This window comes from Streptomyces sp. NPDC037013, from assembly GCF_055607265.1.
Window position 1 is genome coordinate 843,538 of the sequence record NZ_JBVJRV010000001.1, and the last position, 110,007, is coordinate 953,544.

108 protein-coding genes, 1 tRNA gene, 6 pseudogenes and 1 riboswitch are annotated in these 110,007 nt (G+C 70.1%); of the genes and pseudogenes, 56 read left to right on the top strand and 59 right to left on the bottom strand.

Features of this window, described 5'->3' with window-relative positions; translation table 11 throughout:
- Positions 1-24 precede the first annotated feature (24 nt).
- The 3 genes from ACZ7DY_RS03525 (at position 25) to ACZ7DY_RS03535 (ending at position 1,484) form a co-directional block, all read left to right on the top strand.
- Complete coding sequence (locus ACZ7DY_RS03525; RefSeq protein ID WP_471129424.1) at positions 25-471, top strand: Hsp20/alpha crystallin family protein; 447 nt, start codon at positions 25-27, stop codon at positions 469-471.
- Positions 472-568: 97 nt separating this feature from the next.
- On the top strand, positions 569-964 hold the full coding sequence (locus tag ACZ7DY_RS03530) for a DUF2267 domain-containing protein (RefSeq protein ID WP_471129427.1): 396 nt from the start codon (positions 569-571) through the stop codon (positions 962-964).
- Between the two features lie 124 nt (positions 965-1,088).
- Positions 1,089-1,484 (top strand): DUF2267 domain-containing protein, encoded by a 396-nt coding sequence (locus tag ACZ7DY_RS03535; protein WP_471129430.1) that lies wholly within the window; start codon positions 1,089-1,091, stop codon positions 1,482-1,484.
- Positions 1,485-1,522: 38 nt separating this feature from the next.
- Here the strand turns inward: ACZ7DY_RS03535 and ACZ7DY_RS03540 are convergent, their stop codons facing one another.
- Together ACZ7DY_RS03540 and ACZ7DY_RS03545 are read right to left on the bottom strand one after the other, a co-directional pair.
- Positions 1,523-2,092 carry a dienelactone hydrolase family protein gene (locus tag ACZ7DY_RS03540; RefSeq protein ID WP_471129433.1) on the bottom strand — a complete coding sequence of 190 codons (570 nt, stop codon included), beginning with the start codon at positions 2,090-2,092 and terminating at the stop codon, positions 1,523-1,525.
- 241 nt (positions 2,093-2,333) lie between these two features.
- Positions 2,334-4,259 (bottom strand): trypsin-like serine peptidase, encoded by a 1,926-nt coding sequence (locus tag ACZ7DY_RS03545; RefSeq protein ID WP_471129435.1) that lies wholly within the window; start codon positions 4,257-4,259, stop codon positions 2,334-2,336.
- Positions 4,260-4,483: 224 nt separating this feature from the next.
- Between ACZ7DY_RS03545 and ACZ7DY_RS03550 the strand changes: the two genes are divergently transcribed.
- The gene (locus ACZ7DY_RS03550; protein WP_471129438.1) at positions 4,484-4,954 is read left to right on the top strand and encodes a hypothetical protein; all 471 of its coding nucleotides are present in this window, start codon (positions 4,484-4,486) and stop codon (positions 4,952-4,954) included.
- Entirely contained in the window at positions 4,951-6,402 is a 1,452-nt protein-coding gene (locus ACZ7DY_RS03555; RefSeq protein ID WP_471129441.1) for a M1 family metallopeptidase, read from the top strand. Before ACZ7DY_RS03550 ends, ACZ7DY_RS03555 begins: the two co-directional genes overlap by 4 nt.
- 36 nt (positions 6,403-6,438) lie before the next feature.
- Here ACZ7DY_RS03555 and ACZ7DY_RS03560 read toward each other — a convergent pair whose 3' ends face one another.
- A complete protein-coding gene (locus ACZ7DY_RS03560; RefSeq protein WP_471129442.1) occupies positions 6,439-7,011 on the bottom strand; it encodes a TetR/AcrR family transcriptional regulator in 573 nt (190 codons plus the stop codon).
- Positions 7,012-7,123: 112 nt separating this feature from the next.
- On the opposite strand from ACZ7DY_RS03560, the gene ACZ7DY_RS03565 reads away from it, so the two are divergent.
- Both ACZ7DY_RS03565 and ACZ7DY_RS03570 read left to right on the top strand, forming a co-directional pair.
- Positions 7,124-8,386 carry an MFS transporter gene (locus ACZ7DY_RS03565; RefSeq protein WP_471129444.1) on the top strand — a complete coding sequence of 421 codons (1,263 nt, stop codon included), beginning with the start codon at positions 7,124-7,126 and terminating at the stop codon, positions 8,384-8,386.
- 87 nt (positions 8,387-8,473) lie between these two features.
- A complete protein-coding gene (locus ACZ7DY_RS03570; protein WP_471129446.1) occupies positions 8,474-8,863 on the top strand; it encodes a nuclear transport factor 2 family protein in 390 nt (129 codons plus the stop codon).
- A gap of 24 nt (positions 8,864-8,887) precedes the next feature.
- On the opposite strand, the gene ACZ7DY_RS03575 is transcribed toward ACZ7DY_RS03570, so the two are convergent.
- Positions 8,888-9,781 carry a LysR family transcriptional regulator gene (locus ACZ7DY_RS03575; protein WP_471129449.1) on the bottom strand — a complete coding sequence of 298 codons (894 nt, stop codon included), beginning with the start codon at positions 9,779-9,781 and terminating at the stop codon, positions 8,888-8,890.
- A gap of 255 nt (positions 9,782-10,036) precedes the next feature.
- On the opposite strand from ACZ7DY_RS03575, the gene ACZ7DY_RS03580 reads away from it, so the two are divergent.
- From ACZ7DY_RS03580 to ACZ7DY_RS03615, 8 genes are all read left to right on the top strand, one after another.
- On the top strand, positions 10,037-10,612 hold the full coding sequence (locus ACZ7DY_RS03580) for an SgcJ/EcaC family oxidoreductase (RefSeq protein WP_471129452.1): 576 nt from the start codon (positions 10,037-10,039) through the stop codon (positions 10,610-10,612).
- A complete protein-coding gene (locus tag ACZ7DY_RS03585; RefSeq protein ID WP_471129455.1) occupies positions 10,609-11,802 on the top strand; it encodes an MFS transporter in 1,194 nt (397 codons plus the stop codon). The genes ACZ7DY_RS03580 and ACZ7DY_RS03585 overlap by 4 nt, the downstream gene beginning before the upstream one ends.
- Before the next feature lie 351 nt (positions 11,803-12,153).
- Complete coding sequence (locus ACZ7DY_RS03590; RefSeq protein WP_471129457.1) at positions 12,154-12,564, top strand: nuclear transport factor 2 family protein; 411 nt, start codon at positions 12,154-12,156, stop codon at positions 12,562-12,564.
- A 163-nt stretch (positions 12,565-12,727) separates the two neighbouring features.
- Positions 12,728-13,756: an AraC-like ligand-binding domain-containing protein gene (locus ACZ7DY_RS03595; protein WP_471129460.1), complete on the top strand. Its 1,029-nt coding sequence runs from the start codon at positions 12,728-12,730 to the stop codon at positions 13,754-13,756.
- A gap of 82 nt (positions 13,757-13,838) precedes the next feature.
- The gene (locus ACZ7DY_RS03600; protein WP_471129464.1) at positions 13,839-14,711 is read left to right on the top strand and encodes an NAD-dependent epimerase/dehydratase family protein; all 873 of its coding nucleotides are present in this window, start codon (positions 13,839-13,841) and stop codon (positions 14,709-14,711) included.
- On the top strand, positions 14,704-15,534 hold the full coding sequence (locus tag ACZ7DY_RS03605; protein WP_471129467.1) for an MBL fold metallo-hydrolase: 831 nt from the start codon (positions 14,704-14,706) through the stop codon (positions 15,532-15,534). Before ACZ7DY_RS03600 ends, ACZ7DY_RS03605 begins: the two co-directional genes overlap by 8 nt.
- A gap of 127 nt (positions 15,535-15,661) precedes the next feature.
- Positions 15,662-16,084, top strand: coding sequence for a hypothetical protein (locus tag ACZ7DY_RS03610; RefSeq protein WP_471129470.1), 423 nt, complete (start codon positions 15,662-15,664; stop codon positions 16,082-16,084).
- A gap of 139 nt (positions 16,085-16,223) precedes the next feature.
- Entirely contained in the window at positions 16,224-16,697 is a 474-nt protein-coding gene (locus tag ACZ7DY_RS03615; protein ID WP_471129473.1) for an ATP-binding protein, read from the top strand.
- 69 nt (positions 16,698-16,766) lie between these two features.
- Here the strand turns inward: ACZ7DY_RS03615 and ACZ7DY_RS03620 are convergent, their stop codons facing one another.
- Entirely contained in the window at positions 16,767-17,447 is a 681-nt protein-coding gene (locus ACZ7DY_RS03620) for a TetR/AcrR family transcriptional regulator (protein ID WP_471129475.1), read from the bottom strand.
- A 100-nt stretch (positions 17,448-17,547) separates the two neighbouring features.
- Here ACZ7DY_RS03620 and ACZ7DY_RS03625 point away from each other — a divergent pair, with 100 nt between their 5' ends.
- Complete coding sequence (locus ACZ7DY_RS03625) at positions 17,548-18,513, top strand: NAD(P)-dependent alcohol dehydrogenase (protein WP_471129476.1); 966 nt, start codon at positions 17,548-17,550, stop codon at positions 18,511-18,513.
- A 27-nt stretch (positions 18,514-18,540) separates the two neighbouring features.
- Here the strand turns inward: ACZ7DY_RS03625 and ACZ7DY_RS03630 are convergent, their stop codons facing one another.
- On the bottom strand, positions 18,541-19,578 hold the full coding sequence (locus ACZ7DY_RS03630; RefSeq protein ID WP_471129478.1) for a phosphotransferase family protein: 1,038 nt from the start codon (positions 19,576-19,578) through the stop codon (positions 18,541-18,543).
- A gap of 173 nt (positions 19,579-19,751) precedes the next feature.
- Here ACZ7DY_RS03630 and ACZ7DY_RS03635 point away from each other — a divergent pair, with 173 nt between their 5' ends.
- Together ACZ7DY_RS03635 and ACZ7DY_RS03640 are read left to right on the top strand one after the other, a co-directional pair.
- The gene (locus tag ACZ7DY_RS03635) at positions 19,752-20,228 is read left to right on the top strand and encodes a cupin domain-containing protein (protein WP_471129481.1); all 477 of its coding nucleotides are present in this window, start codon (positions 19,752-19,754) and stop codon (positions 20,226-20,228) included.
- A 216-nt stretch (positions 20,229-20,444) separates the two neighbouring features.
- Positions 20,445-21,026: a sigma-70 family RNA polymerase sigma factor gene (locus ACZ7DY_RS03640; protein WP_471129484.1), complete on the top strand. Its 582-nt coding sequence runs from the start codon at positions 20,445-20,447 to the stop codon at positions 21,024-21,026.
- Positions 21,027-21,208: 182 nt separating this feature from the next.
- On the opposite strand, the gene ACZ7DY_RS03645 is transcribed toward ACZ7DY_RS03640, so the two are convergent.
- Positions 21,209-24,310: an AfsR/SARP family transcriptional regulator gene (locus ACZ7DY_RS03645; RefSeq protein WP_471129487.1), complete on the bottom strand. Its 3,102-nt coding sequence runs from the start codon at positions 24,308-24,310 to the stop codon at positions 21,209-21,211.
- 301 nt (positions 24,311-24,611) lie between these two features.
- Between ACZ7DY_RS03645 and ACZ7DY_RS03650 the strand changes: the two genes are divergently transcribed.
- The 3 genes from ACZ7DY_RS03650 (at position 24,612) to ACZ7DY_RS03660 (ending at position 27,701) form a co-directional block, all read left to right on the top strand.
- The gene (locus tag ACZ7DY_RS03650; protein ID WP_471129490.1) at positions 24,612-25,757 is read left to right on the top strand and encodes a serine hydrolase domain-containing protein; all 1,146 of its coding nucleotides are present in this window, start codon (positions 24,612-24,614) and stop codon (positions 25,755-25,757) included.
- A gap of 163 nt (positions 25,758-25,920) precedes the next feature.
- On the top strand, positions 25,921-26,760 hold the full coding sequence (locus ACZ7DY_RS03655; protein WP_471129493.1) for an alpha/beta fold hydrolase: 840 nt from the start codon (positions 25,921-25,923) through the stop codon (positions 26,758-26,760).
- 107 nt (positions 26,761-26,867) lie between these two features.
- Positions 26,868-27,701, top strand: coding sequence for an alpha/beta fold hydrolase (locus ACZ7DY_RS03660; protein WP_471129496.1), 834 nt, complete (start codon positions 26,868-26,870; stop codon positions 27,699-27,701).
- A gap of 47 nt (positions 27,702-27,748) precedes the next feature.
- On the opposite strand, the gene selD is transcribed toward ACZ7DY_RS03660, so the two are convergent.
- Positions 27,749-28,771, bottom strand: a complete 1,023-nt coding sequence (gene selD / locus ACZ7DY_RS03665; RefSeq protein ID WP_471129498.1) for a selenide, water dikinase SelD — start codon at positions 28,769-28,771, stop codon at positions 27,749-27,751.
- A gap of 58 nt (positions 28,772-28,829) precedes the next feature.
- On the opposite strand from selD, the gene ACZ7DY_RS03670 reads away from it, so the two are divergent.
- The 3 genes from ACZ7DY_RS03670 (at position 28,830) to selB (ending at position 32,019) form a co-directional block, all read left to right on the top strand.
- A tRNA-Sec gene (locus ACZ7DY_RS03670) sits at positions 28,830-28,925 on the top strand.
- A gap of 20 nt (positions 28,926-28,945) precedes the next feature.
- Positions 28,946-30,262: an L-seryl-tRNA(Sec) selenium transferase gene (gene selA, locus ACZ7DY_RS03675; protein WP_471129501.1), complete on the top strand. Its 1,317-nt coding sequence runs from the start codon at positions 28,946-28,948 to the stop codon at positions 30,260-30,262.
- A complete protein-coding gene (selB, locus tag ACZ7DY_RS03680; protein WP_471129504.1) occupies positions 30,262-32,019 on the top strand; it encodes a selenocysteine-specific translation elongation factor in 1,758 nt (585 codons plus the stop codon). Before selA ends, selB begins: the two co-directional genes overlap by 1 nt.
- A gap of 59 nt (positions 32,020-32,078) precedes the next feature.
- On the opposite strand, the gene ACZ7DY_RS03685 is transcribed toward selB, so the two are convergent.
- The 7 genes from ACZ7DY_RS03685 to ACZ7DY_RS03715 all read right to left on the bottom strand — a co-directional run bounded on the left by ACZ7DY_RS03685 (position 32,079) and on the right by ACZ7DY_RS03715 (position 36,510).
- A complete protein-coding gene (locus tag ACZ7DY_RS03685; RefSeq protein WP_471129506.1) occupies positions 32,079-32,612 on the bottom strand; it encodes a hypothetical protein in 534 nt (177 codons plus the stop codon).
- The gene (locus ACZ7DY_RS03690) at positions 32,599-33,162 is read right to left on the bottom strand and encodes a hypothetical protein (protein ID WP_471129509.1); all 564 of its coding nucleotides are present in this window, start codon (positions 33,160-33,162) and stop codon (positions 32,599-32,601) included. Before ACZ7DY_RS03690 ends, ACZ7DY_RS03685 begins: the two co-directional genes overlap by 14 nt.
- Before the next feature lie 168 nt (positions 33,163-33,330).
- The gene (locus ACZ7DY_RS03695; RefSeq protein ID WP_471129512.1) at positions 33,331-33,708 is read right to left on the bottom strand and encodes a hypothetical protein; all 378 of its coding nucleotides are present in this window, start codon (positions 33,706-33,708) and stop codon (positions 33,331-33,333) included.
- Positions 33,705-34,271: a hypothetical protein gene (locus ACZ7DY_RS03700; protein ID WP_471129515.1), complete on the bottom strand. Its 567-nt coding sequence runs from the start codon at positions 34,269-34,271 to the stop codon at positions 33,705-33,707. The genes ACZ7DY_RS03695 and ACZ7DY_RS03700 overlap by 4 nt, the downstream gene beginning before the upstream one ends.
- Positions 34,268-34,795, bottom strand: a complete 528-nt coding sequence (locus tag ACZ7DY_RS03705; protein WP_471129517.1) for a MauE/DoxX family redox-associated membrane protein — start codon at positions 34,793-34,795, stop codon at positions 34,268-34,270. The genes ACZ7DY_RS03700 and ACZ7DY_RS03705 overlap by 4 nt, the downstream gene beginning before the upstream one ends.
- Entirely contained in the window at positions 34,792-35,337 is a 546-nt protein-coding gene (locus ACZ7DY_RS03710) for a hypothetical protein (protein WP_471129520.1), read from the bottom strand. Before ACZ7DY_RS03710 ends, ACZ7DY_RS03705 begins: the two co-directional genes overlap by 4 nt.
- An 84-nt stretch (positions 35,338-35,421) precedes the next feature.
- On the bottom strand, positions 35,422-36,510 hold the full coding sequence (locus ACZ7DY_RS03715; protein ID WP_471129523.1) for a type II CAAX prenyl endopeptidase Rce1 family protein: 1,089 nt from the start codon (positions 36,508-36,510) through the stop codon (positions 35,422-35,424).
- Positions 36,511-36,745: 235 nt separating this feature from the next.
- Here ACZ7DY_RS03715 and ACZ7DY_RS03720 point away from each other — a divergent pair, with 235 nt between their 5' ends.
- Entirely contained in the window at positions 36,746-37,135 is a 390-nt protein-coding gene (locus ACZ7DY_RS03720) for a cold-shock protein (protein WP_471129526.1), read from the top strand.
- Between the two features lie 221 nt (positions 37,136-37,356).
- On the opposite strand, the gene ACZ7DY_RS03725 is transcribed toward ACZ7DY_RS03720, so the two are convergent.
- Positions 37,357-37,713 (bottom strand): beta/gamma crystallin domain-containing protein, encoded by a 357-nt coding sequence (locus tag ACZ7DY_RS03725; RefSeq protein ID WP_055569966.1) that lies wholly within the window; start codon positions 37,711-37,713, stop codon positions 37,357-37,359.
- Positions 37,714-38,972: 1,259 nt separating this feature from the next.
- Complete coding sequence (locus ACZ7DY_RS03730; RefSeq protein ID WP_471129530.1) at positions 38,973-39,749, bottom strand: alpha/beta fold hydrolase; 777 nt, start codon at positions 39,747-39,749, stop codon at positions 38,973-38,975.
- A gap of 112 nt (positions 39,750-39,861) precedes the next feature.
- Here ACZ7DY_RS03730 and ACZ7DY_RS03735 point away from each other — a divergent pair, with 112 nt between their 5' ends.
- Positions 39,862-40,689: a helix-turn-helix domain-containing protein gene (locus ACZ7DY_RS03735; protein ID WP_471130215.1), complete on the top strand. Its 828-nt coding sequence runs from the start codon at positions 39,862-39,864 to the stop codon at positions 40,687-40,689.
- A gap of 252 nt (positions 40,690-40,941) precedes the next feature.
- Here ACZ7DY_RS03735 and ACZ7DY_RS03740 read toward each other — a convergent pair whose 3' ends face one another.
- On the bottom strand, positions 40,942-41,178 hold the full coding sequence (locus tag ACZ7DY_RS03740; RefSeq protein ID WP_471129532.1) for a hypothetical protein: 237 nt from the start codon (positions 41,176-41,178) through the stop codon (positions 40,942-40,944).
- Positions 41,179-41,260: 82 nt separating this feature from the next.
- On the opposite strand from ACZ7DY_RS03740, the gene ACZ7DY_RS03745 reads away from it, so the two are divergent.
- Complete coding sequence (locus ACZ7DY_RS03745) at positions 41,261-41,629, top strand: hypothetical protein (protein WP_471129534.1); 369 nt, start codon at positions 41,261-41,263, stop codon at positions 41,627-41,629.
- Positions 41,630-41,842: 213 nt separating this feature from the next.
- Here ACZ7DY_RS03745 and ACZ7DY_RS03750 read toward each other — a convergent pair whose 3' ends face one another.
- Complete coding sequence (locus tag ACZ7DY_RS03750) at positions 41,843-42,325, bottom strand: MarR family winged helix-turn-helix transcriptional regulator (protein WP_471129537.1); 483 nt, start codon at positions 42,323-42,325, stop codon at positions 41,843-41,845.
- Between the two features lie 56 nt (positions 42,326-42,381).
- Here ACZ7DY_RS03750 and ACZ7DY_RS03755 point away from each other — a divergent pair, with 56 nt between their 5' ends.
- The 3 genes from ACZ7DY_RS03755 to ACZ7DY_RS03765 all read left to right on the top strand — a co-directional run bounded on the left by ACZ7DY_RS03755 (position 42,382) and on the right by ACZ7DY_RS03765 (position 45,103).
- Positions 42,382-42,840 carry an SRPBCC family protein gene (locus ACZ7DY_RS03755; protein WP_471129539.1) on the top strand — a complete coding sequence of 153 codons (459 nt, stop codon included), beginning with the start codon at positions 42,382-42,384 and terminating at the stop codon, positions 42,838-42,840.
- Between the two features lie 225 nt (positions 42,841-43,065).
- The gene (locus tag ACZ7DY_RS03760; RefSeq protein WP_471129542.1) at positions 43,066-44,220 is read left to right on the top strand and encodes an epoxide hydrolase family protein; all 1,155 of its coding nucleotides are present in this window, start codon (positions 43,066-43,068) and stop codon (positions 44,218-44,220) included.
- Between the two features lie 34 nt (positions 44,221-44,254).
- Positions 44,255-45,103 (top strand): LLM class flavin-dependent oxidoreductase, encoded by an 849-nt coding sequence (locus tag ACZ7DY_RS03765; RefSeq protein ID WP_471129545.1) that lies wholly within the window; start codon positions 44,255-44,257, stop codon positions 45,101-45,103.
- Positions 45,104-45,159: 56 nt separating this feature from the next.
- Here the strand turns inward: ACZ7DY_RS03765 and ACZ7DY_RS03770 are convergent, their stop codons facing one another.
- Both ACZ7DY_RS03770 and ACZ7DY_RS03775 read right to left on the bottom strand, forming a co-directional pair.
- A complete protein-coding gene (locus tag ACZ7DY_RS03770) occupies positions 45,160-45,351 on the bottom strand; it encodes a hypothetical protein (protein ID WP_471130240.1) in 192 nt (63 codons plus the stop codon).
- A gap of 52 nt (positions 45,352-45,403) precedes the next feature.
- Entirely contained in the window at positions 45,404-45,652 is a 249-nt protein-coding gene (locus ACZ7DY_RS03775; RefSeq protein ID WP_471129547.1) for a helix-turn-helix domain-containing protein, read from the bottom strand.
- A 72-nt stretch (positions 45,653-45,724) separates the two neighbouring features.
- Here ACZ7DY_RS03775 and ACZ7DY_RS03780 point away from each other — a divergent pair, with 72 nt between their 5' ends.
- The gene (locus ACZ7DY_RS03780; protein ID WP_471129550.1) at positions 45,725-46,417 is read left to right on the top strand and encodes an HAD-IA family hydrolase; all 693 of its coding nucleotides are present in this window, start codon (positions 45,725-45,727) and stop codon (positions 46,415-46,417) included.
- 82 nt (positions 46,418-46,499) lie between these two features.
- Here ACZ7DY_RS03780 and ACZ7DY_RS03785 read toward each other — a convergent pair whose 3' ends face one another.
- Positions 46,500-47,123 (bottom strand): TetR/AcrR family transcriptional regulator, encoded by a 624-nt coding sequence (locus ACZ7DY_RS03785; RefSeq protein WP_471129553.1) that lies wholly within the window; start codon positions 47,121-47,123, stop codon positions 46,500-46,502.
- A 275-nt stretch (positions 47,124-47,398) separates the two neighbouring features.
- On the opposite strand from ACZ7DY_RS03785, the gene ACZ7DY_RS03790 reads away from it, so the two are divergent.
- The 3 genes from ACZ7DY_RS03790 to ACZ7DY_RS03800 all read left to right on the top strand — a co-directional run bounded on the left by ACZ7DY_RS03790 (position 47,399) and on the right by ACZ7DY_RS03800 (position 48,626).
- The gene (locus ACZ7DY_RS03790) at positions 47,399-47,737 is read left to right on the top strand and encodes a DUF998 domain-containing protein (protein ID WP_471129555.1); all 339 of its coding nucleotides are present in this window, start codon (positions 47,399-47,401) and stop codon (positions 47,735-47,737) included.
- 58 nt (positions 47,738-47,795) lie between these two features.
- A complete protein-coding gene (locus tag ACZ7DY_RS03795; RefSeq protein ID WP_471129557.1) occupies positions 47,796-48,008 on the top strand; it encodes a DUF4287 domain-containing protein in 213 nt (70 codons plus the stop codon).
- A gap of 423 nt (positions 48,009-48,431) precedes the next feature.
- Positions 48,432-48,626 (top strand): hypothetical protein, encoded by a 195-nt coding sequence (locus ACZ7DY_RS03800; protein ID WP_471129560.1) that lies wholly within the window; start codon positions 48,432-48,434, stop codon positions 48,624-48,626.
- Between the two features lie 68 nt (positions 48,627-48,694).
- Here the strand turns inward: ACZ7DY_RS03800 and ACZ7DY_RS03805 are convergent.
- The 19 genes and pseudogenes from ACZ7DY_RS03805 to ACZ7DY_RS03895 all read right to left on the bottom strand — a co-directional run.
- A pseudogene (locus ACZ7DY_RS03805) lies at positions 48,695-48,832 on the bottom strand (IS5/IS1182 family transposase); the annotation flags it as partial.
- Positions 48,833-48,953: 121 nt separating this feature from the next.
- A pseudogene (locus ACZ7DY_RS03810) lies at positions 48,954-49,073 on the bottom strand (IS5/IS1182 family transposase); the annotation flags it as partial.
- Between the two features lie 77 nt (positions 49,074-49,150).
- Positions 49,151-52,321 carry a hypothetical protein gene (locus tag ACZ7DY_RS03815; protein ID WP_471129562.1) on the bottom strand — a complete coding sequence of 1,057 codons (3,171 nt, stop codon included), beginning with the start codon at positions 52,319-52,321 and terminating at the stop codon, positions 49,151-49,153.
- Between the two features lie 13 nt (positions 52,322-52,334).
- Positions 52,335-53,882, bottom strand: coding sequence for an IPT/TIG domain-containing protein (locus ACZ7DY_RS03820; RefSeq protein ID WP_471129563.1), 1,548 nt, complete (start codon positions 53,880-53,882; stop codon positions 52,335-52,337).
- Between the two features lie 56 nt (positions 53,883-53,938).
- Complete coding sequence (locus tag ACZ7DY_RS03825) at positions 53,939-55,978, bottom strand: hypothetical protein (protein WP_471129565.1); 2,040 nt, start codon at positions 55,976-55,978, stop codon at positions 53,939-53,941.
- Positions 55,979-55,984: 6 nt separating this feature from the next.
- A complete protein-coding gene (locus tag ACZ7DY_RS03830; RefSeq protein WP_471129567.1) occupies positions 55,985-57,541 on the bottom strand; it encodes a baseplate J/gp47 family protein in 1,557 nt (518 codons plus the stop codon).
- Positions 57,542-57,568: 27 nt separating this feature from the next.
- Entirely contained in the window at positions 57,569-57,931 is a 363-nt protein-coding gene (locus ACZ7DY_RS03835; protein WP_471129569.1) for a GPW/gp25 family protein, read from the bottom strand.
- A gap of 39 nt (positions 57,932-57,970) precedes the next feature.
- Positions 57,971-58,459, bottom strand: a complete 489-nt coding sequence (locus tag ACZ7DY_RS03840) for a hypothetical protein (protein WP_471129570.1) — start codon at positions 58,457-58,459, stop codon at positions 57,971-57,973.
- 4 nt (positions 58,460-58,463) lie between these two features.
- Positions 58,464-59,159 (bottom strand): phage baseplate assembly protein V, encoded by a 696-nt coding sequence (locus ACZ7DY_RS03845; RefSeq protein ID WP_471129573.1) that lies wholly within the window; start codon positions 59,157-59,159, stop codon positions 58,464-58,466.
- Positions 59,156-60,310 (bottom strand): phage late control D family protein, encoded by a 1,155-nt coding sequence (locus tag ACZ7DY_RS03850; protein ID WP_471129575.1) that lies wholly within the window; start codon positions 60,308-60,310, stop codon positions 59,156-59,158. Before ACZ7DY_RS03850 ends, ACZ7DY_RS03845 begins: the two co-directional genes overlap by 4 nt.
- A 9-nt stretch (positions 60,311-60,319) precedes the next feature.
- Positions 60,320-60,904, bottom strand: coding sequence for a hypothetical protein (locus ACZ7DY_RS03855; protein WP_471129576.1), 585 nt, complete (start codon positions 60,902-60,904; stop codon positions 60,320-60,322).
- A 7-nt stretch (positions 60,905-60,911) separates the two neighbouring features.
- Positions 60,912-61,631, bottom strand: a complete 720-nt coding sequence (locus tag ACZ7DY_RS03860; protein WP_471129578.1) for a hypothetical protein — start codon at positions 61,629-61,631, stop codon at positions 60,912-60,914.
- Positions 61,632-61,636: 5 nt separating this feature from the next.
- Positions 61,637-63,868: an eCIS core domain-containing protein gene (locus ACZ7DY_RS03865; RefSeq protein ID WP_471129580.1), complete on the bottom strand. Its 2,232-nt coding sequence runs from the start codon at positions 63,866-63,868 to the stop codon at positions 61,637-61,639.
- A complete protein-coding gene (locus tag ACZ7DY_RS03870) occupies positions 63,862-66,015 on the bottom strand; it encodes an ATP-binding protein (RefSeq protein WP_471129582.1) in 2,154 nt (717 codons plus the stop codon). Before ACZ7DY_RS03870 ends, ACZ7DY_RS03865 begins: the two co-directional genes overlap by 7 nt.
- On the bottom strand, positions 66,012-66,851 hold the full coding sequence (locus ACZ7DY_RS03875; protein ID WP_471129584.1) for a Pvc16 family protein: 840 nt from the start codon (positions 66,849-66,851) through the stop codon (positions 66,012-66,014). Before ACZ7DY_RS03875 ends, ACZ7DY_RS03870 begins: the two co-directional genes overlap by 4 nt.
- A 1,110-nt stretch (positions 66,852-67,961) precedes the next feature.
- The gene (locus ACZ7DY_RS03880) at positions 67,962-68,825 is read right to left on the bottom strand and encodes a T4 family baseplate hub assembly chaperone (RefSeq protein ID WP_471129586.1); all 864 of its coding nucleotides are present in this window, start codon (positions 68,823-68,825) and stop codon (positions 67,962-67,964) included.
- Between the two features lie 8 nt (positions 68,826-68,833).
- Positions 68,834-69,334 carry a phage tail protein gene (locus ACZ7DY_RS03885; protein ID WP_471129588.1) on the bottom strand — a complete coding sequence of 167 codons (501 nt, stop codon included), beginning with the start codon at positions 69,332-69,334 and terminating at the stop codon, positions 68,834-68,836.
- 31 nt (positions 69,335-69,365) lie between these two features.
- Entirely contained in the window at positions 69,366-71,312 is a 1,947-nt protein-coding gene (locus tag ACZ7DY_RS03890) for a phage tail sheath subtilisin-like domain-containing protein (protein WP_471129591.1), read from the bottom strand.
- Positions 71,313-71,376: 64 nt separating this feature from the next.
- Positions 71,377-71,673 (bottom strand): hypothetical protein, encoded by a 297-nt coding sequence (locus tag ACZ7DY_RS03895; protein WP_471129593.1) that lies wholly within the window; start codon positions 71,671-71,673, stop codon positions 71,377-71,379.
- Positions 71,674-72,256: 583 nt separating this feature from the next.
- Between ACZ7DY_RS03895 and ACZ7DY_RS03900 the strand changes: the two genes are divergently transcribed.
- Together ACZ7DY_RS03900 and ACZ7DY_RS03905 are read left to right on the top strand one after the other, a co-directional pair.
- The gene (locus ACZ7DY_RS03900; protein WP_471129596.1) at positions 72,257-72,931 is read left to right on the top strand and encodes an AfsR/SARP family transcriptional regulator; all 675 of its coding nucleotides are present in this window, start codon (positions 72,257-72,259) and stop codon (positions 72,929-72,931) included.
- A gap of 31 nt (positions 72,932-72,962) precedes the next feature.
- Positions 72,963-74,828, top strand: coding sequence for an eCIS core domain-containing protein (locus tag ACZ7DY_RS03905; RefSeq protein WP_471129598.1), 1,866 nt, complete (start codon positions 72,963-72,965; stop codon positions 74,826-74,828).
- Positions 74,829-74,881: 53 nt separating this feature from the next.
- Here ACZ7DY_RS03905 and ACZ7DY_RS03910 read toward each other — a convergent pair.
- Positions 74,882-75,330, bottom strand: a pseudogene (locus ACZ7DY_RS03910) (glycoside hydrolase family 65 protein); the annotation flags it as partial.
- A 53-nt stretch (positions 75,331-75,383) separates the two neighbouring features.
- On the opposite strand from ACZ7DY_RS03910, the pseudogene ACZ7DY_RS03915 reads away from it, so the two are divergent.
- Both ACZ7DY_RS03915 and ACZ7DY_RS03920 read left to right on the top strand, forming a co-directional pair.
- Positions 75,384-75,576, top strand: a pseudogene (locus ACZ7DY_RS03915) (CBS domain-containing protein); the annotation flags it as partial.
- Between the two features lie 446 nt (positions 75,577-76,022).
- A complete protein-coding gene (locus ACZ7DY_RS03920; RefSeq protein WP_471129600.1) occupies positions 76,023-76,352 on the top strand; it encodes a helix-turn-helix domain-containing protein in 330 nt (109 codons plus the stop codon).
- 3 nt (positions 76,353-76,355) lie between these two features.
- Here ACZ7DY_RS03920 and ACZ7DY_RS03925 read toward each other — a convergent pair whose 3' ends face one another.
- The 3 genes from ACZ7DY_RS03925 to ACZ7DY_RS03935 all read right to left on the bottom strand — a co-directional run bounded on the left by ACZ7DY_RS03925 (position 76,356) and on the right by ACZ7DY_RS03935 (position 79,699).
- Positions 76,356-77,111, bottom strand: a complete 756-nt coding sequence (locus ACZ7DY_RS03925) for a hypothetical protein (RefSeq protein WP_471129602.1) — start codon at positions 77,109-77,111, stop codon at positions 76,356-76,358.
- Between the two features lie 407 nt (positions 77,112-77,518).
- Entirely contained in the window at positions 77,519-77,809 is a 291-nt protein-coding gene (locus ACZ7DY_RS03930) for a hypothetical protein (protein ID WP_471129604.1), read from the bottom strand.
- Between the two features lie 1,584 nt (positions 77,810-79,393).
- On the bottom strand, positions 79,394-79,699 hold the full coding sequence (locus ACZ7DY_RS03935; protein WP_471129607.1) for a hypothetical protein: 306 nt from the start codon (positions 79,697-79,699) through the stop codon (positions 79,394-79,396).
- A 257-nt stretch (positions 79,700-79,956) separates the two neighbouring features.
- On the opposite strand from ACZ7DY_RS03935, the gene ACZ7DY_RS03940 reads away from it, so the two are divergent.
- The 3 genes and pseudogenes from ACZ7DY_RS03940 to ACZ7DY_RS03950 all read left to right on the top strand — a co-directional run.
- Entirely contained in the window at positions 79,957-80,112 is a 156-nt protein-coding gene (locus tag ACZ7DY_RS03940) for a hypothetical protein (RefSeq protein WP_471129609.1), read from the top strand.
- Positions 80,113-80,793: 681 nt separating this feature from the next.
- The gene (locus tag ACZ7DY_RS03945) at positions 80,794-80,928 is read left to right on the top strand and encodes a hypothetical protein (RefSeq protein ID WP_471129612.1); all 135 of its coding nucleotides are present in this window, start codon (positions 80,794-80,796) and stop codon (positions 80,926-80,928) included.
- A 152-nt stretch (positions 80,929-81,080) separates the two neighbouring features.
- A pseudogene (locus ACZ7DY_RS03950) lies at positions 81,081-81,287 on the top strand (hypothetical protein); the annotation flags it as partial.
- A gap of 385 nt (positions 81,288-81,672) precedes the next feature.
- Here ACZ7DY_RS03950 and ACZ7DY_RS03955 read toward each other — a convergent pair.
- On the bottom strand, positions 81,673-82,638 hold the full coding sequence (locus ACZ7DY_RS03955) for a pirin family protein (RefSeq protein WP_471129614.1): 966 nt from the start codon (positions 82,636-82,638) through the stop codon (positions 81,673-81,675).
- A 330-nt stretch (positions 82,639-82,968) separates the two neighbouring features.
- Here ACZ7DY_RS03955 and ACZ7DY_RS03960 point away from each other — a divergent pair, with 330 nt between their 5' ends.
- From ACZ7DY_RS03960 to ACZ7DY_RS03970, 3 genes are all read left to right on the top strand, one after another.
- Positions 82,969-83,850: a PRC and DUF2382 domain-containing protein gene (locus tag ACZ7DY_RS03960; RefSeq protein WP_471129616.1), complete on the top strand. Its 882-nt coding sequence runs from the start codon at positions 82,969-82,971 to the stop codon at positions 83,848-83,850.
- Positions 83,851-84,106: 256 nt separating this feature from the next.
- Positions 84,107-86,857 carry a discoidin domain-containing protein gene (locus ACZ7DY_RS03965; RefSeq protein WP_471129619.1) on the top strand — a complete coding sequence of 917 codons (2,751 nt, stop codon included), beginning with the start codon at positions 84,107-84,109 and terminating at the stop codon, positions 86,855-86,857.
- Between the two features lie 92 nt (positions 86,858-86,949).
- Entirely contained in the window at positions 86,950-87,444 is a 495-nt protein-coding gene (locus tag ACZ7DY_RS03970) for a DinB family protein (protein ID WP_469256151.1), read from the top strand.
- A 58-nt stretch (positions 87,445-87,502) separates the two neighbouring features.
- Here ACZ7DY_RS03970 and ACZ7DY_RS03975 read toward each other — a convergent pair whose 3' ends face one another.
- From ACZ7DY_RS03975 to ACZ7DY_RS03995, 5 genes are all read right to left on the bottom strand, one after another.
- Positions 87,503-87,904, bottom strand: coding sequence for a hypothetical protein (locus ACZ7DY_RS03975; RefSeq protein WP_471129621.1), 402 nt, complete (start codon positions 87,902-87,904; stop codon positions 87,503-87,505).
- Between the two features lie 144 nt (positions 87,905-88,048).
- Positions 88,049-90,367, bottom strand: coding sequence for a 5-methyltetrahydropteroyltriglutamate--homocysteine S-methyltransferase (gene metE, locus ACZ7DY_RS03980; RefSeq protein ID WP_471129623.1), 2,319 nt, complete (start codon positions 90,365-90,367; stop codon positions 88,049-88,051).
- Between the two features lie 162 nt (positions 90,368-90,529).
- Positions 90,530-90,751, bottom strand: a riboswitch (cobalamin riboswitch).
- Between the two features lie 22 nt (positions 90,752-90,773).
- On the bottom strand, positions 90,774-91,571 hold the full coding sequence (locus ACZ7DY_RS03985; RefSeq protein WP_471129626.1) for a hypothetical protein: 798 nt from the start codon (positions 91,569-91,571) through the stop codon (positions 90,774-90,776).
- Between the two features lie 152 nt (positions 91,572-91,723).
- The gene (locus tag ACZ7DY_RS03990) at positions 91,724-92,950 is read right to left on the bottom strand and encodes a hypothetical protein (protein ID WP_471129629.1); all 1,227 of its coding nucleotides are present in this window, start codon (positions 92,948-92,950) and stop codon (positions 91,724-91,726) included.
- A gap of 123 nt (positions 92,951-93,073) precedes the next feature.
- Positions 93,074-93,577, bottom strand: a complete 504-nt coding sequence (locus ACZ7DY_RS03995) for a GNAT family N-acetyltransferase (RefSeq protein WP_471129631.1) — start codon at positions 93,575-93,577, stop codon at positions 93,074-93,076.
- A gap of 91 nt (positions 93,578-93,668) precedes the next feature.
- Between ACZ7DY_RS03995 and ACZ7DY_RS04000 the strand changes: the two genes are divergently transcribed.
- Entirely contained in the window at positions 93,669-94,547 is an 879-nt protein-coding gene (locus ACZ7DY_RS04000; protein WP_471129633.1) for an LLM class flavin-dependent oxidoreductase, read from the top strand.
- Positions 94,548-94,610: 63 nt separating this feature from the next.
- Here the strand turns inward: ACZ7DY_RS04000 and ACZ7DY_RS04005 are convergent, their stop codons facing one another.
- Together ACZ7DY_RS04005 and ACZ7DY_RS04010 are read right to left on the bottom strand one after the other, a co-directional pair.
- Positions 94,611-95,267 carry a TetR/AcrR family transcriptional regulator gene (locus tag ACZ7DY_RS04005; protein ID WP_471129636.1) on the bottom strand — a complete coding sequence of 219 codons (657 nt, stop codon included), beginning with the start codon at positions 95,265-95,267 and terminating at the stop codon, positions 94,611-94,613.
- A gap of 54 nt (positions 95,268-95,321) precedes the next feature.
- Entirely contained in the window at positions 95,322-96,272 is a 951-nt protein-coding gene (locus tag ACZ7DY_RS04010; protein WP_471129638.1) for an alpha/beta fold hydrolase, read from the bottom strand.
- A gap of 192 nt (positions 96,273-96,464) precedes the next feature.
- On the opposite strand from ACZ7DY_RS04010, the gene ACZ7DY_RS04015 reads away from it, so the two are divergent.
- The 3 genes from ACZ7DY_RS04015 to ACZ7DY_RS04025 all read left to right on the top strand — a co-directional run bounded on the left by ACZ7DY_RS04015 (position 96,465) and on the right by ACZ7DY_RS04025 (position 99,192).
- Positions 96,465-97,109: an HAD family hydrolase gene (locus ACZ7DY_RS04015; protein ID WP_471129640.1), complete on the top strand. Its 645-nt coding sequence runs from the start codon at positions 96,465-96,467 to the stop codon at positions 97,107-97,109.
- Between the two features lie 92 nt (positions 97,110-97,201).
- On the top strand, positions 97,202-98,422 hold the full coding sequence (locus ACZ7DY_RS04020; RefSeq protein ID WP_471129643.1) for an acyl-CoA dehydrogenase family protein: 1,221 nt from the start codon (positions 97,202-97,204) through the stop codon (positions 98,420-98,422).
- Positions 98,419-99,192 carry an SDR family oxidoreductase gene (locus ACZ7DY_RS04025; RefSeq protein WP_471129646.1) on the top strand — a complete coding sequence of 258 codons (774 nt, stop codon included), beginning with the start codon at positions 98,419-98,421 and terminating at the stop codon, positions 99,190-99,192. The genes ACZ7DY_RS04020 and ACZ7DY_RS04025 overlap by 4 nt, the downstream gene beginning before the upstream one ends.
- Here ACZ7DY_RS04025 and ACZ7DY_RS04030 read toward each other — a convergent pair.
- Positions 99,165-100,478, bottom strand: a complete 1,314-nt coding sequence (locus tag ACZ7DY_RS04030; RefSeq protein WP_471129648.1) for an MFS transporter — start codon at positions 100,476-100,478, stop codon at positions 99,165-99,167. The genes ACZ7DY_RS04025 and ACZ7DY_RS04030 overlap by 28 nt on opposite strands.
- A 408-nt stretch (positions 100,479-100,886) precedes the next feature.
- Between ACZ7DY_RS04030 and pstS the strand changes: the two genes are divergently transcribed.
- From pstS to ACZ7DY_RS04055, 5 genes are all read left to right on the top strand, one after another.
- Positions 100,887-101,972 carry a phosphate ABC transporter substrate-binding protein PstS gene (pstS, locus tag ACZ7DY_RS04035; RefSeq protein ID WP_471129650.1) on the top strand — a complete coding sequence of 362 codons (1,086 nt, stop codon included), beginning with the start codon at positions 100,887-100,889 and terminating at the stop codon, positions 101,970-101,972.
- Positions 101,973-102,061: 89 nt separating this feature from the next.
- The gene (locus ACZ7DY_RS04040; protein ID WP_471129652.1) at positions 102,062-102,688 is read left to right on the top strand and encodes a LysE family translocator; all 627 of its coding nucleotides are present in this window, start codon (positions 102,062-102,064) and stop codon (positions 102,686-102,688) included.
- 148 nt (positions 102,689-102,836) lie between these two features.
- A complete protein-coding gene (locus ACZ7DY_RS04045) occupies positions 102,837-103,133 on the top strand; it encodes an SCO0607 family lipoprotein (RefSeq protein WP_471130218.1) in 297 nt (98 codons plus the stop codon).
- Between the two features lie 164 nt (positions 103,134-103,297).
- Entirely contained in the window at positions 103,298-104,803 is a 1,506-nt protein-coding gene (locus ACZ7DY_RS04050; RefSeq protein WP_471129654.1) for a PepSY-associated TM helix domain-containing protein, read from the top strand.
- A 74-nt stretch (positions 104,804-104,877) separates the two neighbouring features.
- Positions 104,878-105,453, top strand: coding sequence for a hypothetical protein (locus tag ACZ7DY_RS04055; protein WP_471129656.1), 576 nt, complete (start codon positions 104,878-104,880; stop codon positions 105,451-105,453).
- 166 nt (positions 105,454-105,619) lie between these two features.
- Here the strand turns inward: ACZ7DY_RS04055 and ACZ7DY_RS04060 are convergent, their stop codons facing one another.
- On the bottom strand, positions 105,620-106,309 hold the full coding sequence (locus ACZ7DY_RS04060; protein ID WP_471129658.1) for a YoaK family protein: 690 nt from the start codon (positions 106,307-106,309) through the stop codon (positions 105,620-105,622).
- A 151-nt stretch (positions 106,310-106,460) separates the two neighbouring features.
- Between ACZ7DY_RS04060 and ACZ7DY_RS04065 the strand changes: the two genes are divergently transcribed.
- The gene (locus ACZ7DY_RS04065) at positions 106,461-106,919 is read left to right on the top strand and encodes a four-helix bundle copper-binding protein (protein ID WP_471129659.1); all 459 of its coding nucleotides are present in this window, start codon (positions 106,461-106,463) and stop codon (positions 106,917-106,919) included.
- A 46-nt stretch (positions 106,920-106,965) separates the two neighbouring features.
- Here ACZ7DY_RS04065 and ACZ7DY_RS04070 read toward each other — a convergent pair whose 3' ends face one another.
- Positions 106,966-107,568 carry a TetR/AcrR family transcriptional regulator gene (locus tag ACZ7DY_RS04070; RefSeq protein ID WP_471129662.1) on the bottom strand — a complete coding sequence of 201 codons (603 nt, stop codon included), beginning with the start codon at positions 107,566-107,568 and terminating at the stop codon, positions 106,966-106,968.
- Positions 107,569-107,797: 229 nt separating this feature from the next.
- Complete coding sequence (locus ACZ7DY_RS04075; protein ID WP_471129664.1) at positions 107,798-107,968, bottom strand: LuxR C-terminal-related transcriptional regulator; 171 nt, start codon at positions 107,966-107,968, stop codon at positions 107,798-107,800.
- Positions 107,969-108,025: 57 nt separating this feature from the next.
- Between ACZ7DY_RS04075 and ACZ7DY_RS04080 the strand changes: the two genes are divergently transcribed.
- Positions 108,026-108,187, top strand: a complete 162-nt coding sequence (locus ACZ7DY_RS04080) for a hypothetical protein (RefSeq protein ID WP_471130221.1) — start codon at positions 108,026-108,028, stop codon at positions 108,185-108,187.
- On the opposite strand, the pseudogene ACZ7DY_RS04085 reads toward ACZ7DY_RS04080, so the two are convergent.
- Positions 108,120-108,367, bottom strand: a pseudogene (locus ACZ7DY_RS04085) (sugar phosphate nucleotidyltransferase); the annotation flags it as partial. The gene ACZ7DY_RS04080 and the pseudogene ACZ7DY_RS04085 overlap by 68 nt on opposite strands.
- Before the next feature lie 304 nt (positions 108,368-108,671).
- Complete coding sequence (locus ACZ7DY_RS04090) at positions 108,672-109,511, bottom strand: hypothetical protein (protein ID WP_471129669.1); 840 nt, start codon at positions 109,509-109,511, stop codon at positions 108,672-108,674.
- Here ACZ7DY_RS04090 and ACZ7DY_RS04095 point away from each other — a divergent pair.
- Positions 109,480-109,977, top strand: coding sequence for a cytochrome P450 (locus ACZ7DY_RS04095; RefSeq protein WP_471129671.1), 498 nt, complete (start codon positions 109,480-109,482; stop codon positions 109,975-109,977). The two genes, ACZ7DY_RS04090 and ACZ7DY_RS04095, sit on opposite strands and share 32 nt — an antisense overlap.
- The last annotated feature ends 30 nt before the right edge of the window (positions 109,978-110,007 follow it).

Here is a 110,007-nt window from a genome sequence, read left to right on the forward strand (position 1 = left end):
CCGACCTTCTGGAGGTGTTTCGCGATGTTGATGCGCACCGACCCCTTCCGCGAGCTCGACCGTCTCGCCCAGCAGCTGACCGGCACCTGGACCCGGCCCTCCGCGATGCCCATGGACGCGTACCGCGAGGGCGAGGAGTACGTGGTGGCCTTCGACCTCCCCGGCGTCAGCGCCGAGGCGATCGACATCGACGTCGAACGGAACATGCTGACCGTCAAGGCCGAGCGCCGCCCCACGGCCAAGGGCGACGGCGTGCAGATGGAGCTGTCGGAGCGGCCGCTCGGCGTCTTCTCCCGCCAGATCGTGCTGGCCGACTCGCTGGACACCGAGCGCATCAAGGCCGACTATGACGCGGGCGTGCTCACCCTGCGCATCCCGATCGCCGAGCGCGCCAAGCCCCGCAAGATCACCATCGGCGGGGGAGGGTCCCGTATCGAGGGGGAGTCCTCCCAGAAGGAAATCTCCGGCTGAGCCCGACGACCCGGACCGGCCGGCGGCGGAGGACGGGCAGCTGATCTCCCCCTCGCCCCGCCCTCCGTCCACCGGCCCCAGAGAGGTGGCGGCCGACGTGACCCTGCGACGGGAAGCATTTCTCGACCACGTACGGGAGCGCGGCGAGTACCGGAACCGAGACGAAGCGGAACGCGCGGCCCGCGTCGTGCTCGCCCTGCTCGGCGCGCACCTGGTCGGCGACGTGCGTGCCCAACTGGCCGCGCGCCTGCCGGAAGAGTTCGCCCTGATCCTGCTCAACCCGCTGCAGAGCGCCGAACCACTCTCACCGGAGCGGTTCGTGCGGGCCACGGCGGCGTGGATCGAGGGAGCCACCGAAATGACCGCGAACTGGGACGTCAGCGCCGTGCTCAGCACGGTCGCCGACACGGCCGGCGACGACCTGCTCCGGCAGATCCTGCTCCAGCTCCCCACGGGCTACGACCTGCTCTTCGGCCGCCCCAAGCTCGCCTGACCACCCACCCGCCCGCGCCCGGACCGCGCTCCCCGCCGGGCACCGGCACCACGACATCGGAGACAGAAAGGCAACCACCGCAGTGAAGTCCGACCGGCCCGCAACGCTCCGGCGCCCCTCCGCGATGACGTACGAACAGATGCTGGAGAAGGTCCGTTACGCGGGCGCCTACCCCACCCGGGAACGAGCCGAGGAAGCGGTGCGCCTCGTGCTCGAAGGACTCGGGCGCCAGCTGACCGGCGAGGAACGCGTCGACCTCGCCGCCCGCCTGCCCCACCGGGCCGCCGCCATCCTCACCGCCCAGATCCCCGACCCCCGGCCCCTCACCGGCTGGGCCTTCGTCAAGGACCTCGCCGCCCGCACCCAGGCGCCCCTGGCCACCACCCGCTGGGACACCGGCTCCGTCCTGACCACCGTCGCCGCCCTCGCCGGGCCCGAGCTCCTCACCCGTATCCTCGGCCAACTCCCCACCGGTTACGCCCTCTTGTTCGGCCGCGCCGAACTCATCCAGGCCGCCTGAGCGGATCCCGGCCCCCCCCCGCACGCCCGGGGACGGACCTAGCGCGAGCCGAGGAACTCGATCGCCCGCCGGGTGAGGAGCCCGGCGGCGTTCGGGTCGTGGGACGGCAGCGAACTGTCCGTGAACAGGTGCTGCTCCCCGGGATACAGGAACATCTCCGCCTCCGCGCACTCGGAGACGAGTGCGCGGGCGGCATCGATGTCCTCCACGAAGAACGGATCGCCTTCCATCGCATGCACCTGCACGGGCACCCGGTCGGGCCACGCCGGGCCGAACTCCGTGACAGGGATGCAGGCATGGAGCAGAAGCGCGCCCCGCGCGCCCGCCCGCGTCTGCGCCAGCTTCTGGGCGGGCAGCACACCGAGGGACAACCCGATGTAAACGGCGTCCCGCGGCAGGAGTTCGGCCGCGCGGACACCGCGCTCCGTGATCTCGCCGAAGCCGATCCCCTCGACGTACCGCTGCCCCTCTTCGAGGGAGCCGAAGGTCCGCCCGTCGAACAGGTCGGGCGCGTGGACCGTGTGGCCGGCCGCGCGGAGCTCGTCGGCGAACGCGACGACTCCTGACGTCAGCCCCTGCGCGTGGTGGAACAGTACGACCTCGGTCATGCCCGGATCCCTTGCTCGTGGGCAGCGAATGATCCGGAACTCCAGGATGATCGAGGGACGCCGAACAAGACCCGTCCTACGGAAACGGGGGAGTGACGCGAAGGGAGGGCCCGGCGTGTGCCGGGCCCTCCCTCGTGATGTCGGTACGAGCGAGCTCAACGGGCGGTCACAGCACGGCCGTTCACGTCAGGGAACGGACTCGTATTCCCTCGCGTTACCACTCGTACCGCATCGCCCGCACTCACGCGGGCGGGTACACCAGTGTGATCTCGCGGTTCAGGCCGGTCTCGTCCGTGTCCGGGTACATGGAGACCTCGCCGTCGGACCAGCGCACCAGGAAGTCGTCCGGGTGGCGGTTCTCGGTGTAGTCGCCCGCGGCCAGGACGGTGGCGTGCGCCCAGAGGCGGTTGGGCTTCTTGAGCTGGGTCTCGCCGTGGAAGCCGTTCTGGTCGACGTCCTTGTAGAGCGTCAGCTCGCCGTCGGTCCAGCGCACCATCAGGTCGTGCTGGTCGTTCCCGGTGAAGTCGCCCGAGGTGAGCGTCGAGGCGTGCTTCCAGGTGCCGTTGGGCGCGGCAAGCTGCTTCTCGCCGTGGAAGCCGTCGCGGTTGACGTTGGTGTAGAGGGTGACTTCGCCGTCGCTCCAGCGGACCAGGAGGTCGTCGGACCACTTGTTGTCGCTCGTGTAGCGCCCACCGGTGATGGAAGTGGCGTTCTTCCACAGGTCGTTGGGCTTCTGGAGCTGGACCTCGCCGTGGAAGCCCTTCTCGTCCACGTCCGGGTAGAGCGTGAGCTCGCCGTCGGACCAGCGGACGATCAGGTCGTCGCGGTCGGCACCGGTGAAGTCGCCGGACGCCATGGTGGCGGCGTGCTTCCAGGTGCCGTTGGGGCCGGTGAGCCGGATCTCCTTGTCGAAGTTGTCGGCATCCTCACCGGCACCCCGGTACAGGGTGACCTCACCGTCGGACCAGCGCACGATCAGGTCGGAGTAGTCCCAGGTGCCGGGGTTGCCGTCGGTGAAGTAACCACCGGCCATCGCCTCGGCGTGCTGCCAGGTCTCGGCCTTGCCCAGGACGCCGCGGCCGGCCGGCGGGCGGTTGTTGACCGCGTCGTCGTACAGCGCCTTGGCGTCGCCGTCGAGGTACGAGCTGTACGAGATGTCGTCCTTGTCGCCGCCGGTCTTCCAGCCGCCGATGACGCCGATGATGCCCCAGCCGGTGCCCTGCTTGATGAGGAAGGGACCGCCCGACGCGCCGCCGGAGTACTTGTCGCACGCGATGCGCAGGAAGCTGCCCGGGATCTTCGGGTCGGTGCTGTTGTAGCGCACGGTCTTGTCCGTGCAGTCCAGCGGGCGCTTCTGGTTGGCCGGGTAGCCGATCAGACGGACCGGTGAGTGGTCGTACCCGGCGTTGATCTTCAACTCGGCGCCGCCGACGACGTCCTCGACGTTCTTGCCGCCGCGCGGTTCGAGCTGCAGGAAGTTGAAGTCGAGGTCGGCACCGGCGTCCGGGCCCTTGGCCAGGTACCGCTTGTCGACGTAGATGCGCCCCGGCCGCACGGTGAAGGCGCCGTGCGGCTTCTTGCCGTCGTCGTACTGCGGGACGAAGGTGAGGTTCTTGCGCGCGTCCTGGTCGTCGAAGCAGTGACCGGCGCTCATCACGATGTTCTTGCCGGGGCTCTTGACGACCGTGCCGCCACAGAAGCGGCCGGTGTTGGTGCCGTCGTTCCAGAAGAAGGTGCCGACGATCGGCAGGCCCTCGAACGGGCGGCTGGCGGAGCGGGCCAGCCTGGAGGGAGGAGCCGAGAACCCCTTGGCCTCCTGCTCCTGGACGGGCTTCGCGGCCCGCATGCGCGCCGGCGTCCAGTAGTCGTCGGCGTCGGCCGGCGTGAAGCCGCGCGCGTCCTGGTCACCGCCGGCCGGCACGGGGGTCGGCGGCACGGTGGCCGACGACTTCGCCGTGCTCTGCGCCGTCGGCTTCTGTGCCGTCGGCTTCTCCGTCTTCTTCACCCCGGGCTTCGGCCCGGGCTTCTGCGTGTTCTCCACCGTCGTCGGAGCGGTGGCTTCCCCTCTGGGCGTCGGATCGCCCTGATCCGCGTACGCCGGTATGCCCGGCAACAGAACCAGTGCCGCGGCCCCCGCCGCGGCACCCAGCGCTCTGCGCAATCGCATGGTCGTTTCCCCCACATGAAGATGAGAGGCGGGTCACGCCGTGTGGCATGACCGCGCCGATATGAGTCATGATCGTAAGACTGTTGCGGACTGGAGGATATATGGTCAACTTCACATCTCTGTCCGTACGTAGCGGATATGTCGCAATCACCGTGCCTGTACTGCTCGTTGGGGCCGCGGCCACTGCCGGCGCCGACACGCTGCCTTTCCCCGGGCGGGGGTACGTGTCCGTCGGCGGCCCCGCGCGGCCGGGCGAGGTCGTGGACATCACGGTGAAGGAGCGTCCCGGCAATCCGCATCCCACGGCGGTGGACATCTCCGGCCCCGCGCTGACCGGCGACACGGCCCTGGGCGACACGGGGAGCGCCTGGGTGGGCGCGGCCCGGATCAAGGACGGGACCCGGCCCGGCATGTACGCGGTGAAAGTGACCCTGCGCCACAAGGACGCGGACTGCGTCGGCGAAGGGGATAAGGAGTACGTGTGCGACTACCCGCCGATCGTGCTGCGGGGAAAGGTGAAGGTCGCCGCACCGGACGCGTCATCCGGTCACGCACGCGGAACGGCGTCTGAGGACGGGCCGGGCTTCGGCACCGGTGTCGCCGTCGGTGTCGGCTCCAGCGCCGTCGTGGCCGCGCTCGGCGTGGGCGGCGCGCGGGCGCGCCGCAGGCGACGCGCGGGGGACCGGACCTCGTGATCGCACGGCACGGCACGGGCGGCGGGGCCACCGCGTTGGCACGGCGCTCCCGGTCCGTGGTGCTCGCGGTGCTGCTGGTGACGGCGGGCACCTCGTGCACGGGCGCGGGGCACGGCCCGGCGGCCCGGAGCGGAGCGGACGGCGTCGGGGACGCGCTCTTTCCCGGGCTGGGCAACGGCGGCTACGACGTCTCCCACTACGACCTGGACCTCGACTACATCCCCGAAACCAACCGCCTCAAGGGCACCGCGGTCATCACCGCCCGCGCCACCCAGGGCCTGAGCCGCTTCAACCTCGACCTCGCCGGACTGAAGGTGCGGACCGCCACGGTCGACGGCGCGAAGGCCAGCTTCCGCCGCGCCGGAAACGAGCTGACTCTGACGCCCGCGAAGGCAATCCCCGACGGGGACACATTCAAGACCACCGTCACCTACGACGGCACCCCGAAAACGATCGAGGGGGCCGACGGGGGCCTGGAGGGCTGGATCGAGACGGACGACGGCTCGACCGCCCTCGGGCAGCCCACCGGCTCGACGACGTGGTTCCCGGGCAATCACCACCCCTCGGACAAGGCGACGTACGACATCACGGTCACGGTCCCCAAGGACGAGGACGGCGACCCGTACGACGTGGTGAGCAACGGCGAGTTGGTGAAGGAGACGGACCGGGGCGCCCGCGTCACCCGGCACTGGCGGACGAAGGAACCCATGGCGAGCTACCTCGCCAACGTCTCCGTCGGCTACTTCGAGGTCCACCGGGGCAGAACCTCCGACGGCGTGCCCGTCTACGTCGCCGTCGACCCGGACGAGAGCGAGGACGCCGAAGGCATCGAGGAGTCGGTGCCCGACGTCATCGACTGGGCGACCGTGAATTTCGGGCCCTACCCCTTCTCCTCGGTGGGCGCCGTCGTCGACCATCTGCCCGGGCTCGACTACGCCTTGGAGACCCAGACCAAGCCGTACTTCGAGGAGGCGCCCGAAGAGACGCTGCTCGTGCACGAGTTGGCGCACCAGTGGTTCGGCAACTCGGTCACCCCCGGCGCGTGGAAGGACATGTGGCTCAGCGAGGGCCTCGCCACGTACGCGGAGTGGCTCTGGCAGGAGGACCAGGACGGCAAGCCCGCCCAGGAGACCTTCGAGGAGTTCTACGACGGTACGCACCCGGAGGCCGAGGGCATCTGGGACTTCCCGCCGGCCGACCCGCCCAGCGGGGAGCGCGCGTCGGACTCTCCGGTCTACGGGCGGGGCGCCATGACCGTGCACAAGGTGCGCGAAGCCGTCGGCGACGACACCTTCTACGACATCCTCCACACCTGGACGAAGCGCTACCGCCACCGGAACGCCGACGCCCGGCAGTTCATCGCCCTGTGCGAGGAGAAGTCGGGCAAGGACCTCTCCGAGGTGTTCGACACGTGGCTCTTCGAGGCGGGGAAGCCGGCGCACATCTGACGGCACCGTCGCAGCGACGGCAGCGGCGAGGGCGGGTCACGCCTGCCCGGGGCCGTCTCCCGCGGGGAGGGACTCCACGGCGCGGGCGATGGCGGGACGGAGCTGATCGAGGCTGTCGCCGGGGCCCAGGATCATGCGCCGGAGCTGAGGCATGGCCAGGCTCCAGCCCACCAGACCGAGGGTGAAGAAGAGGCGGGTCCGGGGGTCGGCGCCGCCGTCCGGGGTCTGCGCGGCCTGAAGCTTGTCCTGGTAGTGCCGGGTGCGGGCGTCTTCTCCAGGGACCGGCTGGTCGCCGAGTTCGAGGGCCTCCCACATGAGCAGCCGGAGCGCCTCGGGGTGGGCGCGGTGGTAGTCGAAGAGGCGCTCCGCATAGACGGGCAGCTCCTCGTCGCCGGGCGGGACGGCCCGGGCGAGGTCGGCCATGAGGCGTTCGAGGACGGCGGCGAAGAGTTTCTGCTTGTCGCCGAAGTAGTCGTAGATCGCCCGCTTGTTGGCCTTGGCCTGGGCGGCGATGCGATCCACGCGGGCGCCGGCGACGCCGTGGGCGGCGAACTCGGAGGCCGCCGCCGTGAGGATGCGTTCTTTGGTCGCCGCGGAGTCATATGCCATGCGCCGATGGTAACGAAGACGGGAACGAACTGGTTCGTTTGACGAGCGGGCATCCGTCTGCGACGCTCTCGACCAGCTTTCGAACCATCTAGTTCGTTCGGTTGGAGTCGCGATGTCCCCGATCAATCCACCCGCCCCTCCCGAGCCCGCGGCGCCGGGGCGGCGACTGCCGCTGGTGATGGCGCTGGCGTGCGGCGTGAGCGTGGCCAACGTCTACTTCCCGCAGGCCCTGACCCCGCTCATCTCCGACGGCCTCGGCATCACCCCGAGCGCGGCGGCGGGCGTCGCCACGCTCACCCAACTCGGTTACGCCGCAGGCATCTTCCTGCTGGTCCCCCTCGGCGACCGGCTGCCGCGCCGACCCCTGATCACCATCCTGCTGGCGGTGACCGCCTGCGCCCTGCTGACCGCCGGCCTCGCCCCCACGGCGGGACCCCTGATCGCCGCCGGCGCGGTGGTCGGCATGGCCACGGTCGTCCCTCAGTTGCTGCTCCCCATGGCTGCGGGCCTGGTCGCCCCGGACCGGCGCGGCTCGGTGATCGGCACCCTCCAGGGCGGTCTGATCGGCGGCATCCTGCTGGCCCGTACCTTCGGCGGTGTCCTCGGCGAGCACCTCGGCTGGCGCGCCCCGTACCTGGCAGCCGCCGCACTCACCGCCCTGCTCGCCCTCGTCCTCGGCACGGCTCTGCCGGCCACCCCCACGGCCTCCGTCCGCGAGCGGTACCCGGCGCTGCTCGCCGGTACCGTACGGATGCTGCGTACCGAGCCGGAGCTGCGCCGCTCCGCGCTCTGTCAGGCCACCCTCTTCGGCGCCTTCAGCGCCGCCTGGACCGCCCTCGCCCTGCTCGTCACCGGCCCCCGCTACCGGCTGGACGCCCAAGTGGTCGGGGTGCTGGCGCTGATCGGCGCCGCCAGCATGTTCTGCGCCCCGGCGGCAGGGCGCCGGGTGGACCGGCACGGCGCGGACCGCGTGAACCGGTGGTGCGTCATCGCCACCCTCGCCGCCGCCGCGGTCCTCACCGCGGGTACCGCCGGCGGCGCGCCGGGCCTGGTCGGACTTGCAGGTGGGCTCCTGCTGCTGGACGTCGCGGTGCAGTGCAGCCAGGTCGCCAACCAGGCCCGCATCTTCGCCCTGCGTGCCGAAGCCCGCAGTCGCCTCAACACCGCGTACATGACGTGCTCGTTCCTCGGCGGCAGCGCCGGTTCCTGGCTCGGCATCCGCGCTTACGACCTGCTGGGCTGGCCGGGGGTGTGCGCGCTCACCGCGACCGCCGCCGCTGTCGCCCTCGGGGCCCTTCTCACCGGCCGACGCCCGCGCCGTAAGGGTTCGTCGCCCGTCGGGGCCGTGGCGTCGACCGCGGGATCACCGCGGTGAAGGGGTGCCGGTCCGCCCCGCGGGCACCGCCGCCGGGACCGCCTCCCACATCCCTGGCGCCACCACCACCGACCCGAAGGATTCTCCATGACGTTCCCTGCCATGCCCCCGGCCATCCTGCAGTTCTTCCGGGCCTCTCAGGACGGCGATGCCGAGACCTGGGCGAAAGCGTTCGCCGAGGACGGGGTCTTCCACGACCCCATCGGCTCGTCACCGATCGTCGGACGCGCCGCGATCGGCGACTTCATCGCCTCCGTCCTGCCCGACTTCCGCCCCTTCCTCGGGCTGACGCCCACCGAGGCCCACACCGTCGGCCACCACGTCGCCGTCTCCTGGCGCGGCGCCGCCGTCACCCTGGACGGCAAGCCGGTCAACTGGTCCGGCATCAACATCTACGAACTGGACGACACCGGCCTCATCCGGGAGGCCAAGGCGTACTTCAACAGCGCAATCTTCAAGGCCCAGCTCACCGGCTGAGTCCTCCGAACCCGCCCGGCGTTCTCAGAACCGCACAGCGCCGATGTCGCGGACGGTCTGGGCGAGGGCCCGGATCAGTTCGTTCTCGGATTCCCTGCGCCAGATCAGGCCGTAGGGAATGGTCCCCATCTCGGGCACGGGGACGAAGCGCACCTGGGACAACGCGGACCAGTAGCGGGTGACGTGCGACGGAAAGGGGTGGACGATCTCACCGGTGATCACCAGGTGGATCAGTTCGTCGGCGTTGGAGACCTGCTCGACGCGTTCGAGCGTCTTGCCCCGGGGCGTGTAGAACGACAGGTAGCCGTCCTCCCAGTAGTCGGGCATCTCGGGTGGCATGGCATGGGCGAAGTCGGCCAGGGCCTCTACGGAAACGGCGGGCTTCTCGGAAAGCTCATGGGCGGCGGAGACGGCCAGGACGCGGCGGTCGTGGAAGATGACCGGGCCGACGGTGAAGTCGGGTTCGTTCACCGGCAGCCAGGCGATGAGCACGTCGTAGTCGCCCTCGCGGAGCCTGGCGAAGGGGTTGATGTAGGGCGCCCTGCGGATCTGCAGCTCCCACTGGGGGTGGCGGGACCGGAACGTCTGCCAGAAGGCCTGCAGCTCGGGCACGTTGAACGGCATCATGCCGACCCTCAGGCGGTCGGTCTTGCCGCGGACGCTCATCCGGGCGCGGTCGAGGCTGTAACGCAGGTTCGCGTAGATCGGCGTGAGGTCGGCGCGCAGCTGTCGGCCGAGCGGCGTCAGACGGATCTGGCGGCGGTTCGAGCGGTCGAAGAGGAGGCCCCCGAGCTGGCGTTCCTGACGTTGGACCGCCTGGCTGACACGTGCCTGCGTGAGGTGCAGCCGCTCGGCCGCCCGGCCGAAGTGCAGTTCCTCCGCCAGCGCCAGAAAGATCTCGATGTCACGTATTTCCATGTGTGGCCGACCCCCGTCATAAGCCTGAGTTATCGAATCCTACTGATCTTCGGCGTTGATGGGCGCGGCGGGAAGCTGAAGGATCGCTGGTGCGCCGGAACCGCCGCTCGGTGATCCGCGAGCGGCGCGGTGCCCGTCCCCGTGCCACCGCACCGCCCGGCGCCGCCCGCGGCCGCCGGGCCGTGTCGTACGTACGGGAGACCAGCCGTCGTCCCGGGCCGTCAGCACGCCCGCACATCCAGGGAGGAACCCTTCATGAAGCCGCTCATCACCGGCGTCACCGTGCCGCAGGAAGACGTACGCGCCGTCGTCGGCCTCGTCGCTCAGATCGAGTACGCGCAGCAGAACGGACTGCCGGACGCGTTCACGGAGTTGTTCCGCCAAGAGGCCGTGTGGACCGTGCCGCACGGTGACCCACTCACCGGGTTGGAGGCGATCGACGCCTTCGCCCGCCGTTCGCTGCCCGCCACGGTGGACCGGCCGCTGACCCTCACCTGCGAGGCCGAGGCCATCGTGTTCATCCGGCCCGACCTCGCCGCGGTCAAGATCCGTCAGCGGCCGATCACCCGTGACGGGCGGCGCCTCGACGAGGTGCTCCGCGGCCACGACGGCCCGGACCGGCGCGGCAGACGGTGCGACAGACCCAGCGCGGCCCAGCGCCGCTGGGCCGGCGTGGTGGCGGCCCACCCCGAGGTGGCCCCCGGCACCCCGGTGTACGTCCTGACCAAGGACGACGGCCGGTGGCGCATCGCCCTCGCCCAGGGCACCACGGCCATCGGCCACGACACGTCCGACGTGGACCGCGTCCAGCCGGCCGGAGCACACCGATGACCGTCACGGGTACCTCGACGGCATCCGCCCCACCCGTCGACGAGCGGGTTCCGCTCACCAGGTGGCTCGCCGTCGTCGCCATGGCGGTCGGGACGTTCGCGTTGGTGACCGTCGAATCACTGCCCGTCGGGCTCCTCCCCTTCATCGGAGGGGACCTCGACGTCTCCGAAGGGACCGCCGGACTGATGGTGACCGTCCCCGGACTGGTCGCCGCCCTTACGGCGCCCCTGCTCCCGGTGGCGATCGGCCGGCTCGACCGGCGGGCCGCCCTGATCGGCCTGATCACCCTGATGGTGCTGGCCAACGGTCTTTCGGCGGTGGCACCCGACTTCACCGTCCTGCTGGTGTCGCGCTTCCTCGTCGGCATCAGCATCGGCGGCTTCTGGGCGCTCGCCGCGGGCCTCGCCGTGCGGCTGGTGCCCGAACGGTCCATCCCCCGGGCCATCGCGGTCGTCTTCGGCGGCGCCACGGCGGCCAACGTCCTCGGCGTACCGGCCGGGACGCTGATCGGCGGGCTCGCGGACTGGCGCACGGCCTTCGTGGCCGCGGGCGCACTGGGTCTCGTCGTCCTGGTGGCCCTGCTCTTCCTGCTGCCGCCCATGCCCGCCCAGCAGGCCGTCCAACTGCGCACGCTGCCGCGGCAGTTCCGGCACCCCGTGGTGCGCGCCGGTGTCCTCGCCACGTTCCTCCTGGTCGGCGGCCACTTCGCCGCCTTCACCTTCGTCAGCCCGGTCCTGCACACCACGTCGGGCATCGGCGAGGGCGCGATCGGCCCGCTCCTGCTCGGCTTCGGCGTCGCCGGCATCCTCGGCAACTTCCTCGCCGGTGCGGCCGCGGAGCGGAACGTCCGCGCCACGATCCTCACCATCAGCGTCGTGCTGACCGTGATCCTCGCGGTCTTCCCGCTCGTCGGCCGCACTCCGGTCACCGGGGCCCTGCTCCTGATGGGCTGGGGGCTCGCCTTCGGCGGCGTACCCGTCGGCGTCCAGACGTGGATCCTCAAGGCGGCACCCGACTCGACCGAGGCGGCCACCGCCCTGAACACCTCCGTCTACAACCTCGCCATCGCACTCGGCGCCCTCTTCGGCGGGCTCGTCGCCACCCACCTCTCCATCAACGGCGTCCTGACGACCGGGGCCGTCCTCACCCTCTTCACCGCCCTGGCCGTCCGGAGCGCGCGCCGGAGCTGACCGGGGGACCCGGCCCGCTCGACCGCGCGCACCCATTCGGGAGACCCCACCCCACCAGAGAGCCCGGCGGTTCAAGCCCCGGGCGTCTCGTTCCTCGGAAAGGAGTACGCGCATGCACGCGTCAGCCGAAGCGCCGCCGAAAGCCGACGACCGCATACGCGGCCTCGCCCGCGACATCACCCGCACCACCCGACACCCCCGAGGCCCCGGCCGGCCCAGACGCGGCGGGCCACCGGGAAAGCCGGCCGCCGGCTCCCGGACGGCACGCGCACCGTCGGGGGAGGCAGGTCACCCGCCCGCCACCGGACGGGACATGGCAGACCGATCGTTCCACTCCCGAGGGGTTACGGCATGTCGTTCCACACCACTGCCGAGGTCATCCACCGCTTCAACCGTGCCTTCATCGAGCACGACGCCTCGTCGCTCCCCGACCTGATCGCCGAGGACTGCGTGATGGAGGCGAAAGATCCGGCGCCCGACGGGGCCCGCTATGAAGGTCGCGCCGCCTGCCTGGAGTTCTGCCGGGCACTCGCCGAGGACCGCACGGGCCGGTACGAGCCGGAGGCCGTCCTGATCACCGGCGAACGCGCGACGGTCCGCTGGCGGTACCACTTCGGCGACGGACCCGACGATTCCATCCGCGGCGTGCACCTCACGCTCGTCCGGGACGGGCTGATCGTCGAGTCCCTCGGCTACAGCAAGACCCCGGGCGACGCCCCGCCGACCGGGGCCGCCCCCCACGAAGAGCGGAGGAACCCCTGAATGCGCGCACAGTCGCCGACCTGCGGCCCACCCGGACGCACACCACCCCGTACACCGAGGGCGGCGCCCCGGACGGACCGGAGACCTACAGGTCCATCACGTCAGAGTTCACGAAGATCACATCGGATGAGTCATCACTATGTCTGTGGATACAGGGGGCCGGATGTGGACACGTGCGTCCACCCGCGAGGTTTCGGCGGCGGACAGGTTCGACTGGTTCACCGAGACGGTGGCCACGGAGATCATGCCCGTGGCGATCGGCACCGACCGGGCCGATGACTTCCACGCCGGCATCGGGGCGATCGAACTGGGCGCGGTCACGGTGTCGACGCTGGAGTTCTCGCCCGTATGGTCGCGCCGCACCCCCGCGCACATCAGGCAGGGCGACCCCGAGCAGTACCAACTCGTGCTGGTCCAGGGCAACGCGATGAAAACCAGCCAACTCGGCCGGGACTCCGGCCTGGTCGTCGACGGCTTCATCGTCACCAACACCTCGGCCCCACTGGAGTGCGACACCGACCGCGACGGCGGACCGACCCGCGTGATCGTCCTCCAACTCCCGCGGTCGGAGCTGCCCTTGCGCGCCGGCCGAATCGACCAGCTCGTCGCCCGCCGGCTCCCGCGGACCGGCCTCGGCGCGGTCATGGCCGACTTCCTGACGAGCCTGCGCGACAACGGCCCGGACTGCGGGAGCGAGGAACTCCCGACGCTCGGGCGGGTCGCCCTCGACATGGCCACGGCCTACCTGGCCGAACAGCTCGGGACCATGGAGGCCACTCCGCCCGAGGTCCGCGCCCGTGCGCTCCTCGAGCGGGCCAAGGTCTACATCGAACGCAACCTGGGCGACCCCGGACTCACCCCCCGAGCCGTCGCCGACCACCACAACATCTCCCTGCGCGGCCTCTACGCGCTGTTCCAGGACGAGTCCGAGGGAGTCGCCGGACTCATCCGGACCCGCCGCCTGGAGCGCTGCCGCGCCGACCTCGCACGACCGGAGCTGAGAGCGCTGCCCGTCCAGACGATCGCCGCCCGCTGGAGCTTCTCCAACGCCACCGTGTTCGGCCGCGCCTTCCGGCAGGCCTACGGCCTCACCCCCGGTGAGTACCGCCGTCACGTGCTCGGCCCCGGCCCTGCACGTGGAGTCGAGAGTTCCTGCACGCCACGACGACTTTCGGCCGTCGGGCACCTCTAGATTTTCCTTCTGTCGGTGAGGCGGGAGACATCCGCCGAAATCCGATGAAGATCAACTTTACGTAGATAAATGGGGAGTGGACGTGAAGGTACTGGTGCTGGGTTCCACCGGCTACATCGGGTCGGCCGTGGCGCGCCGGTTCACGGAGGAGGGCCACCAGGTGGTCCACTTCGTGAAGGACGCGGGCAAGCTGCCGGCCGAGGCGCAGACGGTGGTGGGGGACCTGGCCGACCCGGACTCGCTTCGGGCCGCCGTCACCGATGACATCGACGCCGTCGTGAACCTCGCCACGCCGACCGGCGAGGAGGCCGTCGACGCGGCGGCCGTGGACGCGCTGACCGAGCGGCTGCGCGGCTCCGGGCGGGCCTTCGTCTACACCAGCGGCATCTGGGTGCTCGGCGCCACCGGTGACGCGGCGGCCGACGAGGACGCGCCGACGAACGCGATAGCCATCGTCGGCTACCGCCCGCGGATCGAGCAGCGGGTCCTCGCCACGGGCGGGGACGATGTGCGCGCCCTCGTCGTGCGGCCCGGCATCGTGTACGGCCGGGGCGGCGGCATTCCCGGCATGATGACCGGCTGGGCGCGCGAGAACGGCATCGGCCGCTACGTCGGCCCGGCCACCACCCGCTGGCCGATGGTGCACGTCGACGACCTCGCCGACCTGTTCGTGCTCGCGGTGACCAAGGCCGAATCCGGCAGCGTGCTGCACGGCGTGGCCCACGAGGCGGTGCCGGTCGCGGCCCTGGCCGTGGCCGCCGACATCGCCGCGGGCGGCGCGGGCCGGGCCGAGCCCTGGCCGCTCGAGCAGGCCGCCGAGGCCGTCGGCGCCCCGTTCGCCGAGGCCCTTGCCCTGAACCAGGTGGTGTCCGGGCAGCGTGCCGTCGCCGAACTCGGCTGGACGCCCAGCCGCCCCTACGTCCTCAACGAACTCGCCGGAGGCGACCGTGGCTGACATCACCGGATCCACCCTGCCCATCTGCCGCACCTGCGGCACCCAGTACGCGACCGCGCGTGACGACTGCCCGGTCTGCCTGGACGAGCGCCAGTACGTGGGACGCCACGGCCAGCAGTGGACCAGCCTCGCCGAACTGCGCGCCGAAGGTCACGAGGGCCGCTTCGAGGAGCAGGGCCCGGACGTCCTCGGCATCGGCTGCACCCCCGAGTTCGCCATCGGCCAGCGCGCCCTCCTGGTGCGCACGGCCGCCGGCAACGTGCTGTGGGACTGCGTGCCCTACCTCGACGACGCGATGATCCGCGAGGTGCGGGAGCTCGGCGGCATCAGCGCGATCGCCATCAGCCACCCGCACTTCTACTCCGCCATGGTCGACTGGGCGCACGCCTTCGACGCCCCCGTCTACCTGCACGAGGCGGACCGTCAGTGGGTCGGCCGCCCCGACCCCGCCCTGCGCTTCTGGAGCGGGCAGACCCACAAGCTGACCGACGAGCTGACGCTGATCAACCCGGGCGTCCACTTCCCGGGCAGCACGGTCATGCACCGCGACACCGACGGGGGCGCACTGTTCACCGGCGACGTCGTCAACGTCTGCCCGGACAGCCGCTGGGTCACCATCATGTACAGCTACGCCAACCACATCCCCGAGCGCCCCGACGCCGTCCGCGCCGCCGGCAAACTCCTCGCCGGCTACCGCTTCGACCGGCTCTACGGCGCCTGGTGGGACCGTGTCGTCACCTCCGACGGCAACGAGGTCCTGGCCCGTTCGGTCGACCGCTACCTGCGCTTCGAGCAGGGCCTGCCGACGGAGACCGGCGCGTGACCGAGGCCTCTCGCGCACGGCGTTCACCGCGCCGGCGGCCTCTGTAGGACCGGGTGCCGGGTTCCGGGAGCGGGACCCGGCCACTCGGCCACGCGCCTGACAGCACCCACGGGACGGGGGAGGAGACATGAGGGAGCTGCTCGGCGCGGCCACGGGGTTTCCCGGCGTTTTCTTCAGCGCCGCCTTCCCGGTCGTCATCGGCTTCTGGCTGCTGGTCCTGTTCGGCGCCATCGACGCGGACGGTTTCGACGCGGACGTCGATCTCGGCGCGCTGGGGCTCGGCGGCGTGCCGGTCGCGGTACCTGTGTCACTGATGGTCGTGATCGGCTGGTGCACCAGCGTGACGTGTTCGGTCCTGCTCGGACGCACCGGCCTCTGTGGCGTCGTGCATCTCGCCGTGGACGCGGGCGTGTTCCTCTTCGCCCACCTCGTGTCGTGGGGGTCGACCCGAGCCGTCGTGCGCCGACTGGCCAGGCGGCCCCTGGATGAAACGGGACTTTCCCGACAGGACTTCAACGGCACGGCCCCCACCATCCGCACGGGGCGGTGACGACCGCGACCAGCGGACTGCGCTCACGCGCCCGCGCACCGCAGGATCGAAAATTCGGACATGATCGTTCTGGTGTATTCCGGATTTCTGGGTAAGCGCCTGTCCTGAAGGTCAAGAAGTATGGAAGCGAGCGGATCGTATGGGCGGGGCTGTCCAAGATGAGGTTCGGGTGCTGGACGGCGGGCCGGTGAAGGTATCGCAGGCGTATGAGGGCAGTACCGCGGACATCCCGGAGGCGCGGCAGCTGGCCCGCGCCTTCCTGGAGCGTGTGCAGTCGGTCCATGGACTCCCGGTGTCCGAACGCGCCATGGGCACGGTGCAGCTGGTCGTCAGCGAGCTGCTGACGAATGCCTGCAAGTACGCCCCTGGTCCCTGCCTGCTCGACCTCGAGTTGACCGGCGGCCGTGTCGAGGTGTCGGTCTGGGACAGTGCGCCGGTCCTGCCGGTGGCCAGGGCGGCCGACCCGGGACGGATCGGCCAGCACGGCCTGGAGATCGTGATGGCGGTCTGCCAGAGCTTCGCCGTACACCGCGAGGTGGTCGGCAAGCGCACCAGCGCTTCCGTGGCGCTCGCCGACGACGCGGAGGGACACATCGCCGGCCACCGACCTTGAGCTCGCGATGCGACCGGAAGGTTTTCGTAAACCCCACCCCGGCCGACAAGGCACCCCTAGCCGTCCGTGTCAGGTTTTGGGGGGCCGGCGCCGCTGGGGGCTGTCCGTCGCGATCGGGAGGCTGCGCAGGGGCAGCGTGGTCGGCGGGGGGAGTGGTTTGTTGGTCGGGTCGGCGCGGAACGACTGGAGCAGGTAGGCGACCAGGCGGCGGGAGGCTGCGGCGTCGTCGGGCAGGGCGGTGACCAGGCCGCAGTGTGCCAGCAGGACCACACCGAGGTCGGAGGGGTGGAAGTCGGCGCGCAGTGCGCCGGAGGCCTGGGCTCTGCGTACCAGGGTCGTGAAGTCACGTTCGGCTTGTTGCCGGAAATGCGCGTGTTCAGACGTATTCGTCAGGAAGTCCGCTAGGAACATGGCCGGGAATCCGCGCTCCTCGCGTTGCAGCGCGCAGATCGTCTCGATCAGCCGCTGAAAGCCTTGCCACGGGTCAGGGGCGGCCAGAGCGTCGGTGAGCGCCTGTGCGCAGGTGTCCACCTGCTGTTCGAAGGCGGCTTTGGCCAGGGCGTCGCGGGTCGGGAAGTGCCGGTACAGCGTGGCCACGCCGACCTGGGCCCGTCGGGCCACGGTCGCCATCGGGGCGTCGAGTCCGTGCTCGGCGAAGACCGCGCGGGCGGCGACGAGGAGGCGCTGCCGGTTGCGGCGGGCGTCCGCCCGCACCGCGCCCGGGGCGGTGATCCGAGAGGATTTCGCCATCACTGTCTCTCTCTTGCGGTGTAAGTGGACGATTGCGTCCACTTACGAGCTTACGGTCGATGCCGAATCCCCCAACGGCCCCGGCGGCAGAGGCAGAACGATGGATGACCGCATGATGAAGGCAGTGCTCTACGACCGCTACGGCGGCGCTGATGTGCTCTACACGGGCCGCGTGCCACGCCCTGAGCCCGGCCCCGGCGAGGTCCTGGTGAAGGTGCGCGCGTTCAGCGTCAACGGCGGCGAACTGGCGGTGCGTGCCGGCCGGCTCCGCCTGCTGAGCGGCCGGAAGTTTCCCAAGCACGTCGGGTTGGACTTCACCGGCGAGGTCGCCGCGCTGGGCGCCGGCGTCACCGGGTTCACGGCCGGGGCCCGGGTCTGGGGGATCCTGAGCCGCGGGTTCGGGTTCGGCAGCGCCGCCGAGTACGTGAGCGTGCCCGCCGCACGGGTCGGCCGGCTCCCCGACGGCCTGGACCTGGTGGACGCCGCCGCGCTGCCGGTGGCCACCACGGCCATCACGGCGCTGCGTGACAAAGCCAAGCTGCGCCCCGGCGAACGGCTCCTCATCAGGGGCGCGGCGGGCGGTGTCGGCAACGCTGCCGTCCAGCTCGCACGGGCGTACGGCGCCGAGGTCACGGCCCTGGCCCGGGCAGCCAACCTCGACTTCGTCCGGGGACTCGGCGCGCACAAGGCCATTGACCACCGGACGGTGCGGCCGGCGGAACTGGGCCGCTTCGACGTCGTCCTGGACACGACGGGGACCGACCTGCGGGCCTTCCGGCGCCTGCTGAACCCCGGCGGGCGCATGGTCACCATCGCCTTCGACATGAAACGGCCCGCCGCATCCCTCGGCTACCTCGCGGCCAGCACGCTCCACGGACACGGCCGGGTCCGCTTCTTCAGCGGCAACCCCACACGAGCAGACTTCGACGACCTCGCCCGCCACGTGACCGAGGGCAAGCTGCGCCCCGCCGTGGACACGGTCTTCCCGCTGGAAGAGACCGCAGCGGCACACCAGGCACTGGAGGCAGGCGGCGTCCAGGGCAAGTACGTGGTCAAGGTCGCATAGGACATCCGTGGCGAGGTACCTGAGGCCTCAGGAAGGTGGCCGCTCTGTCGGGACCGGTTGAAGTGCGGGCCAGCGAGCCAGCATTCGTCGACGCATGCCGGCGGTGAGGCTGCTCACGCCGCTGAGAGAGGTATGGTCGGCGGTCATCCGGCTGACGACACCGAGCCGGTGGAGGAGCCGTTGCCGGGCAGTGGCCGTACCCCACTTCCAGTCCCGGTCCGGAATCCGGGCCAGGTGATCCCTGCCTTCGCGGTGCGCCCGCTCGACGAGTGCGTCGCCGCGGAGCAACCAGCCGGTGCACGCGTCGACGAGACCGTCCTGGGTATCGGAACCGGTCACGGTGCGCCAGGCGGTGCGGTATGCGTGCTCCGCCCGTTCAAGGAGCGGCTCTGACGCCGAAGTGACACACCAGCAGGTCGGGAACCCGATACGCAGATAGGCCAGCTCCATCAGGCCGCTGCCCAGGGACGCCTGCTCGAAGTCGATGAATCTGATTCCCGTGGCCGTGTGGAGATCGTTTCCAGGACAGGGGTCCCCGTGGAGGAGGGCATGGCCGGATACCTGGCCGAGCCGGATCAAGAGGTCATCGAGTTCGCCGGTGACGCCGAGCGGGACAGGGACCTGGAGAGCCGCGGCGAGGTTGAGAAAGGAGTCGACGTCGGTCCGGTTCGGGCCCTGCCACCGGGGGAGTACCCCAGCGTCTTCCGGACGGGCCGTGGCATGCAGCCGTGCCAATGCGGCTGCGTAGTCGACGATCCAGTCGCTGGACGGACGCCGGTGATCCAGGTGCTCCAGTACGAGCACCCGTGTCTCAGGATCCGTGGCCAGCAGCGCGGGCACCACCGGCGTTTCCGCTCGGGCGGCGAGTCGCAGCGCGGCCACCTCGCGGGCGTATCGCTCGTCGGCATCGGGGCCCTCGACCATCTGCTTGACCACCGCTGTTGTGTCCGGCAACTCGACCCGCCACACACGTGAGCGCGGGCTACTGCTCAGCCGGCGAGAGCGCCTGGGTGCTCCCAGCTCGGCCCGTAACTCATCCCCGAACACCGGTCGCGACCCCAACATGGGCTCATCCTTCCACGCGGCCGACCGATACTTCCTGCGGAGTGCCGCACCGTCGTGTCCGGACGTGCAAAGGGTGGCGGGCTCGGCAGCGGCGTTGCTGGGTGAACCGACCCGCTGTCGCGGGCGTTCACCGGAGAGAAAGGCAATTCCGCCTGTCGATCAGGGAGTTCATCATGTTGGATCGTCGCTCTCTTCTGCGGACCAGTGGCGTGGCGGCAGCCGGCGCGTTCGGAGCCGTCGCCGCCGCGACCGCTGAGGCATCCTCCGCGCCGTCCCGCGGTCATCACTCGTTCGTTCACGACCCGACCGCCGGCGTAACGCGCACCTTGCTCCAGGAGCACCCCTCGCCCGCCAAGGGCTGGAAGACCGTGCAGACCCTCGTCGAGATACCTCGGCGCAGGGAATCGGGCCGCCACAGCCATCCGGGAGTGGAGGTCGGATACATCGTCCGCGGCGATGTGTCGATGGAGTTCGACGACGGGACCACCCTGCGGCTTCGCACGGGCGACCCCTTCTTCATCCCCTCCGGCACCATCCACAACGCTCGCAATGTCGGAAAGGTGACAACCATGATGCTGTCCACCTACGTCGTCGACGAGACGAAGCCGCTGGTCACTACGTACTCCCACGGAATCTCCTTGTCCGCATAGTCGCCGGTGGATCACCCCCGCTGCTGCCGCGGACACCAGGGTCGGCACATCCCGACGCGGTCGGCGACCCGATCAGTCGGAACGACACCCGGCCCCTGCGGAACGGCAAGAAGGCGACAAGGTCTTGGCAAGTGCCTCCGGCGAGCGTGTGAACCGTTCGTCCGCGGATGCGGCTGAGCACTCCACGGAACACTTGGACAGGATCGAGCACCACGAATGAACGGGATCATGGAAACGCGGACCACTGCCTCCGCTCCGACCTGGTCGCATGATCGGAACCTCCCATCCGACGCTGACTGTGACGCCTTCATCAGAGACATCTACGACCAGTACGGGCCTCTGCTCGTCCGGTACGCCGCACGCTTGCTGGACGGTGACTGGCACAAGGGAGAGGACGTCTTCCAGGAGACCGCGGCCCGGGCCTGGAAACACGCCCGTCACCTGGGCACCCGCGGTGAAAGTCTCAGACCGTGGTTGTTCACCGTGACGAGGAATCTTGCGATCGACCATCACCGGGCCTGTCGTGTGCGGCCGTTGGAGCACATGTCCGTCGAGGAGCTGGACGTCTCCAGCGACAACACGGCATCCGCGCTCGACTCCCATGCGGTGTCGCAGGCCCTGGGGGCGCTGAACGAGCAGCAGCGAACCGTCATCTGGCTCATGTACTACCTGGAATGCAGCGTTGCCCAAGCGGCCGCGCATCTCGGCATACCGGCGGGCACCGTCAAGAGCCGCGCCTTCTACGCCGTGCGGGCGTTGCGCAAAGCGCTGGAGAAGCAGGGGATCCCGGGGATGTGACCTCATCTCCCGCATCCGCCGAGGTCGCGGATGCCGCCGTGACCTCGGCAGGGCGTCCGGAGCAGGGCCGGAGCCGACCAGACCCGCAGGCGTTAGATGGTGAGCCGCCGGCAGCGGCCGTCATCGCTCTCGCTCCGACGCCACCGGGTCGTCGGCCCCGTCGGCCGGCTCCGAGCCAGGGCTCAGATCGCAGCAGCCTCACTTCTCGGTACCGGGAGCTTGTGCTTCCCGACCGCCCGCTCCGGCACGGTGGGCACGGGGTCCTCATTGAGTTCGAGGGCGGTGAGCCGTTCACGGACCTGCTGGGCACTGTGTGCCATCGCCCGCGCCTCAGCGTCTCGAAGGGCATCGACCCAGTCCGTCCGTGCGCCTTCCCGGTCGCCCATGGCCAGCCGGGTGTCGCCGAGCCGCATCAGTGTGCCGATGGCATTCCTGTGGTCTCCCAGTTCACCGAAGGCCGCCGACGCCCGCTGGTACGTGGTCATCGAGTCCTCGTACCGGCCGAGCAGGCGAAGGTTGTGGCCCAGGATGTCCCACCCCTGGGCGAGCTGCCAGGGCGCGTCGAGGCGGTGGAACAAGGCGATGCCTTCCTCGCTGTACAGAAGGCTCTTCTCGAGGTTCCCCAGGTTGGAATGGAACCAGGCGAGTTCGAGGAGGCACTCGGCCAACCACAGTTCTTCGCCGGTCTCCCGGGAGAGTTCCAGTCCCCGCTCGGAGGCGGTCACGGCTTCCGCCGTCCGCCCGAACAGGAACAGCGCACAGGCCCTGACGTAATGGGCTCGTGCCTGTTCACCGATGTCGTCGAGCTCCTCGAAGATCGCTGTCGCGTGCCGCAGCTGTTGCAGGGCCTGCTCCTGATGGCCGAGGTAGCCGTGGATCCCACCCAGGTGCCGTAGGCAACGGCCCTCTTCGAGGAGGTTGTTCTCGCGCCTGGCCACTTCGAGGGCGGGGGTCAGCGCGGCGATGGCTTCGGGCCAGAACTCCTGGCGGTTGAGGTACTCCTTGAGTGACCAGGCGAGCCCGGTGATGTGGGGGTCGAGCTTCTGGCTGACGGCGGTGCGGAGCAGGCCGGACAGCACGTGGTGTTCGGCGGTGAGCCATCGGGTCGCCTGATGGACGGTGGTGAGTTCTTCCGGGGTGACGCCCGGGCGGGGTGCACCGAGTTCGAGGTCGTGTGACGTGTCCTGTTTGAGGAACCGGTTCGCCTCGCAGGCGGTGAACATGTAGTGGTCAAGGACCCGGAGAGTGGCGTGATGACGGCCTTGGCCGGTGTCGTGGGTGTGAGCGAGCTCGGCCGCGTAGCCGCGTAGGAGGTCGTGCAGGCTGTAGCGACCGGGCAGCGGTTGTTCGACGAGGCAGGAGCTGAGCAGTTCGGCGAGTGCGCGGCGGGTCCGGGAGAGGGGGAGGCCGGCGAGGCTGGCCGCGGCGGGGGCGGTGATGTGGGGGCCGGGATGCAGGGCCAGCAGGCGGAAGAGCCGGGCGGCGTGCTCATCCAGTGCCTGGTATGACCAGGAGAAGACGGCGCGCACGTCGGTGGTGGTGTCGAAGCCGGCGAACGCCTCGAGTCCGCCGTGGGTCTGTTGCAGGTCGTCGACGATGGCGTGGAGGGGGAGTGAGGGGTCGAGTTCCGCGCGGGCCGCGACCACGGCCATGGCCAGGGGAAGTCGTCCGCACAGACGGACCATGTCGGCTGCGGCGGTGGGCTCGGCGGCGAGTCGTTCGGTTCCCAGACGCCGTTCGAGGGCCTCGTGCGCCTCGGTCGGTGAGGGCAGCGCGAGCCGGAGGGACTTGGCCCCGTCGGTGGTGATGAGGCCAGGGAGCTGGTTGCGACTGGTGATCAGTGTGAGGCAGCCCGATCCCGCGGGAAGCAGAGGGCGCACCTGCTGCTCGTCGCGGGCGTTGTCCAGTACGAGGAGGATCCGCCGGTCGGCGAGGAGGCTGCGGAAGAGTGTGCTCCGGTCGGCGGTGTCTTCGGGGATGCGCGGGGCGGGGACGCCCAGAGCGGTGAGGAAGCCGTGCAGGGCGCCACCGGGTTCGACCGCGGGAGCGTGCGGGTGGAATCCGCACAGGTTGACGAAGAGCTGCCCGTCGGGGAACGAGGAGGCGATGCGGTGCGCGTGGTGCATCGCGAAGGTCGTCTTGCCGACACCCGGAGCCCCGCTGATGACCACAGCGGGGGCAGGGGTGGATCCGGGGCGGCCCGTCGCACCGATGACGTCGTGCAGCCACCCGCCTTCGGCCGCCCGTCCCGCGAACACCGGGAGGCTACGCGGCAGTTGAGCCGGCCGTGCCGAGGTTTGAGGAAGGTAGGCTGTTCTCCTGCCGTCCGCGACCGGCGCACCAGACGCGTCGGACCCGGCTTCCGCGGCGTCCGGTCGGCCGGCGGCCGGGCCGGTCGACGAGGTCGCCAAGCCCTCGTCCGTTGCCCCGGTCGTGGTGGTCCCGTTCGGACGGTGGGCGTGCCGGGTCACCGCGTCGTTTGTCCCGTCGGCCGGGTGCAGCGGCGGCAGGTCATGGTGGAGGATGCCCTGGTGCAGGGCGCGCAGGGCCGGACCCGGTTCGAGGCCGAGCTCGTCGGCCAGGTGCGCGCGTACGTCGGTGTAGCGCTGCAGCGCTTCCGGGTGCCGACCGGCGAGGTACAGGGCTCGCAGCAGCAGGGCCCAGCCGGTTTCCCGCAGGGGGTGCTGCGCGGTGATCTCCTCGGCCGCGCCGAGGGCTTCGGTGATCCGGCCTTGCAGGAGCAGGCCAGTGGTGCGGATCTCGCGAGTGGTCTGCCGCAGTTCTTCCAGACGTGCTGTCTCTTGGACGGCGAACAGGTGGTGGGCGGCGTCGGCGAACGCCGTGCCGCGCCACATGTCCAGGGCCTTCTGGGCCTCCTCCACGACGCGATCGGGTCGGCCTTGGTCCAGGAACCGGTGTGCTTGGGCGACGGACCGCTCGAAGCGCACCGTGTCACGGTTCTCGGGCGGCACCCGCAAGGCGTAGCCCAAGGGTTCGGTGACCAGTACTTCGAAGGCCCCCTGGCGGCGCAGATGCTGGGGTTCCAGGATCGCGCGCACTTTGCTGATGTGGGCGTGCAGGGAACCCATCGCGGTGCTCGGTGCACGCCCCGGCTGCCGCGGCCACAGCTCCTCGCACAGAGTCTCCGGAGAGACCGCCCGGCCGTCGGCGAGCAGCAGTCGGATCAGCAGGAGTCGCTGCCTGCGCCGACCCGGGTCGAGTACCGCCCCCGCCCGCCGTATCTCCAGCGGACCCAGCACCCCGAAGTCGAGCCCTTGCCCCACAACTGTCACCGTACCCAACTGAATTTCACTAGGCGACGTCACAACGTGTTCGTGCGGCGGTGACTGAAACGGGCCGCGACTCCACCGGCCCGGCACCCACAGGAATGTCGTCGCGGCTCTGGGGACGAGAGCGACAAGGACCACGTTGTCCGCTCTCCGCATACCGGACAGGACAATAGCAGGACGTGCCTCCTCGGGAGCGGCACGTACACAGATGTCATGACCTGCGACGATGCATGAACCGCCGTGACCTTCAGCCCGTTGAGTGAGCGAACGACTGTCGTCCGGAGTGGAGAAGAACATGGCCGTCGCTGGAACGAGCACTGACCGGTTCGAACCGGTACGAGCGGCGCTGACAGCGCACCTCGAAGCCGGCGAAGAGCTGGGGGCGTCGATCGCCGTCGATGTGGACGGGGTCATGGAAGTCGACCTGTGGGGTGGCCACACGGACGAAGCGCGGACCGTTCCGTGGCACCGGGACACGCTGGTGAGCATGTGGTCGACCACGAAGACCCTCACCAACCTCGCGGCCCTCGTCCTTGTCGACCGGGGCGCACTGGATCTGCGCCGCCCGGTCGCGCACTACTGGCCCGACTTCGCGGCCCAGGGGAAGGAGCACGTCGAAGTGCGGCACATCCTGGCCCACACCTCGGGCCTTTCCGGCTGGGAGCAGCCCTTCTCCATGGAAGACCTGTACGACTGGCCCACCGCGAGTGCCCGGCTGGCCGCGCAGGCACCCTGGTGGGATCCGGGCTCCGCGTCCGGCTACCACGTGCAGACCCAAGGACAGCTGGTGGGAGAGCTTGTCCGGCGGGTGAGTGGCCGTACCCTGACCGAGTTCGTCGACACCGAGATCGCCGGGCCGGCACGAGCCGATGTCCAGATCGGTGCGCGCCGGGCCGATTGGCCGCGCATCGCCGATCTGGTGGCGCCCTCGCGGCTCTCCGGCATACCCACCGGCCTCGATCCCGACGGGATCTTCACCAAGACGCTGTTCGGAAGCCCCGCACGTGACGAGCACGTCGACACCTCGCGGTGGCGCTCCGCCGAGCTTGGAGCCGTCAACGGTCACGGCAACGCACGGGGCCTGGCCCGGGCGCTCTCCGTCATCTCACGGGGCGGCCAGGTCAATGGCCACCGGCTGCTTTCCGCGGAGACGGTGGCAGAGGTGTTCGACGTCCAGGCCGACGGAGTCGACCTGTTCCTGGGCGTCCCCGTCCGCTGGGGCATGGGGTACGCACTCGCCGATCCGAGGACTATGCCGCACATGCCCACCGGCAGGATCTGCTTCTGGGTCGGTCGGGGCGGTTCGATCGTCCTGATGGACCTCGACCGGCGCGTCACGTTCGCGTACACGATGAACCGGGTGGGCGACGGCATCCTCGGATCGGAGCGCACGCACAGCTACCTCAGGCATGTCTACGAAGTCCTGGAGTCCACCGGCTGAGGTGTCCCGCGCGCTGTGAACCGGTCCGGCTGCCCCGTCGTAGTACGAGACGAAGGACGCTCCACAGTGACTCGAGGTCCTGCTTCCCGCACACACCGACCTCGGCCTCCTTCGCCTGTCCGGTCCGTTCAGGGCCATCAACCAACCAAAAGGGAATTCACGCATGCGCATCACCCGCCACGTCCGCCCGGGCCGCAGAACCACGCTGCTCGGTGTCACCGCGGCCGTCGGGCTGTCCGTCGCCGCCGTCACCCTGCCCGGCACAGCCGACGCGGCGCCCCACCACGCGGTACGTCCGACGATCGTCCTCGAACACGGAGCGTTCGCCGACGCCGCGAGCTGGGACGGCGTCGTCGCCCGGCTGCAGCGCGACGGCTACCCGGTGGTGTCCGCCGCCAACCCGCTGCGCGGTCCGGCGACCGACGCCGCCTACCTGCGCAGCGTCATCGGCCACGTCGACGGGCCCGTGGTCCTGGTCGGCCACTCCTACGGCGGCACCGTCATCAGCCAGGCCGCCGCGGGCCTCGAGGACAAGGTGAAGGCTCTGGTCTACATCGCGGCGTTCCTGCCCGACACGGGCGAGAGCTCGATCGGACTGACGAACAAGTTCCCCGGCAGCACCCTCGGCCAGGCCATCGAGTCCGTCGACTACTCCCTGCCCGACGGCGGTCGGGGCGCGGACGTGTACATCAAACCCGAGAAGTTCCGCGGTCAGTTCGCCGCGGACGTGCCGGCGGACAAGGCCAGGCTCATGGCAGCCGGGCAGCGCCCGGTCGCCGCCGCCGCGCTGGAGGAGAAGTCCACCGAGGCCGCCTGGAAGACGATCCCCTCCTGGTCGCTGGTCACCACGGGGGACCGCAACATCCCCGTGGCCGCCCAGCGCTACATGTCGGCCCGTGCCAAGGCCCGCACGACGACCGTCGACGCGTCGCACGCGGTATCCGTCTCCCGCCCCGAAGCCGTCACCCGCATCGTCGAGCAGGCCGCCCGCACCGTCCGATGACCGACGGCCCCGCCCCGACGCCCGTCGCACCCCACAGCACCCGCACAGCCGTGCCCGACAGGGCTCTTCACCATCAGACGCATTCATTCCGGAAGGCAGCAACCACCATGGCGTTCATCACCGTTGACCAGGAAAACTCCACCAGCATCGAGCTGTACTACGAGGACCACGGCACGGGCCGGCCGGTCGTGCTGATCCACGGCTACCCGCTCGACGGCCACTCCTGGGAGAAGCAGTCCGCCGCCCTCCTGTCGGCCGGCTACCGCGTGATCACGTACGACCGGCGCGGGTTCGGCCGGTCCAGCCAGCCCACCACAGGCTACGACTACGACACCTTCGCCGCCGACCTGAACGTGCTCCTCGAGACTCTCGACCTCAACGACGCAGTGCTGGTGGGCTTCTCCATGGGCACCGGTGAAGTCGGCCGATACCTGGGCACCTACGGCTCCGGCCGGATCGCCAAGGCCGCCTTCCTCGCCTCGCTGGAGCCCTTCCTCCTCAAGACCGACGACAACCCCGGCGGCGTCGACGGCAGCATCTTCAAGGACATCGAAGGTGCTGTCACCGCCGACCGCTACGCCTACTTCACGGATTTCTACGAGAACTTCTACAACCTCGACGAGAACCTCGGCACCCGCATCAGCGAGGAAGCCGTCCGCAACAGCTGGAACGTCGCCGCAGGCGCCTCCCCGTACGCCTCCCTGGCCTGCGTGGCCACCTGGTCCACCGACTTCCGCGCCGACGTGGCCAAGATCGACGTACCGGCCTTGATCCTGCACGGCACCGCCGACCGCATCCTGCCCATCGAGGCCACCGGCGAACGCTTCCACCAGGCACTCCCGCAGGCCGACTACGTCGTCATCGACGGCGCGCCCCACGGCCTGCTGTGGACCCACGCCCAGGAAGTCACCGACGCCCTCCTCGCCTTCCTCGCCAAGTGACCGATGGCCGCCACCTCGCCTGACGCGAGGTGGCGGGCGTCCGTGCGCTACTTGATCACGATGGTCGTCATGCCGGAATCGGCGAGCGGTGCCAGTTCTCCGATGACGGGATAGCCCGGGACCTCTCCGGCGATGAGCAGGCCGCCCGAAGTCTGCGCATCGGCGAGAAGGAGGAGTTCTTCCTCGGGCATGGTGTCGGCGTCGAGGTGGGGGCGTACCCAGTCCAGGTTGCGGCGTGTCCCGCCGCTGACGAACCCCGCGGCCAGCGACTCCCGCACGCCGTCGAGGTAGGGGACGGCCGCGGCGTCGATGATGGCGGTGACCTGCGAGGACCGGGCGATTTTGTGGAGGTGTCCGAGCAGGCCGAAACCGGTGACGTCGGTGGCGCACTCAGCGCCTGATCGCAGTGCCAGAGTGCTGGCGCGGTCGTTGAGGGTGATCATTGATTCGATGGCTTGGGGGAATGCCTCGCCGGTGGCTTTGTGCCGGTTGTTGAGGATGCCGACGCCGAGCGGTTTGGTCAGGGTCAGCGGCAGACCGGCCCGAGCGGTGTTGTTGCGCAGGAGGCGGTCCGGGTGGACGAGGCCGGTGACCGCCATGCCGAACTTCGGTTCCGGGTCGTCGACGCTGTGACCGCCGGCCACGTGGCATCCCGCGCTGTGGGCGACGTCGAGAGCGCCGCGCAGGACCTCGGATGCCAACTCGAAGGGGAGGACATCGCGCGGCCAGCCCAAGAGGTTGATCGCCGTGATGGGGCGCCCGCCCATGGCGTAGACGTCGGACAGCGCGTTGGCCGCGGCGATGCGTCCCCAGTCGTAGGGATCGTCGACCACAGGGGTGAAGAAATCGGCGGTGGAGACCACCGCGGTGTCGTCCGAGATCCGGACGACCGCGGCATCGTCTCCGGTCTCGAGGCCGACGAGTAACTCGCCTCCGGGATTCTTCGCTCCAAGGGATGGCAGGCCCTCGACGATGCGTTCCAGCTCCCCGGGAGGGATCTTGCAGGCGCAGCCTCCCCCGTGCGCGTAGGAGGTCAATCTGCGTACCGATGACACAACTTGATCATTCATGGCATGATGTTTTCACCCTCGTCACTCTGGTGCCAGAGGGAGCGCCACATACCAGCTTGGAGGCGTAAGGGCGGCTGGTGCCCCTCCCGATCTTCAAAATCGGTGTGATCCGGAATCCGGGTCAGGCGGGTTCGATTCCCGTCCGCCTCCGCCATTTTGGGGGCAGGCAGCACCGTGGGGGACGCACCACTCAAGAGCCCGGATCCTCGGCGCCATGTCCCGAGTGTGGCCAGGATGCTCGACGATCCCCGACTCCGGGAGAGCGTCGACCGCCTGGGCAGGCCGATCGTGAAGGACGCCGCGCAGGCCGTGCAACAAGCGGTACGCAATGGTGGTTTGGCGCCCGAGGACTGTGTGGACGCGATCATCGCGGCGTTGCCGGAGCACGTGTCATCCCTCCGTGCGGTCCGTAACGCGACGGGCGTGATCGTGCACACCAATCTGGGGCGCGCGCCGCTGTCGCGAGCCGCAGTGGACGCCGTGGTGGCCGCTGCCGGATACACCGACGTGGAGATGGACTTGGCCAGCGCGCGCCGGGCGCCGCGCGGCCGTTCCGCGATCGCGGCCCTGCGCCGAGCGGTGCCCGGAGCCGAGGCCGTCCACGTCGTGAACAATGGCGCCGCCGCCCTGGCACTCGCCGCGACAGCGCTGGCCGCCGGGCGCGACATCCTGCTCAGCCGCGGCGAGTTCGTGGAGATCGGGGACGGCTTCCGGATCCCGGAACTGCTCACGTCGACCGGCGCCCGTATCCATGAGGTGGGGACGACCAACCGGACACGGCTCGAGGACTACGCGCGGGCCGTGGGCCCACGGACCGGCTTCATCCTCAAGATCCATCCGTCCAACTTCACTGTCCGCGGGTTCACCGCGGACGTGGGGCTCGCCGATCTCGCCACCCTGGGCGTACCGGTCGTCGCGGACATCGGTTCCGGGTTGCTGGCCCCCGATGCCCTGCTGCCCGACGAACCCGACGCCGGCACGGCCCTGGACGAGGGAGCCAGCCTGGTCATCGCCAGCGCCGACAAGCTGCTCGGCGGGCCGCAGGCCGGCCTGATCTTGGGATCCGCAGCCGAAGTCGATGTGCTCCGACGCCACCCTCTGGCCCGCGCGTTGCGCGTCGACAAGCTCACCCTCGCGGCCCTGGAGGCCACTCTCGACGGTCCCCGGGCTCCTGTGCGGCAAGCGCTGCAGTTGTCCCTGGACGAACTGCGGGAACGCTCCGCGATCCTCGCCGACTCACTGCACGGACACGGAATCGACGCGCAGGTGGTCCCGGCAGAGGCTGTGGTCGGAGGCGGCGGGGCCCCAGGGGTCACGTTGCCGTCCTGCGCCGTCGCCCTGCCCTCGCGCCTCGCCCACCCGCTGCGCACCGGAACGCCGCCGATCGTCGGCCGCGTGGTGCGCGGCCGCCTCCTGCTGGACCTGCGCTGCATTCCGCGGACCGATGACGAACTGGTGCTCACCGCCGTCATCCACGCGGCGAGCCGCTGATGCACGTCATTGCCACCGCAGGCCACGTCGACCACGGCAAGAGCACTCTCGTACGCGCCCTGACCGGCCAGAACCCCGACCGGCTCGCCGAAGAGCGGCGCCGGAGCATGACGATCGACCTCGGCTACGCCTGGACCACACTGGACTCCGGCGAGGAGGTCGCCTTCGTCGACGTACCGGGCCACGCGAACTTCGTCCCCAACATGCTCGCCGGCATCGGGCCGGTGCCCGCCGTCATGTTCGTCGTGGCGGCCGACGAAGGCTGGAAGCCGCAGTCCGTCGAGCATCTGGCCGCGCTCGACGCCTTCCAGGTCCGTCACGGCCTGCTGGTCGTCACGCGCAGCGACCTCGCGGACCCTGGTCCGGCACGCGCGCACGCCCTCGCCGAGCTGCGCGCCACGTCGCTGGGTGACGTCGACGCCGTGGCCGTCAGCTCGACGACCGGTGCCGGCCTGGGGGAACTGCGGCACCGGCTCGCGAAGCTCACGAAGGACATGGCCCCACCGGAATCCGCCGGCCCGGTGCGCCTCTGGGTCGATCGTGCCTTCACCATCCGAGGCGCGGGTCTGGTGGCCACCGGCACCTTGCCCCAGGGGAGCATCGAGGTGGGCGACGAGCTCGTCGTGGCCCCCCGAGGTACCCACGCCAAGGTGCGCGGACTCCAGAGTCTGGGGGCGGAGACCTCAACGGTTCGCGGTGTGGCGCGTGTTGCGTTGAATCTTCGCGGTCCGGCCCGCGACGACATCGGCCGTGGGGATGCGCTCCTCACACCCGGGAAGTTCCTCGACGTCGCAGTGTGCGACGTCCGCTTGCGCAACACCGGTGACCGGTTGCCGAAGACGCTCATGCTGCATGTCGGCGCCGCCACCCGACCGGTGCACGTCCGTCTCCTCGGCGCTGATGCGGCCCGACTCTCCTTCGCTCCGGCACTGCCTCTGCGTATCGGCGACCGTGCTCTGCTGCGCGATCCGGGCCGCCGCCAGATCGTGGCAGGGGTCACCGTCCTCGATGTCCATCCACCCGAGTTGCGCCGTCGAGGGGCCGCCGCGCTGCGTACCCGGCAACTCGCGGCACTGTCCGGAACTCCAGTGGAGGCTGAGGAACTCGAGCGCCGACGTCTGGTCCGCAGCCCCCTCCTCGAGGCCATGGGGGTCCACGTCACCAGCGCTCCCGTTGCCGCGGACTGGCTCGCGGACCCCGCCTACTGGCAGGACACGGCCCAGCGCCTCATCACCCTGGTGTCCGACCATGCCGCTGCCCAGCCGTACTCGGAGGGCTTGCCCCTGGAGACGGCGCGCCGGGAACTCGGCCTTCCGGAGCGGTCTTTGGTCGCGGCCCTTGTGCGGCCGCCGCTGGTCCTCAACCGTGGGCGCATCGTCCACCAGGGCGAGGCACTGCCACCACCACTTGCCACCTCCGTACGGCATGTGCGTGAGGCACTTCAGCGCGCCCCCTTCCGCGCTCCCGAGGCACAGCAATTGGCCGAACATCGTTTGGGACCACGGGAGATACGCAGAGCCGCCCGCGCAGGTCTGCTTCTGTGCCTGGAGGAGAAGATCGTGCTCCTTCCCGACGCACCGGAACAAGCTCTCGTTCAACTGGTCGACCTGGAGCAGCCGTTCACCGTGGCAGCGGCGACCAGAGCGCTCGATACGACCAGACGCGTCTCCCTGCCGTTGTTGAGACACCTCGACGGAGTAGGGCTGACGCGGCGATTGGACGACAATCGGAGAGAAGTCGTACAGCGGCGAGGGTGAAGGGGCGGGGGCCGACCGCAATCATGCGATCGGCCCCCTCATGGCAACAGACGTACTCGTCACGCCGCGTTCAAGAGAATGCGGGCCGTGCTTCCGCCTCCCTTGACGGTCACCTGCCAGCAGCCCGGGCCAGGCACCTGCAAGTTCATCGGCAGAGGCCCGGGAACGCCCTCCGATGTGGGCGTCATATGTGCCCGGCCGGCCCCGGTAGTCCCATGGATCCCCTTCACCGAAACCTGGGGGAGGGATTTCTGGTCCACCCACAGAGGAAACTTGCCTCGGCGCTCCGCACCTTGCCTTTCCAGAAGGTCACTCCAGCTGTCGGTCCGCGGCGCGATGAACCAGACGCGGCCTGATCCGACGACTTTGAGTCCTTCCCGCGACAGCTTCGCCGGCGGCCGCGAGACCGGAACCACATCGTCGTCGCAGACCGCCTTGCTGAGCCGCGAGGCGGAAGGCGACGGTGAGCCCGAGTGCGACGCGGCGGCCGCCGGCGTTCCCTGCTGGTCACTGCAGGCGACAGTGACCAGCAGGGCCGAGAACGACAGCGGCACGACAACAGCTCGCCATCGCCGCGTGTCAAGCAATCCCATAGCGACTCCATGTCAACCCGAACGGCAACAACGTCAGAACGATGATGCCCGCACTTTGCGTCAGCCGTGTCAGCGAGTACTTCCGAGGCCGCCCGATTGCGGTGGGGTCCCCGATCAGTGTGGCGACGATCAATGGGATCCCGAAGAACACGCCGTAGACGAGTCCGCCCCACTGGGGCACGAGGTTGAGCAGAGCGCTGATCAGGAGTACCCACGAAGCACAGGACATACGGAACGTTGTCCATATCAGCCCGGTGTCCAGCCCCCACAGCAACGGCGTCACCCAGGTCGGTGCGGTGCCAGAATCGTCGGACAGCGTCTTTGCGGTCTGCCGCCGCAATCCCACGGTGAAGGTTCCCCGCTTGATCGCCCGTGCGTCCAGCACGATGCCCACGACAGCTGCTGCCGCGCATGTCGCCATCCGCAGAGGGGACGGGAGATGGCCGAACGTGACGGTGCCCACCTGGTACAGGAGCGCGACCATGAATCCGGCGGCGGCGATGTGCCCGAGCGCGAGAAGGCCGACAAAGCGCAGGTTCCTTTGCCGCATGTGAACAGAATCCCCTTGCACGAAGGGGCGGACGAATCCGATGAAGGACTGGCCTCAAGGACTGAACAGCTGGGCGAACCCGGCCACCGCGGCCAGGTTCACCGTCCACAGAGCCACCAAGGTCATGGTGCCGTGTGCTCCTTGTTTCTCTCGATGTCCGCGGTCACATCAGGCCGGGTCGGGGCCGAACCATATGGAGCACGCGAACGGACCGTCGTAACAGGTGGACCCCTTTGCGCATTCTCCGCAGTAGTACCGGTTGCTGCCCGTGACGCAGCTCCACGTTCTTCGGTTGTAACCGCTCGGACAGGTGTAGCGGTCTTTGTTGACCGCATAGCTGCACATGTTGCACTTGGCGAGGCTGCAGCACGGTGAGCCCTGGCAATCGGCCATGGCCTTGCCTCCCAGGAACAGGGTGGCGAGGCCCGCGACGAGCGCGGTGGACGACGTCCGCAGCACCCGGCGGCGCCGCGTAGGACGCACGTCGAGTTCTTCGAGCTCCGTCATGATGCCTGTGGACTCGGCGCACGCGGTGGTGGTGCTCATACAGTTGTCGTCCCTTTCGCGGCGGAATCGGAGAGCAAGGACGCCGGGACGGCGTCCTCGGTGAGCAGCGAATCGAGCTGACGGAACGAGGGAATGGTCTGTCCCAGCACCACCTCGCCGTTCCGGTAGACAAACGCGGCGGGGGTGACGTCGAGCTCGAAGGCGTCACTGATACGGCCGTCCAGGTCCACGGTTCCTCGGGCCTGCGGCAGACCGGTGTCGGCGAACCATGCCTCTGCCCGTTCCTGGAATCCCTCCACGAGGACCACCCACAGCGATGCGGGCGGCCTGCCGTTGAGCTTCTTGGCGATGGTCTTGCAGGTGTCACAGGTGGTCGACAGGAACAGGACGACCAGATACTCCTGCGCGTCGAGCTGTGCCGGAAGGCCGATCGCGGAGGGCGCGAGCGCGCGATCGCCGGGTATGTCGACCGGAGCAGGAGCATCGTCCAGCTCGAGCCGACCCCTGATCAACTGCTGTGTCTGGTACTGGTCGACCAAGGCCAGCAAGCAGATCAGGACCAGCACGGACAGGACAGAGACCACGATCCACAGAAAGATCATTGCGGCACCATCGCCTGCATGTACTCCCGGTTCTTTCGAGTCAGCGGAACCACCTTGAGAGCGGCGTAGACCGACAGCGCGAGCGTTACGGCAACGGCCAGTTCCGGAGCGGCCGGCGAACGATCAGGTGTCCATACGGCCAGCGCGGCGACACCGCCCCACAACGGCAGCATCGCGATCTGCCGCAGCCCGAGAACGCCTCCCTCGGCCTGGCCGAAGCAGGCGCACTTCACCTTCGTCCCCCGACTCAGCGCCAGAGCTCCCGCACCCGCGAAGGAGAGACCGAGGACCGCGACCAGCACAGGGGTCATGGCGAACCGCGGCACGCTCAACAAGGAGAACCCGGCGGCGAGTTCGACGACGGGAACACCGGCTGCAACGAGAACCGGCCGTGGGACGCGCAGTGCCACGAGAGTCGCTCGGAACGAACGAGGCGCGGCGAGTTTCTGGGCCGCCGCGTAGATGAGCAACGCGGCCGCCACCACACGAACGGCCGTGTTCAGCGCGGCGTATGCCGTCATCATCTGGGCGGCCGAACTGCCATTACCTGCGCGGCTTCCAGCTCCGTGTCCAGCAGGCAGACGGCGGTACGGGTGCGCTTCTCGCTGTGGGTCTTCAGCAACGGCGTCGGCACCGTTCGCCGGTTGCCGACCTGGTACCCGCCGCCGGGGAGAGGCTTGGGTACCCCGGTCACCCAGGACACGACCGGAATGGCCGCGACATCCATGCCGTCCCACCAGTCGGTCACCATTACGCGGTCCCCGGGGCGGGGAGTTATCCCGTCCGGGAAGCCGACCAGGGGGACGACCTCGTGGTCGGCCGCCGCGTCGGGGGCCATGAGTTCGCGTGTGCGGCTGCCGGTGCGGGGAAAGTCGACCTGTAACGTCTCTCCCTGCACCGCCCGGACCCGGGCCAGGTCCGTTCGTGCGGTACTGCCGGGGCTTCCGCTCTGTTCATCGGCCGACGCGTTCTCGGCGGCCGAGATGCCGACTGCTGCGGCACCGGCCCCGGCCGCGGCAGTCGTGAGGGCGGTTCTGCGCGTGAGTTGCTTTCCACGCCAGTCCATGACGCCTCCTAGGATTCGGAAGCACCCACAATTTCTTGACCATGGCGCAATGTCAGCATCACTTTCCACCGCACATGTCTGGAATCAACTGATGGAATTCCCTATTCCGTTGCATGTGGCAGCTACTTGGCAGGTCATTGAGTTAGAACAATGACTTCCGTTTCTGACCGGATGTGAAGAAACGACTCGAACTCGATCTTCTGGGTCGTACCGCGCAGAGAACAACCGCTCACACGATGACGCCGAACCGGACCGGGGCAGGGTGTGGGTGTGGGTCTGGGTGTGGCGTGGGGAGAGGCCGGCGACGTAGGGCTCGCGCTCACCGCCCCCGCGCCGCCTCCCGACCCGCCGCCACACCGCGAACCCGGCCGTGGCGACCAGCAGATACACCGGTACGAGGAGTTCCACGTCCAGGGACGACAGGTGCGCGGACCAGCCCGTGTCGCGCTCGTCCCCCTCGAACACGACCCGGTTGACGGTCAGAAAGGCCAGATGCGCCCCGATGCCGACCCACAGCGGGGCGCGTCGCACCGCGGTGCGGGCCGTGACGAGCATCAGGCCGAAGAAGGTCAACAGGATCAGGTAGGCGACCGGGTCCTGTCCGCCCGGCGCGAGCCCGACGGGCCCGGCGTCACGTCCGACGAGGGGCGCGATCCCGGCCTCCACCACGGTCGACAGGCCGGGCACCACCAGGAACACGGCCGTCGTACCGAGCGCGGACACGGCACCGCCGAACCGGCCGCGCAGCGCGGTCCACGTCTGCCCGCGCAGCGTCGTTTCCTCGGGCAGCGCCTCCAGGAGCAGGGCGACCACGCCGTTCGTCACCAGGAACCCGGCCAGTTCGGGCACGTTCGGGCGGGACCAGCTCAGCAGCCCGGCGGCTGTCGCCGCGCCCAGGACGAGCGCCGCGGCGCCGCACGTGACCCCGGCGCCGATGCACAGGGCCCGCAGGTTCCCGCCCGGCCCACCGAAGCCGATGTCCCGCAGGGAGCCGCCGCGACGGCGCAGCACGAGTACGACGAGCGGTACTGCCACGGCGCTGACCAGCGTGGCCGGAACGAGTCGCGCCGCGAAGCCGGTGAGGCCGAGACCGTCTGCGAGCACGGGTCCCACCGCCGTGCCCGTGCCGAGCGCCACGCCCATGATGAGGCCGCCGCCTAGTGCCCGTCCCACAGCCACTGTCTCTCCTCGATGCCGATCGCCGCCGCTCGTCACCGCGCGGCAAGGGGTTCTCACCATCGTCGGCGCCCACGCGATCACGGGAGTCGTGACGGTGGAGGAGATCGCCGTACATCTTTCGATGCAGCGGCCGGTCGCTCGGCCCGTATCCGGAGGTGCGGCCACCCGAGACGAGCGGCGGTCCGGGGTAAGCGGAAGGGGGGGGGAGGTGTGACCGTGGGGAGGCGCCATGGCCGAAGGGACGGTCCGATGGTTCGACGACGTGCGGGGCTATGGCTTCATCGTCCCCGACCGTGGCAGCCGCTGGGTCTGCAACGACCGGGGCTTTGATGTCGCTGTCCCCGCCGACCGGGAAGTGCGCGTTGATCGCATCGATGTTCAGTTCAACGGGTGGAGGACTCTGGAACCCGGCGAGCGTGTCTCGTTCGACTTCCAGCTCGACGAGGCGGGCGATCAGCTGAGAGCCGTCAAGGTCACCCAGCTGGGAGGGCGCGCCCCAGTGCGCGAGGTTTCCCCCCGGGCTGTAGCCCACATGCCTACGTGGCTCGGCTGCTGTATCAGTCTGCTCGCGGCGGCTGGTCTTGTGGCGTCCATCGTGTGGTTGGTGCGGACGCTGTGATCGGACCCCGCGGCGCCAGTGGCAGGGCCGCGCGGCCATCTCCGGCAGAGGCGAAGCCGACAGGGAGGTTGAATTCGATGGCGGACGAAACCGGCCACGCCTGAAAAGGCGTGGCCGGCGTAATCCGGATGGCCATGGTGCGGAGATGACCATCGGCTGAACATCGCTCGGCGAGTCACTGGCTCCGGTTCTGGGTCCTCTTTACCGGAGCATTCGACTCGTCAGAGGATTTCGATGTCCTTCACCTTCGGCGGACGGTGCGGGAAGGTGATGTCGGTCCACCTGTTGATGCGCACGGAGTCGCCATTGGCGTCGTAGTAGATCAGGTCGTTGTTGCCCGTGGAGATGCGGTCGACCCACCAGTTGCCGAAGCCGGTGCGGCCCTTGTTGGCGTAGCAGTCCACACTCGAGCGGCCGTCACCGCTGTGCGACCAGATCTTCAAGAAGTTCTCGCCACCCCGGCATTCGACGTGATCGATGGCGAAGGCGTTACCCGTGGGCATCACCACGGTGAACGCGGCGGCCGCAGCGATCGCCACGGTTGCGGAGCGGGCGACCCGCTTGGTTTTCGACAGCACAAGTACTCCCTTATTCGGGCCCGTACGTGGTCATTTGGCGACCATTTCCGGGAGACGTTTTGCGCTTCCACGAAGACGATCGGGCAGGACTCCTGTACATGGCAATCTTTCAAAAGGCTCACGGCCGAAACGAGTCGTCCAATGTCCTGATCAACGCCATTTAGGGGATGTGATGGTCCTAAGGGGCAAGATTTCGGGCAGAGCGGACGAGGAAAGTGGGGGCCGCATGGACCTGCAACTGCCCGGATGGACTGCACACGCGACGGTAGCGAGCCGAGTCGGGTTAAGGCGTAGGCCTCGCACCGCGACAGTGCTCGACGACGCGGGCGTGCGTGTCAGGGCGACGGCCCGCCCATGCCGTGGACCGGGCCAGGACCAAGCTCGATGGGAGACACCTTCTTGGGTGCGCTCGACGTCGGCACCGTGTCAGATGATGTCCGCTGCGCTGCGCCGCGGTGGGCTGACGCTGATGCGTACGGACACCCCAACAACCCACTGGACCGAGCAGCCCCCTCCACACCTACCCCGTCCCCTCGTGGGTCGTCAGCCTGTAGCTCGAGACGACTTACGGGCAACGAGGAACTGGACGCCAGAAATGCGGCATTGCCCGACAGGTGCTTTCCTCCCGTCGGCCCGCCAGGGGGGGGCGGTCAAGAGCCGAGCTGAGGCCCGACTTGGCCGCGGAATGGGACAGTGAGCGCAATGAGGCCTGGTGGCGATGCCCCGCGGATGACCGTCATCGCCATGACATGTCGCCGAGCGAGCCTTGGCACGGAGTGGGTGTCCGTACTGTTGGGGCACCGGGCCGCGTGTGGCAACGATCTGGCCACTGTTCATCCGGCGTTGGCAGCCGAATGGGCCGCCGCCCCCGGCAGGCCAGGCCTCACGCCCGCCGCCTGAGGGGCAGTCACTCGTTGACCTCGCTCCCGATCTAGCACGGGATGGCACCCCGCTCGCAACGCCCCTCTCACTCCCGCTGATGCCCGGCCCGGTACTCCGAGCCGAAACGCTGGTTGCGCAGGCGTGTCCAGGTTCACTGCGGCTTCGGTCTTGGTCTGCCGGCGAAGCTGGGGCTCGGCGAAGAGCGCCTGGAGCCGTGCGGCCTCTTGGTCCAAAAGGCGTGTGCGGCCAACCGCAATATGGCCTGGGCCTGGGCCTGGTCAGAGGTCTGCCTGCGCGGGCCGGGCACCGCCCTGGCCGCGGAGGCCAGGCCCGGCGCCAGGCGGTTGTTCATGCCCAGCTCTTCGCCGGGCGGATCGTCAGGCTGCCGGTGCGAAGGCCGCGATGGCGGCCGCCAGGTCGTCCGGAGCTTCGAGCGGAATCAAGTGACCGGTGTTCGGGATCACCGCGAAGTCGGCCTGGGAGAGGTAGGGCACCAGGTTTTCGCGCAACACGTCGACGGGCTCGACCTGGTCGTTCTCTCCGGCGACGACGAGTGCGGGAACGCTGACCATCCGGGTCTGCGCGGTGATGTCCTCCGCTATGCCGCGCAGCGGCCACTCGGTGCGGGCGGCGTCGGCGCCGGCCCGCGAATCCGTCATGATCCGCGCCTTCGCCGACGCGGGCAGCTCCGACGCGGTCAGGACGTGGTCCCGCGCCCCGGCCGCGGCCTCGTCCGAGTCGTAGGCGTGGGAAAGGGCTTCCTGGTACTCCGGGGTGATCTGCGCGGCGGGCTTCGCCGGACCGGAGCCGACGAGGACGATGCCACGCAGGCCGACGGGCCGCGTCGCCGCGACCAACTGCGCCACCTTGCCCCCCATCGAGTGCCCCACCAGGACGTAGTCGCTCACACCCGAATCAGCGAGCACGGCGAGCGTGTCGTCGGCGAGTTGACCGAGTGTGTAGGGGCCGGGCAGAGCATTCGACCGGCTCCACCCGCGGAAGTCGACCGTGAGCACATCACGGCCCGCGAGTCGGTCGACGACGAGATCCCAGGTGCGGGCCGAACCACCCCAGTAGTGCAGGAAGACCAGGGTCGGTCCGGTTCCCCGCCGATGGTCGTAAGTGGGCAGGAGTAGCTGCTGCGTCGTGGTCATCGTGACTCTCCAGTTCAGTGGGCCGGAGCTATTGCTCTATGCCGTCATTGAAACTTCTCCGCTCTCACAGGGCATCGGTGCGACTGGTCGCCCGATGGTGAAAACTGGACACGTGAGTGTGATCCGGCAGATGACCTATCAGCCCGCGGGCGGCCACGCCGCCGCCGTCGAGACGATGACGTTCGAGCGCCTGCGCGAGCTGAACGACGGTGGCACGCAGCGTGCCGACTTCCATGTGCTCGCTGTCGTCGACGAGGGCCGCGGTCTGGTCACGGTCGACTTCCTCCACTACCCGCTCAAGGATCGGTCTGCGGTATGGGTCCCTCCCGGCGCGGTGCACCGATGGGACGACATCGCCGGTCTCACAGGGCACCTCGTGCTGTTCGAGCCGACCGCGCCGGTCACCCCCGCCACCCGGGAACTCGTCGCGTCCCCGGATCTGGTCGCCCACTGGAGCATTTCTGACGCCGCCTGGCCATTCGTCGACGCCGCGCGCAACCACCTCCTCTTGGAGGCGACTGCCCCGTTGGGGGAGTTCTCGAAGGAGCTGCCCGAGATCCTGCTCTCCGCGCTCATTGCCCGGCTGCGGCCCCCGCACACCGCGGCACGGTCCACGCGCCCGGTGTTCCGGTTGTTCCGCTCAAGCGTCGAAGCGCACTTCCGAGAACACCACGACGCGGGCTACTACGCCCGAACACTGGGATACGCGCCCCGCACCCTCTCACGGGCAGTGCAGCAGGCCACCGGCCGGACCGCGAAGGCGTACATCGTCGACCGCATCATCCTCGAAGCCAAACGGCTCCTCGCGCACGACCATCTCACCGCGACCCGCTGCGCCGACGCGCTGGGCTTCCCCGACGCATCCAACTTCTCGGTGTTCTTCCAGAAGGCGACAGGCAAACGTCCCGGCGCGTGGCAGGCGACGACCGCCGTCGAGTAGGGACGAGCGAGCCGACGGCGCGCGGCCCGCATTCCGCGTCCGGTGGACGGCGAGGATGCTCGGTCGCACACGACATGGATCTTGTCCCTGCGCACGGCCGCGGCCACACATGTCCCCGCCGAGCCTCGTTCGTCGGCATCTCCGTCGGCGGCGGGCGTCCATCGACGCCCGCCGTCCGTTTGCTCCGGCTACGGAGGAGCATGGCGGCGGGCTTCGGCGTTCCGGCAGGGAGCGCCCGAACGACGCGGCGGACTACCGAGAGTGGTCGATGACGTTGCCGTTGGCGCAGTGGTTGACGTGGTCCAAGACGTCCTCGCCCTGGAGCGGCGCAACGGCGACCTCTTGCACGCAGACTGCCGCAGCGGTGAAGTTCCAGTTGGCGGTCGCGTTGGCACCTCCCCCGAAGTCGTCGCCGTCGTCGGCGTGGGCGGGGGCGGCAAGGGAGAGGCCCGCGACGGCGAGCACAGCGACAGAAACGATCTTCTTCATGCCGGTGGAACGACCGTCGTGCACCGGGGATACGGGCTGACCACTCCGATGGGCGACGTCAGGTCTCGGTATCTGGGGGCTGATGGATCCCTGGACCAAAGACGTCAGCGAGTTCCGCCCGCGCGGGCACTGTGTTGCCGCCGCCGTCCACGCCGACAAGATCCACGTCGTCTCCGCCCACCTCAACAGCCTGCTGCTGTACGGCGCGTACGAGGGAAACATCTGGTCCAAGCCCACCCCGCTCGGACCGGAGCACAAGGCGCGGCACGGTGCGGCACTGGCCGCTTTCGACCACCGGCTTCACGCGGTCTTCCCCGCCACCGGTAGCGACCACCTGATGCACACCGTGCTCGACGGCACCAGCTGGTCGAAGCCGCTCGTCATCAAGGGCCACGACTCCCACCACGCCGGCCTCGCGCCGTCGCGGCGACGGGCCGTTCGCGGTCGTTGAAGGCGGTGGTTGAAGATCGCGAAGCCGGCAGCCGTTTCCAGTGCTCCGGCTACCCGCCCATCCCTGTCGAACTCTCGAACTCCCTTACTTCGACGGTCCGCGCCCGGGTCTTGACCGGGTTGTCGGCCGGGTGGACGAGGTGGGTACTGGTGGCGGTCCCAGCGGGGATCTGTGCGTCGAGATCCCCCGGGTGCTGCCGCGCCATTCGATGGGTCAGGGTAGTTCGGATTCGAGGCGGCGCTGCAGCTCACCGAGGGTCTCGCGTGCGAGGTCGAGCCTTTCCGGGTCGAGACCTTCGGTGGTGCGCAGGGCGAGCTGGGTGTAGGCCGCCTGCATCCTGTGCAGTGCGGCGCGGCCGGTCGGGGTGACCTCGAGCAACTTGGCCCGCTGGTGCGCGGGATTGGGTCGGTAGCAGGCGAGTTCGTCTTTGACGAGCAGGTCCGCGACGCGCTGGACCGCCTGGCGCGTGTGGCCGAGCCGGCAGGCGATGGCTCCGACCGGCGCGGCTTCGTGTTCGACCTCGGCGAGGACCTGCCAGCGCGCCAGGCTCTGGCCGGTCGGCCGGGCGATGCCGTTGCCGATTGCCTCGACGACGTCGGCGAGTCCGCCGACCTGGTCGATCAGTGCGCTGTAGGCATCACAGGCCCGGTCGCCATCCTTGACAACATGTTGTCGTGTCGCTACCTTCTCGGACATGGCAACATGTTGTCATGTTGCGCTTCGGGCCGCAATGAGCGAATGAGGAGTACCGCATGTCCTCCGTACCCCGACCCCGCCCCCTCTTAATCTCACGCAGCATCGTCATCGCCGCACGACCCTCGGCGGTGTTCTCGGTGCTCGCCGACCCGCACCGCCACGCCGACTTCGACGGCTCAGGCACCGTGAAGCACGCGGTTTCGGGACCCGCCCGCCTGGGCCTGGACGACACGTTCAAGACGGCCATGAAGCTGTTCGGTGTGCGCTACCGAATCGTGAACACGGTGGTCGAGTTCGAGGCGGACCGGCGCATCGCGTGGTGCCACCCCGGCAAGCACCGCTGGCGCTACGAACTCGAAGCGGTCGACGGCGCCACACGGGTCGTCGAGACCTGCGACTTCTCCACCTCGCCTGTGCGCGGGCTGCTCCTGCGCACACCATGGCCCCGCTGGAACGCCGAGGGCATCGAGAAGACCCTGCCGAGGCTCAAGGCCCTGGTCGAGAACGCCGCCTGAACCGACGGGCCGAGGCGGCCCGGCCCACCTGCCGCAGTCGGCCATGCACCGTATGGCCGCCCCGGATACCCGGAATGCCGGAGCCGTCGCACCACTTCGACATGCTTCCGCGGAACGTTCGCATGTCACCGAACCATGACGCGTAGAGGCGAATGCCGCCGCGCGCCCAACACCACCTTCAGCGGCGTGCCGCCGCAGTGCGCATTGGACAACCAGGAGAGTCGTATGGCGTCCGAACCTCGCCCCTTCCAGATCGACATACCCGAAGAAGATCTCATGGACCTCGCGGAGCGCCTGGACCGCACCCGCTGGCCCGATGAGCTGCCCGGGGCCGGTTGGTCCTACGGCGTCAACAGGACATGGCTGCGGGACCTGGTCGGTCACTGGCGCGAGGGATACGACTGGCGAGCGCACGAGGCGGCGCTGAACGCGCACCCGCAGTTCACCACCGAAATCGATGGGCAGAACATCCACTTCCTGCACGTCCGTTCCCCCGAGCCGGACGCGACACCGCTGATCATCACGCACGGCTGGCCCAGCACGATCGCCGACTTCCAGGCGATCATCGGACCGCTCACCGATCCCCGCGCACACGGAGGCGACCCGGCCGACGCCTTCCACGTCGTCGCGCCCTCCCTGCCCGGGTACGCCTTCTCCGGTCCGACCCGCGATCGTGGCTGGGGGGTCAACCGCACCGCCCGCGCCTGGGCTCGGCTCATGAGCGACCTGGGGTACGAGCGTTACGCCGCCCAGGGAGGGGATTTCGGCAGTCTCATCGCCCCCGAGCTCGGCCGGGTCGCCGGAGAACAGGTGATGGGAGTGCACGTCAACGCATTGGCCTTCGCCGCGTGGCCCATGTCCCCCGATGAGCTGGACATACTCGGCGAGGCCGATCGCGAACGGGCGCTCGACCACGAGCGCTGGTGGTATGGGCGTTCCGGTTACATGCACGAGATGAGCACCCGCCCACAGACCATCGCCTACGCGCTGAACGACTCGCCGGTCGGGCAACTGGCCTGGAATTCTGAGTGGTTCGTCGACTACGACCCCACCGCGACCAAGCACACCGCCGTCGACCGGGACGCGATCCTGACCAACGTCACCATCTACTGGCTGACCAGAACAGCGGGCTCTGCCGCACGCCTCTACTTCGAGGCCGGGGCCGAGCTGTCGGCGGGAAGGCCGTCGCCGTCGGGCGTCCCGACAGCGGTGGCGAACTTCCCCGGGGACCACGCGATCCAGGATCTGGCGAAACGGTCCCACACAATCACGCGCTGGCGGGAGTACGAGCGAGGCGGGCACTTCCCCGCCCTCCAAGCACCCGAGCTACTCGTGGCCGACATCCGGGAGTTCTTCCGAAGCCTGCCCGGCAAACCCTGAGGCAGGACTCACCCCACCGCAGAGAGGAACCACTGTGCAGATCGGCATCGGACTTCCGAATCAGGTCCGTGATGTCACGGCGTCGGCCCTTCCCCGCTGGGCGGCCCTGGCCGAAGAAGCGGGTTTCTCCACCCTCGCCACGACCGGGCGCTACGCATACCCGGGCGTGAGCGACACCGTCGCACTCGCGGCCGCGGCCGGGGCGACCACCACGATCGGACTGCTCAGCGCCGTCCTGCTGGCCCCGACGTGGCCCGGTGCCCTGCTGGCCAAGGAAATCGCCGGCATCGACGGTGTCTCCGGCGCCCGCCTAACCCTCGGTGTCGGCGTCGGGTCGCGCGAGGACGAGTTCACCGTGCCCGGGCACGACATGCACGGTCGTGGCGCGCGGCTGGAATCCGACCTGGCGACGTACCGCGAGATCTGGAGCGGAGCGCCGGCCGGCAATGGACCGAACCCGGCCGTGCCGTCGGGCACCCGGCAGGTCCCCATGCTGTTCGGCGGGTACTCCGCTCGTGCACTGGACCGCATGGTGCGCTGGGGCGAGGGCTACATCGGCGGCGCGCTGCCTCCGGCCATGACGGCGCCCAGCTTCGAGGCGGCGAAACGGGCCTGGAGGGAGGCAGACCGCCCGGGCGCCCCGAAACTCGTAGTCCTCGCCTATTACGCACTGGGCGACCCCGAGGCCGGACGGGCGAACATGGAGGACTTCTACCGGCTGGCCCCCAAGGACATCGCCGCCAACGCAGTGCTTTGCACCACTCAGGAGACGATTGAGCGGTCCATCACGGAGTACACCGACCTCGGTGTGGACGAGATCATCTTCGTTCCCGCCACGGACGACCTCGATGAGGTCAGGAGGCTCGCCGGCATCGCCACCTGAACAGTTGTCGGGAGCCGACATTCAGCAAGACCTTCAAACGATCGGCCTTGCTGTGTTCAATCGTCGTCGCCGTGCAGCCGCCGCCGGACCACCCTTCCCCGAGGCTTCATCGGCACCTCCGGCAGTTTCGGGGTCGGCAGCGGCGCACCGTCGTAACCCTTCACCTCGCCGAAACGGGAACCCGTCATCCAGTCCTCGCGGGCCTGTTCGATCTCTGACTGCGTGCGGTCGACGAAGTTCCGCCACATATCGAAGTCCTTCGTTGTTCGCGCAGGTTGACGCCGTGCGTGATTGCTCGTGCTAGTGCTCTGTGCCGGCCGCAGTGATTCCGGACACGTAGCCGCCCGTCAGGTCCTCCAGATTGCATCGCAGCTGCTTACTCGGGGCGATCAGGATCGGAAGCCGGTCCAGGGGAATCCGGTCGTTCTCAATCTTGTAGACCCAGTTCTCTGACCTGCCGATTAGGTCACCCAGCATCTTCTGGGACAAGCCACGGCGCTCACGCCACCACTTGATCCGTTGCCCGATAGCTAAACAACTCTCCGTCATACACCATGGGTTGACCGTTCGCCGAAGTGGACAGGGCACTCGCGTCAAGCGTTGGTCCACATGCTTCGGACAGTGGCGATACTGGGGGCCTCTCCTTCTGGGGGCCGCGCACGCGCATTCAAGATCGGCAAGGAGGCGGCTTTGCCAGTCCCATACCGTGGTCTGAACCTCGACTTCGGTGATGTGCTCACCACCCGGATGCGACTGAACAAGCAGGCGTTCGAGAGGGCGGAGGGATTGACTCCCGGCGCGTATTTCGCGGCGCTGAACGAGCATCCCGATGGCGTCGCGATCTACGCAGCACTGGAGGTCGGTGAGGCAACCCAGGAGGACTGGAACCGTGTCGTCGGCGGCATCCTCGGTATCGACTCCACCGACCTGATGCGGCGTGCCCTGGCCAACCTCCACCGCGAGCCGCAGATCGTCGCGGCCGCGAAGCGCGCTCGTGCGGCTGGGATCAAGGTGGCCATGCTCAGCAACTCGTTCGGGATCGAGCCCTACAACCCGTACGAGGACAAGGGCACGTGGACCGATTTCTTCGATGCCGTGATCTTGTCGGAGCTGGAGGGCGTACGGAAGCCGTCGCCGCGCATCTATCAGCGGGCGCTTGACGCCCTGGACCTGACCGGTCCCGAGTGCGTCTTTGTTGACGACCACGCCGAGAACTTGCCGCCCGCCGAGACCCTGGGCATCCGCACCGTGCACCACACGACGGACCCCACCGCCACCGCTGCCATCCTCGACTCACTTCTCCTCGACACATAGGCGGCAGGCGGGGTGCACCTGGAAGCCTGGACGGGCTCCCGGAGACTCGCATGCCGCCGGAGAGCCCGTCCAGTGGGTGGCGTCAGCGGTAAGCGGCGAGGAAGGCCCGGACGCCGGCGTCGGCGTAGTGGTCGAGTTCGGGCTGGGGGTGCTGTGGACTCCCGTGGAACAACGCCTTGTTCACGGGGATCCAGAGCAGCAGGCCGGAGAAGTGGTTGGCAGCCAGGAGCGCGTCATCGATCCGTAGGATGCCTTGGTCGGCCAGGTGTTGGAAGGTGTCGGCCAGAGTGGCCAGTACCCGCTCGAAGCCCTGTTCGTACCAGGCGGCGCCCAGGTCAGGGAAGGCATCGGCGTTGGCGATGATGAGGCGCCGCAGCTGGAGCAGCTGGGGGCGGGTGAGGGTGGTCAAAAACTGGCGGGCCAGCTGAAGCAGGTTCTCCTCCAGCGTGTCCGCGTCGGCGGGGATGTCGGCCACCAAGTCGATCATGGCCTCGATCCGGTCGGTGGTGGCCAGCACGATCTCGGCGAACAGCTTCTCCTTGTCGGCGAAGTGCTTGTACACCGTCTGCTTTGACACCGCGGCCAGCTTGGCGATGTCGTCCATGCTCGTGCCGGCGTAGCCCTTGGCCATGAACACCGCTGTCGCAGCCTCCATGATCGCCTGATGCTTGCGGGCCGAGCGCCCGCCGGGTCCGTTCGCTTCCATGCCCCTCCTTCGCTCGATGCAGTACTGGACAGTCCAGTTCCTCGGTACTGGACAGCCCAGTACCGAGACCAAGGCTCGACTCGAGGGGATCTCGCATGACGCAGGCGATACACACACTGTTCGCCGACCGTGCTGCTGCCTCAACTGCGCGCACCACTCGCGCACTGCTCGCCTGCGGTGCAGCGGCAGGGCCGCTCTTCCTGGGGGTGGGGTGATCGAGGGCCTCACCCGTACCGGTTTCGACTTCACCCGGAACGCCATCAGCCAGCTGGGCCTTGGCTCGCTCGTTCCTGCTCGCCGGGGTATTCAAGGCGGACCCCGGCGCGGGCTTCCCGGCCGGTACGCAGGGCGGTCGTGTCACGCTGAGCGGCCACGGAGCGGTCCACATGCTCAGCGGCACCGTGGGCTACGTCGTGCTGTGTGCCGCATTCCTCGTGCTGGCAGGGCGCTTCGCCGCCCAGGGCCGACACCCTTGGGCCCTGACCTACCGTCTCCTGCCGTTGGGGATCGTCGCCGGGTTCGCCGCCTCCGCTGCCGCAGCCGGCCTGGGCCTGCTCGCACTCACCGCGGCCGCTGCCCAGTTGGTCACCTCCACCCCGACCACTCGGCCGTAGCCCCAGTCCCCACGGCGACAACTCGAAACTCACTCACCCACCCAGACAGGACACCACCATGACCGCACCGGTAAAAGGCCCCGTCAGCTACTTCCCGTCGATCGAGAAGAAGTACGGCCGCTCGATCGAGCAGTGGAAGGAGCTGATCCGCACCTCGTCCCTGACCAAGCACATGGAGCTCGTCGCCTGGCTCAAATCCGAGCACGGACTCGGCCACGGGCACGCCAATGCCCTTGTCGCCCACACCCTCGCCGAACGCAGCGAAAACTGACCCGGACAAGGGAGCCGCACGGTCGAGCTGCGCGCAGAATCCACGCCCGGCTCGTGTGCTGCCTGTTCTCGGGACCAGAACCAGAACCAGCACAGGCACGGTTCCGTGATCAGGAAGTTGCGGCGATCTGTGGACACCGGGGAGACCTGTGCCTGTGCTGCCTCCTGGCTGACCGAACCGCTGCGGACTCACTCCGGCGTCCAGACAGGGCCATCTAGCCGGGAGGCTCTCAGGGATGAAAACGATTTCTCACGCCTCCTGGCCCAGGGCCTGTCGGACGGATTGGGGAGACGGGCGGAACGTACCGGAGAAGGACGCGCGTGCGAGCCATCCTTGCCGTCGGTGAGGCGCTCGGCATTTTCGTGCGTGCGAGGATCGATCACGCAAGGAACAGTACGAGCACACGCGACATCTGGAGGATTCATGGCCGCGGCCGGTAACGAGGAGACATGCGAGCTTGATCCAGTTACCTGGGACGCGATGATCGACGCACTGAAGGCCAACGGCGTGCCGGACGAAACACTCGGCAAGGTCTGCACACAAGCCCTCGCCACAATCAATGCCACGCCGGTTAGTGTCCGGGAGGAATGGCTGGCCACCGGCACCAAGCCGCTCTGAGCCATCGGCAGCTCGCCATGATCCGCCGCAGAACCTCTGACTCTCGTCACTAAGGACTGTCCGGCGAGTCACGAGCGAAGCCAGAGGCGAACTGCAGCGACGGTCACGGTGCCATGGAGGATGTACGCCTTCTTGTCGAAGCGGGTGGCTACTGTGCGGAAGCCTTTGAGCGCGTTGATCGTTCGCTCGACTTCGTTGCGACGCTTGCAAATCGGCCGCATTCCCGCAACCGCCGACGTGGTCCCGCCCCCACGGCTGGGACCCCGAGGTGATCGGGCCCAGCCTCCGGTAGAACCTGACAAGTAGTCAGAAAACTCGGCGTTAGGTCAGGGCTCGGTTGATCGTCCGCTGTGTCGTGGTGAGGTCTTGGAGAGGGCGCCGTGTGATCGGTGTGGTCGCCCAGGAGCCGGTGCCGGTGTAGGTGCGGTCGGTGAGGACGGGAATGCCCCCGGCGGTCGCAGCACCGCGACCGGAGCACCGCGACCGGGCACCGCCCACCCCTTCGCGGGGCGGGCGGCCCGTGTCTACCGTGCCCAGGGGAACCAGTTGGGCAGCTGGTCCGGTCGGCACGGCAGGTCCTTGGCCGTCTTCAGTGCCCCGACGCCACGCAGGCTCACCCCTGGGGTGGTCAGCGCCACGAACGCGTCGTCGCGCGTACGGCCGCTGATGTCGGTGATGCGCAGGGCGATGGTGAACTTCAGGTGGGCCGGGCGCAGCCCGAACGACTCGGTGACGCCGATGGACTCGCCGAGCTCCACCCATGCGCGGCGCTCCACCGCGTACGCCTCCACCCGGTACGCGCGCAGGTCCGTGTCCGGCCGGACGAACACGGTGACGTCGTCGTCGCCGCCGGCGGCCAGGATGACCATGCGGGTGATGCCGACCTCCAGCCGGCCCGCCGCGCCGAGCGAGACGAACGTTCCCGCGGGCTTGTCGACGACGCTGCCGAGCACCGCGCGCGCGTCGGCGTGCTGGTTGGCGTCCTTGATCGCGCCTGCCTCGAACTTGATGACGCGGTTGACGTACCGCAGGTCACCGACCGGCGGCGTGTGCTTCGGTACGAGCACGTCCTCGCCGCCGAACTGCAGGCCGATGGCGGGGTTGACCTTTGGGTCGAACGTCACCCTGCCGGTGTACGAGCCGTCGAGCCGGCTGGTCAGCGCGCCGGGCTTGCCGCCGAGCGCGGTGAGGCCGAAGCCGCCGGCCGTGTCGGGGTTGATCAGCAGGACGTTGCCGAACCGGTCCCGCGGGATGACGGTCGCGTCGATCTGGCCGGGCCCGGTCTGGTTGAGGTCGATCCGGGTGTGCTGCGGCTCGGGCCGCACCATGACGAGCGTCTCCTGCTTGCTCTCGCGGTGGAAGCTGGTGCCGTCGGCGGTGATGCCGGTGGCGGACACGTAGAAGACGTACTGCTTCGGGACCGACGTGTCCGTGACGGTGGCCCGGTAGTTGCCGGTGCTGTCCGCGTCGCTCATCGCCTGGACGTGCTCGCGGCGGCTGCCGTCGATGTTCAGCCCGGCGAGCTGGGCCCCCAACTGCCTGACGAGCAGCGGGGTGGCGTCCTTGCCGGCGAGCAGCTCCTCGGCGCGTTTCAGCGCCTCGGCGGGTATGCGCAGCGCGGCGATCTGGTTGTCCGTCGACTGCACCGGCGCGGTGGTGGACAGCGATACCGCGGCGCCGGTCACCGGCCGGCCTTCGGCGGTGAGGCGGCCTGTGACGGTGATCGGGTCCCCGGCGAAGTAGGTGCTCTTGTCCTGGCTGACCTCCAGGCGCAGCGTCGAGTCGGTGAGCACGTCGTAGACGTAGTGCTCGACGTCGGGATCGCCCTCGCTCGTCGTGCCCGCCGTGTCCGCGGCGCCGATGACTCCGCCGCCGGAGCTGACGAGCAGCCGCCAGGTGCCGTCGCGGCCCCGGGTGCCGGACGAGCCGGTGGCCCCCTCGGAGCCACCTTCGGCCCGAAGGAAGCTCCGGGGGATCAGGTACATGTTCGAGCGCGTCCCGCCGTGGAAGGCGACTTGGGAGAACTTGCCCTGGCCCGCGTTCTCCGGCGTGATCAGTTCGCAGTTCGGGGTCAGCAGTTCCAGCCGCAGCCTGCTGGCATCGGGGGTGTTCCAGTCCAGGACGAAGGCGGCCTTGTCGTCGTACGGGGTGATGACCGTCTCGTGGCGGATCTCCCGCTCGCCGAAGACGAACACGCCCGGCGGGTCGGCGGGGGAGGAGGCGTCGGTCAGGCCCTCCTTGAGGGCGTTGCGCAGGACCGCGCCGAGTTGGGTGGGGGTGAACCCCGGTTCCGTGACGCTGTGCGAGACGCCGCCGAACGAGCCGTCGGCGAGGGTCTTGATCAGGATGTGGTCGACGTCGGTGTGCCCCTCGACGCCGTACCCGATGCCGTACATCGTGACCTTCTTCTCGGCGAGCGAGGTGCCGGAGGGCGCCGTGCCGTTGGGTGGTGCGGTGAACTCCTTCGGGTTGTGCGTGCCCGAGTTGTGTGCCCCGTCGCTCATCATGATCAGCCAGCGGCGGCTGGTGTTCACGCTGAGCGGGTCAGTGCCGAAGTAGCTGGTGGAAGGCGCGAGGACGTGGTCGAGGCCGTCGCCCATCGGGGTGCTGCCGGTGGGCACGATGGCCTCGACGGCGTTGCCCGCGTCGGCCATCTCGGAGGCCGCGATCTGCTTCATCGGGACGATGTCGAAGCCGGCGGGGCCGGTGCCCACTGCGGGGAAGCGGGCGATGCCGAACCGGCCACCGTTGTCGGCGAAGAGGCCGAGGAGTTGCAGGAACCCCTTGGTCGCCGTGGTCAGTTCCCCCCAGCGGGACTCCGCGACGGTGGCGGGGGGACCACCGAGTGGGTTGCCGCCCATGCTGCCCGAGGAGTCGAGCAGGAGGACGACTTCCAGCTTCTGCGTGACGGCGGTCAGCGCGAGTTGCTGGTTGTGGCCGGGGGAGGTGCCCACCGTGGGGTCCGGTGGTGTCACGACGATGTTCGTGGTCAGGCTGGTCTTGTTGTCCGGCGGGGGCGCGGCGGGCGCGGTGAACCGGAGCGAGAGGGTCTCCGTGCGGGAGGGTCGTACGGTCAGCGGCAGGGGCGAGGTGACCGTGAAGCCGCTGGACGGAAGGGAGCCCGCCGTGGCGATGGTCAGCGGGGCGGTGCCCTTATTGGACACCTGCACGCTGTCCGAGTCGGACTTGTTGACGAGGGAGAGGAAGGTGGACACCGTGCCCGGCGAGATGTCGAGCCAGGGTTGGGCCGTGTCGGTGGCCGTGTCGGCCACCACCCAGGTGAACTCGACGGGCGCGCCACCCACGTTGTTGTTCCGGAAACCCAGCCGCCAGGTTTCCGCGGTGCCCGCCTGGTCGAACCCCATGCGGATGATGGCCACGTTGTCGGCCTCGACGTCGCGTTTCACGTCACCCAGGTACGTGGTCTTGTTGAACACTCCGCCGGTGAATCCGGTGATCTCCACCGCGGGTCCCTCGGTGTCGCCGGGGGTGGCCGGGGTGTCGGGGTGTCCCGCCCGGATGAACAGCGTCGGGAGTTCGACGGCGCCCGTCGCGCACACCCGGACGTACATCATCTTCGCGTAGCCGCCCTGGTCGCGTGGCCCGGCCAATTGGTCGATGCCGATGAAGACCGGGGGGCCGGTGTTGACGGTGAGCGCGGCGGTCTGCGGATCGGGATAGACGTGGAACGCCATGAGCATTCCCTTCCTAGCCGTTGATCGTGAATATGTCCGTGCTGGTGGCGGTGCCGCCGGCGGTGGTGACCGAGAGCTTCATGTCCTTGGTGGTGCCGGGCGGCGTCATCCCTGCGGGCACCCGTACGGAAATCTGGGTGGCGGAGGGCGTGCCGATGATCACCGCGGTGAAGGTGTCGAACTTGACCGTGACCGGGGTGAAGTTGAAGTTGTTGCCGTTGAGGATGATGGGCTGCTGGCCGGCCACCCCGGACTTCGGGGAGAACTGGGGCGGCGTGGTGGAGAAGGTCGGGGCGGGGATGTTCAGTTCGGCCCGGAACGGGTCGTCGCTGACGATGCTGCCCGCCGGGTTGGTCACGGTGATCTTGACGTCGGCGTTGGTGCTGCCTGCGGGCACCAGGCCCGTCGGCACCTGGACGACCATGCGGGTGGCGGTCGGCACGCCGACCACCGTGGCGGCCACGGACGCGAAGCGCACCTGCGTCCCGGCGGCGTTGAAGTTGAACCCGTTGAGCGTCACCTGCGTGCCCGGGGTGCCGTTGCCCGGGCTGAACTGGGTGGTCGGCTCGCTGAACGCCGGCGCGGGTTCCGCCGTGAACGTGTCGTCGCTGATCACCGAGCCGCCCAGGTTGCTGACGGTGATCCTGACGGCCGCGGAGACACCCCCCGGGGTCAGGCCGCCCGGCACCCGGGCCACGACCTGCGTCGATGACGCCCCACCCACGATCTTCGCGGGCAGGTCACCGAAGCGCACGGTCACCGGGGCGACGGCGAAGTTGCTGCCGTTCAAGGTGACCGGCTGCCCGATGACGCCGCTCTTGGGCACGAACTGCGGCTGCCCGGGCGACGGGGCCGTGAACGCGGGCAGCAGCAGCGTCCGCTCCATCAGGCTCATCCTGCGCTCCATGTCGGAGACGGTCAGCCGGCGCTGCCGCAGATCGGCGATCATGGCTGCTTCGATGGCCGTCACCCCCCGGGGCCGCTGGAGGGAGGCCAGCGGGTAGAAGCTGTGTCCGGACGGCGGCGCCGGCACCGCGTCCCCCTCGCTGACCCGTACCACCCACACCGGCTTGAGCCGCACGGACGTCTGGACGCCCACGTCGCGGCTGTTGTTCAGCTCCGCGTCCGCCGTGCCGTCCACCTCGGCCAGCGACACGTCCAGGTACACGGTGTCCGTCCGCGGATCGGCCTGCGCCGCCGTGGGCGCCGTGAGCGCGGGCAGGCCCGGCTGGCTCTTGTACGTCACCGCCGTCGGGATGAACACCTCGATGCCGCCGACCAGGGCGCTGCCGGGCCCCCCGGCATCGCCGGCCGCGATGAGGAAGTCCTGACCGTTCTGCCCGGTGGGCAGCGCCTGCACGGCGAAGCCGTTGGCCCCGGCCGCGGCCCCGTTACCGACGTAGCGGCTGATGACCGCGCGGACCGTCGCCGAGATCAGGTCCTGCAACAGGTTCAGGTCCCGGTCCAGGACCGGCACACCTTGCTCGACGTGGATGCCCACGTACCCCTTCTGCTGGTTGGCCAGCAGCAGTTCCAGCGGTGACTGCGAATAGTCCGCCACGGTCCCCCTCCTTCTGCGGCGTTGCTCCGGTACGGCGTGGTGGCTGGGCGAGATGGCTACGGCGTGATGAAGACGGGGCGCGCGGTCACCGGCATGGAGTCGGCGAGGACGCCGGCCAGCCGGGAGACCATCGCCCTGACCTGGTCCGGATCGGCGGTGCCCGGCGGCGCGAGGAACAGGCCGACGGTGTCCCGCCCGATGCGGTCGTCGTTGGTGCGCACGCCGCCGGCCCCGGCGTCGTACGTGTACGTCTGGAAGTCCTCGAACCGGCCGCGGAGCCCCAGCTTGGCCGCGCCCGTGGTGTCGACGGTGGTCGTCCCCGCGTACCGGTGATCCACGGTGCGGGTCGCGCCGTAGTCCGCGCTCGCGTACTCCAGGCTCTCGTTGGAGCGGTGCACCAACAGGGTGCCGGACGGTGTGTCCACGGCGTATGGCCCGCGCCGCGCGTACGGCCCGCCTCCGATCCGCTGGTTGGCCCCCCACGTGAGCGGGGTCACGGCGAGGACGTTGCGGCTCAGGGACCAGCCGCCGTTCTGCGTCGAACTCCAGAACACCTCGATGTTGCCGTCGGGGGTCAGCAGCGCGGCGGGCTGCCGGTCGTGGTAGTCGGCCCTGGCCTTCGGCAGGGCACGGATCGGAGACCAGTCCGAAACCGCCGGGTCGAGCCCCGTCTTGACCCGGTGCACGATGCTCCAGCGGGACTGGCCCGGCGGGCCGCCGCTCTCGTGCCGCGCCCAGAACAGCCACAGCCGCTGGGTCGTGCTCGTCGGATGGAACAGGACGAACAAGTCGTCCTCCACCCGCGGCGGCCGGCCGCCGTCCGCCGGCAGGGTCAGCGGCGCGGGCAGCCAGGCGCCGCCGACGTTGCGGTTGTAGCGCAGCTCCCAGCCGTCGCCCACCGCCTCCAGCCAGAACAGCCACAGTCCGCCGGCGTTGTCCGCGACCGCGGTGGGCATCCGCCGCTCGGTGGCGGTGTCCCCGAACACGGCGGGCGCCGACCAGATGGCAGGACCCGTCCGCACGCTGTACCAGATCCGCCACTTGCGGTCCACGGGCGGCTGCTCCGGGTCGTACCCCTGCCAGAACAGCCACACGGCCCCGGCGCCCTGCACGGCCACCGAAGGGTGTTTGTCGATGCCGGCCCGGTCCACCCGCGGGGCGCTGGGCTCCCATTTCCCGTCCGCGAACCGTTTCATCCAGATGTCCCAGCCGTGCGGCCGGCGGGTGTGGAAGAAGAACAGCGACGAACCGTCCGCCTCGCGCAGCGCCACCGGCCGGCCGTCATGGGCGAAGTTGACGGACGCGAGTGCCGCGGGCGCAAAGACGCCGGAGGCATCGCGCAGCGCGGACCACAGGTTCAGCCGTTCCGGCTGGTTGGTGCGCGCCACGTTGTGGACGTACTCCTTGGTACGGCTGGTCCAACCGGTGACCCGGGCCACGGTGGCGTCCAGCGTGGGCACCCCGCCGATGGTCCGGTAGATGCGCGGCGCGAACCTGACCTCGTTGCGCTGCGCGTCCACCGGCAGCCCGAAATCGGTCTGCCAGCCGATCCACTGCGCGAGGAGCGGCAGCAGCCGGCCGTCGACCCGGTCGAGGTCGCCGAGGTCGAGGCCGGCGCGGACGAGGCTGTAGATCCGGTCGAGTTCGCCGCCTGGCAGGTCCAGGAAGCGGCGGAGCTGCCCCTTGTCGCGGTCGGCCGGTAGCCCGCTGCCCGCAAGAGGGATGCGGTCGGCGTCGTAGCGGCGGTAGATCGCCGGGAGCATGCCGTAGAGCAGACTCGCGAAGTCGTACCGCGACGTGGCCATGGCGGACGCGTGGTTGTGCGGGTCCGGGTCGTACGTGGGCACGGGGGCGCCGCTGAACGGGAACAGCGTGTAGTAGTAGACCGTCCCGCCCCGGAGGCCGGTGTCGACGGTGCGCGTGTCGGGGCCGGTCGTGTGGGCGATGAGCCGGCCGTCGTCGGGGCCGGTCGGATGGGTGCCCTCCCGGCGCACCACGCGGATCCCGGGCGCGCGCCCCGGGTCGGGGTTGTGCCAGCTCAGGTCGATCCTGTTGCCGGAGGGGTGGGCGGTGGCCGTGATGTCCGTCAGCCGCACCGTCCGTCACCTCCTTCCCTGTTCGAGGACGATGACCTTCAGGCCGAGGCGGTAGTCGGGCTCCGGCGGGACGACGGGCACCTCGTTCGAGCCGAGCACGAGAGTGCCGTGTGGTTCGACCTGCGCGCCCGTCCGGTCCCCGCGCCGGAACTCGGTGATGTTCACGAAGACGACGCCGGGAACGTCCTGCGTCTCCTCGTAGAACTTGCTGAGGTACACCGTCTGGTTGAAGTCGACCCGCTCGAAGTCCAGCAGGCGGGCGGCGGCCTGCTGGACCTGGGCGACGACGTCCTCCCGGACGTGGAAACTCTCGACCGCCAGCTCGGCCGTCACCCGGATCGGGACGTAGTCGACGTCGGAGATTTCGATCAGCTGGCTGAGCATCCGCTTGTCCTCGAAGAAGCCCTTGAGGTCGGCCTCCAGCACGTCGCTGACCTTGCCGCCACCCTGCGGCGCGACGTGCAGCGTCACCTGGTTCCAGCCGGTGGCCTCGGCGCGGACCTTGCCGACGCCCTTGAAGTTGCGGGCGAGTGCCTCGTAGTCGGCGGCGGTCACCGCTCGGCGCAGGGAGCGGAACACGGCGGGGGCGTGCTGCACGGCGTGCGCGATGTCCTCGCGCTCCGCGCCGCCGGTCGCGGGGGCCGGGTTGCTGACCGTCGCGCCGAGCAGCGCGAGCTGGGGCGCACCGACGATGGTGGTCACCGCGCCCGCGGGCACGTTGCCCGCCGAGCCGCCGCCGACGCGGTACGTGGCCCGGATCGCCGCGGCCTGCGGGGGGATCGCGCCGAACGTGCCGTCGCCGAAGACGACGGTGGCCCGGTCGGCGTCGTCGATCTCCACCCGGTAGTCGCGCTGCCCCGCCTGGCTGAACGCCAGGCTCTCCCGCAGCGTCCACACGGAGGGCACCGAGGCGAGCCGGCTCTCCACCACCACGTCCTGGCCCGCCGGTCGCAGGATCAGCCCCGGGTGGGCGAGGGGGAAGCGTTGGTTGGGCGCATTGTCCGACGTGCCGAGCAACTCGTCCCTGATCAGGCGGCCCTCCTCGACCGGGATGCCGCCCTGGGCCGGCCCGAAGACCTTCCGGCCGGTCGCCGGGTCGGCGGTCAGCTTCGAGAAGTCGATGACGAGCGGCGCCTCGCGGGTGTACTCGAACCTGACGCTCGGCTTGTCGCGCCGGCTCTTGGTCGCGAACGCGTCCCCCCGCGCCACGGTGACCGTCGCGGTGACGGTGCCGGGCACGGTCAGGCTCAGCGAGGTCGCCGCGGGGGCCGCGGTGCCCAGTTCGTAGCCGATGAGCCGCAGGTGTTCGATGACACTGCGCCGGGTGCGGGCCGTGCCGAGGAAACTCTCGTTGGCCACCCGGTCCTGGTAGTAGCTGATGATGTCGCCGAGATGCGCGAACAGTTGCAGCAGTACGTTGCCGAAGTCGGCCTCGTCCGCGAAGTCCTTCCACTCCGGCAGTTTCTGCGGGATCAGCCCGCGCATGGACGCGAGCAGGCTCTCGTAGTCGCGGGCCATGTAGTCGATGACCGGCCGGTCGTCTGTCCTCTTGATCTCAGCCATGCCGCGTCCCCGCTCGTCCGTTCCCGCTCACCGGAACTGCACCCTGACCGCCTGCCGGGCGAGGTCCCGGCGCCGTACGTAGGCCACCTCGACGGACAGCGTCTCTTCCTGGGCCCGTACGTCCACTCCGCTGACCACGAGGTCGTCTCCCAGCCACCGGGTCAGTGCCTGTCCGACGGTGAACTCGACGGCCGCGGCCAGGATCGTGTTGGCGGGGTCGAAGACCAGGTTGAACAGCCCGCACCCGAACTCCGGTTGGTTGATCCGCTCCCCGGGCGCCGTGAACAGCACCTGGATGACCTTGCCGCGCAGCTCCGCGCTCTCGTCGGGCTCCGGCACGATGGCACCGGCCGCGTTGACGCCGAACGGGAATCCGAACCCTGTCGACACGCTCGCCCCCTCCCTCTCGCTTCGCCGCTCGTACGCCGGTCACTGGGAGCAGGCCACCAGCGACTGCTGTTCTGCGCTGACCTTCGACTCGCCGGGTGTGGGCAGGCCGCTGCACGTGTCGATCACGTCCTCGTCGAGCAGCACCTTGACGCCGCCGATGGTCAGTAGCCCGCTGCCCGCACCGGCGCCGGGTGTGCCGCCGCCGAGCGGGGTGTCGAGGATCGCCAGCGAGGTGGCGAGGGGTTTTGGCGCGGTGGGCACGAAGTCGCTGCCGGCGGGCCCGGCGTGGCCGCCGGGTGGGGGGCCCGGCGCGGTCTGGCCCGCGTCGAGGGTGCTGCCGCTGGTGACCAGGGCCACCGGCACGCCGTTGATCCGCACGAAGTCGCTGAGCCCTTCCGTGATCGAGCCCTGGTAGGTGTACTTCCCGAGGCCCGCGTAGGGCGTGGTGCCGTTTTCGAGGGTGCCCGAGACCTTGTGCGTGTCGGTGCCCCGCACGCTGGCGCCCTTGACGACGATGCTCTTGGCCATCGACTCAGCCCTTCTTCAGGTCGATGCTGGCGGCGACCACCGTCACGCTCTGACCGGCGGCGTTGATGGTGAGGGGCGTCTTCGCCGTGAGGGTGACGGCGTCGGAGGACATCTGGAGGAAGCTGCCGGTGGCGTCGGTGATGCGGATGCCGTCGTCGGTGAGCGAGACGGTGTTGCCGCCCGCGTCGGTGACCGTGACACCGGACTGGTCCATCGTCAGGAGATGGCCGCGGCTGCCCTCGCGGACGAGGACCCGTTCCTTGCCGTCGGCGTCCTCCAACTGGATGGTGTGTCCCTTGAGAGTGGTGAGGATCTTCGAGGTCGGGGGCGACTGCACCGCTTCCGCGTCCTCGGTGCCGGCGTCGGAGCGCGGCTTCGGCACCTGGCTCTCGTCGCCCGGCCTGCTCCAGTACGTACCGACCCAGATGGGGAACTCCGTGTCTCCCCGCTCGAACTCGACCCACACTCCGGCCTCGCGCTCCGGAATGAACAGCAACCCCTGCCCCGTGGCCCCTCCGTACGGGACGCAGGGCGTGGCCCAGCCGGTGACGACCTCCGGACCCAGCACGTCCGCGACGGTGAGCCGCAGCCGGCCGAGGCGCGAAGGGTCGTCGTTGTCGACCACCGTGCCCCGGTACTTGCCGTAGCAGCGCCGCCCGGTGTCCTCCACCAGGCCGGCGACGATGCGCTCCAGCGTCACAGCGACACCTCCGCGGCCAGGGCGCCCGCGGCCGGCAGTCCGGCCGCCGCGTCGGCCCCGCCGGTCGAGAAGTCCTCGTCGCCCTTGGGCGCCAGCGCGTTGCGCTTGATGCGGAACGTCTGGAGGTAGCCGTCGAGGGTGAACCTGTGGGTGACGTGCGCGACGTAGTAGACCCCGCTGTGCGTCGCCCCGACGCCCTTGACGGTGACGGTGGTGCGGGGTCGCAGGATGCTGCCGTACTCGTTGGCGGCGACCTCGCCCTCCCCGGTCACCAGCCACTCGGCCTGGTCGTAGACGCTCTGGCAGATTTCGGTCATCTCCGGTACGCCGGTGGCCACGCTCTGCGCCACGTACACGAGCCCGGGCTCCATGCCGGGGCCGAGGACACCGGCGGCCGGCACCGCGCCCAGGGCGGTCTGGGAGCCGGGGACCGCGTGCGCTTCCAGCACGTCGCCGGCGATGTGGTCGATCTGGAACATCGCGACGTCCGTGGGGGCCAGCGCGTCGACCTCCAGGCTGAACCGGTTGACGTTCGTCTCTTCCCCGAAGTGCACCGCGAGCACCGGCTGCGGCGTGTCGTCGACGGCCGGCGGACGGAAGTAGCCCCTGTCGCCGTCCACAAAGCACTCGAAGCCGTTGCGCAGGGCCAGCCGCCTGAGCAACTGGATGTCGGTCTCGCGCTGGATGACGGTCGACACCGCCTCGTCGTGGACGATCCCCGTGTCGGTCACCTGCGGCGTCAGCCCGTACGCCTGGAACGTCTCGGTCGCGATGTCGCTGTCCTTCTTGTTCGGCCAGTCCTTGAGCCGCTCCACGCGGTCCATCAGGACGCTGGCGTCCGTACCCCACACCTGGAGCCGGCAGGCTTCGAGCCCGGGGCCGAAATCCGGGCGGACGTGCGTGATGTAGCCGGTCAGCAGCGGCCGCGCGTCGTCCTGCAAGCCCGCGGTGACCTGCACCCGCCGCCACACCATGAGCCGCTCGTCGTCCAGGTGTGTCCACGACCCGTCGGGGCGCAGCAGCAGCGCCAGCGTCATCCGGAACATCCCGGCCAGTTCCTCGTCGAGCTCGACCTCCAGGCTCAGCAGGTCCGCGTAGAGGTCCGCGGCCTCCACGCCGTCGATGTCGATGCGCAGGTCGTCGTGGCGCACGCCGGCCCCCTATCCGCTCACTGCCGCGGGGATCGCTATGGGCTGGCCGAGCCGCCCGCGGTCGACCGGCGGCCCGACGTCGAAGCCGCGCGCCGCGATCAGCGCGGCCAGGTCCTGCGCGCTGACGTCGATGCGGTGGTACGTGACGACGACGGCGCGGATGAATCGCTCGACGACCACGGTGACCTGCTGCCCGCTCACCGCCTGCGTCTGCGGGACGAGCTCGACGTCTTCGGCCACGGTCACGTCGCGCACCCCGTTCACCGCCGCCAGCGCGGCGATCAGCGCGGCCCACGGCGGGTCCTTCGCCGCCGTGGTGAGCGGGAAGCGGGTGGACGTCACGGGTTCCTGGCCGAGGAGTTCCAGGGGGGAGAGGAACAGCGGGTTGGCGTCGCAGATGTGCCAGTAGTGCAGGGGCTGCCCGTAGTAGGAGGCGGCGAGCTGGTCCAGCCGGTCGCCGGAGTCCACGGTGTGCTCCAGCGCGCCGGGTGTGTCGGGCAGCGGCCGGACGCCCTTGGCGGGCAGGATCCGGCCGCGGGTGTCGGGCGACACCACGTCGGGGACGGTGCGGTAGCGGGACAGCTTGCTGAACATGTGTCACTCACCCCGGGACGACGACGTTTGCCGCATCGGTGACGGCGGTGGCGAACCCCACGGTCGACATGACCTCCGTCATGGTCTGCGTGTACCGGTAGGGGATGCTGCTGCCCTCGATGACCGTGAGGGAGACCGAGACGGTGGCCCGGACGGGGTTCAGATCGGCGCTGAACTCCGTCTCGGTGATGTTGAGAGAGTTGATGTTCACCGGCAGCACCCGTTTGCGGCCGAAGATGAACAGGATCAGCGGCGGGTTGGCGCTGCGGGTGAAGCTGAACCCGTCGGGCTTGCGCAGCAGCCGGGCGGCGAGGCCACCGAGCACGCTCTCCCGCTTCGGCTGCGTCATCAGCTCCAGCGTCGCGATCTGCGGACCGATGCCGAACTGTTCGGTGACCGTGTCGCCGTCGTCCAGCCGGTCGGTGGCGTCGAGGCGGATGTCGAAGCCGAGCTTCTGCTCCTCCACGGTCACCAACTGCTCCCGCTGGACGTCCAGCAGACTGGAGCGCCGGCCGTGTTCGGTGCGCAGGGTGCGCGGCGGTGCGCCCGACTTCTGCGCCGCCGCTGCCGCCGCGGCCGCGCCGGCGAAGGTGTAGGACAGTGATCGGTTACGGGTGAGCTGCACGGGGTTGAACTGGAACACCACCAGTAGCGGCGGCAGGCTCAGCCCGTACTCCACGAATGCGCCGCGCAGAATGCGGGGCTTGTTGGGAAAGCCGTCGGTCATCTCGCCTAGTCCTCCCCGCCCTTGCAGGTCAGTTCTCCGGTGGCGCAGTGGCCGTGCGGATAGGTGATCAGGATCTGGCGTACGTTCATGCGGCGCGGGCCGACGGGTTCCACCCAGGCGAGGCACTGGAAGACGTGCAGGACGTCCGTGGGGGTGGAGTAGACCTTGTTCGGGTTGGCGCCGCCCGGGTAGTAGCGGGTCACGCCGCCGTGCGCGAAGCGCAGCGCCGCCTCGAAGTTGTTGCCGCACCCGTTGGCGTCGATCAGCGCGGCGAACCACGGATTGTCGGGGTGCCTGGTGCCGGACAGGCCGCCGCCCAGGGTCTCCTCGGCGTGGCCGGGGCTGCTGGGCTTGGCCCAGACGACGACGGCCGCGGTGCTGCCCGCCAGACCGACCTGGAGGAGCACCCCTTGGACGAAGCGCACGATGTCGATGCACTGCGCCCCGGTGGCCAGGTCGTCCGCCAGCTTCCACGCGTTGTCGAGCCGGACGAACAGGTTGTAGCTGTTCCAGCGCTTCATGACGCTCGACACCAGCGCGTGCGGGTCGAGGGAGCCCGCCTCGCGGGCGGCTTCGCCGACGATCCGCGTCGACGTCCGCATGCGCCGGAGCGTGACCTCCGCCGGTGCGTGGGGCGGGCCGGCGGTGACGTACAGGCTGTGCCGGGTCCGGGCGATCTCACGCTTCCACTGCTGCCACTCCAGGTCCCACACGATCTGCCGGTTCTCCAGCGAGGTGACGGTGCCGGGCAGCGCGGTGGTGCCGACGAGCGGCAGCATCTGGGCCGTGCCGCCGTGCAGGGTGCCGGAGAATTCGAAGTTCAGCGCGGGTTCGGTGCTGCGGCCGGTCAGCCGGATAGGCGCGGTCGGCGCGTTGAGCGGGGTGATGTCGAGGCGGACGTCGGCGCGGACGCCGGTGCCCATGGTCTGGCTGATCGGGCGGCTGTTCGCGAGCCCCTTGTCGGAGAACCACTCCGGTTCGCCGTACGCGTTGCCGTCGCTCTCCCAGTCGTCCTCGTTGTTCTTCATCAGTCCGTGGTCGGACCGGAAGGTGACGGAGCTGAGCAGAGTGCCGGGGTGGCTGCCTTCCTCGGCCTGCCGGGTGCCGCCCGTGCCGAGGGCCCGGTCGTAGAGCGCGGTGAGCTCGGGCCGGCGGGCGTTCGGCAGATTGTCGAGCAGCCGGTCGTAGTTGATGGCGGCCATGGCGGTCGCGAGTTGGTTCCCCGAGAGCTGTTTCAGCAGGTCGAGGGCGGCCACCGCGTCCTGGTCGGTGACGGCCCAGTCGAAGAGCCCGTACGAGAGGCGGTCCTCGATGGTCTCCAGCGTGGTGGCGGACGGTTGCAGCCCCGCGACATCGGCGGCGAGCCGGTCGTACTCGGGGAGCCGCCCGTCGGGGAGGTTCTCCCGCAGCCGCCGCGCGTGGGTCGCGTCGTTGAAGAACACCGCCTGCTGGAGGCGGGGCAGCGACTTGAGGAGGTCCAGCGAACGGGTGGCGTCCTGGTCGGTGATGGCCCAGTCGAACAGCCCGTAGCCGAGGTAGTCCTCGATCTCGTCGAGTTCGGGGCTGATCGCGCGCTGTACGGTCTCTGCCGCCGGAGCCGCGCCACCGCGCTGCTGTACGACGTGGGTCAGTTCGTGGGCGAGCAGCCGGTGGTCGTGCTCGCTTTCGTTCTGCGCCAAGTGGATGTGGTGGCCGTGGGTGAAGGCGCGGGCCCGGATCCCGGCCGCGTACTGGTGGGACGCGGAGTCGGTGTGCAGCTGTACGTGCGCGAAGTCCTCGCCGAAGCGGGGCTCCATGAACGCCCGGGACGCGGGCGTCAGTGGGCGTCCGCCGCTGGTGGGCGGGGGAGCGGTCGGCGTGCCGCCGTGCCCGGTCGGCAGCCGCTGGATGGCGGGGCGCGGGGCGCCGGGCGCGGGGCCGGAGGGCGCGGGGCCGGGGAGCGCGACGATCCGGTCGGCGACCCGTTCGGCCTCCTGCTCGTACCGGTCGTCGGCGGCCCCGACAAGCGCGCTGGTCTGCACGGGACCGCAGCCGGAACAGCTTCCCGGGCAGCCGCACCCCGAGGGGGCGTCGTGCTCGCCGTCGCCGTCTTCGGCGAGGCGCTGGAGGTACTCGCTGCCGAGGCTGCGCTGCAACGCCAGGTCGGTCGCGGCCCTCGCCCGGGGTGCCTGCGGCGGTGCCGGGCGCGGCCCGTGCGTCTCCGTGGAGCGGGTGGTCCGGTGCGGCATCGTCAGCATGGTCCCGCCCCTCCGGCGGCCCCGACGGCGTCGCCGGCCGGGGCCGGCTCCGTCCAGAGCTTGCCGATCTTCTCGAACTCCCGCCGGGCTCCCCGCAGGATGTGCCGCCGGCCGATGGGCCCGCCGTCGGCCGCGGCCACGAACGCCGCGTTCAGCACGATGTTCTTGATGCTGCCGCCGGCCACCGGGAACTCCCGGGCCAGCGAGGCGAAGTCGACGTCCGCCGCGACCGGAGCCCCTGGCGGGAAGAGGCCCTGCCAGATCCGCAGCCTGTTGTCGGCCTCGGGGAACGGGAACTCGATGATGAAGCGGACGCGGCGGGTGAACGCGTCGTCCAGGTTCTGCCGCAGGTTCGTCGCCAGCACCACCACGCCCTCGTACTCCTCCATTTTCTGCAGGAGGTAGCTCGTCTCGATGTTGGCGTACCTGTCGTGTGCGTCCGACACCTCGGTGCGCTTGCCGAACAGCGCGTCGGCCTCGTCGAAGAAGAGGATGGCGTTGCTGGTGCGCGCCTCGGTGAAGACGCGGGCCAGGTTCTTCTCGGTCTCGCCGATGTATTTGCTGACGACCCCGGAAAGGTCCACGGCGTACAGGCCGAGCCCGAGGTCGTGCGCCAGCACCTCCGCCGCCATCGTCTTGCCCGTCCCCGGGGCCCCGCTGAACAGCACGCTCAGCCCCTTGCCGCGGTGGGTCTCACCCCCGAAGCCCCAACGGTCGTACACCTGGTGGCGGTGGCGGAGCTGGTCACGGACCTCCCGGAGTTGCTCCATCCGGTCGAGGGGCAGCACGAGGTCGTCCCAGCAGGCGCGGGGCCGCACCTCGACGGCCAGGTCGCCGAGCCGCCGGCGGGACAACGCCCGGCAGGCGGCGGACAGGTCGGCCAGGGTCATGGCGCGTGGCAGCGGCTCCATCAGCCGCCGGTTGCGGGCGTACCGGATCGCGGCCCGCATCCCGCCGGGCGACAGGCGGAAGAGCGTCGCCAACTCGGCGGCCCACGCGCCCGGCTCGGCGGTGTGCTCGGCGAGCAGCCGCCGCCACAGTGCGGTGCCGCGGGCCACGTCGGGCAGCGGCACGGGGACGGGCTGGAACAGGGCGCCGGCGAAGCTCTCCTCGCCGTCCCAGACCGATTCGCCGGTCAAAAACACCAGGTCGCCGAAGTCGGCGACGGCCGCTGCCAGGGCGGCGCGCAGCGGTGCGGCGTCGTCGCGGCGGAGCGCGTCGGCGTGCGGCAGGTGGACGGCGGCCCGGCACAGCCGCGCCTCCCTCAGGTCGGTGGCGTACGCCGGCTGGTCGCCGAGGCTGAGCAGCCCCATGCCCAGGTCGCGGCAGGTACGGTGGGCCAGCTCGCGCTTGCCCGCGCCAGGTGGACCGTACAGGTAGAACACCAGGGGGCGGGCGTCGCCGTCCTGTTTGAGGTGATGTTCGGCGAGGCGGCGCAGGCCCTGCGCGAGATCCGCGTCGGCGTCTTCGGCATCAATGTCGCTTTCGGCGCCCTCCGCGCGGTACAGCCGTGCGTCGGGGGCGTCCGCGTCCAGCAGGAAGCGGCAGATCCGCGGGTCCAGCGCCAGGAACTGGGCGAGGCCGGTGGAGCCCGAGGGGCTGTGCGGGTCGTCGATCTTCCGCAGGATGCCGGTGCGCAGCAGCGGCGCCGTCTCCTGGAACGCGCCGAGAGCGGCCCAGCGCTGCCGCTCACCCGGGCAGAGCAGGTCGAGGACGAGATCGACGCTGGGGCGCTTGCGGGTGATGTCGTCCTGGAGGTAGGCGTACAGCCGGTCGTACTTGCGCCGCAGTTCCGGGCCGAGGCACACGGTGACGGCCCGCAGCTCCCACGGGCTGAGCGCGAAGAGCGCACCGAGCGCGGGCAGGGCCAGCGTGACGCCGTTGGCGGCGCTGCGCTGCACGCGCGCGTCGATCTCCTCGTCCAGCCGGTCGAGTTCGGTGGCGGGGGAGGGCGGTTCCTGGGGTTGGTGGGTGAGCAGCCAGTCGACTTCCTGCCGGGTGATGTAGACGGTGCGGGCCGCCTGCTGCTCCGGGGCCGCCTCGTTCTGCAGGCTGACCGTCGCGAGCCGGCGCTCGATCAGCAGGTCGAGACGGCGCAATTCGTCTGCGAGGTGCTCGCCGTTGTCCCGGTACGCGCGGTGGGTCATGGCGTGACCTCGAACACGAACGTGCGGCGGAACAAATGCGAGATGTCCACGCGCACCTCGTAGAACCCGACCTTCAGGCCCGCGGCGAGCGTCACCGTGAACACGTCACCGCTCAGCGGCACCGCGGCCCCGACCGGCTCGCCACCGAGACGCACGTCGGCGAGCCAACCGGCCAGGTGCGTACCGGTGAACGTGAGCACCGAGCCCGCCCGTCCCGCGGCCGGCGACATGGCGCTGACCTCGGGCGGACTGAGGGGCGCCCGTACATCGGGAATGCCGACCCGGCGCACCCGCTTCGGCAGCGGGCGGGCCGCGCCCGGCAGCCGGTCGAGTTGGACGGTGGACACCTGGTAGAGCACGGAGAGCCGGAACGGCTGGGCGAAGGTGCTCCAGATCCGGCTCAGCTCCTCGTGGTCCAGCGGCGCGATCGCGATCTGCAGCCGCTCGCGGGCGTCGAGGAGGCCGGGGTCGAGGTGGGTGCGGGGGACGACCGGGTTCTCGTGGAAGACCCGCATGGCCTCGCCCACGCTCTGGTGCGCGGTCACGTTGCCGCTCAGCGGGTCGTTGGGCGCGTAGGGCGTCAGCAGGTAGAAGAGGTGCAGGGACAGGGGGGCATCGAGGAGCTGGTCGGTGGTGCCCGGCTGGAGTGCCCAGTCCTGGTTCTTGAGGTACGGATTCTCGGTGATCTTGTAGAGGAAGAGGTTGATGCGTCGGCCGCCGCCCGGCTCGTCGGGGGCGAGGACGGTCACGTCCATGGCCGGGGTGAGCCGCATCTCACCGACCAGGAGGCTGCGCAGCGAGGCGCTGACCATGCCGATCGCGGTCCCGGCGCTCACCGCAGGATCCTGCCGCGCAGCCGGGGAAGATGACGCCGCACCCAGAAGGCGGGGATGCCGTCGGGAGGCGGGGGGTCGATGCTGACGGGCGGGGCCGGCTGGAGGGGGATGGAGGCCGGCGGTTCGGCAGTTGGTGCCGCCGCGGTCTCCTCCGGCCAGGGCATCCGCGCCGGGGGCCCGGGGCGGGGCGTGGTGACGCTGCGCAGCGGCTGGGTGGGGAGGGGCCGGGGGTGCGGGCGGCGGTCGGGAGGCGGCGGCGGGGGCGTGCCGCGGTGCTGGGCGGGGGTGGGCTCCGGGCCGTGCGGCGTCGCCGGGCGCGCCGTCGGGTGGGGCGGTGTGGACGGGGGTACGGCGGGTTGCTCCCGCGGGGTGGTGCGGGCTTGCGGCGGAGTGGTGCGTACGGCCGGAACGGGGGCCGACTGTGGGGCCGGCGTGTGCGGCGCGTGGCTCGGTACGCCGCTTGTGGTCGGTGCTGGTGCTGGTGCTGGGGTGTTGTCTGGTGGGTGGTTCGGTGGGGTGGTCTTCTTTGGCACGTGCTGTCGGGGGCGCTCTTGCCCGCCGGGTGACCGTGACGATGACGGAGGCGCTGACGGCATCGCCGTGACCCCCGGAACCGTCACAGAAACCACGTCCGCCGCCTCGTCGTCACTTTCCCTTGGAGACGCCACGGCAGTGGCCGACGTCGGTTGTTTCTGCTCGTCCTCCTGGCCGCCACCTACAGCCACGGGATGCTCGGTGGCTTCTGCATCGGCTTCCGCGCCCGTCTCTGTGCCCGCGCGCCTGCCCGTGGCCGTGGCCGTGTCTGCGTCTGCATCTGGGTCGAAGAAGTCATACTCGATCCGGGCCGACAGAACACCCCCGCCATCAGACGGCCTGTACGGCACATCCGGACCACTCGGCATGCCGTACGCGATCCCCGAGCCACCGGGCCCCCCATAGGGTTCCCCCGAGCCGTACCACGGCCGCAGGTACGCGAACCCGACGCCTGGCAGCGGCGGCACGAAGGTGACGCGCACCCCGCTGTCCTCAGGGAGCCCGAGCAGCGCGCGTACCCGGGCACGATGCCGGAACGGCCGCCGCCCGTCAGCCAGGACACCCCGCAGATAGCCCTCATGCGCCACTGTTGAGCACCTCGATCGCGTCGGCGAGCACCTCGATGTAGGTGCGCCGCTTGTCGCGGGTCAGCTCCATGATCTCGTGTTCGCTCCAGTGGTAGTGGTAGGCCAGGTAGTGCACTTCGCGGTAGAGCAACCCGCTGTCGGTGCGCAGTTCGCCGAGGAAGAAGCGTTGGATGTCCAGCGGTGCGATGATCACCCGGCCGCAGTGGACGCACCGCGCCTCCATCGACTGCTCGACGGATGGGGCGAGTTCGTACATCCGCTGCTCGATCTCGGACCGGGCGGTTGCCGACAGCTCGGCCATCCGCTGCTGGTCCGGCGGGTCGCCGTCCGGTCCCAGCCGCTGCACGCAGCGGGCCAGGAGCGAGGTCAGGGCCTCGGCCTCGTTGCTCGCGGACAGTTCTGCGAGCTCTTCCTGATCGGCCCCGTTCGGCAGTCGGAAGGTGACCTCCAAGGGTTCGGCCGTCAGCGTCATCGTGTGGGCGGGGGCCCGCCGGCGGGCCTCCTCCACCGGCACGTCGGCGAGCGAGAATTCCAAGGACACCCGCTCACTGCACTCCGCCCAGGGGCAGACGAGATGTGCGCGGACCATGTCACCGAAGCTCGCCCTGCGCAGTTGGAGCAGCAGGTACTGCCGGTCGGCGACCAGCAGCCCCCGGGCCGTCTCGGGCGGTACGGGCGAGATGTCGCCGAGCCGGCGCACGCAGCGACTGAGGACCTCGGTGACCAGCGCCGCGGGCCGCGGCGCGCGCGCGTCGGCGAGCAACTCCTCGTCGCGCCCGGTGAGCACCGCGAGCTCGAAGTCGCGGTGCAGCCGCCCCTCGGCGTCCCAGTGGCCTCCCGGCAGTACCCCCATGGACACCCCTACGTCTCCTTGGCCTCGGTCACCGAGGTGTCCCGCACCCAGCCCTCGTTCTCCAGCTTGACGGTGCTGATCATCACGGCGTTGCCGCTCGCGTCGAGCTGCGGCAGCGCCTGGTACTCCGAGACCCAGCAACGGAAGACGTTGTACGCCAACACCTTCTGCCCTTGGTGGTTGTAGACCTCGATGCTGATGTCCTTGCGGAAGGACGCCAGGGACATCGCCGCGTCACCCTGAAAGTTGTTGACCTTGTTCGCCCACTCCTCGAAGGTCGTGTCGTGCGTGACACCGGCCTCCAGGGTGAGCGCGTCGTACTTCGTCTTGCCGGGGATCTGGTGCGGCCCGCTCGAATCCCCGCCCTCGTACCAGGGCGTGACTTCCGTGGTGCGTTTGAGTGCGCTGCACTTGCTCAGGCCGGCCACGTACTGGCCGTCCACCTTGATCTTGAACTTGAACCCGAGGTACGGGTCGAACCGCGTCGCATTGACGCTGAACCTGGGCATCGGGCGCCCTCCTTCCGCTGGCGGTCGTCACTCACCCGGACGCGAGGCCCGCCTTCTGGCTGATCTTCACGACGACGAACTCCGCCGGCTTCAGGGGTGCGAACCCCACCAGGACGTTCACGACCCCGTTGTCGATGTCGGTCTGCGTCGTCGTCTCGCCGTCGCACTTGACGAAAAATCCCGCCGCCGGCGTGGCACCTTGGAACGCCCCCTGGCGGAAAAGCGTCATCATGAACGAGCCGATGGTCAGCCGCAGTTGAGACCACAGCGGCTCGTCGTTCGGTTCGAAGACCGCCCCCTGGATGCCGTTGTAGATGCTGACCCGCAGCATGATCGCGGTACGGCGGACGGGCACGTGGCGCCATGCCGGGTCCGAGGTGATGGTGCGCGCGCCGAACACGACCACTCCCGCACCGGCGAAGCGCCTGATGACGTTTACGCCCAGCGGGTTGAGGTTGCCGTGCTGCACGTCGCCGAGCTCCACGGCGAGCCCGGCCACGCCGTTGAGGCCCGCCTCCGTGCCGGCCGGTGCCTTCCACACGCCGCGGCTCGCGTCGATACGGGCGTACAGTCCCGCGATGAACCCCGAGGGCGGCAGCAGGACGGGCTCCCGGGACCGGCCGGTCGGGTCCAGCGCCTTGACCCAGGGGAAGTACAGCGCGCCGTACGAGTTGGCGACGGTGAGCTTGGTGCGGAAGACGGCGGCCTCGTCGGCGGTGTCGTCGTGGGAGCCCGTCTCGCCGATGTAGAAAACGTCCTGGAGCGGTCTGTTGGCGCAGTAGGCCATGCCGAGGTCCAGCATCGCCGTCGTCGCCTCGCCGGGGACGGCGAGGAGGCTGAAGTCCGTCACGTTGTCCAGTCGCGGGAAGCCTGAGCTGAACGTCGTCTCCGTCACCGCGGCGACGCCGTCGCTGCCGAGCGTCACCGGCGCGATGACCGGAGCGGTCAGCGCCGCGTCGCCGATCTGCACGATGTCGGCCTTGGCGGGGCGCCGGACCGCCGCCCCGTCCTCGGACCGGCCGCCGTTGCCCGCGCCGAGTTTGAGCAGGCCGGTGGCGTCCGCGGTCGCCGCCGGCTGGACGCGCACGGACGAGGTGGCGAGGGTGGTGGTGCCGGACTGGAGGACGAACCGGGACTGCCCGGCCACGGTCTCCACGGCGCAGGTGAAAGCGGTGAAGGCCGTGGCGTCGGTGGACGTCTTCTTCCGGGTCAGGGCGCGCACCGCGGTCTGCACCGCCGTCGCCACGTCCGCAGGCACGGTCGAGGCACCGGCCGACGCGGGCAGCGTGACCGCCTGGAACCCGTCGGCGTCCAGGTTGATCTGGAAGCCGAGATTTCCGTTCAGCGGCAGGGTCGGTGCGAAGCCGCCCCGGTGGATGCCGCGCTGCACGCTGAGGTTGCCGGAGAGCAGTTGGGCGCTGATGAGGGTGGAGTCCTGCGCCAGGACGCTGACCGCGTAGTTCGGGGCGGTCGGATCGACGCTGAGGTTGTCGAAGACCTCCAGCGGGGCGGTGTCCTTGAAATTGGCGGGCACGACCGCCGGGTCGACCTGGCGTCGCACGCTCACCTTGAACTCGTTGCCCGGGTCGAGCGTTCCGTCCTCGATCTGGAGGAACAGCGTATTGCCCCAGGCGCCCTTGCTGCGGGCCGAGAACGTCATGCCGCCGGCGGCCGGCGTGGCCCGGTTGTTGACGGTGACGGCGGCGGTCGCGGCGTCGGTGCGGGTGACGCGCACGACGTAACACTGCCGCCCACCGTTGTTGAAGTACTGGAACACGCTGTGGGCGAGATATCCATCGTCCGTGTACGTCCCGTACCGGCGCTGGAATTCCGTCCAATTCGTGATGCGGGTGGCTTCCTCCGGGCCCATTTCGGCGAAACCGACGAAGGCCGCCGTGGACGTGCCTGCGACGTCGAGCGGGCGCGTCCCGCCGGAAATCTCCTCGATGTAGACACCTGGATAAGTCAGAGTCGCCATGGTCGTCTCCTGTCGCAATGCATCAGCCCGGCGCATTTGCGCTCATGGCCGATTTTGGGCTCCCTCAGTCGTCCTGTGCCTCGGACCGCTTGGCGGCGGCCTTTCCCCTCCGACCCGGCGATTCGGCGGGCTCCGGGGCCGGCCCGGTTTCCTGCGCGACGTCTTCGGTGGTCTCCGCCGGTACGTCCTCGACCGCGATCACCCGCTGCGCCCGCAGCTTCTCCACCTTGGCGCTGCCGGCGACCTCCGCGTCGGGCAGTTCCCGCGAGACCTCCCCGGGAGACAGCCGTACCGCGCTCCCCGAGGCCAGCTCCACCACGACCGGCACGGAGGGGAGGAGGCTTCTGATCCTTACGGCCACGTCAACTCTCCTCGCTGCGGGTGCACCCCACGCCACGCCGCCTTTCGTGGCGGCAGCGCCGGAGCCACGACGCCAGCATCACCCCGCGCCGTCACCCGTCCGTCACCACGGACCGGTGTCCGACCCGGCGCCGCCCGCGGCAACGCCACGGTGACGAGACGGCGACAGGCTGGCACCATGACGTCAGGAAGAGGCAGAACCGGAGTGTGCGTGGTCCGCATCCTGGCGCAGAGCCACGGAGCGTTGATCACGCTGCGGGTCAACCCCGACATCGACCGATTTTCGATGGGTTCCGAATCATCTACCGCAGACGTCGAATCCGCCCTACAGACGATGCGGGAATTCTTGCAGTCCTTCCTCGCAGAAACACCCGGGAGTTGATAAAACTGGCGTCCGGACACCTGTCGGCCGACCGGCGACCCAGCGCCTGATTTCTCCGACCGGCGAATTCCGGACGGGGGGACTGATGGGATCAGCTTTTCCGTACTTTCTTACCTCTGGAGACGCGGGTGCACCCCCTCCAGTGCTCCACTTGTTCGGCGAACTCCACGTAAGCGTGGGAACACGTCGGGTGGACATTCCGATGAGCTGCCGACGACTGCTGGCCTTCGTCGCCCTGCGCCCCTTTCGGGTGGACCGGGCCTACGCCGCGGGCTCGTTGTGGCCGGCCAACGACGAGGACCGGGCGCACGGCAACCTGCGCTCAGCGCTGTGGCGACTGAACCGCGTGGACGTCCACCTGCTGTCGGCCGACAAGCACGGGCTGATCGTGCACGATGACGTGGTCGTCGATCTGCACGCGGTCAGCGCGTGGGCGACCCGCGTCATCGAACACACCGCGGAGCGGGACGAGTTGTGTTCCGCGCCGCCCGGCCTGGAGGCGCTGGAGCTGCTGCCCGGCTGGTACGACGACTGGGCCCTGATGGAGCGCGAACGCGTCCGGCAGCGAGTCCTGCACGCCCTGGACTCGCAGAGCCAGCAGTTGAGGCTCATGGGCTGCCATGCGGAAGCCGTGGACATCGCGATGGAGGCGGTCAGCGCCGAGCCGCTGCGCGAGAGCGCGCAACGCACCCTCCTCCTTGCGCATCTGGCCGCCGGCAACTGGGTGGAGGGCCGGCGCGGCCTGGAGATGTACGCGCGCCTCCTGGAGCGGGAGCTCGGGATGGAGCCGGCGCCCGACCTCACGGACCTGTTGCGGGACGGCGGCTATGCGCGCAGCGGTGGCGGGGGCGAGAGGGACGCCGGCCGGCAGGGGTGACCCGCGCACTCCGGCCGCCGAAAGGGAAACCATGCTGACCACCGAGGACCACCAGAGGTCGCTGCCGTACCCGGTGCCCGCGACGCGGGAGCGGTCCGCGGCGCCGGTCCCGGACGCGGGGAGCGGGGGCCCGACGCTTCGGCGCAGCCTCGGCAACGGCTATCTGCAGCGTGCCGCCGCACAGGGCTGGGGGGCGGGAGACTGGGACGAGGACGACGGCTTGAGCCCCGCCGCGTCGTGTGGTTGCGGGGGCGGCTGCGCCGGCTGCGGGCCGAGCGGGGCCGCGCAGCCCAAGCTGACCGTCGGGCCGGCCGGCGACGCGTACGAGCGGGAAGCCGACCGGATCGCCGAGCGCATCACCGAGTCGCCGGGTGCGCAAGGGGGGACCCCTCTCGTGCGTCGGCGCGTGTCGGCCGACGCGGGCGCGCCGGGCGACATCGTGGCGCCGACCACCGGGGGCCAACCGCTGTCGGCCGCAACCCGCGCGTTCATGGAGCCGCGCTTCGGCCACGACTTCGGCCGGGTACGCGTCCACACCGACGCCGGCGCCGCCGCGTCGGCACGTGCGGTGCACGCCGACGCGTACACCCTCGGCCACCACCTGGTCTTCGCCGCCGGACAGTACGCGCCGGAAACCAGCCGGGGACAGCGGCTACTGGCACACGAACTGACCCACGTGGTGCAGCAGACGGGCGGCACGGGCCCGGCCGGCGACGCCCCCGCCGCCGGAAGGCCGAGCGCGACGGCCCCCGTCGTCCAGCGCAAGGTCACCGCGGACGGCATCCAGGAAGCCCGGCCCCGATACAGCTACTCCACGCACTGCGGATGGATCGACTGGGGCCATGTCCGGCCGGACATGGCCGAGCTTCTGATCAGCCAGGTGCGGGCAGCGTCCGCGGTGCTGAGCTCGGAAGAGGCCGCGCGCTCCGGGGAGCCCGGCCACCACGCGGTACGGCACGACGAGCCGGGAGTCGGCGTGTACGAGGACTGCCCGGCGCGGTACGCGCCCGGCGAGCGCGCCGCGTCGGCCCGCCCGCGGGCGCCGCTGTTCGAGCGCACGCAGTTCCCGAACCACACGGAGACCGACCTGTACGGCTTCGAGGTCGGGCGGTCAGACGCAGCGCCGTTCGCGGGCGCCGTCTCCTCGATCGCCGCGGAACTCGCCGCCGACCCCAAGGCGTCGGGGGAGATCTACGGATTCTCGGACTGCATGGGCGTGGAGCGCGCCAACGCGGACCTGCGGGCGGCCAGGGCGCTGGCCGTGCTCCGGATGTTCCCCGAGGACCTGCAGAAGCGCTTCACGGCGACGACGTTCGCCGGCGCGCAGCAGTACCTGGCGAGCAACACCCACGAGGAAGGGCGGCGCCGCAACCGTGCCGTCGCGATAAAGATCCTCCGCCCACTGCCCGCGGAGAACGTCATCGCCACGCAGCGGAGCGCATTCCACGGGGTGACGGTCAACGCCGCGAGCGTGATCTCGAAGATCCTCCGACCGCTCACGCCCGACCAGGTGCTGCGCGTGTCCCTGGCGATCTTCATGGCCGTCTCCACGGTGTTCGAGGAGACGCAGGCGTCGACGGACTTCCTCACCGGCTCGTCGTTCTCCGAAGAGGACCTGCCGTCCAACCTCATCAGCTTCTACGTCGCCGCCAACCACCTGAGCTACCGGACGGACGTGGAGAAGATCTGCGACGTCTGGGACCCCACCCGTTCCCTGGCCGCGTTCCAGGGCTACACCTTCGGCCGGACGCGGTACACCTTCAAACAGACGCGGCTGCCGGCCGGCGGGGCCTGGCCGACGCAGTTCGACGCGATCCAGCCGGAACCACCCGGACGGCTGTGGCAGATAGGGCCGATGACGCTGATCGCACCGGGGAGCGTGCAGTACGTGCCGTGAGGAGCGGGGCCGGCGAAGCGCCCGTGCGGTCGGACCTGCCCTTTGAGAGCCGCTGAGCCGGGGTATCTCGCGTGGTACTCGTCCGGGCCTATGCCCCCTCGGATGCGGTAGCGGTCCAGATCCTTGTCGAAGGTCGCCGTGCCGGCCCAGAACCGCGCGATCTGCGTCAGCATCTCGGCCCCCCTGGAGTGCAGGAACTCGGTGTCGCCGGTGGCCTCGTAGTACTACCACACGTTGTACGCGATGGCCGATCCGACATGATGCTGGAGCCGTGAGTGGTCCGGCGGCCAACGTCCCGAGCGCGGGTTCAGATGGAGCTGCTGGGTCTCCTCGCGGCCGTCGCTGCCCCTCTGCCAGGGATACATCGCACCGCTGCGAGCCACGTCGCGGGCGGCGGTGTGGGGAGACAAGGTCTGCAGCAGGTGAAAGAGGTGAGCCGCAGCACGGGCCCGGTCGGCCTCGGGACGTCCAGCGCGGCGTTGCGCCACAACTCTCGCCATGCGCCCCGTGAGGCGCGCTTCAAGGAGATCGTTCGGATGCTGCGGGCCTGGAAGGTCAGTGACCGCGGGTGAGTTGATGACCTCTCCCGCCCTCACCATCCACCCGGACGCGACGCTGTCCCAGGCGACACGTATCTTGGCGCGCCGCCTGGTCAAACGACTTCCCGTCGTCGACGACATCGGCATGCTGGAGGGCATCGTCAGCCGTGCCGATCTGCTGAAGATCTTCCTGCGCACGGACCAAGCGCTTCCCACCGATATTCGGCCACTTGCAGGCGATGTGCCGACTACGCCGCCACCAGCGCAGTCGCTTTTCCTGTGCCGGCTGACGTACGAGTACGAACCTTCTTATGCCTTCACCGGTGGGCGCGCACGTGCGACTCGAGCTTCGTGCCCGAAGGCCTTTGCGGGCGCGCGCATCAGCGCAGCCAGGCCCCACGACGTGACCGAGGTGGTGGATGGGGAACGATCGCCTGCCGTGGACCCCTGAGGCGGCCACCGCGCCTCGATATTTGGCCCGAATATGTCAGGCCACGTGTCGCTGCAGGTCAGAGGCCTGCAATGGGTCTGCAGCGGATGATAGGACCGGCTCTTTACCTGCCACTTACGCGCAACCGGCTTTTAGCTAGGGCTAAACGTGGGATCCTCTACGTGAAGGTCGTCCCAAAAGACGTCGCGACCTGTGGGGGTGCCGATGAGCTGGCGTAGGAACATCGCAGCGGATGACTTAGCCGGGACACGCCTAGCGCGCGACGTGACGACTCTAGTGGCGGGGCTTCTGGCCGAACGCCAGATCTCGCGCACGCAATTAGCGGAACGGATGGGCGTCTCAGCGGGCCGGGTCAGTCAGATCCTCTCAGGGGACGAGAACCTCACCCTGCGCTCTCTGGCAAACATCGCCCAGGCCTTAGACGCCGAAGTCGAGGTCAACTTCATCGACCCGCCCATGGCCGGACAGTCCGGGCGCGACCACACAGAAGCGAACGGTGGTCCAGTCCGCCCGTACGCCCCGGTGCAGCCATAACCGTCACGACCGGTGTACTACGCCCTCATGCGCCAGCTCCTGTTTGAGCGTCAGAAACTGACGGTCGGTCGAGGCCTTGCCCGTCTGGTAGGCGATGGCGAGCAGGAAGCAGCATCGATGCTCTGCCTGTCCCCGGGCTCTACGGCACTCGCGTTCCGCGGCAGCCAGGTCCTGACTGCCGGTATGCCAGGTCAGCTTCTCCTTGTTTCTTTCTTTGAGGGTCCACTCGTTCACCGCGGCCAGAGCGTCCTTGTGTGCCGCATCGATTTCATGCGTCAGCTGCTTGCGCTGCTGAGCCGTCCGGCCGGCTACGTGAACCCTGCCCAAGAGGGTGAGGCGGACATCGTCCGCGAACCGTTGCAGCTCAAAGCTCTCGCAAAAGCCCTCGGCCAGCTGCGTGCACCAGGTCTGCTCATCAATCTTCAGCTGCTCTGCCAAGCGTTCCAGCAGGACTGAGGCGTACAGGGTGAGCAGCTTCAGCAAGGGGACGTCCTGCAGTCTCTTCTCTTCGTCGCGTCCGACCTGGGTGACCAGAGCGGCGCCGGCCACGGCACCCACGACGAAGGGTGGTACCCGCGAAGCGTGTGGCACGAGCCAGAAGCTGGCCAACCCCGCCAGGCACGAAGTCCATCCCACGAACTGGAGGCTGCACCAGCGAGAGGAACGGCTGCCCAGCAACCGCCCCTTGCGGAAGAAGCGGATCAATAACGATATCCACGTGACAGCCGCGCACGCGACGATCGGCAGCCACCATTCCATACCCCACACGATGCCCCCCGGCGCCGCTCTACGCTGCGGCAAGCGATCCAAGCTACGCAGCCATCCGGCATATGCCGCCAGTTGTCATGTGCCGCCGCCACGGTCACAGCAGGATGTTCTCACCGGACTCGTCCAGTCGAGCCCTAATCGGAACCCGTCTTTCAGGCGAAGGACGACATCTGGCCACCCCTGCGTCGCGCGGCACCGCCGGCCCGTGCTGCAGCGTCTGAAACCTGTCCCGTAACTGATCTTCGACAGGCGCAGGTGGATCCCCTTGCGCTCAGCGTATGCCGGTGAGTTTTGACACCGGCTTGGGGCGTTGTGGTTCCTCCTTGATCCGCGCACCCGAGACCGTCCTGGGGTCGTCGACTGACTGCACCTGTCAGGAGCCCCTGTGTGTCCCTCCTTCACCACGTGTCAGGTCTGTTTCCCCGCCAACGCTCTTGCTGCTCCCTGCTCGAATGTCTGAGCATCCAGGCGTGCAGGGCTTCGATGTCGTGAGCCATCTCTGTTTGCGTCGGAACGAGCATCGAGCGGGGTACTTGCAGCAGGAGGTGCCGCAGATCCTTGACCCCGAGGCGGCCTGCTGCCGCCCTGGCAGCGAGTTCGGTGTCGAGCGCGGCGGTCAACGCCTTCTGCGCACAGCACTTCTCCAGCAGCCGGGACATGACATGTGCGTCAAGCTCGGCGAGCGGCACCGAGGCACCTGCCGGATGAGGAATGGAAGCAGACCGTGAGGGTGCCGTAGTCATCTGCACCTTCGAATGCCGGGCGGAGGGGTCGCGCGAGCCGGTCGGGATGAGAAGTTCATGCCGCCCGGTGCCCACGCGAGGGGAATGTCGTTCACAGGACATGCCGGGAACCTGAAGATGCCGTCGACGAGACGTGCGGCTGCACAACACCTGACCTGGTGATCTCCATCAGTGGGCACAGGTATCACGCTGTACCGATCGATCCGCTGCAACAGCCCTGCTGCACAAGATGCGGTCACGTGACCGACCGGCCATGGCGTATCGGGCCCTGGCTGGACTCTGCGCACGTCGACCCTACGCTCTGCGGCCAGCCGAAGAGGAACGGTGAACCCTGCGGATGCCGGATCACCGAAGAGCCTTGCCGGGCCCATCCCACGCCTGAACAGGTGCGGTATATCGAAGAACAGCGGCAGAAGGAGGCCGACCGCCGCAGAACCGCCGAGGAAGAGCGCCAGGCAAGGACCGTTGAGCGCTGGCAGGACCTGATCGCCATCCTCAGCGTGCGCTGCCCGCATTGCTCAGCGCCAGCCGCCTTTTGCCGCCTCCCCAGCGCTACCGCAACTCGCCAACTCCACAGAGCGCGCCGCAGCCTTGCGGGAGCAGCCGGAGACACGACGGAATTCGTGATCGAGGCAACGAGTCCTGACCACCGCGCGGTTCCGAGACCTCGGCTGGATGACGACCCTCGTACCGTGCTGGATGATCCTCTCATCGACCGAACCGAGCAGGCGGGCCGAAGACACGCTGACGAACAGCGAGAAGAGGCCCAGCACGACCTCACAGCAACCCCTCGGTCCCGCCCTGCCCACTCCAGGCGATGGCATCCTGTCCTTGGCCTTCAGCCCGGACGGCGGCACACTGTACGCCGCGGGTGAACACGTGCCGTGGCCGAAGTACGACATCGATCCGGACCGAGCCGTCGTCACAGTCTGCGCACGCGCCGGAGCCCCGCTGTCCCCAGCCGCCTGGAGCAGGTTCCTCCCCGAGGTCCCTTACCGGCAGCTGTGCCGGTCTTAAGCGTTCGCGAGCGAAGCACTGATCACCTGCGCCGCGATCACGCTCGCTGCTTCCACCTGGCGACTGCTGCATCTACCGGTCATGCGAGCGGAGTTGAGAGGACCAGCCCCGCTTCCGTCCCCCCACACCTGTTGCATTCACTAAGATTGATCTCTTTCTTCCCGCCTCGCATTGCGTCCCGAACTTGAACGCGCAGGAGGGAGTTCGGCGGACGTGGGGGCGGCCTTGGCGTGATCCTGCGTGCTGTCCGGAGCGCGCGTTTCACAAGACCCGCATGGGGACCAAGACCGCCAGGGGTGAGTCTGCTGCATCACGATGTCCGGCAGGAAGCGTTCGCACAAGCGTCCCGCTTCCGGGGCGAGTTCTAGCTGATTCCGGGGTGGGCGGCCGCCCCGGGCGGGCGGCCGCGCGTTGGTTGCCGGGACGGGTGTGCGTAGGGGCCGTCGCCGGGGTTGCCCGGGTGTGAGGCACTGCCAGGTCAGGGAACGGCGGCGGCAGGTGGGCTCTTCGCGGTCAGGCGCGGTGTCTCAACCAGAGGTTCACTCGCTGAACGCCGTTGCTGAAGACGCCGGGGGCGCAGTAGTAGTACTCCTGCGGGTCCCTCGGGTGATGGCGGTCCAGTTCAAGGTTTCCTTCGTACTTGAACCTGTCGCATTCGGTCCAGTTGTAGGCGCTGACGCCGGTGTCGAGGGTGCGTACCAGGTCATTGCGGTACGTCGCCGCGGTGGCGGTTCCGGTGCCTGCGATGAGTGCTCCGGCTGCCGTGGCTCCGGCCAGGACTACGCCGACAGATGCTCTCGTGACGCGCTTCATACTCATGCTCTTCTCTGCGGAGGCGGACCAGTTAAGGACGGCGAGGCGCCTGTAGGCCGCCGAGTCGGGGGCCCTTGGATCGGGGCCCTAGCTTGGAGACATGTGCAAGAGGCGAGAGGTTGCCCGAGTTCTTGATCTTCTTCGAAGTGGTCACAACTCCTGTGCTGGAACGCAGAAGCGCAGCAGTCGGCGAAGCCCTCGCCGCTGATGTCGCCGAGCGCGATTCATGGTGCCACCCTCAACTGCTCGTGAGGCGAGCCGAGATGGCCAGCTCCCCGGGGGATCATCTCAGCTGTCCTCGAGGCAGCGGTGCCCACACCGACGATGGGGAGCGGTACACCACCACCGAGGGCCTGGTCGTGGAAGTAGCAGCCGGCACCACCCGGCACGCCACCGTCTCGGTCACCCGCATCCGCTGAGAGCCTGTGTCCCCCTCACAGGCCGTCACCGAGCAAGGGATGTGACACAGCTACTCACGGGTGTCGAGTGGGACGTCGACCTCCCGCTGTGGGCGGAGGCCGCCCCGAGCGGCCTCTGCCACCCGGGCAACGACTCACACTGACCAGCGACACAGCCGTGCCCCGACGCAGGCCGGGGCACGGCACCGGCCGGGTGAGCTTCTCCGGAACCCCCGGCGCCAGCCGGCACCCGCCAACCTGGTGCGGATGACAACCGCGGCAGACCTCTGACCCCACTACGGCCGCACCCGTGCCGAGCGCGACCGCGCCATCCCTGATGCCCTCCACTGGACCTGGAGCCAGGACGGCGGCCCCGGCTGCGAAGTACTGGACGACCTCGCAGGACGAGTGGTCGGCGACCTCGGCGCCGGAGCCGCCCGGCACGCCGCGCACCCGGCCGTCCACCACCAGCCCGCCCAGCCCCGCCCCGCACCCTCATCTCCCTCATTTCGAGGCAGATGAGCTCAGGCCACCCCACGCACACCGCTGCCCGCGCTAGCGTCGCACCGCGGTGTTCCTCGACGGACAGAGGGCAGGATGGGGCGTTCCACGGGCCACTACGCGCAGCTCCTGCGAGTCGCTCACGCGCAGGGCGACACCGAAAGATGGGCCACTACCGCCGCCGGCCTCGACGAGCGCAGCGTGAGCTCCCTGACCGACCTTGGACTCGCCCAGCTCGCGACGCCCGAGGTGCACGCCGAGCTCTCGGCACAGGCCGGACGGCTGATCTCGTGGGCGGTGCGGCTGACCGATGACGGCTGGGACGCCCTGCTGTAGGCGCAGACGCAGCCCGCACCGGTGCCACCCGCCGAACCCCCCGCTCCTGGCCTTCAGGAGATCGCGCTGCGCCGATCGGAGATGGACGCGGTGCGCCGGTACACGGACCTGGGCGAACGCCTGCGAACGCCCCCAGCACCCGGCCTGGAGGCAGAGCAGTCGCGTCCTGGTCCCGCTGGGTCACCCACGAGATCCAACGCCTGTTCACCACACTCGTCATCCGGCCAGTCCGCGACGCCGCCCACCGGCTCGGCTGGTCCCGCTGGCGACGCCGCCACCAAGCCCGCGCCCAGACCAGCCACGACCGTCGCCAGCCGCGAATCAGACATGAAGATCACGAGCTACGGCTGCAGTACTAGTCGCTGCCCGCGTCGCAGGCGCGGCCGCGAGGATCGGGAGGCGACTTCTTGGTCGCGCGCGATACCGGCGCCGTGCCTGAAAGCGCCTCCCGGGGCCGGATGTGGCGGTCACTGCGTCAAGCGATGTCGGATTCCCACAATTGCCGAAGCGATCCCGCCCCCAGGGCTGTGTCCCTGGGGTGACCGGCTTCCGGCACAGACAGAGTCGCGAGGGGGCGTGTGCTCTCCCTTCTGGGGCACGTCAACCAGACCCTGGGAAGCTGCAAGCGCGCCCAGGAGGAGCTCGGGCGCGCGCTCTGGTGCCCAGGGCGACCGATACCTTCGGCGCGGCGTGAACAGTAGGAGCTCCGTCGGTCCTTGGTGCGGAGCTCCGCCTCTTCCCAGGTCAGCGCACCCTCCCCCGAGGCTTCAACGGCACCTCCGGCAGTTTCGGGGCCGGCAGCGGAGCACCGTCGTAACCCTTGACCTCGCCGAAACGGGAACCCGTCATCCAGTCCTCGCGAGCCTGTTCGATCTCTGACTGCGTGCGGCCGACGAAGTTCCACCACATGATCAGCTCCTCCTCGAAGGGCTCGCCGCCGAGCAGCATGAGACCCGCGTCGGAAGCCGCCCGCAGCGGCAACTCGCTGCGTCCGCAGCCGAGGTAGAGCATCGAACCCGGCAGTACCGGTACGCCGTCGACATGCACCTCGCCCGACATGGAGAGCACCCCGTACTCGAAGTCGGGGACCAGCGGCAGGCGGGTCTCCGTGCCCGCGGCGAGGGTGAGGTCGGCGCCGACGATCGGGGAGTACGTGCTGCCGGGGGACGTAGCACCGTCCAGGTCGCCCAGGAGCACGGTCGCCTCAAGGCCTGCCGCGGTCACCTTGGGCAGCTCGGCGTGGTGCTCGAACTTGGGGTCGGTGTGCCGGTGCGCGTCCGGCAGCGCCACCCACAGCTGGGCCCCGTGCAGGAAGCGGGCGTGCGACTTCGGCGACTCCTCCGAGTGCGAGATGGCCCGGCCCGACGTCATGAGGCCGAGCTCGCGCGGGCGGACCGTCTGCAGGCTCCCCGTGGAGTCGCGGTGCAGCACCTCGCCGTCGTGCAGCCAGCTGACGGTCTGCAGACCCATGTGCGGGTGGGGCGGCACCTGCATCCCCGGCTCGTCGGCGATGTCGTCGGGACCGTAATGGTCGACGAAGGCCCACGCCCCGATCATGCGGCGGCCGAGGTTCGGGAGGAGCCGGCGCACCTCGGTCGACGCGCCGAGCTGGACGCGGCGGGGGCTCAGCAGCTCGCGCACGGGTTCGGCGACGACGAACCCGCGTCCGCCGCAGAGGGAGGGAACCGCCTGACGGTCAAGGTTGCTCATGCCGCTCAACCTAACCCGCGACCGCGGCCGCGCGGCAGGCGTATCCCCGGCACAGTTCCCCGGTACGGTCCGGGCCATGGGAGCCGGGCCTCGGACGTGGTGGCCCTCGCGCGGGGGTACCCGAATGGCCTAATCGGCGGGAAAGCGGCCCGGATCGGCCGGAGGGCCGCAACTGTGCCGCCGAACGTCCTTCGCCGGGCCGTCCGCACACGCTCCGTGACTCTCCTGGTTGCGGTGTGCAGCGGCACGGAGCGGAGTGGAGGGGAGGCGTGCGTCGTCCGTGGCGAGAGTCGATTCTGCCCGTCGCGCGCTCCAAGGGAGTGATCACCCATGACGCAGGGCGAGGCCTTCACCAATCCCGACGGGCTTGCGGGCCTGACGGCCTATGACCAGACCGGCGAGAAGATCGGCAGCGTCGAGCAGGTCTACCTCGACGACCGCAGCGGTCGTCCCGAGTGGGTGACCGTCAAGACCGGTCTCTTCGGCATGAAGCAGAGCTTCGTCCCGCTCGAAGGCGCCCGTCGCCAAGAGGACCAGCTGCATGTGGCGACCACCAAGGAGGCCGTGAAGGAGGCCCCGCGCGTGGACGCCGACCAGCACCTCGAGCCGGAGCAGGAGCACGAGCTGTACCGCCACTACGGGCTCGCCCGCCCGGAGGCCACCGCTGGTGGCATGGCGGGCGGCATACGCCCGGGCGCGCCGACGGCGGGCGGCCGTGGCCGCGCCGACATGGCCGGAGCGGGTGCGGGCGGTCGTGAGTTCGCGACGCGTGCCGGTGCCACCGGCGACCGCAAGGGCGACGAGATGATCCGCTCCGAGGAGCGGCTGCGCGTCGGCACGGAGGAGGAGACGGTCGGCAAGGCCAGGCTGCGCAAGGTCGTCGTCACCGAGAACGTGACGACGTCCGTACCGGTCTCCCACGAGGAGGTCCGCGTCGTCCGCGAGCCCATCCGCGAGGGTGACGGCACGCGCGCCAAGATCGGCGAGGAGGAGGCCGAGGTCACCCTGCACGCCGAGAAGCCCGTGGTCCGCAAGGAAGCGGTGCCCGTCGAGCGTGTCCGCCTGGAGACGGAGAAGGTCACAGAGAACCGCGAGGTCTCGGACCAGGTCCGCAAGGAGCAGATCGAGTACGACCAGGCCAAGGGCGAGCGGAGCCGCGGTGGCATGAAGGGCGAGGACTGGCGCGACCGCAAGCAGGGCCCGCGCCACTGACACCACTCAGGGCTCCCGCCGGGGGCAGCTGAAGGTGTGGGGAGGGAACACTCGGCACGAGTGTTCCCTCCCTTTCGCGTGCGCCGGAGAGTGGCCGGAGAAGCGGTGGAGGAAAGCCCGGAGCGTGGCCGGGGCACGCTATAACTGGTGGTCATGCGTTCGGGACTTGACTGATCGCGTGCGTCTATTGACGTGGATCGTTCAGGAAATTTATGGTCCCTGGACCCTCGCAGGCGAACCAGAGTGACGGAGAACAATGACGTACTCCCTCGGCGTACGGCCACGCGCCGCCCGACTGACCGCGGTCCTCCTGGCCGGCGCGCTCGTCGCCTCGGTGCCGCCGGCGGCCTCGCAGACGGCGCGGGACGCCGCCGTCGCCGAGCCGGCCGCCGCCACCGCAGACACCAACTGCCGCCAGGGTGACGGCTGGACGCTCGGCACCACCCGCCCCGACACGACCGACACCCATCACGCCTTCGTCGGAAACGGCTACCTGGGCCAGCGCGTGCCGCCCAACGGCGCCGGCTACGCGGACAGCCAGGCCAAGACGGGCTGGCCGCTGTTCACCCCGCGCTACGACGGCTCCTTCGTCGCCGGCCTGTACGCGCACAACAAGCGGACCGCCGGGGACCGGCAGGCCGTCGCGGCCCTGCCCACCTGGTCCGCGCTCACCCTCCGCACCGGCGGAGCACACGGAGACACCTTCAACTCTTCGACACCGAACGGCCGCATCTCCCACTACCGCCAGTCGCTGTTCCTCCACTGCGGCGTGGTACGTACATCGCTGACGTGGACCGCCGCCGACGGCCGCAGGACCGACCTCGTGTACGAGGTGCTCGCCGACCGTGCCGACCCGCACGTGGGCGCCGTCCGCATGACGATGAGGCCGCACTGGAGCGGCAGGGCGACCGTCACCGATCTGCTGGACGGCCGCGGCGCGCGACGGATCCGGCAGACCGGCGGCGGCGACCGCACCGAAGGCCACCGGGCCGCGGGACCGGCCGCGCCCACCATGGACGTGGCCTTCCGCACCGACGGCACGAACGTCGACGGAGCCGTCGCCTCCACCCTCCGCGCCGGAAGCGCGGCACACGGAATCAAGACCCAACGAGCTGGCGGGGCGGAGAAGCTGACGTCCCGCCAGTCGCTGGCTCTGCCGGTCCGCCGCGGCCGGTCGTACGACTTCACCAAGTACGTGGGCGTCGACACGGGACTGACCTCGCGCACCCCGCGCCGGGACGCCACCGCGACCTCCCGGCACGCCGCCGACCGGGGCTGGCAGGAACTCCGGCGCTCCCACACCGCCGCCTGGTCGCGACTGTGGCGCAGCGACATCGAGGTGCCCGGGCAGCGCGACATGCAGGCGTGGGTGCGCTCGGCACAGTACGGACTCCTCTCAAGTACGCGTCGGGGAGCGGCCAACAGCATCGCCCCGGCGGGGCTGACCAGCGACAACTACGCGGGCCTCGTCTTCTGGGACGCCGAGACCTGGATGTACCCGGGGCTGCTCGCCACCCGCCCCGAACTGGCCGCGTCCGTGGTCGACTACCGCTACCGCACCCGCGCAGGGGCACGTGAGAACGCCCGCCGGCTCGGCTACAGCGGGCTCTTCTACCCCTGGAACAGCGGGAGTTCGGGCGACCTCGCCAAGGAGTGCCACAGCGTCGACCCGCCGCACTGCCGCACCCAGATCCACCTCCAGTCCGACATCTCCCTGGCCACCTGGCAGTACTACCTGGCCACGAAGGACACGCGGTGGCTGCGCGAGCGCGGCTGGCCGGTGATGAAGGGCATCGCCGAGTTCTGGGCGGACCGCGTCAGCCGGAACAAGGACGGCAGCTACTCGATCAAGGACACGGCCGGCCCCGACGAGTACAGCAACGGCGTCGACGACGCGGTCTTCACCAACGCGGGCGCCGTCACCGCCCTGCGCCACGCCACCCGCGCCGCCGAACTCCTCGGCGAGCGGGCCCCCGCCGCCTGGACGTCGATCGCCGACCGCATCCGGATCCCCTACGACGCCGGGCGCAAGGTCTTCCGGCAGTACGACGGTTACGACGGCAGCACCATCAAGCAGGCCGACACGGTCCTGCTGATGTACCCGCTGGAGTGGCCGATGCCCGAGGGGGCCGCGGCCGGCACCCTCGACTATTACGCGCAGCGCACCGACCCGGACGGACCCGCCATGACGGACTCGGTCCACGCGATCGACGCGGCGGGGATCGGTGAGCCCGGCTGCTCGACGTACACCTATCTGGAACGCTCCATCAAGCCGTTCGTACGCGGCCCCTTCGCCCAGTTCTCGGAGGCGCGCGGCGACAAGGCGGGCGCCGAGGATCCTCTGGCGGGCTCGCCCGCGCACGACTTCCTCACCGGCAAGGGCGGTTTCCTCCAGGTCTTCACCAACGGCCTGACCGGCCTGCGGATGCGGGAGGACCGCCTGCGCCTCGACCCGATGCTGCCCCCGCAACTCCACGAGGGCGTCAACCTCCGCGGGCTGACCTGGCAGGGGCGTACGTACGACATCGAGATCGGCGCACACCACACCACCGTGCGTCTGACGGGCGGCGAGCCGATGACGCTCGACACCCCGCAGGGCGAGCAGATCGTCGGCAAGGACGCCCCGGTCGTCCTCAAGACCCGCCGCCCCGACCTCACCCCCACCACCAACGCGGCCCGCTGCGCCCGCGCCACGGCCTCCTCCCAGCAGCCCGGCATGTACGCGAACGCCGCCGTCGACGGCAACACGGCCACGGGGTGGGTCCCGGACGCCGCGACCGGCCGGCTGACGACGGACCTGGCAAAGCCCGTCCAGGTCAGGAAGGTCACCCCCACCTGGACCGACACAAAACCCACCGCCCACACCGTGGAACTCTCCCTCGACGGCCACCACTGGCACCGGGCGAAGGCGGACGACACACGACTCGCGCGGTACGTACGGGTGACGGTGCGCGGCGAAGCGGACGCGAAGAAGCACCCGGGAATCGCCGAACTGACGGTGAACTGACGCCGAGCGGTGGGGGGAGCGGAGGGAGCTGGGCCGCTCCCTCCGCTCGCCCTCGCGGCGTTGTCAGACCCGGCTGTTACGTTCCGGGCATGATGAAGCGCGTGCCGTACACCGGCGGTGAGAAAGAGAGCCTGCACGTCAGCCTCGACCGACACCGTGACGTGGTCTCGTGGAAGCTGGAGGGTCTGGACGACGCCGCGCTGCGGCGGCCGATGACACCCTCGGGGACGAGTCTGCTGGGCCTGGTCAAGCATCTGGCGGCCGTCGAGTACGGCTGGTTCTGCACGGCGTTCGGCCGGGAGACCGAGCCGTTCTGGTTCGACCCCCTCACCGACGACGACATGGCGGCGGCCCCCGGCGAGACGACCGCTCAGATCGTCGAGTTCTACGCGCGGGCCAGAGCCGCCGCGGACGCGGTCATCGATGAGCTGGACCTCGACGCCCTGGGGACGTCCTGGGACGGCAAGACGGTCTCCATGCGCTGGGTGCTGATCCACATGATCGAGGAAACCGCCCGGCACGCGGGGCACATGGACATCGTCCGCGAACTCATCGACGGTGCCGCGGGCGATCACCCCGGTCGGTGATCACCGTGCCGTCGCTCCGGCGCCGGGGCACCCGCCGCGCCCCCGGGAGGCGGGGTCCTCAACGGGCGTGGCCCAGCGGGCACATCGTCTCGTCGCCGCGCTGCCAGTGCCGGGCGCAGTAGGGGACGTCGCACTCGGCGCAGAAACCGGCGTCGCCCTTGAGGCCGGCCGTCTGGACGCGCGCGAAAGTGCGGGGATAGCGGAAGGCTCTTCGGTAACGCTCGGCGTCTTCGGCGGAGATGTTCTCACCCACGCCGTTCGTGTGGTCCTCGCTCTCCACGGTGAACCACCAGAGGGTGGGGCTCCTCGACGAGGCGTAGGCGGCTCGGCGCACCGCGTCCCAGCGCGGCTGGCTGACGGGATCCGTGCCGGGCGGGGTGAATTCCAGGTGCGCGACACGGGTCTTGCACACCGTGCAGGCCACGTACAGGACGAAGAGGAGCGAGGGGGCTTGCTTCATGGCGGTGGGCCTTGTAGGTGGCGCGGACTCTGCGATCGACGGAACGCATCTTTGCACAGTGCAACCCGGAAGAGAGCGGGAAGGGAAAGGGACGTGTGGCGGGGGGCGAAGGCAAGCCCCCCGCCGGGCGGACCATGCGGGCCGTCAGGACGCGGACAGCTCCTCGCGGACTGTCCTGGCCGCCGCGACCAGGTTCTCCAGGGACGAGCGGGTCTCCGGCCAGCCGCGCGTCTTCAGGCCGCAGTCCGGGTTGACCCACAGCCGGTCGGCGGGGATCGCTTCAAGCCCCGTGCGCAGGAGGGCCGCCGCCTCCTCGACGCTCGGCACGCGCGGGGAGTGGATGTCGTACACGCCGGGCCCGGCCTCGCGCGGATAGCCGTGGGCGGCGAGTTCGCGGGCGACCTGCATGTGTGAGCGGGCCGCCTCCAGGCTGATGACGTCGGCGTCGAGGTCGTCGATGGCCCGGACGATGTCGCCGAACTCGGCGTAGCACATGTGCGTGTGGATCTGCGTGTCCGGACGCACCCCGCTCGTGGTGAGGCGGAACGCCTCCGTGGCCCACGCCAGGTAGGCGGCACGGTCGGCGGCGCGCAGCGGCAGCGTCTCGCGCAGCGCCGGCTCGTCGACCTGGATGACCGACGTACCGGCCGCCTCCAGCTCCACGACCTCCTCGCGCAGGGCGAGGGCGACCTGCCGCGCGGTGTCGGCGAGCGGCTGGTCGTCGCGGACGAAGGACCAGGCGAGCATGGTGACCGGCCCGGTCAGCATGCCCTTGACGGGACGGACGGTGAGGGACTGCGCGTACGTGGTCCAGCGCACCGTCATCGGCTCCGGCCGCGCGATGTCGCCGGCGAGGATCGGCGGCCGCACGTAGCGGGTGCCGTACGACTGGACCCAGCCGTGCTGCGTGGCGAGGTAGCCGGTGAGCTGCTCGGCGAAGTACTGCACCATGTCGTTCCGCTCGGGTTCACCGTGCACCAGGACGTCGATGCCCGCCTTCTCCTGGAAGGAGATGACCTCCCGGATCTCGGCCCTGATGCGCTCCTCGTACCCCGCCTCGTCGATCCGTCCGGCCCTCAGGTCGGCGCGGGCCGACCGCACTTCTCCGGTCTGCGGGAAGGAGCCGATGGTCGTCGTCGGCAGCAACGGCAGGCCGAGGCCCGCGCGTTGGGCAGCCGCCCGCTCGGCGTACGGCTGGGCGCGGTGGACGTCGGCCCGCGTGACGGCCGCGGCGCGGGCGCGCACCGCCGGGTCGCGGGTGATGGGGGAGTTGGCGCGGGACGCCAGGTCGGCGCGGTTCGCGGCGAGCCGGGCGGAGATCGTGTCGGTGCCGCGCGCGAGGCCCTGGGCGAGGGTGACGATCTCCGCGGTCTTCTGGCGGGCGAAGGCGAGCCAGCGCAGGATCTGCGGCTCGATGTCCCGTTCGAGGGCGGCGTCGATGGGGACGTGCAGGAGGGAGCAGGAGGCGGCGACGTCGACCCGGCCGGCCAGGCCGAGCAGGGTGCCGAGCGTGGCCAGGGACTTCTCCAGGTCGTTGACCCAGATGTTGCGGCCGTCGACGACACCGGCGACCAGCCGCTTCCCGGGCACTCCGCCGACGGCGGCGAGCGCGTCGAGGTTGGCGGCGGCCGGCCCCGTGAAGTCGAGGGCGAGTCCGTCGACCGGCGCCTTGGTGAGCACGGGAAGGGCGTCGCCGAGCCGGTCGAAGTACGAGGCGACCAGGAGCTTGGGCCGGTCGGTGAGGGCACCCAGGTCGCGGTAGGCGCGGGCCACGGCGTTCAGTTCGGCGGGAGTCCGGTCCTGGACGAGGGCGGGCTCGTCCAGCTGCACCCATGTGGCGCCGGCCGCGTGCAGGTCGGCGAGGACTTCGGCGTAGACCGGGAGCAGCCGGTCGAGGAGCGTCAGCGGATCGAAGTCGGCGGGCACCCCGGGCGCGGGCTTGGCCAGCAGGAGGTAGGTGACCGGTCCGACGAGGACGGGCCGCGCGGTCAGCCCCAGCGCGTGGGCCTCCGCGAACTCGGCGACCTGCTTGGAGGAGTCCGCCGTGAACACGGTGCCAGGACCCAACTCGGGCACGAGGTAGTGGTAGTTGGTGTCGAACCACTTCGTCATCTCCAGCGGCGCCACGTCCTGGGTGCCGCGAGCCATCGCGAAGTAGCCGTCCAGCGGGTCCGCTTCGACGGCGTGACGGTGGCGTTCGGGAACCGCGCCGACCATGACGGTCGTGTCCAGGACGTGGTCGTAGTACGAGAAGTCGCCGGTCGGGACCTCGTCGATCCCGGCGTCGGCCAGTTCGCGCCAGTTCGAACGGCGGAGCTCGGCGGCGGCGTCCCGGAGGGCGTCCGCGGTGACACGGCCCTTCCAGTAACCCTCGATCGCCTTCTTGAGTTCGCGGTTCCGGCCCTGGCGGGGGTAGCCGTACACGGTGGCCCGTGCTGCCGCGGCTGCGGGCTTGGTGGTCACGGAGATCTCCTTCGCGAGATGAATCCCTGAGATCCCGGCGACGGGACGCGAGCGCGAAGGGTGACGCACCTGACGGGACCGGATCGCGCGTTGGCGCGGACGCCCGTCTGGTATGCACGCCGACCCGCCCACGAGGTCACCGGGATATCCGCGCACGAGTGGTTCGCGCACGGACAGCGGGCAGGTCTTCGGACTCGCGGGCGCGTCCTCGTGAAGGAGGACCCCTACTGGCCGTCGCTTCCCAGGACCGGTCGTGCGGTCCCAGTGCGTGTGACGGCGGTCGTTCCCGCTCACCGCTGCGGGGCAGTCCCGGATTTCCACCGGGTTCCCTCTTGCGACGCTCCCGCCTGGCGGGCGGGGCGAACCAGCTGCGTCGATCACCTTACGGGGCCGTCCGCGAAATCGGCTACTCCCCGCACTCCCGGGCCCGCCGCCCGGCGCCGCTGATCAGGTCGACGCGCTGCCCCGCCCCTTCCTTGAGGACGTAGAGGGTGCCGTCGGTGGGGGACCAGTCGCGGGGGGCGAGGAAGACGCGGTCACCGGAGACGTGGAAGAGGCGCAGGCCCGCGTATTCGTACGCGTACTGGCTGCCCTTGTCGGTGACGCGCCGGAAGCAACTGCCGCCGCCCCGGATCATCAGGTCCTTCTCGCTGAAGACGACCACTGCGGGAAAGCCGTCGCGCAGGGTCCGCTCGGTGAGTTCCGCGCGGCCCCGGCCCGCGATGGCCGCGTACGACGACACGGCCCAGAACAGCGAGAGCACGCAGATGAAGAGGGTGAGCCCCCAGAGCCGCAGGTCCCGGCGATCACGGGTACGGGCGTACGCGCTGAGCGAGAACCCGCCGATCGCGGAGAGCGGCAGCACCAGGTCGAACAGCCAGGGGCTGAGCGGATACAGCGGGGTGAGGGCGACGGGCACCGTCCAGGCGTGGCGCAGGACCCGAACGGCACGGGCGAGCCGTTCCGGTTCACCCGCGGCCCGGCGCAGCAGCCCGAGCACGCCGAGCGCGACGCCCGCCGCGAGCCAGGCGGGAAGGTAGAGGGCGCTGACGCTGCGCAACAGGTAGTCGCTGGTGGAGAGGTGGAATACGGTGTCGCGCAGCCCGAGCGCCTTGGTCTCCGCGTCGGTGCTCGCCCAGCCGAAGTAGAAGAGCACCGCGGTCAGCAGGGTGACCAGGGATCCGATGGCTCCGACGACCTCCATCCAGCTGATCCGGGGTTCGGCGGGGTCGGGGGGAGACGGTGGGGGTGACGGGTCCGGCGGGTCCGGTGGGTCCGGCGGGGGTGGTGGGGACGCGGGCTCCGGGTCGGGGTCGGGGTCGGGTTCAGGGCCAGGCTCAGGGGCCGGGGGTTCGCTCATCGGAAGAGTACGGTCGTCGCACCGGGGGAGCGGTGGGGCCGGGCGGTCGGGGACGCGAACGAGGACGAGGTCGTGGGCGAGCCGGAACCGGAGCCGGACGGCGACCGTGGGACACCGCTCCAATCGAGGGTGAACGCGGCCCGCGCGGCGATCCTGACGCCGCTCTTCGTCACGAGCGTCACGTCGATCGCCGTCGGGCGTCGGCCGCCGAATCCGTCCGGCCCCGGAAGGTCGACGGCGACGGTCCCGTCCTTGCAGCACAACACCCTTTTGTCCAGGCCGTCGAAGGGCTTCAGGACGATCGGGGCGGTCAGTTCCGGCGCACGCAGCTCCACGGTCGCCGGGGCGTCGGGCCACGTGCCGTGGAAGCCGGCCGTGTCGCCCGGAGTGACGCTGAGGCGCGTGGCGGCGATCTTGTTGGGGCAGGCCGCACTGCCCGGCGGTGCGGAGCGCAGCACCACTCGCTCGTCGCGGTGCCGCTGGTAGTAGGCGACGAAGCGTCGCAGGACGGCGTACGCGTCACCGTCCTTGCACAGGTACTCGGCGTTCGCGGGCCGGTAACCGCTCGCACGCAGGCCCGCTTCCGCTTTGATCGCGATGGCGAGTCCGTCGGCCTCGCCCTGCGCGGCCTTGCAGATACCGGCGAGGCCCTCGATGACCTTCCAGGAGGCCGGACTCGCCGAGTTCCCATTCCCCTTGTCGGCGGCGGTCGCGCTGCTGTAGGCCTCCCGGCACTCGCCTCGCTGGAGCAGGTCGTACAGACTGTCGGGCTCGAACAGGTCGTCGACGTTGGGTGACTTGGGCCCCCATGGCAGCCAGGCGGGCACCTCTCCGCCTCCGTGCTCCCCGCCACCGCCATCGCCGCCGGCCCGGGTGCCGTCGCGGTCGCGGTTCCGGTCCCCGTCGCTGCCACCGGTCTGCCACTCACCGCCTGCCGTACCGCCCGTCGTACCGTGCGTCGTTCCGCCCGACGTGCCGGCTGTGGTGCCGCCCGTCGTGGTGGTGGTGCCGGGCGCGGTCCCGGGGCCGACGCCTCCGGTGTCCGTCCCCGCGCTCGTACCGCTCTCCAGGGAACCGCCGCCGCTTCCGCCGCCCCGCGCGCCGCCATCGAGGGACCCGACACCTCGAATCCCGAAGAACAGGCCCAGCACGAGAACGAACCCGACGACGGCGAAGACCCATACCGGCACCCGCGCGGAAGCCGGACCGAAGCGAACAGCCATGACGCAACCCCCGTTTCGCCTCCTTCCATGATGCTGCCGAGAGGGGGTGCCCGGCATGCGTTTGCGTCGGAAGGCGGGGATTCCGGAGGCGGGGATTTGGCAGACCGGGGTCGTGTCACGGATTCACGGCTTCCAGTACAGCGCCGGGTCGGGGTGGTCGACGAAGCCCAGGTCCCGGTAGAGCGGCTCACCTTGGGACGACGCGTACAGGTCCACGCGGGAGGCCTCCCGTTCGTGGAACCAGTCGAGTAGGGCCCGCATGATCGCGCGGCTGTGGCCGCGCCGCCGGTACGCGGGGTCGGTGACCACGCCGATCACATGGCCGACGCGGCCGTTGCGGTTGTGCGGGCCGGGGAACCACTGGTCGACGGTGCCGATGCCGCAGGCGGCGAGGCCGTCCTCGCCGTCCACGACGAGGATGCGTGCGGAGTCGGCGGTCAGCCGGTCCCGCAGGACCAAGGTGAGGTTCCGGCGCCAGTCGTCCTGGCCCGGCGCGGGGTTGAAGTAGTCGCCGCCGAGTGTCTCGAAGAGCAGTGCCCGCAGGCGTACGAGTTCGGGGAGGTCGGCCTCCACGGCCTGGCGGACTTCGGTGCGGAGGAGGGTGGGTCGTCCGGTGGGCTGGATCATGCGGATCAGCCTCATGTAAGGGCCTTGTGCATCACAACCCTTACACGAGAAAGCTGTTGATCGCGGACGGACGGCGCGGTAGGAAGACGGCATGACGACACTTGGCGTGGTGTTCCGCCCCCAACTTCCCCCTGAGCGGCTGCGCGACGTGGTGCGCACGGCCGAAGCCGCGGGACTCGCGGAGCTGTGGCTCTGGGAGGACTGCTTCCTGGAGAGCGGTATCGCCGCCGCGGCCGCTGCTCTCGCCTGGTCCGAGCGGCTGCGCGTCGGCGTCGGCCTGCTCCCGGTGCCGCTGCGGAACGTGGCTCTCACCACGATGGAGGCCGCCACGCTGCACCGGCTGTTCCCGGGCCGGGCGATGCTCGGCATCGGGCACGGCGTGCAGGACTGGATGGGGCAGGTGGGCGCCCGCGTGGAATCACCACTGACGTTGCTGCGCGAACATCTCCACGCGATGCGTGCCTTGTTGGCGGGTGAGCGGGTGACGGCGAAGGGGCGTTACGTCCGGCTGGACGGTGTGAAGCTCGACTGGCCGCCCCCGGCAGCCCCTCCGGTCTACGCGGGCGCGCGCGGCCCGCGCTCGGTCCGGCTCACCGGTGAGGCCGCGGACGGCACGATCCTGGACGCGAGTGCGTCACCCGAGAGTGTTCGTCGAGCGCGCCAACTCATCGCGGAGGGACGGGAGTCGGCCGGGCGCGGCGGTGACTCGCACCACCCCGTCGTCGTCTACCTCCTCGCGGCGACGGGGCCGGACGGCGCGGCGCGGCTGAACGCCGAAATCCGGCACGAGGGCTGGGAGGAAGCCTCGGGGGTGGGTGTCGCCGGGGACGCGGCGGAGGTCGCGGAAGCCGTCCGGAGGCTGGCCGGAGCGGGGGCGGACACGGTCGTGCTGCAGCCCACCGCCGACGAACCGGACCCCGAGGGTTTCATCCGCTTCGTCGCGGACGAGGTGGGCCCGCTGGTGGCCTGAGACCAGACGTGTGTGTGCTGCCCGGCGCGGGGAGTCCGTCTCCCTCGCGCCGGGTCCCGGCCGTCACGCGCCGGGCGCGGGGTCCTTCAGGCACAGGCCGTTCTCCCAGATCTTGTTGAGCGTGGTGACGAGCCGCTCGTACGGAACGCGCTGCCCGAGCACGAACACCATGTAGGCCATCCGGCTCACCATCACGGACAGCGCGTGCGCGGTGACGAGCGGGTCCAGCTCCGTGTCGGCCTGCCCGTTCTCCTGGAGGGTGCGGATCAGCTTGGCGTTGCGCCGCGCGAAGGCGTTGCCTCGCTCGATGCGCAGCGCCATGAACTGCTCGTCGATCTGGGCGACTTGCTCGAACAGCGCCATGAGACGGGCGTTCTTCTTGTACGCGCGCAGATACTCGCGGTTCGAGGCGTCGATGAGCTCACGGGGATCGGTGATGCCGGTGCGCTCGCGCAGGTGCGGGTGGAGCATCTCCTCCTGCACCTGCTCGACCAGCGCCTGGAAGATCTCTTCCTTGCTGTTGAAGTACGTGTAGAACGACCCGGAGGCGACGTGGGCCGCCTTGGAGATGTCCGTGATGCGGGCGTCCAGATATCCGTCGCGCTCGAAGACCTCGCGGGCGGCGGCGATCAGGGCGTTGCGCGTCCTGACGCCGCGGGCGCTGCGGGGTGTGATCGGTTGCTTCTGGCCGCCGTCTGCGGCCGGGGCCTGGGCAGCCACTGCGATCCATTCACTGTCGGTCGAACCTGCACGTATCGGTGGCAGCGGATGCTATCAGCCGATGTCGGCGAGGAATTCCAGGAGCACGGCGTTGACCTCGTCGGCCCGCTGCTGCTGGACCCAGTGGCCCGCCCCGTCGAGGACGACGTTCCCGCGCTGGTCGGCCAGCATGTGGTCGAGGTCCTTCGCCGGCATGAACTGCGCCACGACGTCCCGGGAACCGGTGAGGAAGAGCGCGGGCTGCGTGACGCGGCGGTCGGCCAGATGCTCGGTCAGCGCCCAGTTCCGGTCCAGGTTGCGGTAGTAGTTCAGACCGCCGGTGAACCCGGTCCGCTCGAACGTCTCCACGTAGTAGGCGAGTTCGTCCTCGTCGAGCCATGGGGGCGGCGCGAGCTCGTCCTCGGAGCGCTCGGTCCGCTCGGCCCACCGGGCGGAGTAGATCTCCTTGGAGACGAGGGTCCTGCGCACGTCGCGGCCGAGGGCCTCGTCGGCGACGCCCGGCTCCTGGAACCACACCATGTAGAAGTCGTCGCCGAGGCGCTTGCGCATGATGGGCAGGGGCGGGGCCGGGGCCCGCCGCGACACGGGCACGCTCAACCCGGCCACCGCGCGCACCCGCTCCGGATGGGCCAGCGCGAGCTGCCACACCACGGCGGCACCCCAGTCGTGCCCCACGAACACGGCGTCTTCCGCGCCCACGTCGTCGAGGATCGCGCAGAGGTCGCCGCAGAGCGTCAGGATGTCGTACGCGGAGACGTCGGCGGGCCGGGAACTCCCGCCGTATCCCCGCATGTCCGGGACCAGGACGCGGTATCCCGCATCGGCCAGCGCGAAGAGCTGGTGCCGCCAGGAGAAGGCGAGCTCCGGGAAGCCGTGGCACAGCACCACGAGGGGCTTGCCCGCCTGCGCCTCGCCGTGGTCGAAGACCCGGAGCGTGACATCGCCGGACGTGACCTCGCGCGTGGCGACGCGCTCCCACTCGGCGATCGGGATGTGTGTCCTCATGCGGGGGATCTCCTCGGGGCTGTGGGGGCCGGGGTGGAGTGTGCAACTCGTCTGGCTGGAGGTGGTTTTCCAGGTACTGAACTTGACGTTGGGTTCAAACATACAGGGGCGACCACCGGCCGCGCCGCCTCTTGAACCTGAACCCGGATTCAAATACGTTGACGGGGTCCGGACGAGTGAAGGTGCGGTGCCATGAGTGACGTGCGTGCGCGCGGTGCGGTCCTGTTCGACTTCGGCGGGGTGCTGACCACGAGCGTCGTCGCCGCCTTCGAGGAGCTGGGCAGGGAACTGGCCGACGATCCGAGGCTGCTGCTCCGGCTGCTCTCCCAGGACGCCGAGGGCAGTGCGCTGCTCGTGGCCCATGAGGAAGGGCGCATCGACGAGGGGGAGTTCGAGGACGGCCTCGCCGCCCGGCTGCGCGCGCACGGGGTGGCCGTCGAGGGGCGCGGTCTGGTGCGCCGGCTCCAGGTAAAGCTGGCCCCGGATCCCGACACGATCGCCCTGGTGGCGAAGGTACGGGCCGACGGATACCGGGCCGGTCTCCTCTCCAACTCCCTCGGGGACGACTGCTACACGGGCTTCGACCTGCCCGCCCTGTTCGACGCCGTGACGGTCTCCGGGGAGATCGGCGTACGCAAACCCTCGCGCCGGGCCTACGCCATCGCCTGCGAGCGCCTCGGCGTACGGCCCGAGGAGACCGTCATGGTCGACGACCTGGCGCAGAACATCGAGGCGGCCGGGCGGCTCGGCATCGCCGGGATCGTGCACCGCGACGCGGCCACCACGGCGGCGGACCTCGCACGGCTCCTCGGCCCCGTTCGCGCCCCAGGCGGCTGACCCCGCCCGTCGGCTCCCGACCGCGCGGCGGTGTATCCAGGGGGCCGCCGCGCCCCCAGACTCAGACCCGGACCAAGACCGTTGGAGGACCCGTGTTCGACGTGACCGACAGGGCCAAGGAGTACCAGGAGAGGCTGCTCGCCTTCATGGACGAGCACATCTACCCCGCCGAGGCGGTGTACGAGGCGCAGATGAGGGAGTCGGGCGATCCGCACTTCCAGCCCCCGGTCCTTGAGGAGCTCAAGGCGGAGGCGAAGCGCCAGGGTCTGTGGAACCTCTTCCACCCGCACCCCGAGTGGGGACCCGGCCTGACCAACCTGGAGTACGCGCCGCTCGCCGAGATCATGGGCCGCAGCGCCCACCTCGCCCCCGAGGCCACCAACTGCAACGCGCCGGACACCGGCAACATGGAGGTCCTGACGCTCTTCGGCACCGAGGAGCACAAGGAGAAGTGGCTCAAGCCGCTGCTCGCCGGTGAGATCGCGTCCGCGTTCGCGATGACCGAACCGGCGGTCGCCAGCTCCGACGCCCGCAACATCGAGATGCGGATGGTCCGCGACGGCGACGAGTACGTCCTCAACGGCCGCAAGTGGTGGACCTCCAACGCCCTGCACAGCAACTGCCGGGTGCTGATCGTGATGGGCAAGACCGACCCGGACGGGCCGAGTCACCGCCAGCAGAGCATGATGGTCGTTCCGCTCGACACCCCGGGCCTCACGGTCCTGCGCGGCCTGCCCGTCTTCGGCTACCAGGACCGCGAAGGCCACGCGGAGGTGCTCTTCGAAGACGTACGCGTCCCGGTCACCGCCCTGCTCGCGGGCGAGGGCGACGGCTTCATGATCAGCCAGGCGCGGCTCGGCCCCGGCCGCATCCACCACTGCATGCGCACGATCGGCATGGCGGAGCGCGCCCTCGACCTGATGATCGACCGCGCCCGGTCACGTACGACGTTCGGGGCGCCCCTCTCGGAACGGGCCAACATCCAGGACTGGATCGCCGAGTCCCGCATCGAGATCGACATGGCCCGCCTGCTCACCCTCAAGGCCGCCCACCTGATGGACACCGTCGGCAACAAGGAGGCCCGCACGGAGATCGCCGCCATCAAGGTCGCCGCGCCCGAGGTCGCCCTCAAGGTCGTCGACCGCGCGATCCAGGTGCACGGCGGCGCCGGCGTCAGCGACGACTTCCCGCTCGCGAGCATGTACGCCCACCTGCGCACCCTGCGTCTGGCCGACGGTCCCGACGAGGTGCACAAGCGCACCATCGCCGTGCGCGAACTGCGGCGCCGCGAGGCCGAGCTGAGCGCGCGATGAGCGGCCCGCGGAAGGTGCCGAGCGGCTCGCTGGAAGGGAAGGTCGCCGTCGTCACGGGTGCGTCGCGGGGCATCGGCCTCGCGGCGGCCGCGGCCCTGCGCGACCGCGGGGCCCGGGTCGTGGTGACCTCGCGCAGCGCGGAGCGCGCCAAGGAGGCGGCCGGTGAACTCGGCGGCGGCGTCGAGGGATTCGGCGCCCACGCCACCGACGAGGAAGCGGCGCGGGCCTGCGTCGAGCACACCGTGACCACGTACGGACGCCTGGACATCCTGGTCAACAACGCCGGTACGAACCCCGCGTACGGCCCCGTCATCGACCAGGACCACGGCCGCTTCGCCAAGACGATGGACGTCAACCTGTGGGCGCCGATCCTCTGGACGTCGCTCGCCGTGAAGGCGTGGATGGGGGAGCACGGCGGATCCGTCGTCAACACCGCCTCGATCGGCGGGCTTTCGGTTGCTCAGGACGTCGGCATCTACCACGTCTCCAAGGCCGCGCTCATCCACCTCACCAAGCAACTCGCCCTGGAACTCGGCCCGAAGGTCCGGGTCAACGCCATCGCCCCCGGCGTCGTCCGCACCAGGCTCGCCGAGGCCCTGTGGCAGGAGAACGAGACGCGGGTCGCCGCGGCCACCCCGCTCGGCCGCATCGGCGAGCCCGAGGACCTGGCGGAGGCCGTGGCGTTCCTCGCCGGTGACGGGGCTCGCTGGATCACGGGTGAGACGCTCGTCGTGGACGGCGGTCAGCTGCTGGGCTCGGGACCGCTCTGAGAGCCGCATATATCGGGGCGGGCCGGCAGCCGGGCTCGGTCCGGCAGCACCCGCCCCAGCCGTGCCAGCGGCGACAGGGCCATGTACACCGGGGACAGCGTCAGACCGACGGCCGCCACCAGCAGGGCCGGACGCGGCCCCGACGCCTCGGCGAGGAAGCCGCCGAGCAGTGAGCCGAGCGGGGTCAGCCCCATGCTCGCGAAGTTGATGGTGGCGACGACCCTGCCCTGGAGGTGGGCGGGGGTGGCGGTCTGACGGACGGCCATCATGGTGACGTTCACCAGTTGCCCGAACGCGCCGAAGACGAAGTTGATGCCCATGAGCAGGCACACCGTCGAGGTCGTCGACCCGTGCAGGGCCGGGACCAGGAGGAGCACCCCGTCTCCGAGCGCCGCGGCGGCCACCATCACCCGGCCGTGGCCGAACCGCCCCGGGAGCCGCGCGGCGAGCAGCGACCCGACGAGCGCGCCCGGGCCCGTCGCGGCGAGGACGAGTCCCACGGCCGCGCCCGAGAGGTGCAGCCCGCGCGGCAGGAAGAGCAGGTACACCGTCATCAGGGCCGCGAGGAAGAACTGGAAGACCGCCGAGGCCAGCCCCACGGCCCGCAGCACGGGGTGCCCGCGGACGAGGCGCAGGCCTTCCAGGATCTGCCTCCCCGTACCGGCGGACCGCTCCACGGTGGGCAGGGCCTCACGCCGCCGGATGCCCCCGGCCGACAGCGCCGACAGCGCGAGGAAGAAGGCGCTCGCCGCCGCGGCGACCGGCGCGGAAAGCAGGGAGACCAGCGCGCCCCCGAGTGCCGGCCCGCCGATCTGTGCCGCCGACCTGCTGCCCTCCAGCGCGCTGTTGCACCGCGCCAACTGGTCGCGCCGCACCAGCCGTACCAGACACGCCTGGTACGCCACGTCGAAGAAGACGCCGAGCGCGCCGACCGCGAAAGCGACGACAAAGAGCAGCGGAAGCCCCAGCACGCCCAGGAGGTACGCGAGGACGACGGCGGCCAGCGCGAGCACGCGCCCGGCATCGGAGAGGCCCATGACGTCGCGGGCGCGGCGGCGGTCCACCCACGCCCCGGCGAACAGGGAGAACAGCAGGATCGGCGCCTGTTCCACCGCGCGCAGCGCGCCGAGTCGGCCGGTGGAGGCGTCGAGGGTGAGGACGGCGACGAGCGGCAGGACGACCTGGGCGGCCTGCGCCCCGAGTTGGGAGGTGATATGCCCCCACCAGAGCAGACGGACATCACGGTCGCCGAGCAGGGTGCCGGAGGCACGCGAGAGGGACGGCACAACAACCCCTTGAAGGAGCCGGGAAAGCGGAGAAAGGCTCGCTGTGCCGCGGGTCCGGCGAATGCCGCAGGTACGGGCAGCACGCGATGACGGTTCGAACGACCTGAACGTCAGCGCGTGCTCGTGCGACCGGGCATCTCAACTCCTGGGAGGGGCGGGCGCGTTACGGGGGCGATGTTACCGGGAGGGACGGACGTGACGGAAAGGATTACTCCGTACCGCGACACGTCGCCTGCCGTTCGCCCGGACGTAACCCGCTGTCGCCCCGGGGCCGCGAGCATCTGGGCTCCGGTCGAGATCCTTCCGCGGTACCCCGAGGGGACAACGTTGCAACGCCCACGCCCACACCGACGTCCAGGACGTACGTACCGAGGCGCGAGAGCCCGCGCGGCGGTCTCGCTGACGGCGTTGCTATCGCTCTCCCTCGCGGGATGCGGGGTCGCCGGTCTCGGCGGCGACGACGGGGACGGGGCTGGGCGGGCCCCCGCCGGGGCCGCGGCCGACGCGGCGATCGACTGCGCCGACACCGGCCGGGTCCCCGGCACCGGTTCGAGCGCCCAGCAGAACGCGATGAAGTACTGGATCAAGCACTACCAGAGCGCGTGCCCCGGGGTGCGGATCGCGTACAACCCCATCGGATCGGGTGCGGGCGGCGCGCAGTTCCTGCGGGGCGCGACCGCGTTCGGCGGGTCTGACAGCGCGCTGCGACCCGAAGAGGTCGAGCGTTCCAAGGAGGTCTGCGCGGGTGGCCGCGCCATCGACCTGCCCATGGTCGGCGGCCCCATCGCCATCGGCTACGACGTGCCCGGCGTGGACGACCTCGTCCTCGACGCGCCCACCCTCGCCAGGATCTTCGACCGGAAGATCACCACCTGGGACGACCCGGAGATCCGCCGCCTCAACCCCGACGCCGACCTGCCGTCCATGCCGGTCCGCCCCGTGCACCGCTCGGACGACTCCGGCACCACCCAGAACTTCCAGGCCTACCTCGCGGGCGCCGCCCCGAAGGCCTGGCCCCACCCGGCGGGCAAGGCCTGGCAGGGCATGGGCGGTCCGTCGGCGAGCGGGTCCGGCGGTGTCTCCTCGGAGGTGACGACGGGCGTCGGCGCGATCGGCTACTTCGAGCTGTCGTTCGCCCGGGCCCGGCAGATCAAGACCGTGAGCATCGACACGGGCGCGCCCGCCCCGGTGGGACCGACCCCGGCGACGGCGTCGGCCGGTATCGCCCAGGCCCGGGTCGCGGGCCGGGGCAACGACCTGACGCTGAAGTTCCGTTACGGCGCCTCGACCCCGGGCGCGTACCCGATCGTCCAGGTCACGTACGAGATCGTCTGCGACAGGGGCAACCAGCGGGAGACCCTGCCCGCGCTCAAGTCGTTCCTGACGTACACCGCGAGCAGGGAGGGGCAGAAGGACCTGTCCCGCCTCAGCTACGCCCCGCTGCCGGAGTCCGTCGCCGGCCGGGTCCGCGCCGTGGTCCGCACGCTGGCCTGACGCGGGGCCCGGGGCCCGAGGCCCCGCCCGAGCCCGGCGCTCGGTCCCCACCTCGCGGAAGTGGCCGGGCCGGGTGCGAGACTGACCGTATGTTCGCGGAGATCATGACAGCGGCGGGGGTACTCGCCGTGCTCACGGTGGTGCCCGGTCCCGACATGGCCGTCGTCACGCGGCGGGCGGTGGGCGCGGGACGGCGCGACGGGCTGCGCACGGTCGGCGGGATCACCGCCGGGCTGCTGGTCTGGGGCGTGCTGACCGTCGCCGGACTCGCCGCCCTGCTGGCCGCGTCGGCCACCGCCTATACGGTCGTCAAGCTGCTCGGCGCCGCGTACCTGGTCTTCCTGGGAGCGCAGGCGCTGTGGAAGAGCCGCCGGAGCGGGCGGCCGGCCGCAGGAACCGCTCAGGGCCGGGCGAAGACCGGCGGCAACCCGTGGACCACCGGTCTCGTCAGCAATGTGCTCAACCCCAAGATCGCCGTCTTCTACACGGGCCTGCTGCCCACCCTCGCACCCCGCTCCCTCCCCTCCCACCTGGGCATGGCCCTCCTCGTCCTCCTCCACGCCGCCCTCACGCTGGGCTGGCTCGGCGGGTACGTCATGGTGCTCACCCGGGCCCGCGCCTTCTTCGAGAAGCCCGCGGTGCGCAGGGCACTTGACCGCGTGACGGGCGTCGTCCTCGTCGGCTTCGGCCTGAAGGTGGCGACGGCCGGGAACTGAGGTGAGGGCCCAGTCCGGTTGAGTACCCGTACTCATGATCGGGAGCCGTCGACTCGCGGAAGCTGGACGTACACGGTGGGATGCACCACCCGACGGCAAGGAGTCAACAGTGGCCAGGAACATCCGGATCCGCCCGGTCTCGCGCGCGATCGGCGGCCGCACCGCACGGTCCGTCGTGGGACTCGTGCTGGCGGGCGTGACGGCCGCGGTGCTCACCGGCTGCTCCACGGCGGACGCGACGTGCGGCGGCGACGAGTACCCCGTGCTGGCGGTGGGCGGCAGCGGATCGGCCTGCGCACCCAAGGGCGAGGAACCGCCGAAGGGGTACGCCCGCTACCCCGAGGGGAAGGTCCCCGAGCACGTCGGGGACAAGTGGGACACCTACTGGGAGACGCACACCCTCGACGAGAACGGAAAGATCATCAAGCTGAAGGACGGCCAGTGAGGGCGATCCCGGCGTAGTGGTCCCGGCGCTCTCCCGTCCGGACCGGCGAACACCTCGGTGCCGCACGTCACATGAGGGGCGCGGAACCCGAGCGGGTCGCGGGCCGACTCCTGGACCGGTCCGGCCACAGCCGGGCCGCGGCCGTCGATCCAGGAGAGCACCACATGCCCGCCCAGCCCACCCTCACCGAAGGCGACCGGCAGCCGCCCGCCGAGCCCCCGAAGCCACCGCGAGCCACGGAACCCCGGCCCTCGTCCGGGTGGCGGTCCGGCTGGGCATCGCTGCGCCCGCTGGTGCTGCGCCTGCACTTCTGGGCGGGCGTGCTGATCGCCCCGTTCCTGCTGGTGGCCGCGGTGACGGGCCTCCTCTACGCGGGCTCGTACGAGGTCGAGAAGTACGTCTACGCCGACGAACTCCGCGTACCCGTCCCCGCGGACCGCACGGAGCTGCCGCTCGCCGACCAGGTGGCCGCGGCCCGCAAGGCACACCCCGAGGGCACGGTCGGCGCGGTCCGGCCGGCGCCGGAGGCGGGCGCCACCACCCGCGTCCTGCTGTCCGGGGTGCCGGGCGTGGACGCCGACCACACCCTCGCCGTCTTCGTGAACCCCTACACCGGCGATGTGCGCGGCGCGTTGGAACAGTACGGCTCGTCCGGCGCGCTGCCGTTGCGCGCCTGGATCGACGGACTCCACCGGGATCTCCACCTCGGCGAACCGGGCCGCCTGTACAGCGAACTCGCGGCCAGCTGGCTGTGGGTGGTCACGGGCGGTGGTCTCGTCCTCTGGTTCGGCAGGCGCAGGTCACGGCGGAAGCTCAGGGGTACGGCGGCCCGCACGCGCCGTCGCACGCTGGCGCTGCACGGCTCGGTCGGCGTGTGGGCGGCCGTCGGCCTCTTCCTGCTCTCGGTGACGGGGCTGACGTGGTCGACGTACGCGGGCGAGAACATCGGGGACCTGAGGGAGGCCATCGGCCAGACCACCCCCGCGGTCTCTACGAGCATTACCCCCGCCGAGGGAGCGGCCGCGACCGCCTCGAAGCCCGCGGGCAACCCCGGTGACCACTCCGAGCACATGGGTGCCGGCGCGGGCACCGCCCCCGGGGGCGGCAAGGGCGCGGCGGACGTCGGAGTGGACGCCGTCCTGAAGTCCGCCCGCGACCAGGGGCTCTCGAACCCCGTGGAGATCGTTCCGCCGTCCGACACCTCCGGATCGTCCGCGTACGTCGTCAAGCAGATCCAGCGCAGTTGGCCCGAGAAGCAGGACTCGGTCGCCGTGAACCCGGCGAACGGCGAGGTCACCGAGGTGCTGCGGTTCGACGACTACCCGCTCCTCGCCAAACTGACGCGCTGGGGCATCGACGCGCACATGGGCACCCTCTTCGGTCTGCCCAATCAGATCGCGCTGGCCGCCCTCGCCCTGTGCCTGATCCTGTCGATCGTGTGGGGGTACCGCATGTGGTGGCAGCGCGGCCGCGGCTCCTCCTTCGGCCGCCCCCTGCCGCGCGGGGCCTGGCAGCACGTACCGGCCCGCATCCTGACGCCGCTCCTGGCCGCGATCGCCGTCCTCGGCTACTTCATGCCGCTGCTTGGCATTCCGCTCGCGGCCTTCCTGGCCCTGGACATCGTGCTGGGCGAGATCGCGTACCGGCGGGGGGAGCGGACGTACGCTTGATCGGCTGACAGGCGCGGGCGTGGGCGTGGGCTTTTGGGCCGCGGATGGATTCCTGGGGAACGGAACGGTCACTGATGGAGCAACAACTCTGGGACGCGCTGCCGCAGGACGTGCGCGAGCGCGTGGACGAACTCGTGCTGGCGGACCGGGAGATAGGGGCCATCAAGGAGATGCGTGACGCCTTCGCGTCGCCGGACGGAGGCTCTCCGGGGGCGCTGCCCGGTCTGTACGAGTGCCAGGAGGTGATCGCGTCCCGTTACGCGGCACTGGCCGACCGCGTGGTGCGCCCGCCCCGGCCCACGGTCGCCGAACTGGCGGACCGGATCGCGGCACAGTCGGCCCGCCCCCTGGTGATCGAGGCGGTGTGGGACGGCGACTCGCGGGGCTGGATGGTGGACCTCGTCGCCGTCTTCCCCGGGGCGGAGGTTCCGGGCGGGTCCGGGGCGGAGCTCCGCGATCTCCCGCTCACCACGTTCCGCGGGGGAACCGACTTGAGGATCTTCAACGGTCAGGTCCCGCCGTGGCCCGAGGCCGAAGAGGCGCGCCGCACGGGGGAGGCGCTCGCCGAACGGTTCGGCGTCTCCTTCCACTTCGCGAGCCCCGACACACCTGATGACGAGGCCCCTCGATGGGAGCGGAACCTCGGCTGAGGCGGGGGTTCCGGCCGCACGGCGGGAGGCCGATGACGGCCGTTCCCACAACCCGGTGCGGAACATGGGTGTGAGCGCCGCCCCAGCGGGCAGTCGTTTGTTGGGTCCCGCCGTGTCTCCCCCGTCGCGGCGGGGCCCGCTGTGCGGTGAGGGGCCGGGAGAGGGCTCAGGCGCGTTCGCGGTACGCGACGGCCGTGGCGGCGACGACCGCCGTGGTCAGCAGGAGCGGCCAGCCGATCCCGTGGTGAAGGACGAGCCACGCCCCCGGAACCGCGCCGGCGACCATCGCGCCCACGGCGATGATCCGGCGGACGGCCCGCCGGTCGGAGCCGCCCGCGAGGCGGGAGTCGGCGGCGAGCGAGGCCAGGGTGCGGGTCAGGACCGTCGTACTCATGGCCGGCACGGCCAGCTTGCCGACGGTGCCGTTGCGCAGTCCCATCGCGAGGGCGACCAGGGTGATCACCGGGTACGGCGGTGTCCCACCGGTCACGAAAGCCACGACGGTGGCGATGCCGAGCAGCGCGGCCTCGGCCGCCACGGCGGTACGGACCCACGGCGCGCGGTGCCGGTCGCGGAACGCCCGCGCCAGCCGGCCCGCGCCCACGGCACCGACGAGGAACGCCAGCAGAGACACGACGGACCCGACGACCGAGAAGCCGGGCGCCCCGGCGAGGGCGAAGCCGATGACGACGACGTTTCCCGTCATGTTGGCGGTGAAGACGCGGCCGAGGCCCAGATAACAGACGGCGTCGACGAGCCCGCTGACGGCCGTCAGCGTGATCAGCGCCAGCGACAGCGGATGACCGTCATCGATCTCCGCGGTCGGTACGGAGCGGCTTCCGCGGTGAGTCGTCATGCCGACGTTGTACCTCGCGGTCCGGCGAACCGCCGCAGGACGCACCCTCTCTCCCGGACACCTCCGCTTCGATGCCGCCCTGTTCCCTTGACCCCACGGGTTTGCCCCGCCTCCCTCTGGCTACCCGGGCCTGACCGAAGGGAGGGGATCCGTGGCAGCCACGACATCCTCGTCGGCCAGGCGGGCAAGGCCGACCGCGGCGCGCGGCGCACACGTGACCGCGCCCATCGATCCGCCGCGGCCCCCGGGCGCGGAGCCGCGGGAGCTCAGCCGCCAGGAACTCGTCCGCTATCTGGAGGACCGCTTCGCCTGCGCGCAGGCCTGTGACGAGTGCGTACGCGTGTGTCTGAGGTGGCAGGGGCCGGCCGACGCGGGGGAGGAGTCCCGCCTCCACACCGCCTGCGCGGACGTGTGCGAAGCGACGTCCCGAGTCCTCGCCGAAGAGGGCGACCGGGACGAGGAGCGGGTCCGTATGCAGGTCGAGTGGTGCCGCGCCATATGTCTCCAGTGCGCCGCCCTCTGCGACCCCCGCCCCGACTCCGCCCTCTGCGCGGAAGCCTGCCGCCGCTGCGCGAAGGCGTGCGACGCCTTTCTCACGACCATGGGGTGAGCGCGCCTGCCGCGGGGGCCAGGACGACCCTCGTCGTGGACGGTGCCTAGGCGGGGCTCCGCTGGACGGCGTTGGTGATGACCGCCGTCACCAGCTTGTTGACGACCGCCGTCTCCGGTGGGCCGGGGTCGCGGTCGGCGAACAGGAGATGGCCGCCGCCGACCAGGGAGAGCGTGAGGGAGTCGATGTCGGCGTCGGCGGCGATGCGGCCGAGGTCGCGCTCGTCGGCCAGGTACGCGCCGATCGCGGTCGTGGCCTCGGCGAGGATCGCGATGCCGCCGCCGGGCCTGGCCTCCCGCAGCCGGGCGCGCAGCTCGTCCCGGAAGGTGATGAGCGGGATGATCGCCACCGGGATCGGCCCGAACAGGGTGGTCAGCGCGCTGGTGAGGTTGTCGGTGACCGTGCCCGTACCGGCGGACTCGCGCAGTGCGCTCGCCTCTGTCTCCAGCTGCGCGGCCCGGTCGAGCACGAGCTCGGTCAGGAAGGCGTCGAAGTCGGCGAAGTGCCGGTGCAGGACGCCCTTGGCGCAGCCCGCCTCGTCGGTGACGGCCCGGCTGGTCAGTCCGTTCGGCCCGTCCCGCAGGAGCACGCGTTCGGCAGCGTCGAAAAGCTGCTGCCGCGCGGCGCGAAGGTGCACACCAGTCGGCACTACAGGTCCTCTCGTGCGTCGCTCTGCCGGCCTCCGTGGCCCAATGGGCGTATGCCCACTAGGTTGGCATGCCCATACTACGCGAGAGCGACCTGAACCGTCTCCGACAGGAACCGCACCGTTCGACGCGAACGGCGCCGACCGGCTCAAGGCCGTTCGGCGCCGATCCGGATCAGGCCGACCGCGTCGGGCGTGCGTCCGGGCGCTGTTCCCGCAGGGGTGCCGGGGCTCAGCGCGGGACGAGCCCGGCGGCGACCGCCAAGCCGACCAGATGCGACTTCGTGGTCGCACCGACGCGTCGCCGCGCCTCGGTCAGGTGTTCGTCGACGGTGGTCTTCGAGATGCCGAGCCGACGGGCGGTCTCCTTCGCCGTCAGGCCCAGCGCTGCGAGCCGGACCACGTCGCCGTCTCGATACGGGCCAGCAACCGCGAGGTCGGCCACTGGACCCAGCCGCTGATCGAACCCCGGGGACACGGCGTGGTCGCGTCCGTCTCCCGCACGATCGAGGGGGTGCCCCAATGCTGCTCTCCGAGGAGGGCGGCCGCGTGCGCATGCCCAGCCTGCTGCCGTCGCCGAACAAGGGCCGGAACAGGCCGAGTTCCGCGGGCCTGGCGATGATGAGGACGTCGTCGATGCCCATCAGTATGAGCACGGACAGCGGGTAGTAGATCATGGGCTTGTCGTAGACCGGCGCGAGTTGCTTGGAACCCACGAGGGAGGGGCAGCAGCGGTTCCGTTCCCGCCCGCGTGGCTGTCGCTGACGCACTCCCAGTCGGTGGTCGGCCGGTAGCCGTCGATGACGGCGGGCGCCCCGGCCCGCACCGCCTCGCTGTCGTGGATGTCCAGCAATTGCCTGAGCGGGCCGTTCTCCAGCGCCATCTGCACGGCTTCCTGGCCCTGCACATAACCGTCCAGGCTCTTGTCGATGTAATTGCCCACCGGATTCTTCACGTAGAAGGCGGAGCAGATCCTGTCGATGAGGTCGAGGTAGGCCTGCAGGGTGGCCGGGCTCATCTCGTCATTGAGTGCACGTTGATGCACAGGTCGAAATGCTCGGACTCCAGGGCGTTGTTCTCCGGGCTGTCCAGCACCCGGGCGCCGCTCAGGTCGATCTCGCGCTCGATGAAACCGAGCTCCAACGTCGCCTGCACGTAGTCCATTCATCGCGTCTCGCCCTCGCACCGCACCATGATCGGATCGCCGACGTCGCGGTGAGGGGTGCGCTTGATTCTCTTACGGCCGCGTCCTCGGTGATGAACTCGTTCTGGATGCGGTCCCACTGGCGGCTGGCCTTGAATTTGTGTTCCATGTCGCTCCCTTTTTCGTGGCGCGTCGGTACGGACGGACCGGGATCGCTCTTCAAGGCGGGCGCATTCGCTTCCGGCGAGTGCTTGACCGCGAACGCCTCGCGGAGCACGTCGGCGAAGGGCCCGGGCTGTTCGTGGAAGCCGGTGTGCCCCGCGGGAAAGGCCGCCAGAGGCGTGTCGAGCCGGTCGGCGAGCGCCACCGCGGTCCGGTGGTAGAGCTGCCCGGGGGACACCGTCCCGGCTCCCACCACGATCGGCGTGGACGCGGTCCGGAGCACGTCGAGGTCGGGCCGGTAGCGGGTGGGATCACGACCCGGGACGGCCGCGAAGCCTGGTTGGTGACGGGCGTGGCACAAGTGCGCGCCGTCCTCGCCGATCCGCGGTTCAGCCGCGTCGAAGCGCGGCGGCTCGGCGCCGTGATGAGCCCCGCCGTCATCTTCACCAAACCCGGCATCCTCGACATGGACCCGCCGGAGCACACCCGCCTGCGCCGCCTGGTCGCCGGCGCGTTCAGCGCCCGGCGCATCCGGAGCCTGCGGCCGGGAGCTCTTCTGCGGCTGGGCCGACCGGGTCAGCGCCCCCAGGACACGGCCCGAGGAGGCGATGTCGGCGCTGCGCTCCCTGTTCGACTGCATGGACGGGCCGGTCGAGGAGAAGCGCGCCCACCCCGACGGCAGCCTGCTCCACACGCTGGTCACCGCCCGCGACGCGCAAGGCCGTCTCGACGGCGAGGAGTTGGTCACCCTCGGCTGCGGCCTGCTCCTGGACGGCTATGAGGCGACCGCGGCCATGCTCGGCAAGGGACTCCTGGCCCTGCTGGACCATCCGGACCAACTGGCGGCCGTACGCGCCGATCCGGCGGCGGTCCCGGATCCGGACCGCTTCGACGTCACCCGCGAGGGGGCCGGGGACCACCTGGCGTTCGGCCACGGGATGCACCGTTGCGTCGGCGCGCAGCTCGCCCAGATCGAACTGGAAGTGGCGTTCGGTACCGTGCTCAGGGCGTTCCCGGGCCTGCGGCCGGCGACGCGCGTCGAGGAGATCTCCTACACCCAGGGCTCCCTCCTCAGGGGTTTGCGCTCGCTGCCGGTCATCTGGTGAATGTCCGCGAGGACATCTGACGAAGACGCA

What these genes read in the sequence shown, in the direction of transcription:
- ACZ7DY_RS03785 (WP_471129553.1), bottom strand. Translation starts at nt 47,123, where the DNA reads ATGGAAGCGAACGGACCCGGCGGGCGCTCGGCCCGCAAGCATCAGGCG.
- ACZ7DY_RS03700 (WP_471129515.1), bottom strand. Translation starts at nt 34,271, where the DNA reads ATGATCTTTCTGTGGATCGTGGTCTCTGTCCTGTCCGTGCTGGTCCTG.
- ACZ7DY_RS04015 (WP_471129640.1), top strand. Translation starts at nt 96,465, where the DNA reads ATGAGTGACGTGCGTGCGCGCGGTGCGGTCCTGTTCGACTTCGGCGGG.
- ACZ7DY_RS04040 (WP_471129652.1), top strand. Translation starts at nt 102,062, where the DNA reads ATGTTCGCGGAGATCATGACAGCGGCGGGGGTACTCGCCGTGCTCACG.
- ACZ7DY_RS03860 (WP_471129578.1), bottom strand. Translation starts at nt 61,631, where the DNA reads ATGACCGACGGCTTTCCCAACAAGCCCCGCATTCTGCGCGGCGCATTC.
- ACZ7DY_RS03640 (WP_471129484.1), top strand. Translation starts at nt 20,445, where the DNA reads ATGAACGGGATCATGGAAACGCGGACCACTGCCTCCGCTCCGACCTGG.
- ACZ7DY_RS03620 (WP_471129475.1), bottom strand. Translation starts at nt 17,447, where the DNA reads ATGGCGAAATCCTCTCGGATCACCGCCCCGGGCGCGGTGCGGGCGGAC.
- ACZ7DY_RS03920 (WP_471129600.1), top strand. Translation starts at nt 76,023, where the DNA reads ATGAGCTGGCGTAGGAACATCGCAGCGGATGACTTAGCCGGGACACGC.
- ACZ7DY_RS03730 (WP_471129530.1), bottom strand. Translation starts at nt 39,749, where the DNA reads ATGACCACGACGCAGCAGCTACTCCTGCCCACTTACGACCATCGGCGG.
- ACZ7DY_RS03560 (WP_471129442.1), bottom strand. Translation starts at nt 7,011, where the DNA reads ATGGCATATGACTCCGCGGCGACCAAAGAACGCATCCTCACGGCGGCG.
- ACZ7DY_RS03770 (WP_471130240.1), bottom strand. Translation starts at nt 45,351, where the DNA reads ATGTGGCGGAACTTCGTCGACCGCACGCAGTCAGAGATCGAACAGGCC.
- ACZ7DY_RS03975 (WP_471129621.1), bottom strand. Translation starts at nt 87,904, where the DNA reads ATGAAGCAAGCCCCCTCGCTCCTCTTCGTCCTGTACGTGGCCTGCACG.
- ACZ7DY_RS03580 (WP_471129452.1), top strand. Translation starts at nt 10,037, where the DNA reads ATGAAGCCGCTCATCACCGGCGTCACCGTGCCGCAGGAAGACGTACGC.
- ACZ7DY_RS03775 (WP_471129547.1), bottom strand. Translation starts at nt 45,652, where the DNA reads ATGACGGAGAGTTGTTTAGCTATCGGGCAACGGATCAAGTGGTGGCGT.
- ACZ7DY_RS04010 (WP_471129638.1), bottom strand. Translation starts at nt 96,272, where the DNA reads ATGAGGACACACATCCCGATCGCCGAGTGGGAGCGCGTCGCCACGCGC.
- ACZ7DY_RS03985 (WP_471129626.1), bottom strand. Translation starts at nt 91,571, where the DNA reads ATGGAGGTCGTCGGAGCCATCGGATCCCTGGTCACCCTGCTGACCGCG.
- ACZ7DY_RS03870 (WP_471129582.1), bottom strand. Translation starts at nt 66,015, where the DNA reads ATGACCCACCGCGCGTACCGGGACAACGGCGAGCACCTCGCAGACGAA.
- ACZ7DY_RS03885 (WP_471129588.1), bottom strand. Translation starts at nt 69,334, where the DNA reads ATGCCCAGGTTCAGCGTCAATGCGACGCGGTTCGACCCGTACCTCGGG.
- ACZ7DY_RS03830 (WP_471129567.1), bottom strand. Translation starts at nt 57,541, where the DNA reads ATGGCTGAGATCAAGAGGACAGACGACCGGCCGGTCATCGACTACATG.
- ACZ7DY_RS03565 (WP_471129444.1), top strand. Translation starts at nt 7,124, where the DNA reads ATGTCCCCGATCAATCCACCCGCCCCTCCCGAGCCCGCGGCGCCGGGG.
- ACZ7DY_RS03525 (WP_471129424.1), top strand. Translation starts at nt 25, where the DNA reads ATGTTGATGCGCACCGACCCCTTCCGCGAGCTCGACCGTCTCGCCCAG.
- ACZ7DY_RS03540 (WP_471129433.1), bottom strand. Translation starts at nt 2,092, where the DNA reads ATGACCGAGGTCGTACTGTTCCACCACGCGCAGGGGCTGACGTCAGGA.
- ACZ7DY_RS03880 (WP_471129586.1), bottom strand. Translation starts at nt 68,825, where the DNA reads ATGGGGGTACTGCCGGGAGGCCACTGGGACGCCGAGGGGCGGCTGCAC.
- ACZ7DY_RS03585 (WP_471129455.1), top strand. Translation starts at nt 10,609, where the DNA reads ATGACCGTCACGGGTACCTCGACGGCATCCGCCCCACCCGTCGACGAG.
- ACZ7DY_RS03745 (WP_471129534.1), top strand. Translation starts at nt 41,261, where the DNA reads ATGGATCCCTGGACCAAAGACGTCAGCGAGTTCCGCCCGCGCGGGCAC.
- ACZ7DY_RS03965 (WP_471129619.1), top strand. Translation starts at nt 84,107, where the DNA reads ATGACGTACTCCCTCGGCGTACGGCCACGCGCCGCCCGACTGACCGCG.
- ACZ7DY_RS03955 (WP_471129614.1), bottom strand. Translation starts at nt 82,638, where the DNA reads ATGAGCAACCTTGACCGTCAGGCGGTTCCCTCCCTCTGCGGCGGACGC.
- selD (WP_471129498.1), bottom strand. Translation starts at nt 28,771, where the DNA reads ATGAATGATCAAGTTGTGTCATCGGTACGCAGATTGACCTCCTACGCG.
- ACZ7DY_RS04060 (WP_471129658.1), bottom strand. Translation starts at nt 106,309, where the DNA reads ATGACGACTCACCGCGGAAGCCGCTCCGTACCGACCGCGGAGATCGAT.
- ACZ7DY_RS03660 (WP_471129496.1), top strand. Translation starts at nt 26,868, where the DNA reads ATGGCGTTCATCACCGTTGACCAGGAAAACTCCACCAGCATCGAGCTG.
- ACZ7DY_RS03590 (WP_471129457.1), top strand. Translation starts at nt 12,154, where the DNA reads ATGTCGTTCCACACCACTGCCGAGGTCATCCACCGCTTCAACCGTGCC.
- ACZ7DY_RS03760 (WP_471129542.1), top strand. Translation starts at nt 43,066, where the DNA reads ATGGCGTCCGAACCTCGCCCCTTCCAGATCGACATACCCGAAGAAGAT.
- ACZ7DY_RS03545 (WP_471129435.1), bottom strand. Translation starts at nt 4,259, where the DNA reads ATGCGATTGCGCAGAGCGCTGGGTGCCGCGGCGGGGGCCGCGGCACTG.
- ACZ7DY_RS03695 (WP_471129512.1), bottom strand. Translation starts at nt 33,708, where the DNA reads ATGAGCACCACCACCGCGTGCGCCGAGTCCACAGGCATCATGACGGAG.
- ACZ7DY_RS03575 (WP_471129449.1), bottom strand. Translation starts at nt 9,781, where the DNA reads ATGGAAATACGTGACATCGAGATCTTTCTGGCGCTGGCGGAGGAACTG.
- ACZ7DY_RS04095 (WP_471129671.1), top strand. Translation starts at nt 109,480, where the DNA reads ATGTCGGCGCTGCGCTCCCTGTTCGACTGCATGGACGGGCCGGTCGAG.
- ACZ7DY_RS03865 (WP_471129580.1), bottom strand. Translation starts at nt 63,868, where the DNA reads ATGCTGACGATGCCGCACCGGACCACCCGCTCCACGGAGACGCACGGG.
- ACZ7DY_RS03995 (WP_471129631.1), bottom strand. Translation starts at nt 93,577, where the DNA reads ATGATCCAGCCCACCGGACGACCCACCCTCCTCCGCACCGAAGTCCGC.
- ACZ7DY_RS03610 (WP_471129470.1), top strand. Translation starts at nt 15,662, where the DNA reads ATGAGGGAGCTGCTCGGCGCGGCCACGGGGTTTCCCGGCGTTTTCTTC.
- ACZ7DY_RS03625 (WP_471129476.1), top strand. Translation starts at nt 17,548, where the DNA reads ATGGATGACCGCATGATGAAGGCAGTGCTCTACGACCGCTACGGCGGC.
- ACZ7DY_RS03650 (WP_471129490.1), top strand. Translation starts at nt 24,612, where the DNA reads ATGGCCGTCGCTGGAACGAGCACTGACCGGTTCGAACCGGTACGAGCG.
- ACZ7DY_RS03905 (WP_471129598.1), top strand. Translation starts at nt 72,963, where the DNA reads ATGCTGACCACCGAGGACCACCAGAGGTCGCTGCCGTACCCGGTGCCC.
- ACZ7DY_RS03935 (WP_471129607.1), bottom strand. Translation starts at nt 79,699, where the DNA reads ATGAGTATGAAGCGCGTCACGAGAGCATCTGTCGGCGTAGTCCTGGCC.
- ACZ7DY_RS04025 (WP_471129646.1), top strand. Translation starts at nt 98,419, where the DNA reads ATGAGCGGCCCGCGGAAGGTGCCGAGCGGCTCGCTGGAAGGGAAGGTC.
- ACZ7DY_RS03795 (WP_471129557.1), top strand. Translation starts at nt 47,796, where the DNA reads ATGACCGCACCGGTAAAAGGCCCCGTCAGCTACTTCCCGTCGATCGAG.
- ACZ7DY_RS04000 (WP_471129633.1), top strand. Translation starts at nt 93,669, where the DNA reads ATGACGACACTTGGCGTGGTGTTCCGCCCCCAACTTCCCCCTGAGCGG.
- ACZ7DY_RS03655 (WP_471129493.1), top strand. Translation starts at nt 25,921, where the DNA reads ATGCGCATCACCCGCCACGTCCGCCCGGGCCGCAGAACCACGCTGCTC.
- ACZ7DY_RS03890 (WP_471129591.1), bottom strand. Translation starts at nt 71,312, where the DNA reads ATGGCGACTCTGACTTATCCAGGTGTCTACATCGAGGAGATTTCCGGC.
- ACZ7DY_RS04050 (WP_471129654.1), top strand. Translation starts at nt 103,298, where the DNA reads ATGCCCGCCCAGCCCACCCTCACCGAAGGCGACCGGCAGCCGCCCGCC.
- selB (WP_471129504.1), top strand. Translation starts at nt 30,262, where the DNA reads ATGCACGTCATTGCCACCGCAGGCCACGTCGACCACGGCAAGAGCACT.
- ACZ7DY_RS03570 (WP_471129446.1), top strand. Translation starts at nt 8,474, where the DNA reads ATGACGTTCCCTGCCATGCCCCCGGCCATCCTGCAGTTCTTCCGGGCC.
- ACZ7DY_RS03900 (WP_471129596.1), top strand. Translation starts at nt 72,257, where the DNA reads ATGAGCTGCCGACGACTGCTGGCCTTCGTCGCCCTGCGCCCCTTTCGG.
- ACZ7DY_RS03815 (WP_471129562.1), bottom strand. Translation starts at nt 52,321, where the DNA reads ATGGCGTTCCACGTCTATCCCGATCCGCAGACCGCCGCGCTCACCGTC.
- ACZ7DY_RS03690 (WP_471129509.1), bottom strand. Translation starts at nt 33,162, where the DNA reads ATGCGGCAAAGGAACCTGCGCTTTGTCGGCCTTCTCGCGCTCGGGCAC.
- ACZ7DY_RS03940 (WP_471129609.1), top strand. Translation starts at nt 79,957, where the DNA reads ATGGCCAGCTCCCCGGGGGATCATCTCAGCTGTCCTCGAGGCAGCGGT.
- ACZ7DY_RS03595 (WP_471129460.1), top strand. Translation starts at nt 12,728, where the DNA reads ATGTGGACACGTGCGTCCACCCGCGAGGTTTCGGCGGCGGACAGGTTC.
- ACZ7DY_RS03960 (WP_471129616.1), top strand. Translation starts at nt 82,969, where the DNA reads ATGACGCAGGGCGAGGCCTTCACCAATCCCGACGGGCTTGCGGGCCTG.
- ACZ7DY_RS03750 (WP_471129537.1), bottom strand. Translation starts at nt 42,325, where the DNA reads ATGTCCGAGAAGGTAGCGACACGACAACATGTTGTCAAGGATGGCGAC.
- ACZ7DY_RS03755 (WP_471129539.1), top strand. Translation starts at nt 42,382, where the DNA reads ATGTCCTCCGTACCCCGACCCCGCCCCCTCTTAATCTCACGCAGCATC.
- ACZ7DY_RS04090 (WP_471129669.1), bottom strand. Translation starts at nt 109,511, where the DNA reads ATGCAGTCGAACAGGGAGCGCAGCGCCGACATCGCCTCCTCGGGCCGT.
- ACZ7DY_RS03970 (WP_469256151.1), top strand. Translation starts at nt 86,950, where the DNA reads ATGAAGCGCGTGCCGTACACCGGCGGTGAGAAAGAGAGCCTGCACGTC.
- ACZ7DY_RS03925 (WP_471129602.1), bottom strand. Translation starts at nt 77,111, where the DNA reads ATGGAATGGTGGCTGCCGATCGTCGCGTGCGCGGCTGTCACGTGGATA.
- ACZ7DY_RS03615 (WP_471129473.1), top strand. Translation starts at nt 16,224, where the DNA reads ATGGGCGGGGCTGTCCAAGATGAGGTTCGGGTGCTGGACGGCGGGCCG.
- ACZ7DY_RS03685 (WP_471129506.1), bottom strand. Translation starts at nt 32,612, where the DNA reads ATGGGATTGCTTGACACGCGGCGATGGCGAGCTGTTGTCGTGCCGCTG.
- ACZ7DY_RS03800 (WP_471129560.1), top strand. Translation starts at nt 48,432, where the DNA reads ATGGCCGCGGCCGGTAACGAGGAGACATGCGAGCTTGATCCAGTTACC.
- ACZ7DY_RS03740 (WP_471129532.1), bottom strand. Translation starts at nt 41,178, where the DNA reads ATGAAGAAGATCGTTTCTGTCGCTGTGCTCGCCGTCGCGGGCCTCTCC.
- ACZ7DY_RS03635 (WP_471129481.1), top strand. Translation starts at nt 19,752, where the DNA reads ATGTTGGATCGTCGCTCTCTTCTGCGGACCAGTGGCGTGGCGGCAGCC.
- ACZ7DY_RS03710 (WP_471129520.1), bottom strand. Translation starts at nt 35,337, where the DNA reads ATGGACTGGCGTGGAAAGCAACTCACGCGCAGAACCGCCCTCACGACT.
- ACZ7DY_RS03840 (WP_471129570.1), bottom strand. Translation starts at nt 58,459, where the DNA reads ATGGCCAAGAGCATCGTCGTCAAGGGCGCCAGCGTGCGGGGCACCGAC.
- ACZ7DY_RS03720 (WP_471129526.1), top strand. Translation starts at nt 36,746, where the DNA reads ATGGCCGAAGGGACGGTCCGATGGTTCGACGACGTGCGGGGCTATGGC.
- ACZ7DY_RS04055 (WP_471129656.1), top strand. Translation starts at nt 104,878, where the DNA reads ATGGAGCAACAACTCTGGGACGCGCTGCCGCAGGACGTGCGCGAGCGC.
- ACZ7DY_RS03705 (WP_471129517.1), bottom strand. Translation starts at nt 34,795, where the DNA reads ATGATGACGGCATACGCCGCGCTGAACACGGCCGTTCGTGTGGTGGCG.
- ACZ7DY_RS03855 (WP_471129576.1), bottom strand. Translation starts at nt 60,904, where the DNA reads ATGTTCAGCAAGCTGTCCCGCTACCGCACCGTCCCCGACGTGGTGTCG.
- ACZ7DY_RS03535 (WP_471129430.1), top strand. Translation starts at nt 1,089, where the DNA reads ATGACGTACGAACAGATGCTGGAGAAGGTCCGTTACGCGGGCGCCTAC.
- ACZ7DY_RS03990 (WP_471129629.1), bottom strand. Translation starts at nt 92,950, where the DNA reads ATGGCTGTTCGCTTCGGTCCGGCTTCCGCGCGGGTGCCGGTATGGGTC.
- ACZ7DY_RS03630 (WP_471129478.1), bottom strand. Translation starts at nt 19,578, where the DNA reads ATGTTGGGGTCGCGACCGGTGTTCGGGGATGAGTTACGGGCCGAGCTG.